Here is a 112,666-nt window from a genome sequence, read left to right as displayed (position 1 = left end):
GGGTCAGGCCTCGTCTGTCGCTTCCGGCAGGGCAGGTTCGTCCTCGTCGGGAGGGACGATGGCAACACTCGTGACCTTGTCGCCGGAGTCGACACGAATTACACGAACGCCTTTCGTTCCGCGTCCCTGGATGGAAATATCCGATGCAGAAGTCCTGAGAACAACTCCCCCAGCCGTCGTGATGATGACCTGATCATCATCGGAGACCGCAAGCGAGGAGACGACCTTGCCGCGCTCGAAGTTCGCCACGATAGATTTCACGCCCTGTGTGCCGCGGCCGTGTCCACGGAACTCTTCGAACTCAGTCCGTTTGCCGAATCCTTTGTCGGTGATCATCAGAAGATACTGGGTTTCGACAAGCGTCAGAGCACAGACGTAATCACCCTCGAACTTCAGTCTGATACCAATAACACCCTGTGTACCGCGGCCGGTGGCCCGAACCTCATCCTCGGAGAAGCGAAGTGCCTGACCAAATGCAGTTGTAAGAACGACATCTGTACTGCCGTCGGTTACGACAACGTCCACAAGTTCATCGCCGTCAAGAAGTGTTATGCCGATAATTCCTCCGGTCCTCGGCCGTGAGAAAAGATCCTGACTGAACTTGCCAACACGGCCTTTCTTCGTGGCATAAAGAAGATTCTTTTCAGCATCGAAGTCACGCATCGGGATGACCGCCGAAACCTCTTCGTCGGTAAGGTTCAGCAGATTTACGATCGCCTTACCCTTACTTGTTCTCGATCCTTCGGGAATCTCATAGACCCGGAGCCAGTAGACTCTGCCTTTGTTGGTGAAACACAGCAGATAATCATGCGTATTTGCCAGGAAGACTTTGTCCACGGAATCCTCGTCTTTTGTGGTCATGCCGATCACTCCTCTGCCACCGCGTTTCTGCTGGCGATAGAGATCGAGAGGCACGCGTTTTATGTAATTCTGGGTCGTGAGCATCACAAGGGTCTGTTCATCGGGGATCAGATCCATCACGTTGAAGTCAGTGTTTGCAGTGTAATCGATCTGGGTCCGGCGTTCATCGGCATATGCCGTGCGAATCTCCGACGTCTCGGTTTTGACAACCGAGAGGATGTTCTCCTCGGACGAAAGTATCCAGGTAAGTTTGTCAATAACCAACTGGAGCGAGGTGGTCTCATCCAGAATCTTCTGCTGTTCAAGGGCCGCGAGACGGCGCAACTGCATTTTGAGAATCGCCTCGGCCTGTGCTTCCGAGAAACCAAGTTTAGAGACTAACGCTTCCTGAGCTACCGAAACTTCGGGCGAAGCACGGATGGTGGCGATTACCACATCGATCATATCGAGAGCCTTCAAAAGTCCCGAGAGAATATGCATGCGTTCCTCGGCTTTCCGCAGATCGAAAAGGGACCGACGCCGAACGACATCGACACGGTGTGCGATGAAATGACGCAGAAGTTCTGCCAGGGACAGGATCTTCGGTTTCTTGTCAACGATCGCGAGATTGATAATGCCGAACGAACTTTCGAGCTGAGTATGTTTATACAGCAGATTGAGAACAACGTTTGCCTGGGTATTCTGCTTAAGTTCGATAATAACACGGATACCGTCTTTATCGGACTCGTCCCGGATGTCGCTGATGCCTTCGATCGTCTTCGATTTTACAAGATCGGCAATCTTTTCGATCATCGCCGCCTTGTTCACCTGATAGGGGATCTCGGTGATGACGATCTGCTCGAATCCTTTTTTGCGTTCCTCGATCTCGGCAATGCCGCGGAGAACAACTTTCCCCTGACCCGTCTGATAGGCATTGACGATCCCGTCGGTGCCCATGATCTTACCGCCGGTCGGGAAATCCGGGGCCGGAAGGATCTTCATCATCTCTTCAAGAGACATCTCCGGGTTATCGATGTAGGCATCGACCAGATCGCAGACCTCGCCGAGGTTGTGCGGCATCATGTTGGTCGCCATACCGACAGCAATACCCGTCGTACCGTTTACGAGGAGGTTTGGGATCCGGCTGGGGAGAACATCCGGTTCCTGGGATGATTCATCGAAGTTCGGCACGAAATCGACGGTTTCCTTGTCGATATCCTCCAAAAGGGATTCTGCCGCTTTGGTAAGGCGCGCCTCGGTATAACGCATTGCTGCTGCCGAGTCGCCGTCGATCGAACCGAAGTTACCCTGCCCGTCCACCAGCGTATAGCGATACGAAAACGGCTGGGCCATCTTCACGAGTGTGTCGTAGATCGCAGAGTCACCGTGCGGGTGATAATTACCCATGGTGGCGGCGACTGCCTTGGCCGATTTCTTGTATGCCTTATCACTCGTGTTCCCCTCGTCGTGGAACATGGCATACAGAATACGCCGGTGGACCGGTTTCAGACCATCACGGACATCGGGGATCGCACGCCCAATGATGACACTCATCGCGTAATCGATGAAGCAGTTCTTCATCTCATCCTCGATGTTGATCGAGACCGTTTTGTGCGTGGTGTTCTCTTCAGATGTCAAGGTTCTTCACCTCCCCTGCATGACGTTTAATGAAATCTTTTCTGGGCATGACATCATCTCCCATGAGTTTTTCAAATATCTCATTCGCATAACTTGCATCCTCGATTCTGACCTGCTTCAGGATCCGGAACTCGGGATTCATTGTTGTGTTCCAGAGCTGGCCTGCATTCATTTCACCAAGACCCTTGTACCGCTGGACCGAGATGCCCTTCTCGCCGTACTCAGCGATGGCAAGACGCATATCCTCTTCCGTGTACACGTATTTTTCCTGTTTTCCTTTCGCAATTCTAAAGAGAGGTGGCTGAGCGATGTAGATATATCCCATCTCCACAAGCGGCTTCATGAACCGGTAGAAGAAGGTCAGAAGCAGAATCCTGATATGAGCGCCGTCCACATCCGCATCCGTCATGATGACGATGTGATGATATCTCGCACGTTCGGCATCGAACTTATCCCCGTATCCGGCACCGATCGCGGTGATGAGGGTCTGAATTTCGGCATTTTTCAAGGCCTTGTGTTCCAGTGCTTTTTCTACGTTCAGGATTTTACCACGAAGCGGCAGGATCGCCTGGAACTTTCTGTCGCGCCCCTGTTTGGCCGAACCACCGGCAGAATCTCCCTCCACGATATAGATCTCGCTTTTTGCCGGGTCGCGCTCGGAACAGTCGGCAAGTTTTCCAGGAAGACCCGACATCTCGAGAGATGTTTTTCTTCGGGCAAGCTCCTTTGCACGACGGGCAGCCTCGCGGGCATTTGCGGCATCAAGGGATTTCTTGGCGATGGCGGCGATGACCTTCGGGTTTTCCTCGAAAAACTCTGTCAGTGCCTGGTACATCATCGAGTCGACGAGACCTTTGACGTTGCTGTTTCCAAGCCGCATCTTCGTCTGCCCCTCGAACTGGGGGTTGGCGATCTTGACGCTGATTACGGCGGTCAGCCCTTCACGAACATCCTCGCCGCGGACGGAAACATCCTCTTTGAGATGTTTGTTTGCATGGGCTATGTTGTTGATCGCACGCGTGAGAGCCGAACGGAATCCTTCCAGGTGAGTCCCTCCCTCACGGGTATTGACACTGTTTACGTATGTATAGAGGATTTCTCCGTAGGTATCGTTATACTGGAGAGCGACCTCCACCTCGATTTTATTTACATCGTCGGATTTGTCGACATAGATCGGCTCCGGGTGGAGCAGTTCTTTTCCTTCGTTTAAATGGGCAACGAACTGACGAAGTCCGCCTTCATAGCAGAACGTGTCCGAATCTCCGGTCCGGTGATCCTCAACATGGATCTCCAGCCCTTTATTGAGATATGCAAGTTCTCTGAACCGGTGGGCAAGGACGTCATAATCGAACTCGGTCGTCTCAAAGATGGAACCATCCGGATAGAAAGTGATCCGCGTTCCGGTGGTAGTTTCTTTCGGCTGACCTTCTTTGTCCAGTCTCTTCTGCCGCAGAAGATACTCTTCGTCGGTTTCCGGGCGGGAGGTGAGAGGCTGCAGAAGTACTCCTTTGCCAAAGACCATGGAATAGATATTCCCGTCACGGTACACTTCGGCAGTAAGACGCGTTGAAAGAGCGTTGACGACCGAAACACCGACTCCGTGCAGACCGCCGGAAACCTGATAGGTATTCTTATCGAACTTTCCGCCGGCATGAAGCACGGTCATAACGACTTCAAGGGCGCTCTTGTTCTGCTTGGGCATGATATCGACCGGAATACCTCTGCCGTCATCCTCCACGCTTACTGATCCGTTGGGGTTGATGATGATGACGATATGCTTACAGAATCCGGCTAAGGCTTCGTCGATGGAGTTATCGACTACCTCGTATACAAGGTGGTGAAGACCGCGGGTATCGGTACTGCCGATATACATGGCAGGTCTTTCTCGGACAGGGGTTAACCCCTCCAGAACAGTAATGTGGGAGGCGTCGTAATTATCAGTCATCTAAGTTTGGTTCTCCTTATCAATTTGAGTCATATTCACCGTCGTTTTTGAAAATGGTTAACATCCTCGAAAGCGATTTTCAAAAATATATTTGCATTATTATATTAGTGCGGATTGCTTATTAATGTGGGTGAACCACAAATGAGAACCTGGTTGGAATATGCCCAAATTGAGGGTGAATCAGTGTGCGGCCAAAGATAGAGCAGCATAAAACAGATATTTTTTGATATGGAGATAAGAGGGAAAACCCAATTTTATCTCATGCGATCATCTGAACAAAATTTTTGAGAATACGGATCCCGGCATCCCCGCTTTTTTCCGGATGGAACTGAACACCCATCACGTTCCCGACACCCACTGCCGAGGCATACGGCACGATGTAATCGGTTTTTGCGATCGTGAACTCGGGAGTCGTATCGGCATAATAGGAGTGAACGAAGTACACATACGTCCCGTCAGATATTCCTTCGAAAAGTGGGTGATTCGAGGGAGAGATGGTATTCCACCCCATCTGGGGGATCTTCATCCCGGGTTTTTTTGGAAAAAGCCGAACCGTTCCCGGCACAAAGCCAAGCCCTTTGTGAAGACCGTGTTCTTCGCTTTCCTCTAAAAGCATCTGCATGCCGAGACATATGCCAAGAAGTGGTTTTTTTGTCGCCTCTTCTTTCACAAGGTCGATCAAAGGAGAGAGCTTGCTCATTCCTTCAGCAAAGGCACCGACCCCCGGAAGGAGAAGTCCGTCTGCCGATTGAATGATCTCGGGATCATTCGTGATTTTCGGACAGGCACCTGCCGCCTCGAGACCGCGGACAACACTGCGGAGATTTCCCAATCCGTAATCCAGAACGGCGATTTCAGAAGTGCCCATCTATATCACTATCTTCTTCATTTGTTTCCCGGATTCTCCATAAACCTTTCGCCGCCCATTCGGGAGATTTACCGTTCGCATCTCCCCAAGCCTTCAGTTTCCGTTCCCAGTCGGCCCACAATTCCGGATACCGCGCCTCGATATCCTTCATGCAGGCTATGTCGGAGGACGGACACATAAAGCAGCCGATCCGGTCGAGACCCAGTTCATAGAGGGGATTATAAGGAGCTTTTTCCCGGAAAAGATAGAGCCAGTCGTGCATAGCTGTCCAATGCTGGATGGGGGCTGCGGAAATCTGGCAGGGGACGTTTCGGTTTCTCCAGACCCGCGGACTCTGCATGCGTTTGGCAGACTCGAACTTTCGCTGACCGATAAAAGAGATCGCCTCGCCCCATTTATTTTCAATGAGGGTCTTGACCGGCGTAAGTTTGCATGCTTTGCAGCACCACCTGAAATCGACCGCCGGCGGCCCCTGCAGTTCAAATCCTTCCCAGAACCCGGAATTTCCCGACTCGATAATCAGCGGGAGGTCAAACAGTTCGGAGACTTTCTGGACATTTTCAATTGTTTCCGGAAATTCAAGGCCCGTGTCCGCAAATATCAGCGGCAGACGAAGCCCTGCCTTGAGCGTGATGAGAAGTGTTACCAGACTGTCTTTCCCCCCGGAGTAGGATACGGTCGGCTGGATTCCCGGGTTTTTGGCGATGACATCATGGATGAACTCAATCGATTTTCTTTCATAGAGATCAAGGATATTGTTGTTTGCCATGATCGCATCTTCCCAGGTTGAAGGGGCAGCGTCCACTATGGGTTTTTGAGTCCGGCGGGTTCTGACCAGCTGACCCCGGGTAGCACCCACCGTTTCCCGATATGACATCTTGGCTCTGCCGACCGCCACGCAGTCCCCAGACTCGGAAAGAACGAACACACTGTCGCCGACTTCGATATCGGGCGATACAAAGGTAACGCCGGGCATAAGAACGCTGCTTCCGTCCCGAATATATCCTGCGGCATCGTCCGTGACTCGAATGAATCGTTTGGTCGGGACGACTAGGGCCGCCGCTGCTTCTCTAGGCAGAACTTCCCATCGGGACTCTGCCGGAATATATCGAATAGCGCAGACCACCGCACCGCCGATGATGATCTCTTCCATCCGGTCCTCATCGGGGACTTTGTTGAGAAGGGCGAGATATCCATCAGGGATCAACGGAACGCCGAACTGTTCTTCGAAGAGGCGGTTCACTAGATCTCTGTCCCGCTGAAAAGCCGGACGAACATCTCCCGGCGGAGTCACGGAGACGGGACGGGCCTTTTCCCCGCAGGAGCAGAGTTTTCCCATCACCGGGGCATGACATTTGTCACACCAGTAAAACGGCACGGGAGCAAGAAATGGAGAGTTTTTCATAGTATTCACTCAATTAAAAGGAGCATGACCGTTGTCATTGGAGAATCCAGAACGGATCCGCCGGGAACATTCGTGCATGAGAGGATATCAAGATCCCATCCGACGGAGGCACAGGAAGCATAGACATCGATTCCGGCAGCTTCCATGCTTGGACGCATTTTTCTTCTGTTCATACAGTCAGTGATATCTGCATCGTCGTCTTTTGCCGTGCAGTGCGTGCATAATCCACACTGATGACCGGTATAGGCAAACGCCTTGTAGAACCCTGCAGAGAATGCCATACTCTCGAGTTCATACATGACATTTTGAACATAGGCAGTCATATCGCGGGAGACGAGGCGCTCCGGCGTTGTTTCCCCGACATCCCCTAAAAATTTTATCAGAAGGGCTGTTTTGTATTCTTTAAGGACTTTTTTCGTCTCTGCAGGCGTCGGAGAGTAAGGCGGGCAGGAAAACCTGCGGCCAAATCCGCTGCAACCGAAAAGACATTTCTGTCGGACCCATTCGGCAGTGACGATGTCTTTTGCAGGGATCATGGTAGCTTCCCCGCCTTTTTCAACAACAAACCTGACAAGTTCAGCAATCAGGTCCTGTTTTTCCTGCTTCATTTAGTTCTTCTCCGAACGGCCTCATCGATGATCTTTGTTGATGAAGTAAAAGGCATCCCGGTGTACTCGGAGATTCGCACAACATCTGCACAGATATTCCGTTCAGCCAGATCGGCCCTCAGCTTTTCCTCGGACCATTTCTGGTTAAAACCGATCGTTATGACGGCGGGATCGATCTCACGGATAGGTTTGTACATATCCGTCTGATCCCCAAGTACGGCATGATCAACGCACTTGAGACTCTGGATCATTTTGAGCCGCTGATCTTCGGAAACGATAGGGCGGGGTTTATGAACGACATTCTTTTCCCGGGCAACAATGACCCACAACTCGTCACCTAATTTTTTCGACTCTTCAAGATAGTATATATGTCCGGGATGGAGGATATCAAATGTCCCGGTGGCGACTATTTTTTTCATGGTATAACTTCCAAGACTTTTTGTTTCCCGTCCCTGCCGTAACATCTCCAGGAGTTTTCATCGAAGGGGGGGCCTACGATGATATGGCACTGACCGCTCTGGGAAAATGTTGCCAGATCCGCATCCGAAGGTGATAAACAGCCGTTTGGATGACTGTGAGCCGTCCCTGCGATCTGCATTCCAAGGGGGATCATATCCATGAAAATATTGGCGCTATCCTGTGAGACTCTGGTACCGGGGATCGGATAGGTGACGTTGATGACACCCTTTTCCATGCCCAGCATGACGATATATTCATCCGGAAAGCTTGATCTTCCCATCTCCAAAAGGAGATCAAGTACTTCCTGATCTATGGCACGGACTAACATTCAGTTACTTATATTGGAGAGTATGAGAGATAATGTTTCACATATGGGTTTGGCGGTTATATGGAATGGATACATAATTCCCATTGAGGTCATTTATTCGGATCGGAGAAGATCCTGGGCGATCGAAGTTAAGACGAACGGCGAGGTGCTGATACGCGTTCCAAAAGCCACTTCCTTGGAAAAAGTTCAGGAGATCGCACAGAGCAAAGCCGAGTGGATCGCAAAACAGCAGGCTCTGTTTCAAAACAGGGACACAAAACCCAGAAGCTACAGTGATGGGGAAGTAATTCCATTTTTCGGGGAAGACCTGACCATACAACGGAGTGCCGGACCCGCCAAAGCGGAGATCGCGGGAGAAGTTCTTCACATATCAACACCGGATTCCTTTACGCCGGATGAAGCCGAAATGATTGCCCGCGATGTGGTAATGCTTTTGTACAGGCGTCGTGGACCCGCGGTTCTGGATGCATATGTGGAAAAGTATGCGGAGCTTGCCGGCGTGACGAAGCCAAACCTGCGAATGAAGCTGCAGAAGAAAAAATGGGGATGTTGTACTCCAAAAAATGGGATAATCATCAATGCACGAGTGCTGCTTGCCCCAAAAATCGTTGCCGAGTATCTGGTCGTCCACGAAATAGTACATCTCAGATATCCCCACCATCAGAAAACCTACTGGAAAGAGGTCGAACGACTTATGCCCAAATACCGGGACGTCGAAAAACTGATGAAAGCCGACGGATGGAAATGGGAGTTTTGATTTTTGGAACCTGAGTTATTATCCATATCCTGAATTCCAAAAAAGGAATGAAGAAGGATTATGCTTGCTTTACAAATGAAGTAATTCCAGTAGAGACAGCGACGAGGGATTTTCCGTCAGCAGAGAGCGTATATGTCCCTGCGTTAAATAATGCGGAGGTTCCGGTAAGCTTATAGGTCTTTTCTTCGACCTTCTCCCAGGTCATGGGAACTGTGGAATTGATGCCAAGAAGGCTGATGGTCAGACTCCCGGTTCCATTCTCATAAAACACGACGGGAATGTCGGTACCGTAAATATACCAGTTCCCAACAATAGGTTCACTGGCGATGCAGCCGGCAGCGCCAACAGAGATAAAAAGGGCAATCAGCAAGGCGGCAATCAGACTTTTCTTCATAAGAGAGAAATGAGAGAGTTAAGTATATCTCTCTTTCTTTTTCCAATTACGCGGTTTTTATCTTCGCAACGTCGGCGAGACCAAGATCGGCGATGGATATCTCCTGCATATCGCCTTTCTTGATTTTGCCTGTAACGGTCATGGGGAAAGAATCCACAAACTTGTAATAACGCGGGATCTTGTGGCGGGCAATCTTCCCGTCGGCAAATGCCTTGATCTCTTCTTCCGTGATCGTAGTTCCAGGTTCTGCTTTCACCCAGGCACAGAGTTCCTCGCCGTATTTCGCATCCGGAACTCCGATGACATAGATGTCGGAAATCTTCGGGTGAAGATGGAAGAACTCCTCGATCTCTCTTGGATAAAGGTTTTCTCCGCCGCGAATGACCATCTCCTTCAGACGGCCTGCCATCCGGACATAGCCTTCCTCATCCATCGTTCCAAGATCGCCGGAGTGGAGCCAGCCGTCTTTGTCGATGACCTGCTTGGTTGCATTCGGATTATTGTAGTAACATTTCATCTTCATGTAACCGCGGGCACATATTTCGCCTTTCTCGCCGAGAGGGACGATTCTTCCTGTCTTCGGATCTGTGATCTTGATTTCAGTGTGCGGGAAGGCACGACCAACGGTCGCCACACGGTTTTCAAGCGTGTCGGAGGTGGTGGACATGGTAATACCCGGTGCCGTTTCAGTCAGACCGTAAACGATAACGATATCTTTCATGTTCATCCTTGAAGCGACCTCCCGCATCTTCTCGATAGGACATGGAGATCCTGCCATGATACCGGTCCTAAGACTGGAAAGATCATACCGGTTGAAGTTCGGGTGCTCCAGTTCTGCGATGAACATGGTTGGAACGCCGTGAAGAGCCGTACATTTTTCCGCCTCGACCGCCTGAAGTACGGCCTCGGCATCGAAGAACGGACCGGGGATGACCATCGTGGATCCGTGCGTCACACAGGCCATATTCGAGAGGACCATCCCGAAACAGTGATAGAACGGAACCGGAATACAGAGTTTGTCGTTCTCGGTAAAACTCATCCCGTCACCGATAAACAGTCCGTTGTTTAAGACCGAATGATGGGACAAAACGACGCCTTTGGGAAATCCGGTCGTTCCGGACGTATACTGGATGTTGAGCGCATCGTCGAAAGAGACAGACTCTTCACGGTTTTCCAGTTCGAAGTCGGAGACATACTCACCCATCTCGAGAAGTTCGCTCCAGCGGTACATCCCGTTATAGATGATCTCGCCCATGAATACGACGTTACGTAAATACGGGAACTTCTCTGACCGGATCTTGCCGGGTTTTGCCTCGAATGCCTCGGGGCATGCCTCGTAGAACATACCGACGTAATCGGAGGTCTTGAACTTTCCCTGAAGGATCAGAGTGTCCACTTCCGACTGCTTGAGGGCGTATTCCAGTTCGAACGTACGGTAGGCAGGATTGATGTTCACCATCACCGCACCGATCTTGGCGGTCGCAAACTGGACAAGGATCCACTCGGCATAATTCATTGCCCAGATGGCAACACGCGTCCCGTGTTCCACGCCAAGCATCATAAGACCTTTGGCCACCGCATTCGTCTCAGCAAGGAACTCCGTCCAATTATAGCGAAGTACCTTAGACCCGGCAGTGTTTAGAGTTAGTCTGGCCTCGCGATACGAGTTCGGCTCGTCGGATACGAGCCCTTCGTGGCAGTAGTTTGCCGCGTCAGACATACACCGTTTGCTGTAGGGATTCGGCTGAAAGGAGACTAGAGCATCGTTGCGGGGATATTTAGCCGCAATGCTGTTCAAGACATCTCCTACGGTACTTCCCAAAAGGGGTTTCTGGGAAGTCCCACATGCGTAGCTTTCAGACATGTGCTTACTACGTTAGAGTGGAGAATATAAAAAACGTAGTGGACCTGAAAAATCAGGTACGTTTTACGGTGATCATGACATCGTCAAGCATGATGACATCGACCGATTCACCGGAGACAGAATAGATGTATGAAGTGGTCCAGGCACCTTCGGGAACCGAGATCTCCTCGCCGTCCACGAGAACTGTTTTCGGCGGGGTGATCTTGTCTGCATCGGAAAGAGCATTGACCGCGGCCATGAATGCTCCTGCTTTGTTCCTGAGGGTTTTTCCAACAACGCCTTTGTTGAACGCAACGTCCCCAACCATTTTTTCGAGGGACGGCTCTTCCGCTTTCCAGACAACCGTCGCGTTTATGGTCCGGCCGAGATCGCCGGAGTCATCGATGTCGTGGGAAGGCGTGTAGATCGTGACGTTTCCAAGCGGGGAGTTGAGAGCAAGACCGGAGTCGTGCTTGTATTTGCGGAGAAGACTGACGATTCGGACAACGAGATCGCCGTCCCGAAGAGCGTCCTCATCAACATACGAGAAGGTTGTCCAAGGCCGATCGATGATCCGCTTGCCGCCGGATAAATGGTGATAGCACTCCTGAGCGAAGAACGGAATGTAGGGGGAGAGCATCGTACAGAGTGCATCAAGGGTCGTCTTCAGTGTGTAAATCGCACCGGCACGCAGCGGATCTTCGCTGTAGAGTCTGCCTTTCACGAACTCAAGATACTCATCGGCCATGACATTCCAGGCAAATTCGCGAATGATCTTCAGACCCTTGTCGAAGAGGTAGGCATCCATAGACTCAGTGACCTCGGCAACCGTTTTGGAAAGGTTCGCAAGCATCCACCGGTCGATAAGCGTGGACGGAGCATCCGTCTCCGGTACCGGGGACTCTTTCTGAATCTGCATTAAGGAGAATCTGACTATGTTCCACATCTTCGTCTGGAATCTGGATGCAGCGACGACATCGTTCCAGTTGAAGAGGATATCCTGACCGGTCGAGGAGCCGGCGGCTGCCCACTGTCTGAGGGCATCCACTCCGTAGGGCCCCATAACATCCTCGGGACCGATGACATTGTCCCGGGACTTGGACATCTTGAATCCGTCTTCTCCGAGAACCATTCCGTTGACGAGAATATTGTCCCACGGTTTCTCGCCAAGCAGGGCAACGCTCCTGAGAATAGTATAGAACGCCCAGGTCCGGATGATATCGTGTCCCTGCGGGCGAAGCTGCGCCGGGAAATACGGTGGTCTGCCGCTCCCATCCCACCCGGTAACGTGGAGATCGGTGATGGATGAATCCATCCAGGTGTCGAGAACATCCTTTTCGCCGGTGAACTCGGTCCCGCCGCATTTTGGACAGGCATGTTTGGGCTTTTCGATGGTCGGATCGACCGGGAGATCGGCCTCATCAGGGAGGATAAGTTCCCCGCATTTGTCACAGAACCAGACCGGGATCGGGGTCGCAAACAGTCTCTGTCTGGAGATACACCAGTCCCACTCCATCTGATCTGCCCAGTTTTCCAGGCGCTGGAGCATGTGTTCAGGATACCATTTGATTTCTCTGGCTGCCTTGACGATATCGCCGCCGTTTACCTTCACGAACCACTGACGTTCAGAGAGAATCTCGATCGGGGTCTTGCATCTCCAGCAGCCGCCGACTCTCTGTTCGATCTTTTTCTGGTCCTTTAAAATGCCGAGCTCTTTCATATCGGCGAGGATAGCCGCACGACATTCCTTGGAAGGCATGCCTTCGTATTTTCCGCAGATCGCGGTCATCGTGCCTTTGGTCGTGAGAGCCTTGCGGAGCGGGAGGTGATGCTTCTTCCACCAGAACACATCGGTCTTGTCACCAAACGTACAGATCATCACGGCACCGGAACCGAATGCCATATCAACGGCATCGTCTGCGATGATGGTTACTTCGTGACCGAAGATCGGGACCTTGAGCGTATTTCCTACGATAGATTTGTACCGCTCATCGTCCGGGTGAACCGCGACCCCCACGCAGGCCGCGAGGAGTTCGGGGCGGGTCGTTGCGATTTCGATCCCGTCGAAATCGAAGAAGTTCAGAAGGGTCTCCCCATCATAATACGAAACTTCGGCAAAGGCGATCGCCGTTTCGCAGCGGGTACAGAAGTTGACCGGATGCTCATCCTGATAAATGTAGCCGGCTTTGAGCATGCGCAAAAACGACAGCTGGGTCTTTGCGTAGTAATATGGCTCCATCGTGATGTATTCGTTGCTCCAATCAACGGAGAAACCCATAGTCCTCAGGCTCTGCCGCATCCGGGTGATGTTTTCGACGGTGAGGTCCCGGCACATTTTACGGAACTCTTCACGGGAAACATCGTTTTTGGTGATATGATGGGTCTCTTCGACCTTTACCTCGGTCGGAAGTCCATGACAGTCCCACCCTTGGGGGAACATGACATTGAAACCCATCATCCGCTTGTAGCGGGCGATGATATCCATATACACCCAGTTAAGAGCGTGTCCGATGTGGAGTTTTCCGGTCGGATACGGAGGGGGAGTATCCATTACGTATTGTGGTTTTTTCGAGTCTTTCTCGAAGTAAAAGTCGCTGTCGTCCCACTGGTCAAGCCAGCGTTTTTCGACAGAGGCAAAGTCGTAGGTCTTTGGAAGTTCCTCGGTCAACATGTGGAGTACGTTTTGTTTTTCTTCCCATATAATTCTCCCACACCCGAGAGAAGCTAATTGTCGATAGACCTGAGTTTTAGGGAGACCGCCGGACGGTCGAGCCGGTTATGCTGGATGAACTCGGCAAGGCCGGCAAGTTTCTGATACTCGGCAACGAGTCTGTTGTAGGAGTCGAGCGTCTTTTTCAGCCTCTCAACGTTTTTGTTGTGGGTCTGCCGAAGTGATTCATACTCCTCCGTTTTATCTTCCTTCATCAGGACAGGAAGTTCATCGCGGGATTTCGTCAGTTCCTCTTTAAGGAGGAGAAGTTTTTCATGAAGACGGACGATCTCCAAAGTTAGCGTCCCCTCCTCAGATATTTTTTCGTTGAGAGAGGAAAGGGTCGCGAGAATTTTTGCGACATCACGGATGCTCTCATACTTCTTTGTCCCGTGGCCGATCACAAACACCTTGGGCCGGGAAGTTGTCGAAGCATATTCTCCCGCGGGATGACCTATATAGGATATCGCCGTGGTTTCAACAACCGTCTGGCCGCATCCGGCAAAATCATAGCCATCCGGGGCCGGGAGTCCAACGGTCAGATGATTTTCTTTTCCAAACTGGAGAACGGACACTGCATATCCTTCGTGGGAAAGAAGACCGGCAAGAAGCAGGGATTTGTCGCTGCATATTCCAGTTCCGTCAACGATCGTCTCGATCGGAAAACGGGGGGCTATTTCTATTGAAGATAGTTTGTCCGCATCGTATGGAAGAGACTGGACATACGCGGTCAAAAGTTCCAGATACTCGTCGGAGTTCAGATTTCTCTCACTTCGGATTCGGCGAAACTGCGATAAGAGCGTTTGATATATTTTGGTTTGCGAAGGGTCAAGCGCAAAGGCTTTGTAATAGCCGGCAAGCCACGCATCCTGAATCCCGGCAGGAACGCGGGCCGACTTTCCCGAAAGTTTCGCGCCTTCGTAGAGCGAGTTCGGGACTTCGATCGTAAACGAATAGTTCAGATGGCGATAGGGGAACGCGATTTTTACCGGGATCATTTCCGACTTTTCAGTAGGAACGATAGATGGGTAAGTTACATATTTTTCCAGACCCCGTTTTGCCATGCTGGTAAATAATTTAGAGTATCAAGAGAAAAAACCGAATACTGGCACCACGCCAAACAGTCGTTTCAATGAATAAGAAAAGTGATAGGACATCAGGACCACGCATCATCACAACCTTGCGGTTCAGCGGGGGTAACTTTCATCATCTGTCCGATTAACTATTATATCACTCATCAGTATCATTAATTCTTTGCAAAACATATGAGAACTGTAGAATACTGCTTATGGCCGACAAGAAGACAGTAACTATTGGAGTAACGATCAATCTGGGCAATTACGAAAGCCTGAGGGTTGAAGTATCCGATACAGCGGAAAATGAGGCAGCAGTCAGAGACCTTGCGGATTTTCTTGGAAGAACCCTGGACGAATTCGGGACAGGCGACCCCTCAGCGAGAGCGGCCGTCGAGAGATATAAAGAACGGGTTCTCGACAAATACGCGCAGGAAGAAGAAGAGGAGGAAGCCGGATATTATCCGATGAACGAGATGCCCCTTACGCACCCAGTCGAAGAGGAAGAGGAGGAGATTCCGATGCAGGTTCTGGAGGATACGCGCATCGAAGTCCCGCCCGCCGAAGATGTCGAGGTCCCTGATACCAACATAAATCAGGCTCCCGTAGTTTCACCGACCGAAGGCGAGTTCGTCTGTGAAAAATGCGGCGTTTCGATATCCAAAGTGCAAAGAGATGTCTCCAATCTCTTTATGGGGAAGACTCTCTGTAAAAAATGCATGAAATGAGGGGAAAATGAAAAAGAATCTGCTTATGTGGGACCAGACCCTTTTCAGAGACATAGAAGTCTTTGAAATCACCTATGTCCCCGAGCAGTTCGATTACCGTGATGAACAGATTGAACGGCTGGCCTTTGCCGTCAAACCCGCTCTGATGGGCGGAAGTATTCTCAATACCATTTGCCGGGGTGTTCCAGGGACCGGTAAAACCACCTCAGTGAAGAAATTTTTCGAAGAGATCGAAGAGGCAACGAAAAAGATCGTGCCGATCCATATCAACTGTCAGATCGACAGCACCGAGTATGCGGTTTTTTCCCGGATATATACAAAACTGACGAAAAACAGCCCTCCCTCCTCAGGGACGGCCTTCAAGGTCCTCATCGACATGCTCGCAAAATACATCGAAAAAGAGGGCGTGATCCCGCTCATCTGTCTGGACGATGCGAACTATCTCATATACAATAAAGAGTTCAACAATGTCCTTTATGCAGCCCTCCGTATCCACGAAGTATACGAAAACATAGGAATAGGAGTGATCGTTGTCATCAGCGATCCAGATATTCTTCTTGAATCCGTACTCGATGCAAGAGTCGCATCCGTTTTCAGGTACGAAACGATCAATTTCGCACCTTACAGTGCCTCGGAAGTCGCCGGAATCCTTTCACAGAGAGTTGCCCAGGGCCTGTACCCGAACGTCCTTTCTTCCGAACAACTGGACTACATCGTGGATCGGACAATGCGATGCGGGGATATCAGGGTTGGTCTTGATCTGATCAAACGTGCCGTTATGTATGCGGAAACGGATGCACGAAGAGAGGTCACGCAGGAAGATCTGCAGAAAGCCTTTTCCGCCTCCCAGGACCTGCATCTCTCGGGGACACTCAGATCGCTTTCATCTGATGAACTGCTTGTTTTCAGACAACTGGTGAAGATGACGAACGACAATACGCTCATCACAACGGGGGACATCAGAAGAGCGATGCCGGATGATGCACCGAAACTCACCAGATTCAACGAGATCATCGAAAAGTTCGATCACCTGCGGTTGATTACGCTTGGATATGCTAACAAAGGGAGCGGAAGAAAACGGTATGTGAACCTCAGATACGATAAAGAACGGGTCAACAAGCTTCTTCAGAAGAAGAACTGACAGGGAAATTCCGACTCATAACTCTTATCTATTTGACGGTTCCATATCTGACTAATATTCCTTAGGGTGATTTATTTTGGTAAGTGTAAACGAACTTGGACTTGATCTCTTCGAAGAACTCGTAGAGAACGCAGATCTGTTTAATGTTGCATACCACGAACTCGACAACGGTTCCCGTGTCGTCGACTGTGGTGTGAGTGTTCCGGGCGGCTATGGAGCCGGCGACTACTTTACCCGTATTTGTATGGGCGGCCTTGGCGATATCGCATTCCGTCAGGGTATGGTCGGCCAGTTCCCGATGACGTTCATCGATGTGAACACCGATTTCCCGGCAATCTCCTGCCTTGGCTCACAGAAAGCCGGATGGACTGTCAAACACGACAACTTCTTCGCCATGGGTTCAGGACCCGCACGTGCCCTGTCCCTTCAGCCGAAACACACCTTCGAAGTCATCGGCTACGAGGATGAGTCCGATGCAGCAGTAATCTGTCTTGAGGCTGACCGCCTCCCAAGCGGAGCTGTCATGGAGATGATCGCAGAGAAGTGTAAGGTCGATGTTGCAAACGTCTGCGCTCTTGTCGCTCCGACCTCGTCACTGGTTGGTTCGATCCAGGTTGCAGGACGCTGTGTCGAGACTGCAGTCTACAAACTGAACGAACTCGGCTTTGACACGACGAAGATCATTGCAGCAGCAGGTACCGCCCCGATCCCGCCAGTACGCGGAGCAAAACTCGCAATGGGCGTTACAAACGACGCAACTATCTACCACGGACAGATCAACCTGACGATGAATGCACCGGAGATCGTTGACTATCTTGAGAAGATCCCGAGCTGCTCGTCCAACGGATACGGCAAACCGTTCAATGATATCTTCAAGGAAGCAGGATACGACTTCTACAAGATCGACAAGAGTCTCTTCTCCCCGGCAGAAGTTATCATCAACGAAGTTTCCACCGGCAAAGTGTATCAGGTCGGAAAGGTCGACACCGCTGTAACCCTGAAGTCATTCGGTCTTGCATAAGACGAGGAATCAGAACAGGGAATCGCTCCCACTCTTTTTCCGCAGGATTAATAACTACGTAAATAGTATTTAGTAAGGTAATTTGGACTCGTGGTCTAGGTGGTTATGACGCCAGCCTTACATGCTGGAGGTCAGGGGTTCGAATCCCTTCGGGTCCACTCTTTTTGATTTATTTATTTTATTTTTTGCATTATTCAGAGTAAAGGCATGGTAAAGACAATTTTTTGCGCTTCAATGCAGAAACAACACCAATAGATATTATGTGAAATTCTCTCTGCAATAGATATCAATCCAAACATATTTTGTAAATTATAATAATTTAACTTAAACACAATAATTAATGAATTTATTTATACAATTACATACGAATAATGATACCAGAAAGGCAAAAAATGACTTTTGACGATCTGCATTTCACTGTACAGATTTCGAGACTCCCAAAAAGCCTTGGTAACTGAAAATGACGATAAATACTTTGTACCCGAAATATTCAAAAAAAAGAGATAACGATGCGAACATGGTCATGGAGCAGCGTCTTCTCAAATCGGTATCGCAGCTCATTCTTGACACATCGAGATGCGTCGGGTGCGGAATCTGTCTGGATTCCTGCCCAAAAGATGCAATCGTTTTACAAAATGCAGGTGTTCTCAAAGGAGAAGGGGCAATCAGTGTTGACCCGGTAAAATGTTCGTACTGCGGTATCTGCGCAATTCTCTGCCCGCTGAGGGCAGTGAAAGTCACTGTTAACGGGGAAAAGACATTGGCTATCCTTGATAATGAAGGATTTCCCCAGTATGATTTTACAACCAGTATCGATGAAAAAAAGTGCAAACGATGTACTGTCTGCAGCGAAGTATGTCCTGAGGGTGCAATAATTCGGGACATTCCGATCTACGAGGGACAGGACCCGGCAGGTGCCCAGCGTCACACGGCTTTAACAGCAGATATCACCATGGTCATCTGCCTGCATAAATGTACCGTCTGCGGTGTGTGTGCTTCACTCTGCCCGGCCCTTTCTGTCGAACGCGACCCCTTTACTGCAGAAAAAATGTGCTTTGGTCCAATCGGATGTCCGGCAGAAAAAAGCGGAATAAAATGCAACAGTCAGTCGGGCCAGATCAAATGGGAAAAATCCCTTTGCGATGCCTGCGGTGTCTGTATGGCTGCCTGTCCGGAAGAGGCAATTCTCGAAGTTACCCGTAAGCTGAAAAAAGACCCGATTCTCCCCGGGAAAGTTACTATCAACAAAGAAAACTGCGTTACATGCAGCTGGTGTGAGAAAACCTGCCCATATGATGCTGTAGAAGTAACGAAGTTTTTTGAGGGAGAACTCGTCATCGACGCAGAAAAATGTCCAGAGGGCTGCAGTACCTGTGTAGAGATTTGTCCCTGCCATGCGATATTTATGGCAGCTCCGGCAGGTACCAAAGGAGGGAAAAAGGCAAAGAAAGGAAAAAAACTGCAATTATCCATAAATCAGGATTTGTGTATTCTCTGCGGAGCATGTGTAAATGCGTGTCATGGAGAGAATGCACTCACTCTTCATCGGACACATATCAACGTCAAAGGCACCGAGACCGATATGTTCAAGGACATCGCTAAAAGACTCTGCGAAAAGAAAATTTCGTCAGGGATTGACAATACAGCTGATATCAGCGATGTCAAAGAATAATGATCTAAAATACTGATTGTAGTTCATAGAGAAACACCTCTTTTTTATTTAACGAAGAAACAGCGCGGGGCTGCCGTATCCAAATCCATATTTAAGTTTCATCCAAATACCGCGCCCAATATTAAGTCATTCTAACTCATTTTTGATTGGCAACTCAAATAGAGGAATGATTATATGTGTACGAGTCGAATAAATACTAAGGCTGGTTCAACCTGCACAGGAGTAAATAATCATGTTCACCGGAATCGTAGAGGAAATTGGAATTGTGACCAAAATCATGAAAGGTCAAAACTCCTCTGTCCTTTCCATTCAGGGAAACAGGATTTTTGAAGATCTGACGTTAGGAGACAGTGTTGCTGTAAACGGTGTGTGTCTTACCGTAAGCGGTCTGAACCGGCAAAGTTTCGATGCCGACACAACAAGCGAAACACTCGCACGAACCTCGCTTGGAGCTCTCAGAACCGGAAGTTCCGTGAATCTCGAACGTGCCATGTCCGCAAACGGACGCTTCGGAGGACACATCGTCACGGGGCATGTTGACGGGACAGGCATTATTTCCACGATCCGCCGGGATGAACGGACCGTCTGGATCACGTTTACTGCAGGTCCGGAGATACTCAAATACATCGTTGAGAAAGGATCCATCGCGGTAGACGGGATCAGTCTGACCGTGGCTGCCGTAACGCAGGATTCATTCAGCGTTGCAATCATCCCCCACACAGAAAAATCCACCACTCTCCTCATGAAATCGCAAGGAGAGAGAGTAAATCTGGAGTGTGATATGATTGGAAAATACGTCGAACGGTTCATTGCCAAAAGACAGAAGAATGAACCGCAGAAGTGCGTCATAACCGAGGAATACCTCAGCAAAGCAGGATTTTAGCTATGTTTACATTTAACACGATCGAAGAGGCCCTGAAATCCCTTCAAAACGGAGAGATGATCATCGTCACCGATGATGAGAACCGAGAGAACGAAGGTGACCTGATCTGTGCCGCCGAATATGCCACGACGGAAAATGTCAACTTCATGGCAAAATACGGCAGAGGGCTGATCTGCATGCCGATGGGACGCAGTCTCGTCGAAAAACTTTGTCTCCCGCCGATGGTGCTCAAAAACACCGACAACCACGAAACGGCATTCACGGTCTCCATCGATCATGTCGATACCACTACAGGCATCTCGGCGGTTGAACGCGGCATCACCGCACGGAAATGTATCGACCCAAACGCACGGCCGGAGGATTTTCGAAGACCCGGCCATATGTTCCCGCTGCAGGCAAAGGACAATGGTGTATTCGAGCGTGAGGGACATACGGAAGCAACCGTCGATCTGATGAAACTGGCAGGACTCAGAGAAGCAGGACTCTGCTGCGAGATCATGGCGGACAACGGTGAAATGATGCGGACCCCTGAGCTTATTTCGATGGCCAAGCAGTATAACTTAACCTTTGTGACCATCAAAGACCTCCAGGCCTACCGGAGAAAGCAGGAAGCTTCGGCTCTTGCCGTTGAACAGAAAAATATGAGTCCAATGGACTGTTAAGGAGATTATCATGAAAGTTTACGAAGGAAATCTGGTTTCAAAAAACATCAAAATAGGTATCGTTGCTGCAAGATTCAATGAATTTATCGTATCGAAATTACTCGGAGGAGCTCTCGATGCTCTCAAAAGACATGATGTCGCAGATGACGATGTCGAAATTGCCTGGGTCCCCGGAGCATTCGAGATCCCGCTGATCGCAGAAAAGATGGCAGAATCCAAAAAATACGATGCGGTCATCTGCCTTGGCGCCGTAATCCGCGGATCAACCAGCCACTACGATTATGTCTGCAATGAAGTCACAAAAGGCATAGCAACGGTTTCGCTGAAATCAGGCATCCCGGTCATGTTTGGCGTTCTGACAACGGACAATCTCGAGCAGGCGATCGAACGTGCCGGATCAAAGGTCGGAAACAAAGGTTTCGATGCCGCGGTCGGCGCGATCGAAATGGTCAATGTTATCCGTCAACTCGGCAACTGATACTCCATACACTCCTTTTTTTCTATAGAATATTATTAAGATGCGTTGCGTGTAAGATAAGAACCAAGTATGATTTTGGAGGAATCACCTCGATGTACGGTGTAATAGATCTTGGTTCCAACACGGTGCGTCTGGTGTTGTACAAAGTAATCGACAATACCATTGTGCCAAAGCTCAGCAAAAAACATACGGCGGGGCTGGTCGGGTATGTGAAAAAACGGCGTCTCACCCCGGAAGGTATCCAAAAAGCTGTAGACGTCCTGAATGATTTCAAGATGATTCTTGAGAACGTCCGGGTCGAACGTCTGTATATATTTGCTACCGCCTCGCTTCGAAACATAGAAAATACGCTGGAAGTCACGTCAGAGATCAAGAAGCAGACGGGATTCGATGTTGATGTGATAAGCGGCAGGGAGGAGGCGGTATTCGATTATTACGGAGCGACGCAGACGATCGAAATGCATGACGGTCTTTTGGTGGACATCGGCGGGGGCAGCACCGAACTGGTTTTTTACAAAGATGATGAGATAATCACCACTGAATCGCTGCCGATCGGCTCATTGAATGCCTACACATCATTTGTCTCCGACCTCCTGCCGACTGCCGAGGAACGAAAGGCTATCGAAAAGGAGGTAACTGCGCAGCTTGCTTCCATTCCTCTTCCCTGCAAACCTATTCCCACCGATATCATCTGCGGCGTGGGCGGCACGATACGGGCAAGCTGCCGTCTGAATCATCTATTGAAAGGAAAAGGATCAACTGGTGCCGAATATTCCTGCCGCGATCTCCAAAAGATGATCGATCTGGCTGAAACGAACAGAAAAACCGCGATCTCTCAGATACTCAAGGTTGCTCCCGAAAGAATCCATACACTTGTTCCTGGAATGATCATTCAGCAGACGATTGCAGGCTATTATTCCTGCAAAACCGTGATCGTCAGCAGATCGGGAGTGCGTGACGGATATCTCTATCATAAACTCGAAACGGCCGGTGTGATTCAATAGGAATAAAATACTATCCTCAGGCAAAGCGGTGGGCATTGGCAAAACAGTGTTCTGCACGCTCTTTTTCACCAAGGGCAAGAAGGACAGTTCCTTTTCGTTCCCAGAAACTGACATCGGTTGGAACGATTTCGATCCCAATCTCAAAGGCCTGACATGCCGGCTGGTACTCTTCGAGAACGGCATAGGCAAGGCCGAGATTCATCCAGTAATCTGCCTCGCGAGGATTCAGATTCGTTGCCCTCTGAAATGCCACGACAGCGGCTTCGGGATCTCCCTGACGAAAGAGGATCACGCCCTTTGCACACCAGATAGCAGCACAACGGGGGTCGAGTTCAAGAGCATGTCGGATACAGCGAAGAGCATCATCACCGGATTCATCATTTTCATACATCACTAGACCCAACTCCGACCAGTACACGGCATTAGTAGGAGAAAGTACCGCTGCTCTTTCAAAACACAGCTGCGCCTGACGGAAATTTCCCGCATCACGTTCGCGTTCACCGGCGGCAAACCAGCTTTCCGGATTATCAATCGGGTCAGAATCACTCATAACTAATCAAAATAGAGCTTTGAGCTATTTAATGCATGGTAAGTGAAATGGAGTAAAAAGAAAAATAAGGTTAGTCCCTGCGGACCAAAGCAATGATACCGATGACGCCAAGAAGACCGATTAAGGCAAAGCCCATCGGAGATGATGTCGCGGTCAACGGAGCATTGAAGGTAAGGGTCTCGCCTTTTGTCGGCATTGTTACCCCAATAGTTGCGGTCTGATATCCAGTCGCGGAAACACGTGCCTGATTGACCGGGGTACCGGTCGTGTAGACAGTAATGTCTGCTTTACCGTTGGAGATTGTTCCGGTGTAGCCGACACCTCCGGAAATGGAGATCAGCTCGACTTTTGCGCCTTCAACATTGCTGGTAACGCTGATAACGCCTTGGTCGCCGCCAATAATGGGGTTCGTGGAAACCATCTCAATGTTGACGGTCTCGGTCTGACCTTTTTCAGGGACGGTTACGGAAACAGTCTGAGTAACCCAGCCCGGAGCTGAGACAACAACAGAGCTGATCGGTGTTCCGGTTGTGTAGATAGCAAATTCGATCTTACCGTCTATATCGGTGTAACCAGTTTCAGCAACTGATCCTGAAATCGACATCACATCAACTTTTGCGCCAATGATATTGGTGTTGACCTGGAGGAAACCACGGTCGCCGCCAATCGGCTTTGCTTCAAGGTTTATCGTGACCTGAGTGGTTTCACCGGCTGCAGGAACCGTTACCGGAGCACTGGCGGTATAATAACCGTCTGCAGAAACGATAACCTGACTTGCAGGAGTGCCGGTCGTGTACACGTAGAACTCTGCCATACCATTGGTAATGGCCTTGGTTTCAATGAGATCATTGTTAATGGAGAGAAGAGAGGCAGATGCTCCATTCACATCACAATTAACCTGAATGACACCTTTGTCACCACCAACCGTCTCTGCTGATGCAGCACCTGCGAAGAGGAAGAGAACGATCAGGGCAATAAACAGATAGGAAATTTTTTTCATAAAATCACTCTCGTGTTAATCAGAATATGTTCTGATACTATACAATACATTCCACTAATATGTATTCCTTTTGGAAGAAAACTATGAACATCATGAGGAAAATGTATAACGATTCAGTGAATGAAGGGGATGAGTGTATCTATGAATAGTCACGAGGTATTAAATAACACGAAATGAATATTGCATATAACAGGAGGGTCAATATTTGGCACGAAAAAAAGAGTTTGATCCGTTAGGCGGATCGCTGGGTAGCGACAAACCCAAAAAAGCAAAGAAAGACAATACAATTCTTGGATCGAAAGAACATACCGGATCCTCCAGTATCTACGACGAGGTAAATTATTTGTCCGGATCTGGGAGTAACACGGATGCTTTGACCTCCATTGGACAATCCGAAAAACCAAAGAAAGGGCGGTTCCTCTCAAGTGTCTTTGGCCATAAGAAATCGGATAAAAAGATCAAACCAACAATAAAATCAGAATATGAAGATAATTTTTCCCTCACATATGATACAGACATAAAACCTGCAGAAATACATTCATACCCTGTAAGAGAGCTCCCAGAAGATGATATCTTTGAAGAAGAAACGCAGGTAATGAGCGAACCTGCAACCATTCTCGCAGAACCATCTGAAGAAGAGGGTCTTCCAAAAACTCATTCACTCATAGATGATCAGCCAAAAAAACCGGCAGTGAAATCCCACCCGAACGTCTGTTATCTGTGCGGAGCGGATTCTTCAACCCCGCATCAGCAGTTTCGATTCAGGGGTGAGTCTGATTCGGAGAACACCATTCCCCTCTGCAAAACATGCATGCGCGCTGTAAAGACACTGATGAAATACCGCGATCCTGCAGATGAACAGGAAATCAAAAGTGAATGGCGGATCCTGGCACCCGGGCTGGATGAAAGCCGTGCTGAAGAAATCATCAGTGAAGGACGTAGACATTACTAGTTAAATCAATTTAACTCATTTTTGAGTTATAACTCAAAACAGGCAACGATTAATACCTCAAAAATCCATACTGAGGTATTATGGAGACATTGCGTCTGAGTGCAAAACAGTATATTATTGCCATAACAGTCGGAATTGCCTGTTTTTTACCCCCGTTCATCGGAGAAGCGACAAACATCGCCCTCCCAAATATGCTCGTCGGACTGGGATACACAATGGGAGCCGACTACTGGAATCTTTACGGCTGGATCCTGACCGTTTATCTGTTGACATCCACGATCTTTCTTATACCTGCTGCAAGACTTGCCGATAAATTCAGCAAGAAGTGGTTCTTCAGTATCGGTGTCCTTCTTCTTGGGGTCGGTTCTCTAGGTGTTGGAATGTCGACTTCCGGCGAAATGGTCCTTGCCATGCGCACGATCGAGGGTATCGGAAACGCACTGATGTTTGGAAGCGCGATAGCTTTGCTCGCATCGGCGGTAAAAGTAGAACTCCGGGGGACCGCAATTGGTATCGCGATGACCGGCGTATTCCTTGGCCAGCTCGCCGGACCGCTGCTTGCCGGCGCTCTGACGGATGTCTTTGGATGGTCGATGGTGTATCTTATCCTCTGTCCGGTGGCACTTCTCTCCTTCTTCCTTGCCATTCCTTTCATCCCGCGGGATCAGCCAACCGACAAAGGACCGTACGACTGGATCGGTGCCCTGCTCTTTATGGGAGGAATGGGTTTTGCCCTCTACGGATTTTCCAAACAGCCGAACACGGAGGCACTCGCACTTCTCGTTTCCGGGATCTTTCTTTTGATCGCATTCTTTTTCTATGAAAAGAGGAATAAAAATCCCCTCATCCCGGTCAAACTGATTCTCCGCAACAGAGGATTCACCTTCAATAACTCCGCAAACCTGCTGTATTATGTGGCGATCTATGCAATGGGCTCCCTTGTTTCGCTCTACATGACGAATGTCTGGGGGATCACGGACGCACTGCCCCGTGCGCTGATCGTGACAACGCAAGGGTTGATTCTCGTGCTCTTTACGATCGTTGCCGGCAGATTCTACGACCACCTTCTGCCCAGATGGCTGCTCGCATTCGGCGTACTTTTCACGATCGGCGGCATAGCCGGAGCATGGATAATGGGTGTTCCCTCAACGGGAACCCTCTGGCTGATTGGAGCGATCCTCTGCGCAAGCGTCGCGGCATTCGGTCTCGGATCTTTAATCCTCGCCGGGATCGACCGGTATATCAAAAATGCTCCGCCAAAGTATGCAACGACAACGGGACTTATCCTCATCAGTATTGGAATGATCATCCTTCTTACCTGCGGGACCGAAACCGCGATCTGGAGCATGATCGCCGTCCAGGCATTCTTCGGAGTAGGTATCGCCATATTCGTCACGCCGAACAGCACGGCGATCATGAACTCCGTGACGCCTCAGGAATTTGGGATGGCGTCCGGAACCCTTTCTACGACCAGAATGCTTGGCATGGCGATCTCGATTGGGATCGTGTCCATTCTGAAAAACATCTTCCTTTCAGGGACATCTGACGACTATGCGGCCTCCTTCCTCCAGATGATGGACGGGACCATTATTGCTGCACTCGTCGTTTTAGTTCTCGCGATGATCTTTTCCTGGACCGCAGGGTCGAGAAGGAGAATATAATCCAAAATCCAACAACCACTCACTTTTTTTCCTGCCGCCTTCATAGTATTACCTCATATGGCAAAGAGATCCGGCAAAAGAAAACGTTCGTCCAAAACGGCACAAACGAAGATCATCAGTCTCGTCTGCGGTCTGCTCGTCATCGCCGCGATAGTGATCTTCGGCGGAGCGGAACTTGAAGGGACCGGCAGTTCGAATCCCTTAGCTTCGCAGATAACGGATGAACACGCCTTTTCCGTGCATGTCATCGATATCGGACAAGGGGACGCGATCCTTCTCTCTAAAGACGATACATACGCGCTTATCGACGCAGGGGAGACGATGTCCCCGTCGGACCGCGAATCACGTACGGCGATATTCGCATACCTTGATTCGCTCGACATTGACAGGCTGGAGTTCCTGCTCATAACCCATCAGGATTACGATCATATCGGTTCAGCAAAGGATGTCCTCTCCACCTACGATGTTGGAACCTTCTACGATAACGGTGTCGAACATACATCCGCGACGTATGAAAAGCTCATGACATACATCTCTGAAGAAAACGTCACCTACTCGATCGTTAGAGAAGGAGATCAAATCGAAAGCCCCTGGACAGATGTGACGATCGAGATCATCTCCCCGCCGCAGGATCTTATCATGACCGGATCATCGCCCGACATCAATGAAAACTCCATCGTTTTGAATATAACATACGGTGAGGTTTCGTTTATTCTCGCAGGAGATGCCGGCGAAAAGGCGGAAGAATACATCATCTCGACCGGAACATCGATCGACGCGGAGATCCTGAAAGCCGGCCATCACGGAAGTTCCGGCTCATCCACGGACGCCTTCCTTGAAGCAGTCAGTCCAAACGTTATCGTCATGAGCGTTGGTGCAGACAACGATTATGGCCACCCCCACCTCGAAACCCTAACGCGTTTCGCACAATACACTGAAAACATATACCGGACAGATCTTGACGGGGACGTCATCATAACGACCGACGGATCGGAATACTCGGTCATTACCGAAAATGAGCATATAGCAGAAAATATTCTCGTCTCAGGAAACGGGGTTAGTGTATGAAAATGCTCGTGACCGTGGATGAGATAGAAAACGGCAAAGCCGCTCTCCTGCTTCGCGGTCCAAACGGCGAAAAACCACTTGGAACATTTCCTTTGGAAAGTCTGCCGGCAGGCGTAAACGTCGGCGACATCCTCTCCCTTTCTTTTGAAAAAGAAGAGGGAGAAACTGCGGCAGCACGCCGGAGAATCCGTGTTTTGCACAAAACTCTGGAAAAATGATAGATTGCTTTTTATTTTTTTGAGACATAGTGAAATATATGTCCATTGAAGCCCACCGGTTTTTTTTCGACACCGGAAATACTCTCCCAATCCAGCGCAGACTTCTTGCTCTGCAGAAACTCCGGACATCCATCGAAACCCATGAACCGGAAATCACGGCGGCCTTATTTTCGGATCTTGGAAAATGTCCCTTCGAGGCATACGCATTCGAGATCGCTCCTGTCCTGCACGAAATCGATTATCTGATCAAGCACACGAATAAAATCCTGAAACCGGAGAAAGTACGCTCACCAATGATGATTTTCCCGGCAAAAACGGTTATCCGTCACGACCCATTCGGTCTTGCCCTCCTTTTGTCCCCGTGGAATTATCCGTTCCATCTCTTCATGCTCCCGCTTGCAGGAATCGTCGCCGGCGGAAACGTCGTGATCGGAAAAACATCCCGGAGATCACCCGAGACCGGAAAGATCATCCGAACGATCCTTGCCGAAGTATTCCCCGAAGAATGGGTTAGTGTAGAGGATGAAGTCGATTTAGATGCGCATTATGACTACATCTTCTTCACCGGCGGAAAAGATACGGGAAAAATGATCGCCGAAAAGGCGGCTGCCCACTTAACACCGGTGACCCTGGAGCTCGGCGGGAAAAATGCCTGTATCGTCGATGAGACCGCAGATATCCCTGTAGCCGCAAAACGGATCGCCTGGGGAAAGTTTGCAAATTCCGGACAGACCTGCATCGCCCCTGACTATCTGCTGGTACATAAATCCGTTCGGGATCAACTCGTAAATAAAGTCAAAGAAGAAATCGTCACCCTCTACGGAAGTAATCCGGCAACGAACAACGACTACGGCAAGATCGTCACCAAAGATGCATACGACCGTCTGGTCGCGTTCGAAACACCGGAGAACCTCATCTTCCGTGCCGGAGAGCACAATCCCGACGGAAGAAAAGTCGCGCCGACGATTCTGTCCGCAGATATGTCCGACCCCGTCATGCAGAACGAGATCTTCGGACCGATCCTCCCGGTCCTCGCGTGGGAGAGAAAGGATGAACTCGAACAGCTGATCAAAAAGGAGCCGCTGGCCCTCTACATCTTCTCCGAAAACGAAACCTTCCGCAATCATCTCATCGAACGAAACCCTTCAGGCGGGGTTTGCATCAATGATGTCATGATGCAGGTCGCAAACCAGAACGCTCCTTTCGGCGGGGTTGGAACCAGCGGGATGGGAAAATATCACGGAAAGGATTCGCTTGAAACCTACACGCGGAAACGCACGGTCGTGATCAAGAAAACAAGACCCGACCCGAAGATCCGGTATCCTCCGTACACCGAAAAAACCCTGAACATGGTCAAAAAGTGGAGAAAACTGCTGTTTTAGATAGTAAACAGATGCCGGTCTCCGGAAATCGAAAACAGACCGGCACGAACCCCGCAGTCCAGCCAGCCGTATCCGTAGGAAAAGAAGATCAGAGCGTTGATAAGATCGTCGGGAAGATATACACCCCCTCGTGCAAGATACGAGCCGGCGGTTTTTAAAATACTGCACGCCGCGGCATACATCACCGTTTCAGAATCGGGCGAGGGAGAGACGTCCTCCAAAGCGCTCGTCAGCATCCTCTGATACCGGTAGGTCTTCTCGGAAAGATGTTCAAAAAGAGAATCGGGGAGACGTTCCTCGATCTTTGGAGGAACCGACGGCGAACCGGCAAGATATCCAAGAAAGCGTCCGGCATCCAGCCAGCCGTATCCGTAGGCAAACGAGGCGACGGCATTGACCAGATCACCTTTTTTGTAAAAAACCCTACCGTCCGATGCATAACAGGAAACCATCTCGAGGATCTCGTCCGCGGTCTGTCCAAGAACGGTGCCTTCCGAAACGGTCTTTTCAGAACACGAATCCTCAGCAAAGGTCTTCCCATATGCATCGATCAGCATAGACCCGCAAACCTCTCCAGATACTCGCGCTCAATTTCGTGAAGTGTTGCCGGAACGATTAAAATGTGCAGGGGAGAACCGAAATCAAACGCCTTCATCTCTTCGGCATTTCCTGCATGCACCGTAGGCTCCGGTGAACCGGCCCGGGCGATACCTACATACAGAGGGATCCCGGCATCCACGCGGCGTGCCTGCTCTTCCAGAAGATCGACGGCCTCGGAGATCTTCATGTAGCGTTCCTTGTCCTTTTGAATATCCAGAAACACCAGCGTATGAAGATTTTCCTTGAGATTTGCCGAGATGACTTCTATTGGAGTCATCGGGAACCATTTCCCGTACGGAAACGGTACGGAAACCGATTTGCCGAACCGGTAGTTCTGCAGACCGGAAAGACCGCAGACCGCGGTCGTTATCGAGGCGCCGTGAATGATGGTCGTCGGGATATTCCGGTCGGCCGCCCGGATACGAAGATCCGAATGGGTCGTTGCGACCATGGAATCGCCGGCGGTCAGAAAAACCGCATTTCCAAACTCTGCCGCATCGAGGATCTTATCTGCATGGATCTCCACATCCTCCCGGTACAAAGGCGTGATTTTCTTGCCGTAGAACGCTTCGAGCCGTTCGATCGGGGCACCCATAAGAACCGAGGTGTACACTTCCAGAAAAACCGTGTCGGCGGATTTTATAGCATCCAGACCCCGGACCGATACATCATATTCGTCAAAGAGGCCAAGCCCGATAAAAGTCAGCATTGTTACTCACTTGTTGGCTCTCGGTCATGTTATTTTTATTGAGGGAAGGGGGAATCCCCGCTCACACCAGCATGAAAACAAAATGCAGAAGTGCCCCTAGCGAGGTGCCGAGCAGAAGCGTAAAAACCGTGATGAGAGCGGCGGCCTTTACCCCGATCTCCTTCATCAAAACGGCGATCGTCGAGATGCAGGGAACGAAAAGAACGCACACCAGCGCGAAAATATACAACTGGCTGCTTGTGAGAATGGAGGCAAGATCGGTTGTTCCCCCCATGATCGCGAGCGTTTCAAACGCCATCTCTTTACGAAGGATCCCAAACATGAGAGCGGTGAATGCAAAGCCCGGCAGCCCGAGAACGGCCGTTGAGATCGGATCGATGAACGACTCGAACATCGTAACAAGGCCGAAGTATTCAAAAATCCCCAGAAACACGCTGCTGACCAAGAGAAGCGGCATCGCGATGTACAAGAACTCGCTTACCCGCATCCAGGCTTTCCTGACCACATACTTCGGGATCGGACGGCGAAGCTGCGCCATTTCGAGGATCATCCCATACTGCTCGCCCGGGGTGATTCGGGAAAGAACGCAGCCGAGAACAAAGACCAGAATGAAAACGATACCGTAGATGGAGAATGCGGCGCCGAATCCGATGAATGAGGCGACTATCCCTGAGATAACGACCGTTCGCGCAGAGCAGGGAAGCATCGTCACGAGAACGGAGGCTATGATCCGCTCGCGTCTGGTCGGAAGAAAACGCGTGCTCATGATGGCCGGAACACTGCATCCAAACGAGAGAACAAGCGGGATCAGTCCCTGACCATGAAGCCCGAGATGGTGCATGCCCCGATCCGCAAGAAAAGCGGCCCGGGTCAGATATCCGGTGTCTTCCAGAATCGAGATGAAGATGTAGAAGAGAAACACATACGGAAATGCGATCCCAAGACCCGACATAAGGGCAAGGATCACCGCACCGCCCACCGTATCCCAAAACGGCGCGAGATTCAGCGCATGAAAAGGATCTAAGAGATACGTCGTCATCACGCTGATGATGGCCTCTTCCAGAAATCCTCCAAGGAGAAAAACGATCGCGAGGATACCAACCATCGTGATGATCAAAATGGGAATCCCCGGAAAACCGCGGGTCAGAAGTGAGTCGAGATCACGGCGTTTCTTTTGGGGGGCTAAGGTCGTCACCTCATCTGAAATCGCTTTTGCCGTGTTGTGCCGGTTTGCCCCGATAATCTGATCGGGAGACATCATGTGGCGTTTTTCGATCTCCGACGAGATCGCGGCGGCACTCTCCATAACTTCCGGCGACAGCGTGCTCAAGGAAACGTTTTCCAGTGCAAAGAGCGCTTCAGCCAAAGAGAGATTATGATACTTCTGCAGATTTCTTGCCGCCGCTTCGATGTGATGATCATACCGCGGAACGATTATTGGAACGGGGAGTTCGTCGCCGATGACGTAGTCGGCGATCTTCTCCAAATTTTTTCCCTCGGTCGCGATCGTCTCGATCACCGGAACGCCGAACTTCGCCGAAAGCGCGGCGGCATCGATGATTTTTCCGGCTGATCTCGCATCGTCCATCATATTCAAAACGATAACCAGAGGTTTTCGAATCTCGGCAGCCTGCAAAAGAAGATACAGATTCCGTTCCAGATGTTTGGCATCCAAAACCGCGACGATCAGATCGGCGTCACCCGTGATGAGATACTCTCTGACGAGTTTTTCCTCGTCGGATTTTCCCGACAGCGAATAGATGCCCGGCAGATCAGTGAGCGAAAACTCTGTTTCGTTGTAGCGGACGATTCCCGACATCAGCCCGACCGTGGTGCCCGGATAATTGCTCACCTCGACGCCAAGACCGGTCAGATGATTGAAGATGAGGGATTTTCCAACACTTGGATTCCCGAGCAGGGCGGCGCGGCGCATCATTGCGTGTTGCACCGCTCGACCATAATATTCTCGGCAACCTCGGGACTTAGGGCGATGTCGCATCCTTTGACGGTGATTACAACAGCGTGATTGTCGAGTTTTCGCCGAAGTGTGATCAGTTCCCCGGGAATCACGCCGAGATCGATGAGCCTGCTGTGTTTACCAAAACACCGGATCATGGAGACATGCAGAAGAGAGCCTTCCTCGCACTCGGATAAGGAAACGATCGGATTGCGTTTTGTAAGGCCGGCATGTCCTTCATGTTCCTGCATTACGGGATGCTCTGTTCGGGCTGCCCTTCTTCCCCATGTTCGTCCGTGTCCAGGTTTGTGTCCCGGACCCCGGTTTTCCAGGAATGTGTCGAGACGGTCGATCGTCTCGGTGGAGATGCTGTGTTCCATCTGGCATGCTTCCTTTGAAGCATGATCTGGTTCGGTGCCGAGAACGTCGGTGAGGAAACTGGTCAGCACCGCATGTTTGCGCGCCACCTGGGCCGCTTTCACTGCGCCCTTGTCCGTGAGAGAAAGTCCTTTTGCCGATTCGGTGACGTAGCCTTTGTCTTTGAGGCAGGTAAGCGCTTTGCTGAACTTATCAGTGTCGCCGTGTGCCATATCCTCCAGATTCGAGACCTTTACCGTCTCTTTGCCGGTATTGAGTATTGCTTCGAGAATATCTTCCGAGAGTTCAAAGGTCATTATTATCTTACTATTTTTCACCTCAAAATATGTATATTATGCCTTTGACATCATTTTGGAAAAGAGAGATTTTGGTTTTTCAACAGCGGAGCAGGTTTCAACAAATTTACACCGGGTGCAGTATGGACCCCGGACAACTTTCGGAATCCCGCCTGCAAGCACTTTCTCTGCTGCCCTTAGTGCAAGGAATAATGCACGCCGATCCTGCGGCTCGACTACGACACTGCGTATCGTCCCTGACCCGAGATACTCGACGCGCCCGTAGAACGGTTTTCCAAACATATCTTCAAGACATACCGCATAGCAGACCACCCTAAGACGATCAGAAAGATAGACGCCGCGGGTAGGCGCGTTTCCGCTTTTTACCAGAGAAAAACTGTCGTCGAAGAATCGGTCAACCTTCCCGCACATACCGTATTTTTCAGAAAAAACAGAAACATCATACCGCTCGGCCTGACGCCAGGTCAGTTTGCTGCAGGCAGCGACCATTTGTTCGAGGTAGGTAAGCGCGGGCTGATCCTCGGGCACCATATTTTTCAGCCCTTGCTCCCAGACATCCTCGGTCGAGAGAATATCGCCAAGATAATAGGAAAGTTGTTTTGCAACCGTATATTTAATCGGCTCTTCGTAGGGGGTATCGGTGGATTTTGCCAGGTAAAGCTGCATGGGACAGGTGCCTGCTTTCACCACATCTGTTACAGAGATTTTTTCGACCGGCATGACGACTCCATAAACATAAGTTCGTCTAACGCACTATTAATAATTATGGCAGGTAACGAACTCAACATTCAGATCCCTCAAAACCTTGATCCCGTGTACAGCAATATGATCCAGATCGCATTCAAGGATGATGAGTTCACGATGATGTTTTTACACCAGCTTCCAATGGCAAATCAGGCAAAAGCCAAGGCTATCGTAGCGATCAGCCCGACGCATGCGAAGAAACTTCTGGCAGCTTTGGATAAGAGCGTGAAAGACTACGAGGCGAAGTTCGGACAAATCACCGGCGGGGCGCATGCCGATGGATCCGACACCGCGACGCTGCAGGGATATTCATAAATCAATAACTTATTTATTGTCTAACAGGCAATGTGTTTAAGCACATAATGTGCCGTCGTGGCTTAGCGGTATAGCGGCTGATTCGTAATCAGCAGGCCGAGGGTTCAAGTCCCTCCGACGGCTTATCATTCTCTTCTTTTCACGGTGTTTTTCTTATTTTATTTGATTCGCTAGATGACGCGGCAATTCCAAAAATTGGAGTGATCCCGCTTAATAATAATACACGCCGTCGATGCGGGTCGTAGCTTTCCCGCCAAACAGCAGGACATCATCCTGGAACCGAAGTTTGATTCTGTTAAATTCCCGGTCGTCTCCCCCCTGTTCGAGGGAACACGACGACCCGTCCCATATGCCGTGTTTGAGCATGTAGTAGCCGAATGCGCTGTTCCCAGACCCGGTCGCGGGATCTTCCAGGTACCCGAACCTCGGAGCAAAAACCCGTGTATGGGCAATATTTTCCGGATCGGCCGGATTCAAGGAAAAGATCAGGATGATGTCGATATCGTTTTGCAGGCAGAACTTCTTGAGACACGGTTCATCCGGATAGATGGAGACGAGTTTTTGGAAAGATTTTACCGGCACGATCAATGTCCTTAGTCCGGCATCGATGACCTCGAGAGGGAACTCCCGACTGAGATCCTCATCGCACAAATCAAGCGGCGCAGCAGTATCCTCCGGTTTTAAACCGGTGGGGAGATAACCTGGGTTTGGAGCGGAGATAAATACGGCGTCCTCATCCGCGATTCTGTTATAGACGGTGAGCTGCCCTTTTTTGTTCGTATGTATGGGGATCTCGCTGCATGAAAAAAGGCCAGGCGTGTTCTTGATCAGCGTATACATGCAGGCGATCGTTCCGTGCCCACAGAAACTTACCTCGCCTTCGGAAGAGTAGTATGTGAGAAAAATACCGTCGTGACTTTTACAATAGATCACTTCCGAGACGAAACCTCTGTGCTGCTTTGCTATCTCCAGCATAGCGTCTTCTGAAAGGGTCTGGTTTTCGTCCAAAAAAGGCAGGCGGCAGGATTGCCGTTGGAAGCATCCGAGGTGAATGCATCTGCTTTTCGATATCGGTATGTCTCCATAACGCACCCCGAAAATATCAGGGGTATTTGTTGTCTTTTGGACGGATGTGTTTTTCCACACCGTTCGAGATGTACACGTACCGGTATCCCTGCCACTCACCGTTCGGTTTTTTCACATCGGTGAGCGTTTCCATGGCTTCGAGACCATCTTCATCATAGCATTCCAGCTCCAGGGTCTCTTCCACCTCGCCGGTCTTGGTGTTGTACCGCTCCCAGATGACAACGGATTCATCATACTCATCGAACTCGTCATACTCTTCCATTTCAGCTTCCTGATCGGAATTGGATTTCTTAAACGGATTGAACATAGAGATAGATATCTACATTAGGTAATATAATTTCCTGTTTTTTTCACGATTGAGAGGGATTGGGCCAAAGCCGCATCATGCCTGTTCACTGAGAACTTTTTTGACCTCTTCGCCTGAGATGACGCCGAGTTTCTGCAAAATTTCCGGTTTTATGCGGGCGATATAGGTCGCAACAAGTCCGCTGATGATCCCTTCGATGATCGAGATCGGGATCTGAACTACGGCAAAAACGGCCGCTGCCGCAAGAAAAGCGGTCAGAACACTGCCTTCGACCGGATATGCCAGGGCTATCTGGAGAGAGGTTATGAGATAGGTCACACAGTTGGCAACAACCGCCGCACAGAAAACCGCCGGTCCAAGAGGGACCCGGCCGGTTTTTCGAAGGCCCTTAAAAACCAGCCATGCGGCTAAAGGCCCCATAACCGCCATCGAAAAGGCGGTGGCCCCAAGTGTGGTGAATCCTCCGTGTCCAAGCAAAAGCGCCTGGAACACGAGAATGATCAGACCGAGAACCGACGTGACGGCCGGTCCAAAGAACGAAGCCGAGAGACCGGTCCCCGTCGGGTGGGAGCAGCTCCCGGTCGGCGACGGGATATCCACTAAAGAAACCACGAATATAAACGCTCCGCATACTGCCATCAAAGGAAGGACATGCCTGTCATTATTGATCATTTTCGTTATTTTCCACATACCGTAGATGAGAAACGGAGCTGCCAGAACGGCCCAGAAAACACACCAGCCAATGGGCAGGAACCCATCCATAAAGTGCATAACCAAACATTGCCGCGGAGAGTGTAAGAAGATTATCCTCCCACAAAAAAAGGACGGCATATCCTGCCGTAATCTTCGCAGCATGGAAGAAATCTACAAATTAAGGCGCAGATGGAAAAACTGTGTCGCAATCTCTTTGAATAAGATGCCCAAGATTAGAGACTGATCACTACACGATGCAAAATGCGGCGCATGCATCCCGCGGAGGGTTTCGTGAATCTCTCGAACATGCAGAATCCACATAAACGTGCAGAATCAGAGAATCCTCTGCTCAAAACAATCTACAATATCTCCAAAAAAGTATCATAAATTGAGAGCTTTGGCAAAAGCCTTAGTTCTCAACAATTACCCGGACCGGAGTCGGGAGTTTGTATCCGCTGTGGAGGAGTGCATCCTTTGCCTGATCGACATACTGCGGGGTTGTCCAGACGGTAAAAACACGCTGTCTTGGTGCAACACGGGCTGCAGTTCCGACTGCTTTACCGAATGCAAGTCTCATACCCTCGGAAACACGGTCTGCACCAGCTCCGGTTGCCTGCTTGTGTTCACGAAGAACGTGGTGCGGGTATGCTCTGATTTTTAAGTGGAAGTTGTTTCTTCCGACGGTCTTCATAAGACGTCTGTTCATATTGATACGTGCAGCTTCCATTGCCGTGTGACGGATCTGGCATGCTTCAAGTGCTTCAAGATGGATGGCGACCGGGAAATCCTCGGAGAGGTTACCCATATCAAACTGTACAACCTTAAGACCCGGTACACCACCCATGTATTCACGGCGGCAGTAGGCCTTTTTGGCAAGGTTGCGATACATTCGTGCTGGCTTTCTTACCATTTTTAATTACTCCTAGCTCTCTTAAATGTGCAAATCAGGTTGGTTGGAAACCATATTAAAGGTTCTTATTCTCCCCCTCTAGTTTCTCGATTTCTGCGAGAACATCTTTTCTGAGTTTAGCAAACTCAATACTGGTTCTATCACGCGGTCTTGGCAGTGGATTTGGATATATTTCGTAAATTCTTCCAGGACGAGGTGTGAGAATGACAATTTTATCTGAAAGATAAACTGCCTCATCAACGCTATGCGTAACGAAAAGAATAGTCTTTTTCGTTTCTTCCCAGATCTGGAGAAGCTCACGCTGCATTTTATTCCGGGTCTGCGCATCGAGCGCGCCAAAGGGTTCATCCATCAGCATAACCGCCGGATCAGTAGCAAGTGCCCGGGCAACGGCAGCCCGCTGACGCATACCCCCCGACAGCTCGTAAGGATAATTATCGCCAAATCCGGTCAGCCCAACCAGAGCAAGACGCTTGTTGACTTCGGCGATCCTCTCCTCCTTTGGAACGCCGATCATCTCCAAACCAAAACCCACATTTTCCGCGACGGTGCGCCACGGATAGAGCGAGTATTCCTGGAACACCATCGTCATCTTCGGTGACGGGCCGTCCACGATTTTTCCATCTATGGAGACGGTTCCGCTTGTTGGAACATCAAGACCGCCGATCATACGAAGGAGGGTGGTCTTCCCGCATCCCGAGGGGCCGAGCAGGCAGACGAACTGCCCGTCATGAACCTCAAGATTAACATGCTCCAAGGCAGTAACATCGCCTTTTCGGGAAGAGAACGTTTTCGTAGCGTCTTCCACTTTCACCCATACTTTATCCCAGTCTGTCATTTGTCAAGCACCTCCCAGGCAAACTTCGTTCGCATTACATACTGGAAGAACTGATCCATGGCAATGCCGATGATGCCTATGGCAATCATACCTGCGATAACCATCTGGACCTGACCCCAGTTATAGGTATACATGATGAGATATCCAAGACCCGAGACGGTCCCAGGCATCATTTCCGCTGCGACAACGCTCATCCATGCAATGCCGAAACCGACACGAAGACCGTTCCAGATTGCAGGACCCGCAGCCGGAATAATGACCTTGGTGATGATCTGGCGTTCATTTGCCTGATAAATCTTAGCGGTTTCGACCCAACTTCTCTTCACCCTCTTCACACCGTCAATAGTATTGACAAGAATCGGGAAGATACAGCCGATCACAATAATAAACAGGATCGGCGTAAGCCCAAGACCAAACCATGCAAGGGATAAAGGCACCCACGCCATCGGAGGAATGGGACGCAGGATCTGGATCAGACTGTCTGAAAATTGTTCAAGAACAGGATACCTGCCGAGAATGATCCCCAGAGGGACGGCGATTACACAGGCAATGATGAAACCAAGAGTTACCCGGTAAATACTGACCCAGCTGTTCTCCACAAGACTCCCGCAGCCGTAAAGATCGGCAAACGGGGTTGCAAAGACTGCGAGAACGGTTTCCACCCGCGGAAGGATGTATGCATTATTCATCAGAATTGCCGCAACTTCCCACACTACGAGAACCAGTGCCGGAAGTATCAGCTTAATGTACCATTTCATGATCTTTGATGCTCACCATCCTCTTTTATGTATGTGGATCTTGCAGAATATCAAATGTGTTACTTGTTTTAAGTGAATCTGATGTCCGTGTTAACGAGACAGGACACATCAGATGTAATGATAAAATAAAAAAAAGTGAGGAAGTTTACGCGGATTTTACCACGTAGACAATACCAGCCGATTCAAGAGCAGCTTTCAGCTGAACATCCTGAATGGATCCAAGCTGGGGATCGCCAAGAACCACATTCTTGCCTTCGGCACTGCGTGATTTGACCCATGAAACAAAACTATTCCAGTCGTTTGCGGGGGAAGAGACGGATGCGACAAGTCCGGATCCTTCAAGCATGATTGGAGAGAGAATCTTGAGACTCATGTCACCTGTACTCTTATCAACCGCGCTGATGAAAGGCGGCGTGCCGGCAAGTGCATACTGGATAGCATTCTGCTGGAGAAGGGTCATCAGCTGAGGTCCGCCGGTTCCTTCAACGAGCTTGACATCGGCGATCTTCTGACCATTGGTGTAAAGTTCAGCATCGGTGATCTTTCCGGTCTTTTCCGTGACGGGTTTCAGATAGCAGTTATAGGTATCCTTAAAGTACTCCCAATCTTTCAGGAGAACGAACAGAGGTGCGTGGTGATCGCTTGGCAGATACCCGATTGAGATGGTCGAGGTCGCCGCAGGCGTGATGAATGTTCCGCTTTCAACCTGTAAAACAGCCGACTCATACGGACCGAAGTCATAAAGGATTTCTGCAGATTCATCCGCGGATGTCGTGGCGAGTTTGGAAGTAACGAGTCCAAGTTCACGCTGGGACAGGATGAACGCCTGATTACTGTCCATCCAGGATTCGGTAACTTCGCTGGAGAACTTGATCGTCGGGATCGAGGTCTTCATCACGTCAATTGAACTGACCGTGACATTTCCATAGGTCATGTTCTGACTGGAGAAGAGCCAGTCAGCAGTTAATACGGCTGCGTTATCCGGATTATCATTGATATACTTGTTTCCAAGGATCATCAGAGCCGAAAGACTTGCGGCAATTTCTGGATTTTCCAGAGCTTTGGAGTTGGCCCCAAACACGCAGCAGGTGTGGTTTGTCCACGTTCCTTTAGGTGGAAGATCCTGACTGTAGGAGATTACTTTTCCGATGTCACCCTCTAATGCGACGGCAACAAAAGGCTGCCAGTTGATGTATCCGTCGATCTGACCGGTCGCGAGAAGCCCCGGCATGGTTCCGGCTCCAGTATAGAGAATCTCCACGGTAGCATTATCACTTCCCGTATCAGTACATCCTGCGGTAAAAACTACCATGACACACACAAGAAGTGCCATCAAAAACATAATCAGCTTTTTCTGCATGGATATATGTTGGCGTATCTCCATAATCAATTAACCGCAATGTAAAGTATAATTCAACCCGAAAAATATCCAATACGTGCTTTGAAACAACCCAATGTATATTTTACACCAAAAATTCACAAGTTTTGCATCCGACATACGGGCTGCCCACATCAGGAAAACCCTGCTTTTAATGTGGTGAAGAGACAATATAATAAGAACAAATGAGGATATTAATACTTGGTGCCGGAGCAGTAGGGCTGTCAGTCGCCGCAAAATTATCGAAATATGCCGAAGTTTTTGCAGTATGCCGGGAAAGATGCAGTACGTCTATCGAAAAGGATGGCTTTTTTCTAACAGGGATCTGGGGGACGGAAACATTCCGGTTTCCCTGCGGAGTAACTCCCCCGGAAGGGCCCTGGGATTATATCATTATATCCACCAAAGCTGCCGCCACACGCGAAATATGTGAAAAATATAATCATCTGTTCGGTGAGGCCGAGGTCGTGAGTCTCCAGAACGGAATCGGAAATGAAGAGGTCATTGCCGAATATACCGACCATGTGATCGGCGCAATGATTATTACCGGATTTGAATGGAAAGCAGACAATGCGGTGTTCGTATCAGTCGACGGCGGAGCCACAGTCTTTGGAAGATATACGGGAGGAGCTGATCGAAAAGCGGAACTCCTGTCTGATCTCTTCAACAAAGCAGGCATGCGGGCGAGCGCCACGGATAATATCAAAGGGACCATCTGGTCAAAAGCATTGTACAGCTGCTCGCTGAATCCTCTTGGGGCAGTTATGGAATGCCCTTACGGAGATCTCCTCAGAGAACCCGCATGGAATATCATTATTAACATAGTGCATGAAGCGTTCGAAGTGGCACGCGCAGAAAATATCTCACTTGTACAAAAAACAGCGAATGAATATCTTGAGTTCCTGAAGACAGCGAAGATCCCCCCAACGGCCGCACATTTTTCCTCAATGTATCAGGACATAGCTGCCGGCCGCAAAACCGAGGTTGACTTTATCAATGGAGCCATAGTTTCACTTGGCAGGAGACACGGCATCCCAACTCCCGTGAATGAAACGATCGTCAATTTAACTCACTTCAAAGAGGAGCTTTCATGACGGCAAAACGATCCGCGATGATCCTTGCAGGCGGTGAGGCACGAAGAGTAAACGGACGCGAAAAGTATTTGTTTTCTTACCAAGGCTGCTCATTTATTTCTCGGCTTGTTACGACCTTCGAAGGACTCGTCGATGAGATCGTGATCGTTGCAAAAAACAAAAAACAGACCGAGCATTTTGCCGGCCTTCCGGAAATCGTCAGATGTACATGGGATACACAGCCAGGTCTTGGACCAATCGGCGGAATATCGGCAGGTCTAAACGAAATCAAGGGAGAACTCGTGTTCATCTCGGCATGCGATATGCCTACCATCCACAAACCCATCGTTCAATATCTGTTCGAGAATATCGAAGGGTATGACGCTATCATCCCGGAATGGGAAAATACCGACCTAGAGCCGCTTCATGCAGTTTATCGGGTATCGGCACTTAGGGAATATATCGGAAAACACGAATCTCTTTCCCTCCGCGACATGGTGAATACGCTGAATACAAAACGAATAGCACCGGAGATGTTTCGAACGGTCGATCCTGACCTTGAAAGTTTCAGGAACGTAAATACCCTTGAAGAACTTCTTGCCATGGGCCCGGAAGCAGCCTATCAGGAAAAACATCCTGAAAAGTAAAACAGTTTCAATTTTCGGCGAATCAGCACGCCCTAGAATATATCTCTAAAAATGAGATGAGTTATAACTCATCCTCTTCAGACTCTTCTTCCTCTTCCTGTTTGAGCTCGACGTTGGCGATATCAAACTGGCGGAAAGCAAGTTTCTTTGCTTTGATGATGTTTCTGCCTTCTTTTCCGATTGCAAGACCGCGATCGGTATCTGCAACCTCGATGTAGGCAACTTCGGTGTTTTCCTCTTCATCTTCTTCGAAGGTGACGGTCTGAACGTGGACAGGGAGGAAGCAGTTTCTGATGAACTGAACCTTGTCCGGGTTGTATTCAACGACCTCGACCTTCTTACCGAAAGCGTCAGATGCCTTCTTGATACTGGCACCCTTCTTTCCGATTGCAAGTCCCATCTCTCCCGGGTTGATGACGAAGAGAATCCGGCTGAATTTATCATCGACAACACAGTCTCTTGCGCCTGCACCGGTGAGATTCTCAAACTGGGCAATCATGCGCATGGCGTCTTCGGAAATAGTTATCTCACTCATATTTATTCACTCTTAAGGGAGAGGATATCGGACTCGCCAGCGTTGACGATCGCAAGGACGCTGATCATGTGATCTCTACCGCATTCTTTTCCAAGCTGACGGGAGCTGCCGTCAAATTCATAAAGAGGGACGTTTTCGTTTGCAGCAAGGAAGTTACGGATCTGTGCCGGAGCATTCTTTGCGATGATGACGAGTTCTGCTTTGTTCTCAGCAACGATTTTCTCAACAGAGTTCTGGCCGAGGGTTACCTCGCCGGTTTTCATTGCTCTTCTTAAAGATAAGTTGAAATCCATGTTTTTTCACCTTTTTGAGGTTCACTGCACTCTGGACAAGACTCAGGGGAGGTGAGTCCCGGCAGGTATTCTTGTCCTTCCCGCAGACCTCCGGCTTCACAGAAGACCGGGTAGTTTCTTCAGGAACATCCTGAAAAACTCTGTACATATACGCGTCGAGCAATAATGAAAGTATCCTCACTGATACCAGAGAGAAGAGATCACAAAAAAAGAGAAGATTAGTCTCTTCCGTAGAAGCCGTGACCGGAATCTCTTCTGGAGGAACTCCGATCGCCGCTTCCACGGCTGAAACTTCTTCGGTCGCTGCTTCCGGAATTTCCATAGCTGCGGCGTTCACCGCTGCCGGAACTCCGATCACCGCTTCGGTAGTTGCTGCCCCCGCGGCTTCCGTATGACCCACGGTTGTTGTTATAACTGCGGCGTTCACCGCTGCCGGAGTTCCGGTCACCACTGCGGTATCCTGAGGATCCGCCGCGCCTATCTCCGCTTCTGTCCCGATCACGCTCGCGTTCCTCTTCTTCCGGAGTACGCGGTGCTGCGATGGAAATCTCAAGTTCCTGACCGCGAATGGTCTTGGAACCCATAACTTCGGCAACGAGGTTGGCATGCTCTAAGGGGACATCTACATAGGAGTAGTTGTTGTAGAGATCGATTCGTCCAATCGAAGAGCCGGGTATGTCGCACTCACCTGCAAAGGCTCCGACGATATCCTTTGGACGGATCTGCTGGTTTTTACCAAGGGAGATACGGAATCTTACCATCCCGGGCTCGGCACCGCTGTTTTCAACGGTCCCGGGCGTAAACGTCTCAGAACTTGAGGGGGACGGCTGGAGAGGTTTGATCTCTTCACTCTGAGCGGCATTTTTCCCACTGTCAAGGTGCATCTTGAGAAGAGCTGCCGCAACCTGGATACTGGTTATCTCCGAAGTGGATTCGGAATCGACATCGGTTTCCGTCTCGAGAAGCTGCTCGACAAGAGGCAGATAAAGCTCAAGATTTCCTGCGGCCATGATGTCCCTGACTTTGTCGAGGAAGATCTGCTGCTTCATCTCGGCAACGTCGTCAAGCGTCGGCAGAGGTGTCTTGGCGATCTGGATCTTTGCATACCGCTGGATATCCCTGAGTTTGTAGATCTCACGCGGAGCAACAAACGTCACGGATTTTCCGGTCCTTCCGGCACGGGCAGTTCTGCCGATCCGGTGAACATAATACTCGACATCCTGGGGAACATCGTAATTGAAAACGATATCCACATCATCGACATCGATACCGCGTGCTGCAACATCCGTTGCGATCAGAACATCGATTGAACCGGACCGGAAACGTGCCATGACGCGGTCACGCTGCTGCTGCTTCATATCTCCGTGGAGGGCCTCCACAAAGTATCCGCGCGCCTGCATACGACTCATTAAATCATCCACCGTTCTCTTCGTGTTACAGAACACGAGAGCAAGTTCGGGGTTGTTCATATCAAGAGTACGGCAGAGCGCTTCAAGCTTGTCGCGTTCTCTGACCTCAATATACGTCTGCTCGATCTGGGGGACAGTAAGTTCCTTGCGGGTGATCTTCACGAACTGAGGATCACGCTGGAACCTTCTGGTAATGTCCAGGATCGGCTGCGGCATAGTTGCCGAAAACAGAATTGTCTGCCGGTCTTTGGGCGTATCGCGGAAAATGTCCTCGATATCCTCACGGAAACCCATATCGAGCATCTGATCAGCTTCATCCAGGATGAACATGGTGACTGAATCGAGATGAAGTGTCCCGCGTTTGATATGATCAATGACACGACCCGGGGTCCCGATGACGACCTGCACCGTACCTTTGAGGGCACGAAGCTGGCGTTCGATCGGCTGTCCACCATAAATTGGGACGACATTCAGTCCTTTTTTATATTTCATCAGCCGGGAAAATTCCTCGGCGGTCTGTATTGCAAGTTCCCTTGTTGGGGACAGGACAAGTGCCTGTACATTTTTGTTATCTGGATCAAGCCTTTCAATAATTGGAATCCCAAACGCTGCCGTTTTTCCCGTTCCCGTCTGAGCCTGCCCCGTTACATCTTTCCCATCAAGAATCTGTGGTATTGCCATTGCCTGGATAGGTGTCGGCTCCTCAAATCCCATGTCGCCTATCGCCTGAAGTAGTTCTTCAGAGATAGCGAACTCCGCGAATGTTTTAGTTTCCTCCATTCTTCGTACATATGCGTCTTATGAGGTTATAGAATGGTGGGTGCCGGATGGACAGAACCGATGTAACTATCATAATGCATGAGAAGCAAATATTCTCCAAGAATGGTTCGGGTATTCATAGCAGTTGAACCTGCAAAGGAGATAAGAGAGAGGCTGGAGGTGGCCGGGATGTCGCTTCGCGGGTCAACGGCACGACTGACGCTACCGACAGCTGATCAAATGCATATAACCCTGAAGTTTCTTGGAGAGATCCCGGAGGTGAAAATCCCGAAAATTGCGGGAGCTCTGGAAAAAGTGAGGGGCGCCCCGTTCCAGCTACAGGCAGCACGGGTCAGTACATTTGGGCGGCGGGTCATCAAAGCCGAAGTAACCGATCAGAGCTGCTGTGCGGATATTGCAAAACAAATCGACGGGCTTTTGCTCCCGCTTGGATTTCCCAAAGAAGCACGCCCGTTCTCCCCCCACATCACCCTTGCCCGGATCAAAGAGTATGCACCGGATCTCCAGGAAAAAACGGATGCACTTTGCGACGCCGAATTTGGTACATGTATGATCGAAGAAATCCTCCTAAAACAGAGCACATTAACCCCACGGGGATCCATATATACAACACTTGCCCGGGTGAAGTTATGAGAGATCCAATTGAGGAGGAAGTATTACAAAATATCCGGCCCACGGAAGAAGAGCGGCACGAAGTTTTTGAGATGGGACAAAAACTCATCGAAGCGGTGAGAGAAATCGCCGGTGTTCCGGCCATGATGACGGGATCCGTGGCCCGAGGAACATGGGTAAGGGGCGACAAAGACATAGATATTTTCATGCTGTTTCCCCCGACACTGTCAAGGGAAGAACTTCAGGAAAAAGGACTTGCCGCAGCATACGGCGTCGTGGCTAAATTCAACGGATCGTCAGAAGAAAAATACGCAGAACATCCCTACCTGAATGCCGTCATCGAAGGTTTCGACGTGGACCTGGTCCCCTGCTATCACGTAGAATCCACCGCCGAGATGAAATGTGCCGTTGACCGGACCCCTTTCCATACGCGATATCTGCTTGATCGAATAGACGGACTTCAGGACGACGTGCTCCTTATGAAACAGTTTTCAAAAGGAGGCGGCGTATACGGATCGGATCATATGACCGGAGGATTCTCCGGATATCTCTGCGAACTACTCGTCCTCGCATATGGAGGATTCAACGCGCTGCTTCAGGCAGCTGCAAAATTCCGTTTCGGAGAGGTCATCGATATCGAGGGATTCTATCCCGACAAAAAAACGATTCGAAAGCTCTTCTCCGAACCGTTAATCGTCATAGACCCAACCGATAAAACCAGAAACGTAGCGGCAGCATTGACCCCCACACGGTTCTCTGAATTCATGGAACTTGCCAGAGACTACTGCGCGAGACCCGATTCCTGCTACTTCATTCCTGATTCCCCAACCTCGATTTCAAAGGAGGAGTTCGCAGAAACACTTGAGATGAGGGGGACAACAACGCTGGCATTATCATTCAAAACACCCGCATATGTTCCCGACACCGTCGTTCCTCAGTTAAGAAAAACGATGGAGTCCATCAAAAATCAGCTTACAGCCGAAGACTTCCACGTTCATCGGGCGGAAGTGGCGATGGGGGCAGACCACTGTCTTATCCTCTTCGAACTGCTGGTCGCCGACCTGCCGACGATAACGCTGAGAAACGGACCGCCTGTTTGGGTTCACGACAACGCAGACAAATTCGTGGACAAGTACCTTCGAGAAAATCCCTTTGCGGGACCGTGGATCGAGGAAGACCGTTATTATACCGAGGTGGAACGCAAATACAGGCATGCATCCGATCTTCTGGCTGATAAGCAGATGATCCTCTCCGGATCGATTGGAAAACATGTCAGGATCTCGATGGAGGAAGAATACACTATACTTAAAAACGAAGATATATGGTCACCTGAATTCACCTTCTTCCTGTCGGCATACTTTGCAAAAAGCTCTCATGCGGTCAGAAAACTCCGGGTACTTGAACACCAATGACATTATCTGAGATCCTAAGAGAACATTCACCGGCTTTAGTAGCTCTCTCCGGCGGGACCGACAGTATGACCCTTCTCGCGGCATTCGTCAAAGAGGGGGGACCAGTCTCTGCAGCCACCATAAGATCAGAGTTCACTCCTCCAGATGAAGTCACAAGAGCGGAGCATTTCGCCCGCAGACTTGGGGTAAACTGGACGGTTATCGATGTATCTGTTTTATCCAAAGAGAACCTGCGATTCAATCCGCAGGACAGGTGCTATATCTGCAAAAAACTCATCATGAAAAAAATGCTCGAAGCTGCCGACGGAAAAACCGTCTGTGACGGGACCCATGCAGATGATGCAGCAGAGGAACGGCCCGGAAGAAAAGCCCTCAAAGAACTTGGAATCGTCAGCCCGTTTGCATTGGCAGGAATCGGAAAAAAAGAGATATACGCACTCGCGAAGGAGCTTGGTGTGCCGGTAATTCCCTCATCATCGTGTCTTGCCACACGGATCCCGTTCGGCGAAAAAATCACAGAAGACGACCTGAAAAAGATCGCAGACTCTGAGTCTTTCCTGCGAAAGAAAGGAATTAGAGGGATGCTTCGGGTACGTCTTTCATCCGGGCATGCCGTCATCGAAACCGAAAAAAATGAGATGGCCAATGCAGAATTATATGCAGATGATCTGAAGGCCTTCGGGTTTTCCACAATATCGGTCTCAGAATACAAAACAGGAGGTTCACAGACATGGAACAAAATAGAGCAGTAATGGTCAGGATCGGGGAGCTTTGGCTCAAAAGCGAGCCGGTCAAAAAACAGTTCATGCTTGCGCTAACGCGAAATATCAAAGCAGCTCTGGATACGCAGGAAATCCCATACATGTTAGAGGAATACCGGGGAAGACTGCTGATCTTCGGCGATGCCGCAAGAATCGCCCCGGTCGTAGCGAGGATATTTGGAATCGTTGACGTCAGTATCTGCGAAACGACCACAAACCGTCCCGAAGACATGGCAAAAACCGCCCTGACGTTTTCTGAGAAAAAACTCAAATCCGGTATGCGTTTTGCGGTCAGAGCGCGACGCCAGCATGTGAGCGGATTCACCAGTCAGCAGCTTGCCGGCATGATCGCCGATGCCATTTGGGAGAAGATCCCGGATTTCGTTGTCGATCTCGATGACCCGGAGTATGAAATATTCGTCGAGGCACGGGAATACGGTGGAATCGTATATGATGAGAGAATTCCAGGACAAGGCGGACTTCCCCTTGGAACAGCAGGCCGGGCAGTAGCGCTTCTTTCCGCAGGCATCGATTCGCCCGTTGCCGCATGGCTGATGATGAGGAGAGGCGTAGTCATCTCCGGTGTATTTATGGATGGGGGAAGATGGGCGGGATCTGCCACGCGTGACTTGGCAATGGATAATGTCAGAATTCTCTCCACCTGGTGTCCCGGAAGGGGTCTGCCGCTTTGGATCGTGAATCTCGAGCCGTTCTTCGATGCGATGATGACTGCATGTGACCGACATTACACCTGCCTATTCTGTAAGAGATTCATGATGCGGGTGGCTGAAGAGGTGGCGAAAGAGAATAAAATGGAGGGGATCGTCTCCGGAGAAAATCTCGGGCAGGTGGCATCACAAACTTTGCAGAATATGGGCGTCATCACCGAATCGGTGAAGCTTCCAGTTTTGCGCCCTCTCCTGACCTATGATAAAGAGGAGATCGTAGCGATCTCACGAAGAATCGGCACCTATCACGAAAGCCCAGGCGACACGGGGTGCCTCGCGGTCCCCAAAAAACCGGCAACCCGCTCCGCACAGGATCTGATCGACACTGAAGAAAACAAGCTCGAGATGAATGAGCTCGTTCGGCAGGCCGTTGAATCAGCAGAGCTTTGGATCGCCAAAGACGGAGAGATCTTCCAAAAAATACTCACTGAGAGAACGATCGATTCTTCCGTTTAACAACACACAATCTATTTTTACCACAACGACAAATATCATAAGGTCCGGAGCCGAGATAGTCTAGTCCGGAAAGGCGGTGGCCTTGAAAGCCTCTGGTAGTAATACCTCGGGAGTTCAAATCTCCCTCTCGGCGCCATTTTGAACCGGTCTCTTTTCGCTTTCTTTATCACTCATATCAACCAATATACCATCATATGTGTATTGCAGTTCCCGCTGAAATTCTTGAGATACGCGATGGAAATATCGCACTTGTTGATTACGGCGAACTCCAGCAGGAGGTCCGCATCGATTTGGTTGACGTAAAAGTCGGCGAGTTCGTTCTTGTACATGTAGGTTTTGCCATTCAGCGGCTTTCGCGTGAGGAAGGGTTGGAAACGCGGGAACTGTTTAAAGAAGTCTACAAAGCGATGGAAGAAGCGGACCATGCATGAATCCGGCATTGCCTATGACGTTTATGTGACCTCAAAGCGGGCAGCAGAAGAGAATCACGCAAAACTGGTGAAGACCATTTATGTGGATGTCGGATCCATGGCGATGGTAAACCCGGAACAGGTGGAGTTCATGTTCCGGACTTTTATCACCGACGATCCGATTTTTGCAGAGACAAAACTCGTTTTTAACACCATTCTCCCGATAGCCGAGTGTGCCTGCGGATACAAGGGGCCTGAGATTTTTGTATGTCCCAACTGCGGGAAACTGCCCCATATGGTCCAGGGAAGAGAGATCGTCGTCAAGAATCTGGAGATCGAAACAGGTGAATCAGCATGAAAAAAGATACCGAAGTAAATATGATGCACGGAGCCGGCGGGGAGGTCATGGGAGAACTTCTCCAGACACTCACGGCGTTCAAAAACAATAATGCCGGCGGAATCGGCCTTGAGTCTCTGGATGACGGATCGACATTCACAATCGGGGGAAAGACTACCGTTTTAACCACCGACTCGCACGTGGTCAAGCCGATCTTTTTTCCGGGCGGGGACATCGGCAGGGTCGCGGTCTCTGGAACAATCAATGATCTTGCCGTGATGGGTGCACGGCCGATCGCCCTGACCTGTGCAATGGTCATTGAAGAAGGATTTCCGATCACTGATCTTGAAAAGATCGTTGCTTCGATGGATGAAGCCTTAGGAGAGGTCGGAGCAGCAGTCATCACCGGCGATACGAAAGTCGTTGAGAAAGGAAGTCTTGACGGAATCGTGATCAATACTGCCGGAGTTGGCGTGATCGAGGAGGAAGGATTTCTGATTCGCGACAAAAATCTCTCGGTCGGAGACAAGATCATCGTATCCGGTACGCTCGGAGATCACGGACTTGCCATCGTTTCGTTTAGAGAAGGGTTCGATCTTGGGGATCAGCTGAAGTCCGACGTTGCCCCGCTCTGGACGATGATCGAAGCAGCGATGAAGGCGGCCGGTACTAATAATATTCACGCAATGAAGGATCCGACACGTGGAGGATTTGCAGCCTGCATCAACGAGATGGCCCGCAAAGCCGGCGTAAAGGTCGTCGTCAGCGAAGAAAAAGTTCCCATCAGGGAAAGCGTTGCCTCCGCAGGATCCCTTCTTGGAATCGACCCGCTGCAGGTCGCAAATGAGGGTAAATGCGTGATGGGCGTTGCTCCCGAAGCAGCGGACCGCGTGCTTGCCGCCCTGAAAAACCACCCGTACGGGAAAAATGCCGCAATCATCGGCGAAGTGATTGAAGGTTCCGGGGTTGTCATGCAGACACGTATCGGCGGCGAACGATTCATCGAACCGCCGCTTGGCGATCCGGTTCCAAGAGTTTGCTGAAATATGTCTGAACTGGTTCTTTCAAATGCCCGGCTGCCTGACGGAAGGATCGCAGACATCTCCATAGATCAGGGAATCATCACCCACATCGGGAGTTCCGGACATGGAGAAAGAGTAATTAACTGCAGAAACCGGCTCTGCATACCGGCTGCTACCGACATGCATGTCCATATGCGGGATGGTAGTCAGGCAGCAAAAGAGACTTGGAAAACCGGGACTCAGGCGGCGGCGGCAGGAGGAGTGGCTACGGTCGTCGACCAGCCAAACACCATTCCTCCAATGGATACCGTTGAAAACTTTCTGGAGAGAGCCGCTCTCGCCTCGAAGGAATCCTTCTGTCACTTCGGCATCAACGGATCGGTTACCGAACATGCGGATATTGCAGGCCTCGCAAAAGCTGGAGTTCTTGCATTTGGCGAGATGTTTGCAGCTCCATCGAGTTACGGCAGCGCCCTCCCTGCAGAGGTGATCAGGGATTCTCTAAAAACCATCGCAAATCAAAACATGCTGGTCACCGTACATGCGGAAGAAGTTATTCTCGGGGAGATTCATTCCCTTGCCGAGCATTCCCGTTCACGTCCGATATCCGGAGAGATAGAAACCATCCGGCTTGTGCAGAATCTCGCACCGACGCATGCACAACTGCACATCTGTCATGTCAGCGGCGCCGAAGCATTCGAAACGATCAAAGGAAGTTTCGAAGTCGCCCCCCATCATCTTTTTTTGTCCTATGAAGATACTGATCCGGAAAATACTTTTTGGAAAATGAATCCCCCGCTCCGTTCAAAAAAGGAGCGGCTGCATCTCATTCAAAACTTCGCAAAAATCCCCGTGATTGCCTCGGACCATGCCCCCCATACAATTCAGGAAAAGTCACAGCCGTTCTCCGCTTCTGCACCGTCCGGAGTTCCCGGCGTGGAAACGATGCTCCCTCTCCTGATGAATGCCGTGACACAGCGAACGATCACCCTGAACGATGTAATTGAAAAAACGGTAACAAATCCATGCAGAATACTTGGCATATCTGCCCCATCGCTTAGTCCGGGCAGCCGGGCCGATCTTGCCGTATATGTCGACATCCCGACAAAGATAACCGGCGAAGCTCTGCACAGTAAATGCGGGTGGACCCCCTATGAAGGAATGTCCGGGCTTTTTCCCGCAACAACGGTGATAGGCGGTATCCCTGCATGGCATGACGGGGAATTTACCCACGGCGGCGGACAGATGTGGAAAAATACCCAAAAGGCACAACTTCGCCGAAAAGAGTAATAAGCTTCAGGACAAACAAAATATGCGTGCCGAAAATACCAGACATGTTTTAGGCCCCCGTACGATCAATACGCGATCGCGTGAAATGAGTTTCGGGACAACAGAACATGCCACAGGCGCCTCCTGCCAGGTCAAAGATCCGCGAGTACATGCAACAGCATACGATGAACGGGCTCGGTTAATGGCAGGGGACACTTATCTTTTCAGTCATGGCTCGACGTTTGTCAGAAAAAAGTGATGATGGTGTTTCTCCCGCTATCGCTATACTGCTCATTATTGCCTTAACAGTAATTCTTTGTGCTATTCTCATGGTCTACTGTATGAGCCTCGTCAACATACAATGGGAGCAACCACTCAATAGATCACCGCCGGAGATTCTGACGATTATTTCCGTAGACCATTATGATGATAAAGGCAAACTAACATACGAAAGCATTGTTACCCTGCGAAATATTGGGACACAGCCTCTCAAAAATTCAGATTACCGGGCAGAGGTATTTATCAACGGCAAGAAAGAGATGGTTGTCATCAAAACATTACAGGCCCATGATTTTATTTCGACAAATCATTTTGGGATTCAACTTCTCTACGGAATCGGACCAATTGGATATGAATGGGAACCCGGAAAAATCGGTGTTTTCGATCTGAACGATCGGCTTCTTCATCCTGGAGACATTCTCCAAATCGATATCATTGATAACAACACATCAAGTATTTCCTATTCTCAAGTTATCTCGCGTTCGATATTCCATGTTGAATAAAAGATTTTTCCAACATGTTGCTTAAGTAGTAGAAGAATAAATATATCCCGTACCTATGGATTTTCATCACATTCACTCACACATCCATGGAGGCTTTACATGTATTCAATTGACAGTATCAAATATCTCATTCATATCCATATCGAAGCAGAAGGGGTGGTTGAAAAAACCGACGTAGTCGGGGCCATATTCGGCCAAACCGAGGGGCTTCTCGGCGAAGAACTCGACCTCCGCGATTTGCAGCGGAGCGGTCGGATCGGCCGGATAGATGTCCAGATAGTTAGCAAACACGGAAAAACAGCAGGCGAGTGCTACATCGCATCCTCCCTTGATCGAGCAGAAACCGCGATATTAGCTGCTGCTCTGGAAACTATCGACCGTATCGGCCCGTGCATGGCGGCAATACGGATCCAGAACATTGAGGATCTACGGGCAATCAAACGCCGGCAGATAGTTGAACGGGCCAAGGAGCTTCTCCTCGAATCCTTTGACGAGGTAGGGATCTCTACCTATGACATCCTTACAGAGGTCAGAGAAGCAAGCAGGGTCGAAAAGATCACGACAATTGGACCCGAACGACTCCCCGCAGGACCTGCCGTTCTGGAATCGGACGCGATCATCATCGTCGAGGGAAGAGCAGACGTCCTGAATCTTTTAAAGTGCGGTATTAATAATACCGTGGCAGTCGAAGGAACCAAGGTTCCGGAAACGGTCATTGACTTGTCCGCCAAGAAAAACACCACCGTATTTGTTGACGGGGACAGAGGAGGAGATCTGATCCTGCGGGAACTCCTTCAGGTCGCCGATATCGATTTCGTGGCATTTTCTCCCCGCAGAAGAAGCGTAGAGGACATGAGCCGAAAGGAGATCGTCAAATCTCTCAGAAACAAGGTCCCGGCATCGGTTCTGAAAAGCCATATCGAGAAGGATGAACCTATCTCCGACCTCGTCTTCGAGATTGAGGCAGGGGAAGAGGAACATAGTTCTGTTTCACAAAAAGAGGAGGGAAATAATACCACTCCTGATGTCCCCGCAGATCTGCCGGAAGAACCTCCCAAAAGTAACATTGATGAGGCCATAATTCCTCCAATCACCACATCGGAACAAAACCTGGTTAAACCGGAAAATCCGCACACAATTCAGGAACACACCCAGTATATGAAAAATACGGGACGAAGCAGGGTTCTCGCGGAGGATGCTGGGGTGATCGGCGATTATTCACTTCAGGAACTCAAGGCAATCCTGCCGAAACTGAATGACGATGTGGCCGGTGTTATTGTGGACGCAGCCGTCGATCAGAAGTTCATCGATCAGGCTTTTGCAAAAGGTCTGACATATGTCGCTGCAAATGCATTTGAAGGAATCGTCCGAAGACCCGCAGGTCTCAGGTTGATCCCCTTCTAACTCAAAAACGTTTTTTATCCGCACAGAACCGGCCGATGATATCCATATACTCCTCGGGTCGGTTCATAACATCCAAAGTATCAGTCGTGCCGACCATGCCATAGAGACCTCTTCCCGGAACAAGACCCAGCTCCGGAAGAGGAAGCGGGAGAATCACGTGCATAGGGATCCGGTCACCGTAATGGGGATTCGGGACCCAGCCCTCTTTTTTCATATAATAGTATGCGGCCCCATGCATCTCGTTGATCTCGCCGTATTCACTGGAAAAATCTGTGGAGACCAGATTTGCCATAATCAGCTCTTCACGTCCCGGGTTGATGGTTACATGACCGTATCCGGGAGGAATGAGAACGAGATCACCTGCGTGGGCCGGAACGAGTATGACGTCGGTATGATCGCGTTTCTGTAACAGATAATAAGCAGATCCGGAGAGTACCTCGTATACCTCGGGATAGGGAACCCCGGCAGAGTTGGAGGGATGATAGTGTCCTTTGGTTTTGGTATATTCTCCGTTGATAACTCCGGCAGGAATCCGGGTGATATCATATCTGAGGTGATGGCGTTCGAGCCAGGTGTGGTCGCCATGCGTCTGATAGAGATCACGGTACATATAATATAGAGGGGTATCGGGATCGCGATTCGACGGACGGGAGGCGAATACATTCTCCATATCCTCCACGGTCCGGACGGAAGGTGCGGGGAGGGAGCCTGGCCAGAACTGTTTCATGGAATATTGTTATGCGGTTCATGCTATAAGGACATGATTATTTCCAGAACCAACCGGAGATACTTTTTATCGGGAAAAGACAATGGTATATCTATGCAGATCGCAATAACCCGGCTCGCGGAAAAAGGTACGAAAGATCAGGCATTGTGCGAAAAATACGGCCATTCAGCCAGGATCGTCTCGCCCCTTCAGGCTGAGCTTAATGCAAGTCTTGTCCAGACCTTTGTTCTTGCCGCAAATGATGGAGAGTTCGATGCGATATTCTTCACAAGCGCCTATCCTGCAAAACATATCGGGCTGCTTCTAAACAGGGAGATCACCAAAAGATGCCGGGTCATTGCAATTGGGCCGCAAACCGCAAAGATACTGCACGAGCAGGGGGTTGCTGCCGAGACGCTGCCAACCTTTTACTCACGAGACTTCGTGCCGTATCTCGGGAATTGGATCGAAGGAAAACGTATCGGGATTCCGCGGGCGGACGTCCCAAACCCCGAACTGATTCGGGCGATAGAAGATGCAGGGGGGTTGGCATTCGAGTATCGATGTTACGGACTTGTGCCGACGGGCGAGTTCCTTGATCTTGAGGGCGTGGATGTGGTTCTCTTTACAAGTGCAAACTCCTTCTCACAGGCACGTCTGCCGGATTTGACAAGAATAATTCCCGCGGCGATTGGTGAGATCACGGCAGAACGCATGAAAGAGGGAGGAGTCACGCCGATTGTGGTTGGAGATGGATCTTTGGAAGGGACACTGATTGCATTGAACGGATATTTGAAAAAACAATAACCTTTTTTTCTCTCTTTTTTTACAAACACTCGTGATGATATACAAAGTAAGGACAAGACGAAGAGTGGAAACATCAACAAATCAGATATAAAAAAACAAAGTGCATCGACCGGGACTCGAACCCGAGTTTAGGCGTTGGCAACGCCTAGTGATAACCACTACACTATCGATGCTAGTGTGCCCTATTCTATTACATAAATTCGTATAAATAGGTTTCTACCAGACAAGCCAGCCCCATGAACCTGCAATAAGGCAGCAGAGGAAGAAACCAATGATCGCACACCCATTGATCAGGGGGAGACCGGGCTGGGGTTTTCCTGTGTTTACCGGCACCATTAATATCAAAAGACCAATAATTCCACCGATTAAAGCCCCTAATGCCGGCAGATAGAGACCAAATACGGAGAGAACTCCTTCGCCTCCGGCAAATACCTGTGCCGATACCACAAGGATTGCGGGCATGATCACGTCCCCCATACCAATCATGTACGCGCCGCGTTCACCTTTTGAATCACGGATGGATAAGCCGTTTTTCCGGTATGAGTAACCTTTCGTCTTCGGAACGAGAAACATGATCGGCATCTTCTGGCGAAGAACGCCATCAGCAAGGGTCAGCATATGCTTTGACCGCTTTACTGCAATAAAATCATAAATCATCAGCAGAACAAGAAGAATCAGGACAGGGAAAAGCGAGAGAGAGACTCCGAAAATAACCGCACATCCGGCAGCCACCACGATTCCGGCAAGATTGATCACGTACCATTCCGGATAGAGCCAAAGGAGAGCAATGATACCAATACCAACAATCACTCCTCCGATATCGGCCCAGATACCAAGGCCGAGCTGCTGCAGGAGAGCCATTACCACATAATAGATCACCGCTGCCAGAGAAAAACCGATGATCAGACTGATCACCTGCTGTGCTTTCCATTTGATCAAAATCAAAAGCACCGCAGTGACCACCAGCATCGCAAAGATGAAGAAAAATGCATTCAAAACAGAGTCCGGGTCCTCAAATGCACCCAGACCTGCTGCCGTCACCGGACCGATTAAAAGGACAGCAAGAAGACTGGTCACCGCCATCATCAGAATAAGACCGGCATATGAAGCCGCTGAACGCATAGTATGTTCGCTCATGTATAGTTAAGTTAATATTAACCCTCACCTTAGTTAAACTATGAATGTTCGCGACATCATTCCGGAGATACTGCTTATCCTTCTGATGGCGGTATCCGCGATCGTGGTTGTCAGCAGATTATGGCAGGATGCCATCATTTCCATTGGGATTCTGCTGCTTATACTTGCATTCGGCGGGCTTATCCTGCAGGTATTGATTCGTCTCCGCAGGCTGGAAGAACAGGCAATCCAGCGTGAGCGCATGCTGAGAAGTAATCTTGAAGACCTAGGCAGACAGCTGATCGCCAAGCAGGACCACACCTCACAGACGGTCATCGAAGCGGTCGAAAGTATCAAAATGCGGATGTACCGTTAGATGGGTGTTGCCCTCCGGCCGCTTCTTGCGGAGTATAAGGAGTCTCCCGGATGGGACGGGCTTGGCGGGATTGCAGCAGTCGACGCATTCAATGCTCTCTATCAGTTCCTTTCCGGGATACGGCAGGCCGACGGCGCACCCCTAATGGATGGGCAGGGGCGTATCACCTCGCATCTGAGCGGACTTCTCTTTCGGAATGCGAACCTGATTGAAAAAAATATCACCCCCATATACGTTTTTGACGGAAAGCCGCCGGTCTTCAAAGCATCAACACTCTCAAAGCGGCGCGAAGTTCGGGAAAACGCAGCTGATGCATGGGAAAAAGCCCTGAAAGAGGGGGATGAAGAGAGCGCACGAAAATATGCAATGGCCTCTTCGAAAATCGATGCCTTCATCATTGATTCATCGAAGGAACTCCTCTCTGCCCTTGGGATAGCCTGGATACAGGCACCCGAAGAGGGGGAGGCCCAGTCTTCGTTTATGACAAAGAATGGGGACGTGACCTACGCCGTTTCTCAGGATTATGACTCACTCCTGTTCGGAGCACCGGACCTGGTTCGAAACATCACGGTCTCGGGCAAGAAAAGGATTCGGGGAAAGGTACTGTCAGTGTATCCTGAGCGACTGAGACTGGAGGAGGTACTCACTGGACTTTCCGTAACTCAGGAAGAACTCATCCAGATAGCTCTACTGATTGGGACCGATTACAACAGCGGGGTGCCGGGCGTCGGGCCAAAGACCGCTGTCAAGATCGTCAGAGAGGGAAAGTTCTATGATCGGATCGGAGAGTCGGAGAATGCCGCAGAGCCAGATCAGCTGATCGGGTACTTTATGGATCCTCCGGTCGAGCGGTCCTATAATATTGAAAGTAGGTCACCAGATCCGGATCGGGTCATTGATCTATTGTGCGGGGAGCATGGTTTTACTCAGGAAAGAGTTGAGGCCGGACTCGAACGGCTCGGCGCGAAAAAGGGTCAGGCAACTCTGGACGCCTGGTTCTAAATCACATTTTTGAATGATATAAATAGGTTTTTCAGTAGAGGTATTTCTAAAAAAATGAAAATAATCAGGCGCTTTTACCGACGATGATAAGCGTCTTTTCGGTCATTTTTGCAAAGATACCGTTTTCCAGCACGCCGGGAATCGCATTGATTGCAGACTCGAGCCCGGAAGGATCGTCAACTTTTCCAAACGCGCAGTCAAAAATATAATTTCCATTGTCCGAGATCACAGGGCCGTCCTTTTTAACACCGTTCCGCATAACAGGCTCACCGCCAAGTGAAGCAAGTTTCCTGCAGACACTTCCATAAGCAAAAGGCAGTATTTCGATTGGCACGGCAGCATCCAAAACCGATACCTCCTTTGCCGAATCGATCACCACGACAAACTGCTTTGCCGCATCGGCCACGATCTTTTCTCGGAGGTGTGCCGCTCCACGTCCCTTGATCATCTGCTTTGAAGGAGTCACCTGATCAGCCCCATCAATGGCAATGTCTAAAACCGGGTGGAGAGACAGAGTCGTCAGTGGAATGCCGTACTCCTCGGCACGCATTGCAGTCTGATTAGAGGTCGGAACACCAAAGATCCTGATGCCCTCTGACGCAATACGCTCTCCCAGACGTTCCATCGCAAAAAACACGGTAGACCCGGTACCAAGACCCACGATCATCCCATCCTTAACCAAATCAGCCGCACGATATCCGGCATTTCTTTTTGCTTCAGTCACAGCATCCATTATGCTCACAAATATGCATGACATCCTAATAATGACTTTGGATAAGCATCTACCCTATTGATTTATAACAAAGAAAATCCTTTTTTTATCATCTATGAAAGATCCTCTCCCAACTGGAAAAACCCTGATCTTCATCCTTATTGTTGCGTCCATCGCCTCGTTTATGTCATCCCTTGACGGAACGATCGTCAATATCGCTCTCCCAAGCATTGGGGAAGCTTTCGATCTCAGCACATCTTCGGTTTCGTGGGTCAGTACCATATATCTACTCGTCATCGCCGGTCTGCTCCTGATCATCGGTAAAATTATCGACACAATCGGCCTCAAAAAAATCTTTCTGGGAGGGTTTGCCATATTTGTAATCGGCTCTTTTTCCTGCGGATTTTTCCCCGAACTCCTGCACTCGTTCAACCTCCTCCTGATCTCACGTGTCGTTCAGGCAATAGGCGGCGGAATGATGATAGTAGTGGCACCTGCCATGCTTTCCCTGTTCATGCCGGGGGACAGACGGGCAAAAGGCCTCTCACTCATAATGCTTTTTGCCGCCGTTGGGATGGCACTTGGTCCGACTCTTGGAGGATATCTTACCGAGTACCTTTCCTGGCACTGGATCTTTTTCATCAACGTCCCGGTCGGCATTTTTGCCATTATTCTGGGCCTGATCGTCATCCCAGACAACAAACCCGATTCGTGCCCTCTCAAAAGATTTGACACACCCGGGGCAATCCTTATTTTTGTCGGCCTTGCGGCGCTGCTCTTCGCCTTCTCGGAAGGATTTTCCCTTGGCTGGACCTCGCCACAGATCATCGTCTCGGTCCTCCTTGCGGTGATCTTTATCGGCGGTTTCATCCGACGTGAACTGCACTACGACAACCCGCTGATCGACCTTGGAATGTTCAAAAGCAGATCGTTTGTTGTCGTGAACATTGTCTTCGCACTGCTCTATTTCACCTTTGCCGGAGCGAACTATGTTCTCCCGTTCTACCTTGAGTATATACACGGTTTTTCGACCGCAAACGCGGGACTCATCCTTACAAGCCTCTCGGTCGGGATGATGATCACCGGTATTTTATCCGGTCTGATCTATGCAAAACTGGTCGGAAGAATAAAATATATGGTCATGGCAGGTGTTGTTCTGGTTGGCGTGGGATATTTCCTTCTCTCTCACTTGAGCCCGGTCACAGGGCTTGGGATCATAATCACCGCACTTTCCATGATCGGTCTCGGCATTGGTGTGACGGTCACGCCTCTTACCACGCTTATCATGGGGGCAGCACCCCCATCCAAGCAGGGAATGGTCTCAAGTCTGACAGGTCTTGAGCGCTATGCCCCCATGACGATCGGTGTGGCAGTCTACAACCTGATGGTGATTGTTGGGATCGTCATAAGCGTCAGGGACTCGGGGATTATCTATAAAACACCAGCAGACATCAGCCCATATATCCTCTCCTTCGGCTTTGACCTGGCATTTGTGATTTCGGTGATTTTGGCCTTGATAATTCTGGCTCTCTGCTTCTTTATCAAAGAAGAAAAAGCGGCAGAAGAGTAATCCTTTTTTCTCATCAAACATAAATAGTTGCAAAAGCAACCAAATAATGTCAATGCAGCAAAACACATTACAGAGAGGTCTTGGCCACAACATCATGGCCTTTGACAAATATTTCCGAATCTATCTGAAAAACAATCTTAAAGACCATAACCTCAATGCCGCCGAGGGAATGGTCCTCCTCTCCCTTTTGGAAAATGGACGAAAAACCGAGGGAGAGATTTTCAATAGTATACATACCAGCGAGTCGGAAATAACCCAGGACCAACTGGTACAAGAACTGCATTATGATAAAAGTGTTATGACCCGAACAATGCAGTCGCTTGAAGGAAAGGGATATGTTGTCCGTGCCGTAAACCCAATGGACAGCAGGTCGTTTGTTTTCTCTATGACGGAAAATGGAGCTGCGTTCAGTGAGGTTCTGATGACTATCATGACGGAATGGAACACTGCAGTGTTGGATGAATTTTCGCCTGCGGAGATCGATTTGCTGAACGATATGCTTGCAAGACTTGCACAAAATGCGAAAGTGGCCGGTACCCGGGAGAGAGAATGAACAAACATACAACTATCGCAAAAAAAGCCGGAAAGGGTCTTGCCGCCTATCTGACCGACTGGAAAAATCTGCTGGCGCATGCTCTTCTTGGGTGTCTTCTGCTTCTTATTGCGATTATCGCACCGGTCCCGATATGGGCAAAACTTCTGCTGATCATCTGCCTTGTGACGCTGAACATCATCCGCATGAAATGGTCAAAGAGCCGAAAGATGCAGAATAAAGTGGAAAGATGAAAAAAATACCTCTGCCGCAATTACCTTTAAGTCTACGTGGGATGATTTAGTTAGTAACGAAACCGGAGGCAGGATCATGACATACGCAGTAATTTACTTTTCACGAACGGGAACCAGCAGGAGGATTGCTGAAAAAATCGCGAAAGAACTCTCCGTCGAACCGGTAGAGGTGACCGACAACATGGATTGGGACGGCACTCTCGGCTACATGCGTGCAGCACGCTATGCGATGAAAAACAAAGATGTCGCCATTCAGACCCGCGGAAAGATCGGCGAGGTGGACGAGTATATCGTCGTGAGCCCGATGTGGTGCGGAAAAATCACACCGGCGATCCGGATTCTTCTCCAAGAACTTCCAAAAGAGAAAGTCCGCCTGATTGTTTCTTCCGGAGGCATGATCTACAAAGAACGGGATGGATATCTCTCCGTTCTCGACATTATGAAGAAAGACAAAAACGAAGATCGGCAGATCGATGCATTCGTCGGCGGTCTGAAAAACTCCTAACCAAATCACTCTTTTTTTCACGGAAGCAGCATCCGGATGGCGATCACCAGCATCAGGATAAAAAATATGCGCCGAAGCCAGACCTCCGGCACGCGGCACGAGATTCTGACGGCAAACAAAACCATTGGTATTGCGGTAATGACGAGGATCGCCCACATCATGACATCAATGTAGCCGATTAGGTAAAATCCATATTCTGAGAGATTGATCCCGGCCGAAAAACCATTCACCAGATACGAGAGTATCCCGCCAAGCGTTATAAAGACTATTGCAGCGGAAGAGGTTGCGGCCGCTTTTTTCATCGAAAATTTTCCCAGAAGTACCATAAGCGGTACAAGAATAGTTCCGCCGCCAACGCCTAGAAGTCCCGACATGAATCCTGCGGTACCGCCGATCCCGCCGGCAAGAGGGGCGGGCATTCTCTCTCCAGTACCCGACGGCAGACAGGTTACCAACCGGATCGCACCAAGGATCAGCATTACACTAAATAGAATCGTGAGAATCTGGACCGGCAGATACGTGGCGACCGTACCTCCGATGAATCCGGTCACCGTACCACATAATCCCATGATAAAAGCGTCCCGCCAGACAACATTCCCTTTTTTTGTATGACCAACGGCGCCGGTCAACACGGTTGGAAACGCCGCAGCCAGGCTCGTACCGAATGCCACCAAAATCGCCATGTCATCGGGAACCCCAGAATGGCGAAGAACAAAATACATCACAGGAGCATACAAAAACCCGCCCCCCACTCCAAGAAGACCGGACATGAAGCCGGCAAGAAGGCCGGTTCCTATCAGAATACAGATGAAGACGGGTTCCATGATATCAGGGTATTATCTCGCATCCGTTATATCGTGTGTGGGCAAATGCATCCAAATCAAGTTTGCCTTCATCGATAATCGCCCGGATACGGGGAAGATTTTCCATAAGGGCATCATGCAGATTCCTGACGGTTCCGCAGACGAGGTGATATTCGCCGCGCCACGGACGGACAATATTCGAGTAAAGACAACGGCCACCGCAGAATCCGTATATATCGCAGGAAAGACATGGTTCACGGATTGGTATTTCCGGAAGGAAAAGGGGGTCGGCATCTCTGATATCGCCCGCATAATAATCCGCCATCCCAACCATGATCGGACAGGGGGCGATCCGGCCGTTGGTCATAATACTGTAATTCACGTACCCCGAGCCGCACCTGAGTTTTGACGAGCGGCCAAGCAGAAGATCTTCGGTCGTCGAAAGAAACGGATACCATTTGGGAACAACACCCGTCGTCTCGATCCGGGAAACCCATTCGGAAACGAGCCGGCGAATACCTGCATTATATCCCTCGCTCCACGCGGCAAATCTCCGACGGGAGAAGTCACCGGTAAAATCCGCATCCATCTGCCAGTGGATCGAACTGAAGTGTTCTGCAAGATGGGTGACGGCTGAAAAAATATCCGTGTCTTCGGCAACCGTCATTCTGGCGATAAGCTCGCCTGTATATCCGTTGGAACGAGTCAAATCGGCGGTGCCAAGCACGAGATCGTACATTCCCTCGCCGCGGTGCCTGTCGGTCAGATCCTTTTCCCCGTCGATAGAGATAAGGATCGTCTCGAACCGGTTCGTATATTCAGAAGAGAGTTTTCCAAGAAGGGTCCCATTCGTCTGGAGCATGAACCGTTTTACCGGGGCATGATCCATGATCTCCATAACCAAATCGGATCGGATGAGCGGCTCGCCGCCGATAAACGTGAGAACCGCGTTTGGATCTTTTGCAAGAAACACATAGAGATCCGCCAACGGAAACGACAGATTCTCGCAGATCGTATCATCAATCGTGCCCGGTGAATTCCCGGCAGGGTCTTCCTCCTCGAACATCTTTCCCCTGCAGTACGAACAGCAGAGATTACAGTCATCGGTCACGATCAGATGGAAAAACATACTTCAGTTGATGGTCAGACCATTCGTTTCCGCGATCTCAAGATATGTATCCGCTACATACTCGGCCTGCTTTTTGGTCATGCCGTAGGTGTTGAACTTCCACACCTTGGTGGCGCCGGGAATAATACCGGTAATTCCCTTCTTTCCAAGAGCACTCGACAGGAAAAAGCCGCGCTTCTTGTGGGTCTGCGCGACCTGATCAAACGAACCGGTGGTGTCCACGCGTGTCAGGGTGTGTTTTCTTGGATACTCGGAAAGGATCTTCGTTCCCTCAATGAATCGAAGTGCCTCGACAACGATTTTGCTGTTGGCAAGTTCCTCGTCGAAATGTTCAACGCGGGCCTTTACCGTCGGGAAGGAGGCAAGAAGTCCGACGATCGGAGCACCCATCAGAGAACATCCGAGAATCCCAACCTCTTTGATGCCGAATTTTCTCCCTGTGAGGTCGCCTTCCATCTGCGTCGTGCGGAAAACCTCGTTGGCCCGCTCCTCGGTCGCGGCAAGAATTCCCGACGGGGCAGGAGCAGCCATGCTTTTGTGGCCAGATCCGATGATGAAGTCGACGCCGAGATCTTTGCCGTTCACCGGCATGATACCCACTGTGTAAACACCGTTGTAGAGAACGGGAATATCATACTGATGAGCGACCTTTGCGATGCCTTTCACATCATGCATGTTCCCGAACTGGTAATCCACATGATCGATGTAGAGCAGTTTCGGCGCGATACCGAACTCCCGGACAACATCCTCTATCCGGTTTGCGGTATCTTCTGCCGTGATATGGTTGTCGGCAGTTTTTGGGATCTCGCGAACGATTCCTTTCTGAAGTTCGACGGAGAGATATGAAGTATAGTGGGCAAGCGCACCGATCAGAACAGGATCGCCTTTTTCCACGTAGGTACCTGCAACCTGCTGGAATCCGCGGCGTGCGCCGGGGACCGTGCGTGCCTGAGCCATGCCAAGCCATTCGGCAACATCCACATGGAAATCTTTCAGCGGCGGTTTCTCGATATAATCCAGGCGGAACGGTTTTCTGCAGTTGTCACAGACCGAGTAACCGTCTCCCCAGGAAATCATCGCTTTCATCGCTTCGGGTGTCAGACGGCCCCCCACTTGGATAGGATCAAGATTGATGGAAGTCTCGTCGACCATGCGTGCGTCGATATTATCACAGCATTTCATAAGAGTTCCTCTCTGAGTATGGATATCTGCTTCTCCACCGATGCGAGGGCCTTTGCGGTTTTTGCCTTCTGGTCCTCGTCAAGGGAATGATCCGGGGCAGTAGTCCGGAGAATGGCTCTGATGTCCGTTAGGGAGAATAAAGCCTGAAATACTGCATCTGCGGCTCGCTGTGACATGATGGTATGTACGTCTACTCCTGGACAAAAGAAAATATCGTTACAGGCTGACGAGACCGAGCAGGAATAAGACGCCGATGATGATCGGCACATGGACGATATAGATGATCAGTGTGTGACGTCCAATAAAGCAAAGCGGAGCAAGTACGCGGGGCATTTCGCCGAGCCGGGTGAGGATTCCACGACGGACACCGCCTTTATAGATGACCTGACCGAGCGCCACACCGAGAAGAACAACACCGAACCAGGGAATAAGGGGTTCGTAGTCCAGCGTAGCAAATCCATTATACGTAATACCGAACGGGATCAGAAATGCCGGTCCCCTCAGCATTGAGACGAAAGGAGAGAGAACAATACAGATCAGTCCAAACACGAGGGGGACATATGGTTTGACTTTCATTACGACAAACGGGATGGCAAGTATCGTGGCAACGCCGATCAGATGAAGGATACCAAAGACGACCGTTTCCTCAGGATAAACGATCCAGGTTACTATCGTAATGACGGCTGCAATGCAAAGAAGATAAAGCGATCGAATCACAAGTTTCTTCGCCGCCTTTACCGGACTTGTTTCGCGGCCGGTGGATAATACGAGGGATATGCCGGCAATCACGATAAAAAGAAAAGCGATCGGCGCACCCGACATGGTATACGGATCAAACCAGGGGACAAGTCCAGTGCCGAAAAAGTACAGACAGAAGAGGATATGATAGAGGATCATCAGAATAAGGGCAATCCCGCGTGCAGCGTCCAGTTCAAAGTAGCGTGACCCTCTCATTGGATTTATGTTGATGCGGATATCATATCTATCCATCGAAAAATGAAAGACGAACATATTATCGAGGCGATCGGAATGACGCGTATCGTCATCAGGAACGGAAAAGTTGTGGAGGTTGGAGAGCCGGCAGTCGATTTCTGTCCTCTTGCAAAACGGTTTGCCACACCGGTCGACCCGATCACAAAAGAGTCAGTGCAAAAGAACATCGAGTCGCGAATCAAAACCTTCGGGATGTGTACAAAAGAACGGCAGGTTCTTGACCAGGAAACCTTCGTCCTCTTCGGCGCATCCGAACTGATGAGCACGGGTCTGAGAACAAAGACCCTTGACGCAGCGGTCATCTGCTCGGACGGCGCAGGAACGGTGATTGTTCGAACACCCGATCTTGTTCAGGGACTCGGCGGAAGGATGTCCGGTCTTGTTTCAACGACTCCCCATCCAGAAGTAATCAGAAAAATAGAAGAGTCAGGCGGCATTGTTATCGACAAAGAGACCGCAAAACTCGACGTCCTTGCAGGACTTACCCGGGCAAAAGCCGAAGGATGGACGAAAACGGCAGTGACCGTTGCGGGATTCCAGCATGAACTTGCAGAAGAAATTCGTGCAGAATATCCGGAAGCACTGATAATCGCGGTTCACACATCAGGGGTTGCAAGCGCCGAAAATGCAGAGAGACTCGTCGCCGCCTCTGACCTTGTCTTTGCCTGTGCCTCGAAGTATGTTCGTGCCGCCGTGTCCAAAGCATTGGTACAGGGAGGCGTTGGCGTGCCGGTGTATGCTATGACTCGAGCAGGAAAACGTCTGATCATGGAAAGACTGATTGAAACAGATCAGCAGATCCTGGTGAAAAATACCAAGCTACCGGTCGAAGATATGGGAAAACAGCCGGAACCTTTAGTTTAATTTTTTTGGTTGGCTGAGACCGGAAATACTTCCGGACTTGAGCAAAACTGAACATCAACGTTACGCATTGTTTTTATTTAGAACCCGATTTTGCCAGATTTTTACATTCAGACTGATTATACCGGTAGTGGGGGCAAAAGGTTTAAAGCCTGAGCCCAAAGGTAAAAGTGTTCACCGGACGGGGCAGCCGTATGCCGATGATCTCTAGTTTTTTTCACTGCGGCGTCGGCTTCCCGCACACCGGTCTCTGCCGCATTTGTGCGGAGATGAACACAGACTTGAGGCGAAAATGCATTCATTGTATATTTCATCATTATTCTGGCCAGCAAATGAGCCGGAACATGCTTTGCATGAAAACAATCTGCGAATAAATCCGATCACCGGATGGATCATGGATCATCATTTTGAATTAAGTGATTCCGGCCCGACCAAAACCGGGGAGCGTGATATATGACACTCCAGACAGAGTCTCTGGAGAAAACCGCAGACACAGAGACGCAAACGAACGAGAGTGGTGCCTTTTCAAAGGGAAGATACGCCGGGATTGATGACGGTGAATACTGGAAAAACTGGAAATGGCAGGTCAGGCATGCGGTCAGAAGTATCGACATGGTCCAGCAGGTACTGGGAATAACGTTTGATCCAAAAGAACGAGAAGAACTCCAGAGAACTGTAGAGAAGTTCCCAATCAGTATCACCCCATACTACCTCTCGCTTATCGATACCGAGGATTACCGAAATGACCCGATTTTCAGGCAGGCATTCCCATCTCCTGCAGAACTCATCGTAGAAAATTATGAGCTCAGTGATCCGCTTGCAGAAGATAAAGACAGTCCATGCGAATGTATCACCCACAGGTATCCGGATCGAGTTCTGTTTCTTGTCAGTAATACCTGTGCAATGTACTGCAGACACTGTACACGGAAACGAAAAGTAGGTGATAAAGATTCCATCCCAGACCGTGAAAAAATCCTTGAAGGCATTGCCTACATACGTGAAAACACCCAGATTCGCGACGTACTCCTTTCAGGAGGAGATCCGTTTATGTTGAGTGATGAGAGCTTGGACTGGATACTTACCGAACTTACCGCCATCCCGCATGTAGAAGTGATACGAATCGGGACAAGAGTTCCTGTCGTCCTCCCGTTTAGGATCACCAATCAGCTGGTCGACATTCTCAAAAAGCACAAACCGATCTGGATCAATACACAGTTCAATCACCCAAAAGAGATGACTCCGTCAGCCCAGGCAGCAGTTGCAAAACTTGTCGATGCCGGAATTCCGCTTGGAAATCAGTCGGTCCTCCTTGCACGGATTAACGACTGCCCGGTCATCATGAAAGAACTGGTACATCAACTGGTGAAAAACCGAATTCGGCCTTATTATTTGTATCAGTGCGATCTGTCTGAAGGAATCAGTCATTTCCGAACACCCATCGCGAAAGGAATCGAGATCATGGAAAGTCTGATCGGACACACCAGCGGATTTGCCGTCCCAAGATATGTGGTGGATGCGCCGGGAGGAGGAGGGAAAATCCCTGTGTCTCCAAATTATCTCTTGACATGGTCGGTAAACAAAGTAGTTCTTAGAAACTATGAAGGAATCATCTGCACATATCAGGAGCCGGCGGTTTATGACAGAATTATCTGTGATCAGAATTGCGATGCCTGCAAACTCCAGCTAAACATACGAAATGCAGATGAATCGAAGGTGGTCGGCGTCGCAAAGCTTCTCGCCGATTATGATGATACAACTACACTGATCCCGGAAAATAACGAACGTCTTGAAAGGAGGGAGGATGAAACCAACTGATTCCGTGACCACATATGGAAAAAGTATACTTCAGCACGGCCCTTTCAACAACAGGATCTACTTCATGACACTTGCACCAGATGACCTGCCAGGGATCATCAGGTATGCAGATGATCTTGCCGAAAAGGAGGGATACACCAAAATCGTTGGAAAAGTTCCCTTATCTTCTGCAGAACATTTTTTCCATGCAGGCTACATAATTGAAGCATCCATCCCCGCATTCTATCAGGGCAGAGAAAAAGCAGTGTTCATGGCGAAATACACCAACCCTGCCAGAAGAGAGATCAATGGATCAGACAAACAGACAGAGATGCTTGCTGCAGTTCAGAATCATACTGCTCATCGAAAGGATGGATATCTTTCGGAAGGGTTCGCCCTTCGGCCCGCACAAACCGATGATGCCGACAATCTTGCAGCCTTGTTTCAACGGGTCTTTCCAACGTACCCTTTCCCAATCTTTGATCCCGAATATCTCAAAAAATCCATGCAGGACAACGTACGCTATTTTCTCATCATGCATGGAGAGAAGATTACTGCAGCGGCGGCATGCGAAGTTGATGAGGTGAGCCTGACTGCAGAGATGACGGATTTTGCAGCAGATCCCTTGTATCGCGGCAGGGGATTTGCAGGAATTCTGCTTTCCGAGATGGAAAAGGCTATGAAGCGGGAAGGAATCATCACAGGATATACCATCGCCAGATCGATTTCTCTCCCTATGAATGCAGTTTTTGCAGGGGCTGGTTACCGATTCGGCGGGATGCTGCCAAACAACACCAGCATAAGCGGAGCGATCGAGAGCATGAATATCTGGTACAAAAAACTTTAAAAAATAATCCAGACACCTCAACATTTTTCCAAGACATCTGAATATATGCAAGAATATTCAAAGCAATTTAACCTGATTATCTTCATCGCCGCCATAAGACGGAAAAGGTTTAAACGATTGGAACCAAGTAGAAATCGTTTAAAGAATTGTGCATCAGGTCACTAAGATCTTCTGTTTAACGGCAATGTGACCAGTCTTTTTGCACATATCAAGTCTGCCCCTTTTGGGCGGATTGAACCTTCAACCGAGGGAAAAAATGAAACCAAAGTACATTACATCTATTTCTGCGCTTGACAATCTTGTCGGGCTTGCTCCCAAAGAACGGGAGATGATGGAGAGAGTGACCGACGTATTCCCATTTCGGGCCAACGACTATTATCTATCACTTATCGACTGGAAAGACCGGAGGGACCCAATCAGAGCTATCATCGTCCCTGACCCCCGTGAGCTTGAATCCGGCGGATCAAATGACCCCTCCTGTGAAAAAGATTATACCAAAAAACCCGGTCTCCAGCACAAATATGATCAGACCGGACTTCTGCTTTTGACCGATGTCTGCGGCGGGATATGCCGTTTCTGTTTTCGAAAACGCCTTTTTATGTCCTGCGAACGCGAGACCGTGAGGGACGTATCCGAAAATATTGCGTATATCCGGGAGCACACGGAGATCACCAACGTTCTTCTGACCGGCGGAGACCCCCTGACACTTGATACCCGGCATCTCGAATCCGTGCTCCGTGAACTTCGCGAGATACCGCATGTAAGCATCATCCGGATCGGAAGTAAGATGCTGGCATACAATCCGTATCGTATCCTCAACGATGCTGAACTTCTTTCTGTCCTCTCGCGGTACAGCACCCCGGAAAAACGGATATATCTGATGGCACACTTCAATCATCCCAATGAGATCACAGACGTCTCGATACAGGCGGCAGAAGCTCTGCAGAAAGCCGATGTGATTGTTGTTAACCAGACGCCGATCCTTAATGGAATCAATGCCGAATCGGAGACACTTACAACACTTTTCCGCAAACTCTCCTTCGCCGGCATCGCGCCCTACTATGTTTTCCAGTGCAGACCGGCAACAGGCAATGGACTGTTCCAGGTACCGGTTGAAGAGTCCTATGACATTGTACAGGGAGCCTGGAAAAACTGCTCAGGCCTTGCAAAACGGGCAAGATTTATCATGTCGCACTCGACCGGAAAGGTCGAGGTAGTTGGGAAAGATGCAGAAAATATTTTCATGCGATATCATCAGGCGGCAGAAAACGATGACATTGGAAAGTTCATGACCTTTCCGACGAACCCAAAAGCAACGTGGTTCGATGACTATCTTACAGGTTCTGATTCTGTAAAGAACTAACCTTTTTTTTAATCATGAAAAATTCTGCACAGATCCGATCAGGTGATAGTGTTTCACAAATCAGTTCCGATAAATCTTTTTCTAAATGTAAAATAAACGTGGTGTAAAAAAGAAGATTATGCCTGGCGGCAACCTCTGCCGCCGCCAAATCTCCGACCTTTCCCACAGCCGCACGACATTCCACCGCGACCTACACCATAAAATGGCGCCTGCGAAATAGGCTGTTCACGATATATATCTGAATCGACTGCACCGTCTGGTGTTTGTACCATGGACGGTACCACTTCAGTGCGCCCGGGTCCAACCCGGCATTTCCCAAAGCCCCGTCCTGTCATTGACCCCGCACCTTGGGGTCCTGTACCATCTAATCCTGGCATTATATTTGTTCCCTGATGCTGTTCACAGCACCATATGTACACATATGCGTATAAATACATAAATGTTTGTATTGAGGCAACTCAGATTCAGGCATCAGATCGAGAATCATCCGTTTGATCGGACATGACAGAAGAACGGGGGCAGACCCCTCCGTCCGTCTTAGGACACAGATTCATATTCTGTTTTGGGCATGTACCGTTCCCCCGATCCGAACACTCCTTCATCACGATCACTTTGCCATGTATGATTGCATCGGCCATTTTACGCCGCCCTTCATGTACATCACGCCATATGGTTTTTCTGGAGACCCCGATACGAAGCGCTGCCTCCTCCTGATCAAGCTGCTGGATATCGATCAGGTCAAGCGCGGCAATCTCCTCAGGGAATAGATACACCACTTCAATGTTTTCATGGATATTGCACTGAGGAGCATAACACCGGGCGTGTATCGAATCATACATTCCCCGGTTTCTCCGCGGGCGGCCTCTTCGTCCCCGGCACTCATCATTTTCATTACTGGGCGGCAAGATTTCCCAACTCCTTTTCAAGGGTATCCGCTATCCCGCAGATCGAGAGAGATGCAGGACCTGAACCTTGATCCGTTACTGGAACACCGGCACGAACGGCTGATATCACTGCCGGGTCAAATGGAATCTTTCCAATAAGAGGGATGATCTCCTTCTGACAGTAGGCCTCGATCTCCTCCGTCTTGATTAAATCAAGATCATACCGGTTGATAACGACAAAGATCTTCAATCGGAACTGCCGGCAGACAGTGATGACCCGTTTCATATCATGAAGACCGGATACGCTCGGTTCGGTGACCACGATTACGGCGTTCATCCCGCTCACCGACGAAATCAAAGGACATCCGGTCCCGGGAGGCCCGTCAACGAGAAACTTCTCAGCATCTCCGTCCTCCCGTAAGGCGGTTTTTTTCACTGCATGGACGAGAAGGCCGGAATTTCCTGCACCAGGTACGAGCCGCGCATGGACCAGATGACCCCGGTCGACCTCCGAATACATGATGACTCCCGTCTGTCTGGGCTGCATTGACACGGCATCAGCAGGACAGACGATCGTACAGACCGCACACCCCTCACACCGCGAAGGATTGATCAGATAGGCCCCGTCATCCATCTCTACAGCATGAAAACGACAGTGCTCCAAGCACGCCCCGCACTCTGTACAGAGCTCAGGGTCGATCACCGCCGCCTTCATTCCCATGAACGGATCTGTTCTGATCAGCCGGGGAGACAGAACTAGAGAGAGATTGGCAGCATCCACATCACAATCCGCAAGCACGAGAGATCCTTTCAGAAGGCGGGAGAGGGCCGCAGTTATCATCGTCTTTCCTGTGCCCCCCTTTCCGCTGACAACAGCCATCCTAATCATGACTTTGCCTCCAGAAGTGATTCAGCCTTGGAAAAGACCGAAAGAAATTCCTTCTGCCACTCAGGATATGCCCGGCAGAGGAGATCGCCCCTGTTTTGAACGGCGGCGATCTCACGGCTGAACGGTATCGTCAGCAGGACCGGAAGATCCTGCTGTTCACAGAACCTGAGTGTCTCTTCATCCTTTCCGTCACTCCGATTGATGATGACTCCGGCCGGGATCCCGAGACGTTTGGTCACATCAACCGCAAGTTCGAGATCATGCAGGCCAAACGGCGTCGACTCGGTAACGAGGATACAGGCATCGCATCCTTCAAGCGCCTCGACGACCGGACAGGATGTTCCCGGAGCCGTGTCCAGAATAACAAGAGGATCCGGTTCGGCCTCAAGTTTTACCGCGTGGATAATGGGAACGGCAAGGGGGCTGCCCGAATCCAGCGTACCCGTCACCAGCTTCAGGCCGGGAAGCGGCGTGGAGACAGAGAGTGTCCCGATACGTTTGGATTCTTCATGGATCGCGTGCTCAGGACACAGAAGTGTGCATCCGCCGCAGGAATGGCAGAGATCAGGAAAAAACAGGAGTTTTTTCGGCAGTACGGAGACTGCGCCGTATCGACAGAACTCTCCGCATGCTCCACATAGGGTACAGATGGATGCATCGAACACCGGTATCGGCAGCGTTACGTCACGCGGTGTGGTTTTGGAGGGAAAGAACAGATGAAGATTGGGTTCCTCCACATCACAATCAACGAGACTGACCAAACGATCCGATGCAAGGGTGAAGGCAAGATTCGCTGCTGTCATACTCTTCCCGGTTCCCCCTTTTCCACTGGCTATTGCTAATTTCATACTCTTACTCATTATTATGTAATGAATTGATAATCAATCTCATCGGTCTGCGGGCGTTATTTCACCCGATCAAGCGTGTTCTTTTTGAACGCGTCCAGAGCATCGCTTACCGTTCCGCCAGCTTGATAGACAAACTGTTCTACACCAGCCATATCTAAAACGGCCTTTGCATTTCCCCCTAAAAGACCACTGATGAGAGCTCCGGCCTGATGTTCTATGATCAAGTTGGCGGCTTTTGGACCCACACCGCCGGATCCGTCGGCAAACGGATTTACAACTGCTTCAAACGATCCTGTTTCAGTGTCTGCGATAATGAAATACGGAGCCCGGCCAAACCTGTTTTCGACTTTGGACTCGAGTAGTGCACCCTGTGCTGTAATACATACTTTCATGATAGATATAACCTCAATATTATTTTACACATATGCGCACAAGTAATTTAAACTATCGTATCGTAATCATACTGCCCTCTGCAGAGAGAAAAACTCTGCATGCAAAGGAACGGATCACATGAGCAAAAACAGTATTATTGAAGGTCTGCTTGCAGATCTGCCGGAAAAACCAGTACCCGTCCGATCCGTCTGTATCGGAGCGCACTGGACAGCCGTCTGCAGTACACACTGCGGCCTTGCTGCAACGATTATCGGCGAGGAGGTCCACGACCACACAATCGTTGTCCGCGATGCGGGACATCTTCATGAGAAAAGTGCTCAGGAGCTGGCCGGATACGCTCTCTCGAAAAATCCCCTGGAAGCAGGAATCGGCGTTGCCGCCATCAACTCGCTTCTGGAAGTGAATGAACAAAATGCGGCGGAGATAAACGCGGCGGATCTGCTGATGGAAAAAGGCGCAGGAAAAACGGTAGCGCTTGTCGGGCATTTTCCGTTTATTCAAAAACTCCGGGAACGCGTCGAAAACCTTCAGGTCCTTGAGATACACCCCGGGGAAGATGAGTATCCTAAAGAGGCAGCTGCTGAGATCATTCCTCGTGCAGATGTCGTAGGGATCACCGGGAGTTCTCTGGTAAATCATACGATGGACGGCCTCCTGGACCTTTGTGATCCGAATGCTCTGGTCATTGTTCTGGGTCCGACGACGCCGCTTTCTCCGGTCATGTTTGAGCATGGGGCGGATATTATCGCAGGATCCCGTGTCATCGACGGGAAAAGTGTTCTCGCCGCTGTCGGACAGGGAGCGTCATTCAAACAGATCACCGGAGTGAAACTGCTGGCCTTTACAAACCCCGAAAAACGCATATAATCTAAAAAATAAAATGAAAGCAGATACTATGGATACAACCGCGAACAAAGATGAGGAGGAGATGGGTTCTACCGTATGCCAGGCGGATTCATTCAGATACACGCCGATAGGGATCGTTCGGTCACCCTTTACCGATACAGCAGGGATGCCGATCCAGCCGGCCGGAGCAAAAGGCGTGCGCGGGACCATCGCTCTGCGTCCTGATCTGAAAGCCGGCCTTGCCGATCTGAAAGGATTCTCCCACATAATCCTCATCTATGCATTTCACAGATCGAAAGGATACTCCCTCGAAGTCACGCCGTTTCTGGACACAGCCCGGCACGGTGTTTTTGCGACACGCGCGCCGAAACGCCCGAATGCGATCGGAATCTCGATCGTCAGACTGATCGCGGTCGAGGAAAACGTCCTGATAATAGAGAATGTCGATCTTCTTGACGGAACACCTCTGCTGGATATAAAACCCTATGTGCCGGCATTCGATGCGTTTTCCGATGCAAAAGCAGGATGGCTCGATCAGACCGCCGGTAACGCAGAGTCGGCCAGGGCTGATGAACGATTCAGATAAATGAACGCTGCAGGTGATAGACAAAACGATGAGACAAACTATCAGCACGACCCTCAAAAAATTCTATTATTATCTTTTAGCACTAAATGAGATACCAATGACGAAAAACGCCCCTTGGCACAGATACGGGGGATTGAAATGACAGAAAACCATATCTTCGGGCCGGTCATGTCCCGCAGACTCGGAAGGTCACTTGGGATCGATCTTCTGCCCTTCAAGACCTGTTCATATGACTGTGTCTACTGTGAATGCGGAGCGACCACCCATATCACGACAAAAAGGGCCGAGTTTTTTCCAACTGAAGAGGTGATCTCCCAGCTGGATGCAGTCCTCAGAGAAAGACCTACTTTGGATTACATAACATTTGCCGGATCCGGTGAACCGACCCTTTCCCTGTCGATCGGAAAAATCATCAGACATCTGAAAACAACCTATCCGCAGTATAAGGTCGCCGTCCTCACGAACGGGAGCCTGCTGGGTAATAAGGAGGTCATTGCGGATTTGTCCAGTGCGGATCTGGTTATCCCTACCCTGACCAGCACATCGCAGGAAACGTTTGAAAAAATCCATCGCCCAGATACCTGCCTCTTAATAAAAACGATCATCAGTGACATACTGGAGTTTCGAAAGGAATTCCATGGTGAGATCTGGCTGGAGATCTTCCTCATACCGGATCTGAACACCAGCTTAGAAGAACTGGCATCACTTCGAGACGTTATAGATAAAATCCAACCTGCACGCATCCAGCTGAACACGCTTGACCGGCCGGCAGCAGAGGACTGGGTCACGGCCCCGGATCCGGACGAGCTGGAAAATTTCAGGAAATACTTTGCCGAACTCAAGATCCCTGTAGATGTGGCCGGAGTCTGCTGTGAGCAGCCCGATGTCTGCAGAGCCGGAGAAAGCACGCATGAACATATCCTGAAAACCCTCCGCATCCGGCCTTCGACGGTTGAAGATCTGGCATCCATGACCGGCTTACATCATCATGAGGTGGCAAAGTACCTCTCCGGCCTTCTTGAAGAGGGAACGGTCCATATCCAGAGGGGAAAAAGAGGCGTGTTCTACTCTGCAGGCCCGGATATGACCCGGAAATAATACCGGCCGACGACAAAACGAAACCCCGCATCTCAGTTTTGGGAGTGAACGGCAAAACCGCTGATTCGAAAAAAAACATAAATTCAAATAAAAAGCAGTGAGATAGTATCAGTTAGATGATCTCTTTGCTTCGTTTTCTGTGTACACTAAAAGGAGGCAGGATACCCGGCATAAGTCTGGCAGTCCTCCTCCTCTGTTTTTGTCTAGTCTGCGTGCCGGTTTTGGCTGATTCTGATCTCGGCCCGATACCTGACGCTCGTTCAAATCCCGCAGTAAGTGCTGATGTCGAGGCATTTTTTGACGCATCGATCCCGGCAGAACTCGCAAAATACAATATACCCGGCGCGACGGTCGCAGCAGTATATGATGGAAAACTGATCTTTTCCAAAGGATACGGGTATGCTGATATCGCCAACAGAACACCGGTCGATGCTGGATCGACACTCTTCCATATTGGTTCGGTCACGAAACTTTTCACCTGGACATGTGTTATGCAGCTGGTGGACGAGGGAAAAATAGACCTGGATGCAGACATCAACACCTACCTTGCCGATTTTTCTCTTCCGGACACCTACCCCGGCCAGCCGGTCACTATGCGAAACCTGATGACGCACACTGCCGGATTTGAAGACGCAATCCGGAGGGCTACAGTTGAAGACGTAGATGATCTTTTCTCATTCAGGATCTACTGCCGGGATTATATACCTGCACGGGTCTATCCTCCGGGAACCGTGACCTCCTACTCAAATTACGGCACAACGCTTGCAGCCGTCATTGTTGAGGATGTAAGCGGCATGCCGTTTGAACAGTATCTCCAGGAACATATCTTAACCCCGCTTGATCTCAAAAATACCCATCTATCCTATCTCCTCCCGCCAGAATCCGCCGGCAGCCTCTCCTCCGGATATAATTATATCGGCGGGACAAATGCAGCGATCACCGACACGATTTTTGTCATCGGACCTGCCGGATCCATCAGCTCCACAGCAGAGGATATGGCAGTTTTCCTTGCCGCACATATGCAGAACGGAAAAGTGAACGGCGCAGAAATTCTTTCTGAACCGGCCGCCGCACTCATGCATGCAAGAGCATTTACAAATGACCCGCGGGTCAGCGGCATCTGCCTTGGATTTTATGAAAACTATCTCAATGGCGAGCGGATCATCCTCCACGGCGGAGATACCAATACCTTCCATTCGCTTTTCGTTATCATTCCTGACAAAAAAACCGGGTTTTTTGTCTCATACAATGCTCCCGGAGGGACAAGTGCACGAAATGATCTGCTTCTCGAGTATGTCGGCCGATTCTTCCCCCTAACGGAGACGGAGACGGTGACGCAGGAAATAGAACATTCCGGATCATTTGAGAAGTATACAGGAGTTTATCAGTCAAACCGCCATAATTACCGGACGTTTGAATTTTTCCTTCAACCTCCGCAGCAAATGACGGTTGAAGCGGGAGAAAATAATGCCTGCCTTGTGTTAAATATTGATGGCGACTCTACAGAATACATCGAGGTTTCACCCGGCGTCTTTCAAGAGAAAAGCGGCGGCCCGTCAGTGTATGGAAATATGGTCTTTCGGGAGAATGAGAACGGTGATGTGACGTTCCTCTGTTCCGAAAATACGCCGGTGCTCGCATATGAACGGGTCCCATGGTATTCTGTCAATACGTTTACGTCCGGGCTCCTCTCTGCTTTGAATGGTTCAACAACATGAACCTGTCAGGCAAACCAGAAGAGGCAAAGTTTATGTACGCTGCCTGGCTGAGCGGCATTATGTCGAATGGGGAACCCGCGTTCGCTTCCCAGTGTATTCAATGCGAAGAATGTCTTGAGAAATGTCCCCAGCACCTTGAGATACCAACGCTTCTCGAATGCGTTGTAAAAGAACTTGAGGAACCGGACCTGAAAGAGAGACTTGACATGATAAAATCGATGTTCAGGCAGACGTAACTCCCGACTTTCAGGAGCGGAGGAGAAAAAACAGACCCGATCCGAGAAAAACTGACAACAACGGCTCTTGATGGGCTAAAAAAAGAGAATCATTTATCCATGGTCCCATACTCATTGCGATGAGCAAACGAGTCTGTTTCCCGCCGGACCCGAAGGGCTTCCGATCGCGTGAAGGGGTATCCAAGCCTGATCGCAAACAGGACGGCCATGTGATCGGGAATTCCCATGATCTTTTTTACTTCCTTTTGCACCGGCGAGCCGAACATACTCAGTATCTGGAAACCGATGTCCAGAGACTGAGCCACGAGCCACATATTCTCCATAACGGCCCCGAGGCTGACAGCCCCGAGCAGGTCGCCTGGCGAGGCCGGTGCACGTTTCCGGGTATCGTACAAGAGGATAAGGATCGTCGGGGCACCGTTTATCAGCCGCCCCAGGTTCAAGGGCATCCGTTCCTTTATTGCCGATTCAAGCTGGGCCTTGTCCTGCCAGGCGGGAGGGAACTGTGTTCCCAGTATTCCGACTTTTTTCTGTGCCAGCTCCTTCTCTGTCATCGAAAGCTGCTCAAAGTTTTCCCGGATGAACTCCGGAGAGGGGATAGTGTTCAGATTGCCGAGCCGATTCAGTAATCTTTCGTCATCGACGACAACAATCTCAAAATTCTGCATATTGTGGGATGTCGGCGCCCAGCGTGCCCCTTCGAGAATCTTTTCCACATCTGCTGTCGGTACCTGTCGGTTGGAATCGAATGGTTCCCGTTCAGAATATCTTTGCCGTATAATCGTCATCAGATCATTCATCATATCAGTCTCCTTTGTTTTTCCCGGCCACGTCTTTCCATATCGGGCCATCCAAGACACTATCGGTTGCCCCGGCTTCCATTTCAAGGAACAGGGTGTACGGCACTGCGAAGGTGAACATGTGCCGGGGAATCAATTCACCGACGTTCTCCCGTGCCGCGATATCGTTATATCCGAGCACGGCCCGGGGCTGCTTCTCTTTTGCTTCCGCGTATACCGCCGCCCCGATCTGCTGGCATGCTGCCATCCGGGCAGGGAAAAATACCGGGTCCGGTCGGTCGCGAAGCGTTCCCATGAAAATCGATAGGCCGGAGAGCTGGACAGGATCGACAAGAAATACGACCGAAACCGGCTTCTCATCCTGATTGATCTTCCCCAGGGGCGTGAAAATCACGTACTTTTCAGCAATATCCGTGATCGGGAGATCTTCAGTCATGAACCGTTTCGCGCTCTCAACATCCGGGAAGATGCGTTCCCCGTGAGTGAACTTGTCCCGTTCACGCGCCGGGATGTGCTCTACGATCGCATTGTATGCTTCCGGATTCTTGCTGCTGGCAACTCCCTTGACAAAAAAGGCAGACATGAAATCCACACCGGCTCCGCCAAAAGCAGTGAGGTACCCGTTCCCGAATCCCAGCCCGGCCCGTGCTCCTGTACAGAGACAGGACTCCCGATCAAAGACCACGATCTTTCCTTTTGTCAGTGCCTGTGCGATAAAGTTCATTACGCAGCCGAGAGTATTCGGCTTTGGCTGGAGCGCCCCTTCGGGTTTTGTATCGCTCCAGAGAATGGCAACCGGCTCAAAGCGGAGACCGGCTTTTTGTGCAACGATGCTCTTCATGACGTAATCTCCTTTTTATTTCGTCCGGCCCATCCGTTCATACCATTCGTACTTATGGGCAAATCGATCTTTGTTGAATCTGATCATCTGGCAGAACATTTCTCTCATTCGGGTGTGAACCGCATCCTGATAGGGGTACGAAATCTCTCTATCAGATCGCGCCCATAACAGTTGATTAATCAACTAATAATGTAATCTCCATAATACTATAAATAGTTGATTAATCAACTAATTTTGAGGGCCCGAAATACCATGGTAAAGGACGATAGTGAAACAACCACACAATGGATACAGGAAATCGAAATGCCTGCTGCCCTGATTTCCTATATTTACCGCAGCACTCAACGATATTTTGCACGAGAACTTGCCGAATATCATCTCGGATGGGGGCATTTTGCAGTCCTTATGGCAGTTTATGAAATGGACGGGCCGAGTCAGGATAGCATCGCATTGTCCCGGGGATTCGACAAGACAATGGTGGCAAAAACCGTGATCCGCCTTGAAGAAGAAGGTTTGATTACACGTATTACGGATCCGAATGATCGGCGAAGTAAGAAATTACACCTTACCGATAAAGGAAAACGCATTCTTCCCAACCTCTTGCAAATTGGCCTTGAGCTGAATACGTCAATGTTTGCGGACTTCGATGAAACTGCGTCATCTCAATCTCTCAAGACGCTTAGAAAGATCGCGCTGAATGTGTCTAAATTGTAGGCCTTCATCATCCGCACCATACCCGCTCAAGGACGGAACACTATGGTTAAGCGAGATCATGGCGACAAATCCGACAAATGCTTGTGAAGGAATTAAAATATGAACGCTTCCGGACTTTTATCCCGCATCCGTCGTGATCTGCGCAACCTCCCGGAATACATTGCCCGGATTGAACGGGAGCGGCAGACCGGAGGGAAAGATCCGGCCGGTTTTTCATAAAAATATCATGATGACTGCCTGAAAATCAAATTATGCCGCAGCTTCACCCGGCAGACGACCCGGATCACCCGCAGCGGGAACAAACGACGGCGGCCGGATCCCTGCTATTCTGAACTCCGACCACGCCCGCCGGGTAACTTCCGATTTAAACTCGAACTCGAGCCGGAGATCATTGACATACCCCTTTGCCCGGACACGCATGTAGAACGGGAAATCCTCAAGAAGCACGGTATAAGTATATTTTTTCGAGATGATCACATATTTTGATGTGACCAACGCTTCTTTAAGGATCTTCATAGCCATCTCTGCATCGGATTCCGGATGGATATAGAGATCGATGACTATCATCATAGCAAGATCCCCCGCATTCCCGCTGGTCACCGGCTGACTGAATACCGTAACATTCGGGATCGAGACCTGTTCATCATCAGGGGTCTGCAAACGGGTAGAACGGATCCCGATGTTTTTCACCTCCCCATACGTACCTCCGATGGATACCTTGTCGCCGATCTGGTAGGGTTTTTCAAAGATGATGACGATCCCCCCGATGATATCGGCAAAAACATCCTTCAAACCAAAACCGACAGCAGCGCCGAAGAGACCCGAAAAGGCGATCAATTGGGTCAGCGAAGGCTCGATAACGGCAATTATGATGTAATAAAGGGCGGTCACCGAAACGATAAGCTTCAGAAGCGGGATCACCATGGTCACCGTGGTCCGGTGCCAGCCCATCCGTTCCGAGATATGGGTCAGAACAAAACCGAGCAGCCGGTTCAGGACGTAGGCGAAGACGATGATGAATACAATATAGAGAACAAGATTCAGGTCGAAGGTCTTAAACGGGAGTTCGGTGACGACACCCGTTGTAACATTTGTAAGCAGCGTATCAGCCATGATCACCACAGTCTCCTGGTCTTTTTCAGGTACTCGGCAACCGGCTCAAGTGCAAACGCCGGAATACTGTAATACCCGTCATCATTCCTCACAAGCCCCTCACAGACAAGACGATAGAGGACACGCCGGATATCCATCTCCGACCCGACAATCGCGGTCAGATCCTCCTCCTGCAGGGATTTCATAGACAGGATGATCGTGAGGATGAATGAGTCGCTGGTATCGAGATTGATGGAATAGGGAGTCTCGGTGATGGAGTTCAGAGAGATGACATTATCGTTCAGGCTGGACTCCCAAAGAAGGACGGCTACACCCGGAGTTCCCCGGGATATTCTGTTGATCTTTTCAAAGATGAGATCCTCGAGGGATATCTGGATGCGTTTTTTTCGGGGAAGACGGCGCAGCATGAGAGTAAAGTTCAGTTTTATCCAGGGAATTGATACTTCGGTACCCTTCAGCGGCAAACGGATCTGTTTATGGACCAGAGAAAAAAACATTGAGCGCTCGGCTACCCCGTCGCTGATAAACCGGATCTCACCAGGCTTATACCTGGACATGATCACCTTCTTGAGATCGGGGGCGTCCATCTTCGCAAGAACGATAACGGTCGAAAAATATGCCTCAATGTTCATCACGGCCGAGAGATACTGCCAGCTGTAGATATTCCATGTCGTAATAAAGAGTTTTTTTGAAGAGATCAGGGCACGCAAAAACGCATCAAGGACATCGAAACCCCCGATCCTCCGCGTTGCAAGCAGCCGGCAGTTGTCTATCAGGATAATATCCTCAGGACAGGCTGAAAAATCCGGGAGTGAGGCGGGCGAGATCACGAACTTCAGCGGAAGATAGTTGACCCTTTCACCGTATAGGCGCCGAATCTCATTGGCGATAGTGGTCCGGCCGCCCAGCGGTTCGGAAACAATCGCGATGTGCGCCGGTGCACCATCCCCAAACCGTTCAATGGCCTCGTCGATTTCCTGAAGCTCCTTCTCAAGGCCGATAACGGGTCTGTCGGAAACTGTCGCCGGATTTTCTGCCATGGATTTTTGTACCTGATAATAAGATATCCGGGGAACTATTAAAGGATATGCAGAAAATTGACAGACTCCTGCGGCTTCTTTTATGAATATTTCATGGAAAAATACTCAAAGAAAGTCATCAAAGAGAGATACTGGACCGGAAAAAGAGCCCAGTAAGCAGCTGAACGAAAGCTTACATAAGAAATACAAAAGAAAACTGAATGGGCAGAAGACCAAATGAATATGCGAGGGATGGGATTCGAACCCAAGAACTACTACTAGACTAGCCCCTCAAGCTAGCGCCGTTGACCTGGCTTGGCTACCCTCGCACTGTGCGACCTATACATGTGGGTCAGTCAAGTAAATAAATCTGCTGGATTTACACAGAGCTCTTGGACATCACTGTTCAAAAAACAAGGCAAGCGTATTTATGTGTTCCGTGATAGACACAAAGATACAATGTGGCGGAGAATACTCGAACAATTTCAGGACTCGCCCTCGCAGCAGAGAGTCGTCCGTTTTCTTCTTGAAAACGGTTTCGGCGTATCCGCCGAAGGGAAAGCAGTAGTAAACGGCATAGAAATTTCCGCATCCGCGCTCGCACGGGTGATTAAAGTCGACCGACGGGTCGTAGACTCCACCCTGCGCAGAATCTGCGAGATCGATGAACTGCAGTCTCTTTTTTCCCGTCTCCGGGTCACCCCGGACCTCACAGACGTCGCCAAAAATCTCGGCCTCTCGGTAATCACTATCCTTCCAAATAACGCCGGCGACAAAAACATCGTCGCCTCGGCAGTCGATGTCCTCGCATCCTACGATCTTCCTCTCAGACAGATCTTCGTCACGGATCCATATGTGGTCGAAACACCGCGCCTTGTCATCATCATCGACGGAGTGATTCCGGCAGAAGCCATCCAGAAACTCCGCAATCTCCCGACGGTCAGATCACTCATCCTGTAACTATGTGAGTTTATCTGGTTCGTGAACTTCGACATCTACATCTTTCAGTTCACTTTTTTCTCTCTTCCCCGCTTTTCAGAAACGATGACACACTCATTGTAACCTATATTTTACATTTTGTTATTTTAAAATAATAATTAATAATTAATTATGGCAATAAAAATAATAATATTATTATTTTAGTAACACTAATTACTCGTAAATTAAATTTAATGATTAAAAATGATTATAGGGATAGCACCCCAAATCCCGCAATCTTCAGACACAGCATAGCACGAAAACCAACAAAAACCTATCAATTATGACCAGTAACATGAAAAAAATAGAGATACTGCTCGCATTACTATGCATAACCGCATTCTGTTTTAGTGCAGGCTGTATTGATTCCGGAAACGGACAATCGGATAACGGAACGATCACCATCACCGATGCACTGGGACGGACAGTCACGATTCCAGACAATCCGGAAAAAATCGCTGTCAGCGGATCAGGAGCACTCAGATATTTTGTTTATCTCGATGTTGATCTGGACCGCGTAGCAATAGTCGATTATGGAGACTGCAATGCAACTACGACCGTTGGAGACTCAAGACCCTACAGAATTGCCCACCCCGAAATGTTGGAGATTCCGTCACTAGGCCCTGCGTGCAGCAAAGTAGATGCTGAAAGCCTGATGGCATCGGGAGCTGAAGTACTCTTCCTCTCAACATTCACGGCAACGTTGGAAAATGCCAATGAAATCCAGGAGAAAACCGGCATTCCAGTGGTTATGTTCTACACCGGAGACTATGTAACCGACGCAGATAAAATTCAGGACACCTTCCGCATGATCGGAACAATCTTCCATAAACAGGAAAGAACAGAAGCCCTGATAAACTACTTCGATGCCATCGAAAAAGATCTTCAGTCACGTATACCCAACATACCGGATGATGAAAAACCGACTGTTTACATCGCCGGCGTTTCCTATAGAGGAGGACACGGAATAGATGGAACAAATCCGTACTACTACCCCTTTGCAGTACTTGAAGCCAACAATGTTGCCGGAAATGTCAATGGATCTGAAAGCATCGGATATGTCCAGGTAGCAAAAGAACAGATCCTAGACTGGAATCCGGACATTATCTTTGTCGACCTTTCAACACTCAACGCTGCCAACGGCGGAGCAATCAATGAACTGAAAAATGACCCATCATATAAAGAACTGACTGCCGTAAAGACAGGTCAGGTGTATTCGGTCAATCCGCACACATTCTATGTGGTGAATTATGAAACCACCCTCGCAAATGCATATTATATCGGAACGATCCTTTATCCCGAAACATTTTCAGACATTGATCCTGCAGCAAAAGCTGATGAAATATACACATTTGTCGATGGAGCACCAGTCTATGAAAAACTAAAGGCAAATCGCGAAGGACTCTCCTATCAAAAATTGGAGATCTGAACCATCCTTTTTTGAGGTCAAACTATGAACGATGCAAACGCAGAATGGAATGAAAATTATCACCTTCAGGAAATTAAACCACGATTCAAATCAAGCGCCCAGCATTTCCAAGAAAAAGAAAATGCCGAGAATATGGTCAAAAGGCTGATAGAGCACCCAAGCCCGCACATTCAGGACCAACTTCAATCTCTGGCATTCCCGCCGGGAAGTACCGTACTGGATATTGGTGCAGGACCCGGAACACTGGCCGTACCTCTCACAAAAGAGGGCCATATCGTAACCGTTGTAGAACCCTCCAAAGCCATGAAAGATGCAATGGAACAATACAAACAGTATTGCGGCGTCAAAGCAGACATTCCCCGGATTGAAAAACTCTGGGAAAACGTAGATCCCGCGGAAATTGGCACATACGATTACGTCATCTCCTCATTTGCTCTCGGGGTCCCCGACCTGAAAAAAGCACTGATGAAAATGAATGCCGTCGCAAACAAGGAGGTCCACATCTTCTGGTTCCTGAATCCACAATCATGGAGCCAAATCAAGAAAGATCTCTACACGTTATTGTATCAAGAAGACTATCCTGACTGGATGTCCTATGCAAACGTTGTATGGCAGGCCCTGTATCAGGAGAATATTTATGCCAATCTCACCGTCCATGCGAGAACAGACAAAGACAGATACAAAAACATTGATGAAGTTGTTTCCATGTATGTCAGGCAGTTTTCAGTAACAGATGAGATACAGAGAAATATCATAGAAAACTACCTCAACGAACATTTGACTATGCAAAATGACGGATGGTATACTCTGCCTAACAATGGAAAATACGCCCACATTTGGTGGAAAAAAGAATAGGATTGTCTCTCGCAGAAAATAAAGACCACATGATGAATGGTAAATGTGAAAAATTCACTTATTCTCTCTGATACACCCCAATCATTTTTTTATCTTTTTCCGGCCAGAGAGAAGTCTCAACATTATACAAGGTATTTTCTGGAAAAATTCAAAACAGAGTATGAGTAAATACGCGATTGAGATGTTTGAGTAATAATTCCCATGACAGAGCCGCGATCACGATATGTCTCCGTATGACAACAGCCCATGTCCAGTCTCAAAAGAACAGATTAATTACGTCATATAACTAACACTTAGAGATATGGTATCCAGCATTGTCCTTCCGATAAAAAAAGTCAACTCACTCGTTGACTCAAAAATTTCCGTGGAAATAAAAGATGAGGGATGTAAATTCGAGGGACGGCTCGTCGCAATGGACGAGTATCTCAATCTTCACCTCGAAGAAACCGTTGAGATCACCGCAAACGGTCGAAGAAACATCGGCACCGTCGTCATCCGCGGAAACAACATCCTCACCATCTCTCCGCTGAACTAAATATGTCCAGAGAAGCTGAACTAAACGAAGCGGACGAAAAAACATTTGCCTATCTCAAGGAGCATCCGAAAGGAGTTCTGCAGAGCGACCTCTGGAAAGCAATCGAGGTGGACAGCCGCACCTGTTCGCGCATCCTCAAAAAACTGGAGGATGCAGGCCTCATCGCCCGGGAGGAGACGAAAAAAGACGGAACACGCACCTATCTTATCACCGTCGTCCATACATCCCAGGCAGTCGATCCAAGCCTTTTGATGGCCGGCGAGTACATCGTTCCATGCGTAGCATGCGATGAAGAGTGTACCGTCGAACACTGTAAGATGCTCGAAGACTGGATCTATGAGCTGGTCTTCGACGAACTCGAATAACCTTCTTTTTTTCTCTGTCAATCAATAACGAAACCTATTTCTCCATAGCCTACAGATTCAGTGTATTATGTCGGCAGGTTTTTTTGACCGGTTCTCTGCAAAGAAACCCTGGATCGTCGAGAGTGTACCGCCGCCCTCGACCGGTCACGGGGCAGGAATGCAGGTACCCGAATACAAATCGCACCCCTATTTTATCGTCGCATCCGTAGAGATGGGAAACACCACTACCAAATGTATTCTGACGGGTACAAGCCTTGATGACGGGAAATCCTACATCATCAACAAAACCGTGTCCATGAGCAGAGACGTCAGAAAACCCAAAAACGGAGAAGAGATTTTCGGAGCTACACTTGACGGGACGGAGCTCACCAGAGAGTCCGTCACCGAACTTGTCAGAGACACACTGATAAAATGCCATAAAGATGCAGATCTGAGCATCAAAGACGAACTTGATTTCGTTGTGAGAAGCACGGGAGTCGTGGCCGCAATGGACTCACCCGATCAGGTCGGCGAGTTCGTCAAGGCGCTCGCTAACGGATGCCTGCTCGCCGGCGTCCCGCCGAAAAAGATGACGCCCCCGATGGGAATCAACAGCCTCCCAAAAAAACTCCGGGACTTTTCCTACGCCGACCGGCTCGTTTTTACCGGGGCGATCGCCGGCGTAATGCCTCCAATCGGATCCACCGGTGTTGAGATGGTTGCAAACGAGATGGAGGGAGAGCTCGCAATGGCCGGAATCAAGGAAGGCGCCAAATGGACCGGCGTAGACTTCAGGAATCCCTGTATCTCCATGGACTTTGGGACAACGCTTGATGGACGAATCACCAGCGACGTTGATCCAAAAGCTGAAAATCCTTTTGCAAAAACGATTGGAAACTTCTGCGGCCTCGCCGGCGCAATACCCGATGCAATCATTCGCGGAACCGGCCTCGTCGATAAAAAGAAAGGTACCGCGCTTGACCTGTTCGGAGAAAAATGCAAACCTTCCTCGACCCGTGCGACGAAAAAAGCCCAGCCCTATGTTGACCGCTGCATGGAAATTATCGACATCACCGAAGTCCCGCGGGACCGGACGCATTTCGGCAAAGTGCCGGTCTGTGCCGACGTTGCCGAGGATTCCGGCATCGTTCTGATAGGTGTCGATATCGGTGTAAACGGAGACCGGACGGCAGATCTTGAAGCGATCGGAGCAGAAATCGCCAAAAACGAAAACAAAGAAGTAATCAAAGAGGTTATCGACAGGGTATGTGCAAACGTCGCGCTCAAAATCATAGATATCTGCGTCAAGAGAAACTTCCTGCCGAAAAACAGCTCGATAGGATTCACCGGACGTGCGATCATCTCAGGCAATAAACCCCAATATATCCTCGAGGGCGTAATGGAGCGCGGGATCTATGACGATCCGGTCGATCATCTCGTCTTCGTAGACGACGGACTCGCCCGCGGAGCGGCACTGATGGGCCGTTGTATGAACAGTCTTGGAAATCCAAAGTGCCCGATCGGCGGGGTTCGGGGCGGACATTGTATTATGGCAAAACGCCAAAAGATAGGTAAGTAATATGGAAGACGAAGAATTTGATTTAGTCATTCCTCCGGGAACGCCGAGAACGATCATCCGCGACGCCGCACTCAAGTTCGACGTAGAACTCGTGAGTGTCACCCGTCCGCTGAATTATGCCAACATGGTGAACGACGAACGCGAACTGCTGGCACTTCGGGGAAAGAAAGAGGAGATCGAAAAAGCGAATGAGTTCCTTTATCAGAAGATAAAGGAGTTCATTGACAGCTAACTTTTTTTATTTTCAAAAGAGCCGATCCTCTATACGAAAAGAGAGACTGAAAAATATTGGATATATTAATTGATATTTTCGAGACTGTACCCGCGTGACGTCAGAAGAGCTTTTACTCTGTCACGGTGATTTCCCTGAAGTTCAATAGAATTTTCCTTCACGGTGCCACCGCATGCAAGCCGGCCTTTGAGAAACTTGGACAGATCCTCTAAATCGATCTCATACGGATCGAGACCATCGACAACGGTCACTTCTTTACCGTACCGTCTCTTGCTGACTTTAACGCTAATACGCTGCTGTTCTTTTGCGACTTCTTCACAAATACAGAGTTCCTTTGGTAAACCACATTTCGGGCAGATGCCACTGTTCATTGCAGTAGTTAGTTGGTGCCGGCGAGTTAAAATATATATGGTTGACTTGAGGTGTAAAACATGCCGGGATTTATCCTTTGAAATTATAGAAATAATTATTGAGTTTCTCTTTTTTCGTCACAATATCCCGCTCGGCTTTCGATAAAAGGAGATCGCGCTCCCTGCTTTGGATTGCAGGACAGTATTTGCAGAAGGCATCATCAATATCATTCCAGACTGCGCGGACCGGGCAGTAATACTCACCGTCGTACTGTTCCACGGAAAATCCGCCGGGAAACGGCATACCCACCGGATGAACCGGTTCGTCTTTGATGTAAACGGAATAAGCGGCGATCAGATATTTGAGGGAGCGCAGACGGTCTCCCGGCGTTCCTTTCGAAGCAGCTCTCCGTGCGTCGGCCGTAAATGCTTTCCACGAGGGAGGAAGCAGAACTGCAGCATGGATCGGCGTAAGCTCGTCGGTCATCATCCGGTGGTATCCGTCGACGATCTGGATGCGGGCATACTGCATGAGAGAATCCCCGTACTCTTTGGGAACATTCTCCAGCTTTTTTGCATACCGGTTAAGCATCAGCTCCAGATCTTCGGGAGAATACAGCTGACCTTTCTCTTTGAGGAGAGCGAGAAGAGCACCTTTGCGGGACACGCGGGCAAACTCATCCCATGAAAAAAGAGTTCCCGAAAGGGACGTCCCCTCCCGGTTCCAAAATCCCATCAGGCCACCTTATTCTGACAGCGGTTTTGCGCCTTTCTTCCAGACAGCTTCCCGATAGGTCGGACCGCTGTTATACGTACAGAACGGGATGAGTTTTCCATCCGGCGTCGCATAGTGGATACAGCAGCGGGATACCCGTTCGGTGTCGTAGTTGAAGGCATCCATAAAATGCATCGAGCCGATGAAGAGAGCATTTTCGTGGAATTTTCCAAGCGAGTCGTAGTCATGTTTGACGAGAGCATCGTAGATGAGTTTCTTTAAATCGATCCGGATGCCTTCGACTTCTTCTTTAGAGACGGCCTTGTTGATCTTGCCAAGACCGGTGGCCATTGCCAGATATTTACCGGTTTTTCCGGTCGTCTTGAATTTTTCTGCGAGGACGTTTGCCTCGGCGAAGAACTTGTCAACATCAACGAACCGGGTGATCGGGACGAGATCACCCTCGTCATTCACGAATCCATAGGTCGCGGCTCCGCAGTGAGGGTGAGCGCAGAACATGATCTGGGGTTTTCCGGTGTATGCCTCGATCAGATCACAGATCGTCATGACGGACGGGATCGGATAGAAATCGGATGATTTGAGCTTGCCGCCCATCTGTTCCTCCACGCAGCGGGTGATATCGGGAATGGTCACGCGTTCGCGCAGAACATCATCCTCTTTTGCCGCGCCGGTAAAGGCTACGGGCTGGAAGTTGATACCCCGGATGATGTCGACATTCTTGCTTGCAAACTTAATGATGCCGCCGATCTCGTGATCATTCTTCCCATGGATGATCGTCGGGACAAGCACGACACCAAGACCGACTTTCCGGCAGTTTTCGATTGCCGGAAGCGAAGTTTTTTCCAGAAGAGGATTCGTCTCTTTGGAAATGCCGTCAAAATGGAGATAGACGGTAGAGAGTCCGGCTTCGCGCAGATTCTTTGCAAGTTCGGGATTCTGGGCAAGTTTGACGCCGTTCGATGCCATCTGAACCTGGCTGAAACCAAGCTCTCTGGCTTTTTTGATGAGATCGACGAGATCGTCACGCATCGTGGGCTCGCCGCCGGAAAATTGAACCGCCGGACAGGGGACAGGCTTTTCGTTCCTGAGAAGCGCAAGCATCGAAGTGATTTCATCAAAAGTCGGTTCATAGATATATCCGCAGGCCCGGGCATTGGCAAAACAGAACTCGCACTTCAGATTGCAGCGGTTCGTAACATCGATGTTGGCAAGAAGCGTTCCAGACTTATGGTTTGCACAAAGACCGCAGCGGGTCGTACATTCTCCCGGAAGGTCAACATTCGGATTTTCCACACCCCTTCCCACACGGTCATAGGTGTCGAACCGCCGATACATCTCGGCATCCGACCAGTACAGATTCTTTGCATAACCGTGTTCCGGACAGGTCCGGTATATCCATATTGCACCGTCCTCCTCAATGATTTCCGCGTCAAGCAATTTACCACAGACGGGGCACAGGCTTTTCGTTCTTTTTATTGGCGTCATGGTTAACTCCCTTGAAATATAATTATTATAGTAATTCGCGTTTAACTATAAAAGAATGAGAGTGAGAGTTTGATAACAGATATTTTAACGACTGTGGGGATGGCCTGTCTATGGGCAGTATGGATTATGATACCGGCATACATTCCAAATCCTGCCGCAGCTTTGCTCGGCGGAGGGACACCAGTCGATTTCGGTAAATGCGCCAAAGACGGACGGAGGATCCTTGGAGATGGAAAAACCTGGCGCGGATTGATCGGCGGTATTGTCGTTGGTATCATATTCGGATTAATGCAGATCTTTCTGTATAATTACTTCAATCTGGAATTCCTGCCGAAACAGACGATAATCACCGTATGTGCCCTCGCCACAGGAGCACTTCTCGGAGATATGGTCAAAAGCTACTTCAAGCGCAGATTGGGAAAAGACCGGGGAGCCAAATGGCCGATCGCGGATATGTATGATATGGTTGTTGGATCCCTTGTTCTGATGACACTCGCATTACTCGTGACAGGGAATCTCAATTGGTTCACCGAAAATTTCGACTCGGTCGGATTCCTGATCGCGACCATTATTGCCATCCTCATACTATCACCTCTATTACATAGAGGAACAAATATTATCGGATACTTACTCGGGTTAAAGGACGTACCATGGTAAACAGAATATTAGACCTTCTGATTCAATATAAGGCAGTGGAATTCGGGGATTTCACCCTCGCGTCCGGTGCTCAAAGCAAATACTACATCGATGTAAAAACGGCGATCATGCAGCCGGAACTCCTCTCCGAGATTGCAGCTGAAGTCGCGAAAAAATACGATTTCGAGTGTATCGCGGGCGTCGCCGTTGGAGGGGTCCCGCTCGCCGTGGCCGTATCTCTGGCAGCAAATAAACCGTGCGCCGTCATCCGGGCAGCAGCAAAAGACCATGGAAAAAGTCAGATGATCATCGGAAACGTAAAAGGACAACGGGTCCTGTTAATCGAAGACGTCACGACGTCGGGCGGTTCATCAAAGTACGGCGTCGAAGAACTGCGGAAAGCCGGAGCGCTGATCGATTCCGTCGTCACCGTCGTTGACCGGGAAGGCGGGGCAGAAGAACTTCTCGCCGCAGAAGGGATCACGCTGCACCCGCTCGTGAAAGCGAGCGAACTTCTCGCATAATTTTCTCATTTTCGCGCCTCTAAAAGATCATTTCTTTCCGGTTTATTTGAGAAACCAGAAACAATCTTTATTCAGAGATGGTCGAATTACAAAGTCGGCAGTTCATTACAAGAAAGGTTCGTATTTTTTCAGTCAGTGAAGTGATATGAAGCCGCAAATACCAAGTTATTGGAAACATTATTTGTCTGTTAACGCGCCATAGATAAGGATATGAAAATATTAGTGGCCGGAGGTGGCGGAAGGGAACACGCCATCTGCTTAGCACTCACCAAAAATGCGAACGTTGAACTCTACTCAGTCATGGGGAAAAAGAATCCGGGCATCGCAAAAATAGCCCGCGAATCCTTCATCCACGCAGAAACGGACGTACCCGCAGTTCTTGCATTCGCAAAAGAACACAATATCCAATATGCCGTTGTCGGACCCGAAGCCCCGCTCGAAGCAGGTCTCGTCGATGCCCTTACAAAAGCAGGAATCGGGTGTGTGGGCCCGGTCAAAGCTGCTGCACGCATCGAAACCGACAAGGGATTTTGCCGCGGCCTCATGAATAAATACGGAATCGACGGCTGCCCGGCATACAAACTCTGCAATACCCCCAAAGAAGCCGCCGAATTCATTCGCGAATATCCAGGCGATCTTGCAGTCAAACCGACCGGCCTTACCGGCGGAAAAGGGGTCAAAGTCATGGGCGAACAGGTCGACCGCGAAGGGGCCGTCGAATACGCCATGACCTTGAAAGATCAGGTCATCATCCTCGAAGAACGCCTTCTCGGCGAAGAGTTCACGTTGATGGCATTCGTCGACGGCAAACATCTCGTTCCCATGCCGCTCGTTCAGGATCACAAACGCGCCTTTGAAGGAGATGTCGGCCCCAACACCGGCGGGATGGGATCCTACTCGCTCGAAAACCACAAGTTCCCCTTTGTTACCGAAGACGACTATGCTAAGGCGATCTCCATCATGCAGGCGACCATCGACGCGCTCGCACAAGAGGGAAGTCCTTACAAAGGTATTCTCTACGGCCAATTTATGAACACAAAGACCGGGCCGAAAGTGATCGAGTTCAATGCACGGTTCGGTGACCCCGAAGCGATGAACGTGTTGTCGATCCTGACCTCGGATTTCCTGACCATCGCAGAACACATCATCAACGGCACGCTTTCGGCAAACGACGTCTCCTTTGAGGAGAAAGCCACGGTCTGCAAATATATCGTGCCGATGGACTACCCCGACAAACCTCATGCAGGCGATGTCATCACCGTCGGGCCGGCAGAGAATACCATTCTCTATTATGCAAACATCGCTTTGGAAAACGGTGTCCTGATGACCCTGACCTCCCGCACGATGGCATACGTTGGGATCGGGGCCTCGCTTGCTGAAGCGGAAAAATATGCGGAAGCAGCCTGCAGGAATGTATCCGGCAACGTCAGATACCGGAGTGATATCGGAACAGAGGCGCTGTTTGCAAAACGCATCGCCCACATGAAGGAATTAAGATCATGAAAAAAGATTTTCTTTCGATCACCGACCTCTCGGCAGAGGAGTATGAAGACATTCTCACCCTGGCTGCCCGACTCAAACGCCAGCGGTATGCCGGCGTCCCCCACCCGCTTCTCGCCGGAAAAACCCTCGCAATGATCTTCGAAAAGGCATCCACCAGAACGCGGATGTCGTTTGACGTCGGCATGTACGATCTCGGCGGATATGCACTCTACCTGAATGCTAAAGACACACAGCTCGGACGCGGGGAAACCGTCGCCGATACGGCACGGGTGATGTCCAGATACGTACACGGAGCGATCATGCGGACCTACAAACACGAGACGATCACCGAGTTCGCCAAATACGCATCCATCCCGGTGATCAACGCCCTTTCCGATAAAGAGCATCCCTGCCAAATCATGGCAGACTCATTAACCCTCAAAGAAAAATTCGGAGAGCTGGACGGGCTGAAGATCGCCTGGATCGGCGACGGGAATAATGTCTGTAATTCGCTGATAATGGCCTCCGTGCAAACCGGCATGGAAATCGCTGTCGGAACCCCGAAAGGATACGAACCCGATCCGGCTGCCGTGAAGTTCGCCAAAGAAAACGGCGGGAAAGTCACCATCTACGATGATCCGGTCAGAGCCGTCAGCGATGCCCACGCAATTTACACCGACACCTGGATCTCGATGGGCGAAGAAGACATCAAAGAAACCAAGCTCAAAGACTTCGTCGGCTACCAGCTCGACACCGCCCTGTTAAACAAAGCGGCGGACGACGCTCTCGTTCTCCACTGTCTTCCGGCCCACCGGGGCGAGGAGATCACGGACGAAGTCATCGATTCCATGCAGAGCGGGGTCTGGGATCAGGCGGAGAACCGGCTGCATGCCCAGAAAGCCATCCTCGTTCGGCTGATGACCCAAGGATACTAAAATGCAGCCCGACTTTCCCCGAATCGGCAAACGGTTGTTTGCGGAACACTTGGTTGGAGGAAACTTCGGCAACATGAGTGTAAGAACCGATGATGGATATTTCATCACGAAAACCGGATCCTACCTCGACGCGGACCCCGAACAGATCGTCCTTATGCCCCTAAACGGCAGGGTCACTCCCGGAGCATCCAGCGAATGGCGGGTGCATACTGCAGTCTACAATGCCTCGGAACACAAAGCGATCGTCCACGCCCACCCGCCGTATGCCGTGGCCCTCTCGCTCCTCGCCGACGCCGAAATCGAGACGATCGACAGCGAAGGACACCTGCTCGCCCCGACAATCCAGGTCGTCGAAGGCCCGTGCGGATCACAGCAGCTTGCAGATGTAGTGGCAAAAGGCCTTTCATCTGCCAACATCGTCATTGCCAAAGGTCACGGGACCTTTGCAGCCGGCCGCGATCTGGATCAGGCTTATCTTTACACCTCGCTCGCCGAACACTGCTGCAAAGTCCTGCATCTGACGAAAACCTACAGATAATTTTTCTTATTTTTCCCACCTCAATCTTTAGCCAGAGTCGAGAGCTGAAAATAATTATATGAGGAGATGCATAGTATCAAACATCGATCAATGAAGTTCATCGCAAATCTTAGCACATGGAAGAAAAGATGTCTGTTTTTTGCAGGTGGATTTTTCATTGCATTTCCCGGCGCAGTATTTATGGCGGCACTGGGGATGTACCCGGCACTTTTCAGCACACCGGATATTTTGCAGATTCCGGCAGTCGTCGTCGGGTTAGGATTATTTCTCGCAGGAATGGCCTCCATGTTCCATGCATTTATGCTCAAAGAATAACGTGAACAGAGACCGATTTTAACGAAGAACATTACGGGAATAGGACTTACGCGGTGTGGTTGTGACCCCAATTCGGGAAGGGTACGGCTGGGTTTGAAAACCTGAGGTTATTTAACCGCCAATCTCCGCGAATTAACGCGAATCGCATTTTTCTTGCGTTCGGGTGCTCTGCTTCGGCTGATCGCCTACGCAGAATCGCACCCTCTCTGGAAAAATGCTGAGGAAAAACCCGCGTGCGGGTTTTTCTTATCTTGCATGTCTTTTTTCTGGAAAAATAGATGAACAGTCCCTTTTCTTGACCTGGGGTGCGGGGCCGCGACTCCGGCGCGGAGCGGCCCGCGGTGGGATATCCTATTTGCTGAGGCCCCTATACGTTGCGTGCAAGCCTTCGGCTTGCGTGCCGCCTCAAATGGGCTTTGCCCATTTGGGCTTTCCAGGTAGTTCATCTGGAGTGAAGGATTCAGACAGGAAATATGTGATGATTTTGAAGATACAATTCGGGAAGTATATGGCTGGGTATGGAAGCATGAGAAAGCCCACCGCGTAAGTCCTACGGGAAATTAAAAAAAAATATTGCGGGTTCAGAGTGCCGCATCGATATATTCCGAGATCCTTGGAACGGAAATAGCCCCAACCGGCACAACGTGCCCATTCACCAGAATTATCGGCAGCGGCGGGTGATCGATTTTCACAATCTCGACAACCCTCTCCGGGATCCCCTCATCCAGCGACGTAAGGATCAGGGAGACACGGTCGCCGTACTTCTCTTTCAGCGCTTTTTCCAGTGCCGGAAACGCAAATGCCAGCGTCTCCTTCTCGAAACACTCAACAAGCCCGCAGGACCGGTCTTTATCGCAGGGAAACGGACCGCAGGGCCGGTAGGTATAGCCAATCACTTCAACTGAAATCGGAGTCATACCTAAAGTATTGGTACTGGTTTGTAAAAAAGAATGGTGAAACGGTAAGACGTTTCAGTTTAGATAAGGGCCTTCAAAAGGCTCTCGAGAGTTGCAGCGTCGGTCACTCCCTCCAGACGCTGGATGACCTTCCCGTCCTTTTCGATGATGAGAGTCGGGACTACACTGATGGAATACTTGTTGGCAAGGTCCCCATGCTCATCCACATCGACCATCTGGACATCAACCAAGCCTTCCATTTTTTTGGCAAGATCATGGACGATTGGGCTCTGAATTCTGCAGGGTCCGCACCAGGTGGCGAAGAAGTCGTACAATACCGGTTTTGTCATAATTAAAACTGGGAGAAGAACACTAATATAGCTTCCCATCAGGGAATAAAAAAAGAATCCTATGGAGGAGTTATTTGATGAGAGCCTTGATCAGGTCCCGGTCAAACAGCATGCCCGAAAGCCGCTGATCGTTATCGATGATCGGCATCTGATCGACCCGGCCGCGTTTCATCCGCAGAGCACAGTCGCTGACTTCCGCATTATTGGGGACGGCAATGACTTTTCTGACCATGCAGACCTTTACAGGACGGTTTGGAAGCTCGACTTTGGAGACGCCGTAGGAAATCGTGTGATTATCGCGGATGCTTTCCCAGGTCCACTCATCATCATCCGTTCCGGTCGAAAAGTCGCTCGTCTGAACATCATCCTCAATGCTTGAACATCTGATAAGGTCACGCTCGGAAATAATACCGGTGAGCTGGTTCTCCGAGTTGAGAATGGGCATTGCATCGGTGTGGGCAAGCTCCATGATCCGGCCGACGACCGGGAGAGGGGTTTCTTCCCACATCGCATACGTCCTTTTGCTGACGAAACCATGTCTAATCTCGCGAACGTCCCGAAGTTTGGCAACTGCGCCGACAAGATCGGAGACGCTTAATATGCCTATGAGATTGTCTCCTTCGACAACGGGCAGACGGCGGACATTCATCTTCGTCATGATTTCTGCAGCTTCCGAGAGGGTAACCTCCGGGCGGATCGTCAGCGGCTCGGATGACATCAGAAGTGCAACCTGAGTCTCCTCCGGTTTACGCAGAATATCCTTTCTGGTAACGATACCGAGGAGTTTCTTCTCCGGACCTTTCACCACCGGAACACCACTGATTCCGGTCCGCTTGAGAATACGTAAAACATCATCGCGGCCTGAGGGGATCTCGACCGTGACAACGTCTTTTGTCATGTAATCTTTTGCTAACATTTCCGTCATGATATTCACCTCTGGATGCGGGCCGGCCACAATGATCGGCCCCTGTGATTTCCTTTTGCAGAAAATCCGTGTGTATTTTTTGGAGTGCTGGAGATAAATAACGCTTACATTCCTGCTGCGGATTTCAAGGGAAAAATGCCGGCGAATCAGATATTCGCGCGGAAAAAAGTTGAGGGGATTTATTTTTTGATGATCAGGGTGTTGGTTTTCGCATATGTAATGATATGTGAAGAAACACTGCCGATAAGAAGGCGGTCGAGTTTGCTCTTTCCGCGGGATCCGACAACGATCAGATCGCACTCCAGTTCGGAAGCCATGTTGATGATCGTATCGCCGGCATGTCCTGCTTCAAGATGGGGCGTAACTATCACGCCTTTCTTGGATGCATCCTCGACAAGTTCTTCCATGATATCCCGGCCTTCTTTCTCGAAGCGCTGGTAGATCAGTTCCCAGGAAGCATCCACCGGACCGGGCGAGATCATGCCCGACTCGATAACGTAGATCGCATGCAACTCGGCTTTGGACATTTTTGCCAGTTCAATCGCTTTATTGAATGCACTCTTGCTGATGTCGGATCCGTCAATCGCAACAAGTATCTTGGTAAACATTTTTTAAAACCTCCTACTTTATGAGTAAATTACTCCTCCAAGGTTATAAAGAGTTGGTATTCCACCCGGAAATGACCCGAGTGATACCCCGCGACCCAACCCGATTTAAGAGAGATGTGCGGGGATCCTGCGTCCAGCGGCCGGGATACCCTCCGTCAAGAAGGAGGAGGTCGGCAGGCCCTCCCGCCTCGATTCTGTTCCTTCGGCCAAGAAGGGAGAAGCCGTCCGTCATCATCCGAAGGATATTGCCGGAATCGATTTTGTATATGGTTTGGAGAAAGGCTGCCTCGGCAAACATATCCGGAGCCACAAACATCGCATTGTCGGTCCCAAGAAAAACCCGGCATCCGGCATCCAGCATTTCACGAACCGGCGGCCGGCGGGAATCGGCAGTTGCTCCAAGCAGCCAGTTCGATCTCGGACATATGACGATCGGAATGTCGCAATCGGCCGCTTCCCGGATGTGGGCTCCCGTGAAATGCGTGGCATGGATGATCAGATCGGGTTCGAGGGAAAAAGCAACATCTATATCCTTAACGCCCGCCTCGCCTGCATGCACGGCGAAGAGTTTGCCGGCAGCTTTTGCGAGGCGGACCGTTTCTTCCTCTTCTTTCGTTCCTTTCGCACTGGAAAGACCAAATCCGCGGGCGGAAAACTCGCCGCCGTCTCTTCCGAAAATAACCATGCCTACCGACGGATCGGCCGCCTGATTGAGAAGGTCGACGCCGGACGTTCCCCCTTCCCGGAAATCCGCAAAACCAAGCGTCCCGGTCGCCTTCATAAAAGCAATCGTATCCTGCATCGCAGAGACCAGACGGCGAGCCGGCGTCTCCCGCAAAAGTCTGTGCTTCAACCCGTTGGGCGGGGCGACCAGTTCCGCCAGCGGCCGGTCGATTTTTGTATCCATCCCGACCGTGTCGCCGATGTGAGTATGCGCGTTGAAAAAAGCAGGGACGATCCATTGCGTGGAAGTGGTTTTCCGCTCGGTAATCTCTGAGATACGCCCGTTTTCGATGACGATTTCGACATTCTGCGGGGTAAACTCCTCGCCGATGAATGCCATTCCTTCCAGTATCTCCTCCTGCATCAACCCGTGATCTCCTGTTCTTTTATATGGGTAGAGGATGAATATAATAGGATATGGCAGCAAAGAGCTCGGGCAGAGGACTAAGTTCATCAGCAGGTCTGGTTACCTACTACGATGCGGATGACCGCAAAGCGTTCCACATTAAACCAACGGTTGTTTTAGTGGTCGCGGGCGTCATCGGCGTCGTAATTTACCTGCTGAACCTTTTCATCTAAGTCCAAATAATATACGTGAGATTTTATCTCAACATTTTTTTCTGATCCACGGATCGCTTAAATATTTTAAAAGAGAGGTATCTGTATGCAGTTTCGGATGATCCACAACAATATCAACGTGCTCGACCTCGACCGGTCGATGAAGTTCTATGCAGAAGCTTTGGGACTTTTTGAAGTAAAACGGATCGTGCCCGAGTCAGGGGACGTTACGATCGTCTTTTTAGGCGACGGACAGTCGGATCACAAACTGGAACTCACGCAGGTTACCGGCCGAACAAAACCGTATGAGCCGGGCGACAACGGAAGACATCTGGCGTTCTCGACCGATGATTTTCAGGGCTCGCTCGAAAAACACCAGAAGATGGGCTGCGTGAAGTCGGTCAACGAGGCAAGTGGTATCTATTACCTCGAGGATCCGGACGGATACACGATCGAAATCCTGCCAATCGGCAGAGGATGATATCATATATATGTATATCCAATTTGCGAAAAAATCACAAAAAAATTCGGCTCTTATGTATTCATAACATATATCTGATTACATTCTTCCGGCCTGAAACAGAACACTCAGCATTCTGAGAAACAACCCTCCCGCCGGTATGGATACGAGCTAATTTATGAATATTGATTCGACGATTCCAATCAGAGAGGGGACCCTCTCCCCTCCGGCGGAAGAACTCGACCTCTCGACCTTCTTTCCGCCAACGAACAGCCATTCGAATATCACGCTTACCTTCGATCCTGACGAACCCGAAGGTAAACACTGCCCGGTCTCGCCGGTCCCGGTTCCCCGGGAACTGCCGGCAAACACGGCAGCAGCCGTAAAAAGCGCCGGAAGGGCTCTCCGGTATTATAATACTGCGAACCGTTCCTTTGTCGGCATCTATGCCGGCAGACTGTGCGAAATCACGGACGGAGTGATCGCACCTCTCGACCGGGGAAGGCTTCGCATTCTGCTCACAGCGCTTTCCTCCTGGCACAAACCGGGCGATGAATCCAAGACCGAGATCCCGCTTCCCTTCGACCTGCTCGAAAGCGTGCTGAAGGCTTCGGCAAAGGAGCTGGATCGTCTGCCGGAGATCACAGGCGTGCATTGCGGCGCAATGCTGAAGCAAAACGGCGAAATCGTTTCCGCGAAAGGCTTTGAGAAAGAGACCGGCTGGTATTTCTGCCGGGATCTGGAGATCGAAGAGGCTCCAGACATTCCCAGTGAAGACGATCTTTCGCGTGCACGGGAAGATATCTATTCGGTGTATCGCGAGTTTTTGTTCAAAGACCGGGCGGATTATGAAAATAATCTGGCGGCACTGTTTTCCGCGATGCTCCGACCAAGTCTTCCCGGTCCGTTTCCGATCCATGCCGTGCGGAAAAACAGTCCGCGGACCGGGGGGAGTTTTCTGCAGCAGATCAACGGGATTGCGGCGTTCGGGGCCGAGATGCCGGTCTACCCTGCCCCGTCCCGCACGGAAGAGATGGAGAAGCTGCATAAGACGATCGTTAAGGAGAGTCCGCTGTATGCGGTCATCGATAATGTCCCGCCGGGTGCGGATTTTGTGTCGGAGTTTCTTCTTTCGGCGACGTCGGGAAACGGTAGAGCGTCGTTTCGCGACTTTGGAACGCTGAATCAGGTGGAACGGGCCGTGACTACGCAGTTCTGCGTGAACGGGAACCATCTGAAGATCTCGGCGGATGTCTGCGGACGCGTGATCGCGACAAATATTATGGCGCAGAAACCCTGGCAGGATCTGAGGTTTTCCCGGAAAAAGGATGAGCTGATCGCTTATGCCCAGGAGATGCACCCAAAAATCGTGCGGGCATTCGCGGTGTTTCTGAAAAACTGGATCGCGAAGGGCCGGCCGGCTCCTCCGCCGTGTCCGGGGAATCTGGCGGAGTATCCGCAGTGGTATTCTGTTATCGCCGGGTCGCTGTATGCAGCAGGGTTTTCGAGGGTCCTTTCGAATCTGGATGAGATCCAGACTGAGGAGAATGAGGCGGAGACGGAAGGATGCGAGCTTTTGTCCCGGCTGTTTGCCGCGTTCGGGAGCGAAGTGTTTACGGCCGCCGGGCTGAAGACTGCGATGATCCGCGAAGGAGAGCAGCGTAAGGAGCATCAGGTTTCTGCGCAGACGATTCTGGATTATGCACCGGATCGTCTGGTGAATGCAGCGGTCGCCGGAACGCTGACGGATGTTATGGCGGGGAGATGGATTTCGCAGATTGCGGATCAGAAGTTTGCGGGATATGACCGGTTTCTGATGAAGAGCCGGACACCTCTGGGTGTTCGATATAAACTCGTTCCTGTGGAAAAACAGACATGCCTTACGGATCCTCAGAAGGATATGTAGGTAATGTAGGAGGAATGCAGGATGAAAATCCTCAACCCTACATAGATTTACGGTAGGATTTTTCTTTGTTTTGGATTTGGAGGAGTATTTGTATTTTTATGTAGGGATGTAGGATGATTTTGCGTTGTGTGAATAGGGAGATACGAGTTGAGAGATATTCTGCCGGAGAGGATGGATTTCATTTTATCCTACATTACCTACATAGAGTCATAATGACCCCTTATTCCCAAATTCAAGGATAATTCATGGGATATTACCCACCATGTATCCTACATTCATCCTACATGAGGGGATATTGTGTATTAACATGAAAATAGTTGGTCGCCGACTACGTTTCCAACCCGCTGTCGCAATTCAAAGATTTGCTCGGCTGAGGGCAAGCCTGACGGCTCACCCCGCCTTCCCAAACCTTAATACCCTCCCCTCTCTATAGTTTGTCAGAACAACAATATCATGTCCATACCAACCCGCCTTCTTCTCCTCGGACTTCTCCTCGCCTCGCTCTTCATCATCCCCGCCGCCGCAGACCTGCCGTCCTCCTACGATATGCGGGATGTAAACCTCACCCCCGTGATTACCGATCAGGGAATCTATGGGGTCTGCTGGGCTTTCGCCAGCATCAGTTCGCTTGAGTCCAGTATGATCAGACAGGATCCAGAAACATACACCGGCATCGATCTCTCCCCGTTTTCGGTGGTCTACTACACCTACAACCGTGATGAACTGGTCGACCTCGCATCTCCATATCCGGGACTCGAAGGGATAGCGGGCGACACCACGCACATCGATGAAATCGATCCGCCGGACAACATCTCCGGGCTTCTTCTCGGGGGAGATCTAACCCAGGCGATGTATACTCTTGCCGCCGGATTCGGCGCCGTCAATGAATCCACCACCCCCTTCGATTCCTACGGGAACAATACCGCCCCATCAGCAGACACGGCGATATCGGAGAACGAGATCGTTCTGGACTCCGTAATTATAATCCCACCGACGGAAATCGAAGACGTAAAGACGATGATGCTCGAAAAGGGAGCACCTGCGGTCGGATTTTTCTTTAATCCTGCCGAGCCCTATCTGGAAGAGCTGGAAAACGGGGACTGGATGTATTCTCTTGGAGATACAAACAGGGAAGACCTGGAATCAGCCGGAGGGCATGCAGTTATTCTGATCGGCTGGGATGATGCATTTTCTAAAGAGCAGTTCTATGTGACGCCAAAACAGGACGGCGCATGGCTGGCCCAGAATTCGTGGGGGAGCAATCTCTCGAACATCACCTACTTCTGGATGCCGTATGAGGAACTGACCTATCCGATCACGTTCTTCGTCGGAACCGAGCCATGGGTCGGGCACACTTATCAGTATGACGGGGGAACGCTAGTTCTGAATGAATCCTTGACCCAAACTTCGGCATCCATCAGCAATATTTTCACATGCGGCGGGAATGAAGAGATCCAGGCCGTATCTCTCGATACGAACCAGTCGGTGAACTACACGCTGCGTGTTTACACCGATCCTCTGCCGGATGAGCCGGATTCCGGGACACTGCTTGCAGAGCAGGAGGGGGTAATCGCATTCCCCGGATACTATACGATCCGGCTGGATGAGCCGGTCCCAATCGAGAAGGGGCAGACCTTTTCGGTTGTCTACGATCTTGAGGGGAGGGAGCCTCTGAATATCTCGATCGACACCTCCGCAGTGTCAGAGGAGGTCGAGACGGTGACCTTTGCAAAAGCGGGCCAGAGTTATCTGAATGACGGGACGGGGTGGACGGATCTGAGCGCGGACGGGAAGACAAATCTGCGGATCAAGGCGTTTACAAACGACATGGTGTTTTGGATCGGTATGGATCCAATCTCCGCTTCGATGAAGGAGCGAAGTGTTTCGGTTTCCGGAACGACGAACTTCGCGGCCGGAAAAGAGATCATGGTTACACTTTTCTACCCGGATGGGGAGGTTAAAAGGGAGACGGCAGTGGTGAAGAAAGGTTCTCTGGCAAATTTCTGGGAGGTTACGTTCTCTCCAGTGAAGATGACGGAGGAGGAGTTTTTTGTGTCGGCGGAGCGAAACGGGGTGCTGATGGAGAGCGGATTTGTGCCGGAAGGGTTTACAGGGATGCTGGTTTTCGGGGAGAAACAGACGATCCTGCCGGCGATGGGAGTGATTTAGGTTGACAGGGTATACTGGCATTCTTAAATGAAGAAAGGAGTCGGGATGGGTGTGGATGTATGAGTTAAACCAACCGCGAATCGGCGCGAATCCGCCCTTCGGGCGAAGCGAATCGGATTTGCTATTCCTCACTCTCGCAAGTCTCTCGCAAGACAAAGCCTTGCTCGGCTGAGGCTGCCCCTACGGGTCAGCCCGCCCTCGACTTGCTCGTCCCTTCATCGGGAGCGTTCGGGCAAATCCTGTCGCCGCCCCGGCGGCTCCTGTGAGGGAAATATGCATCGAGCAGTCCTAAAAATGGTAAAATGTTTCTTTTTACTCCCGACTCAAAATGAGACGGAGAAAGAAAATAATCATGAGGAGGCGCTGGGGCGCCGACAGGATTTGCCCGAACGCTCCCGATGAGGGATGAGCAATACAGCGAAGCTGGATTGCGAAAGTGAGGATAAGCAAATCCGATTCTGGGAGCAAGCCAAAGGCTTGCGGGATTCGCGCCGATTCGCGGTTAGTTTTTTCTCTTGTGTCCACATGAATGCCGTACACGAAAACGAAGCACATCTCATAATTACATCAGTTTTTTTTCATGTTCCCACAAACGGATTAATTTTCCGGTACAAATAGTCTGTTTTAATACTGAAAACGTATAAAAATGGAGGATATTATTTTGTTAATCTACGTTACACCATATTTCATTGATTATTTTTTTCAGGAGTGGTAAAGACCCAATAATATAAAGAACATCCCCAAGAATCATAAAACCAATACCCCCAAGAATCAATATATTAAAATGAGCTAATACACCGATCAAACAAATAACCCCTCCAATAATAATGATTGTTAAACCTAACTGCCATAAATTAGGTAATTTGTTAAAACTAACACACATTTCGGAGGATCGATTAATATTTTGTCCAATAAGAAAAAGGAAGCATACACAGATGACATAAATAAGGACATAGTCCACATGACCTGTGAAACTATAGTAAATCACCAAAGGGATAAATGCAATTGTTAGAGCTATATAAAAGCAGTGGAGTTTAGCGGCACGCCCTGAAAATGGTATCTTGAGCAAAATAGATGGAATGTAACAATATAAGATACCCAAGAAAAATGCAATCACACTCGCACAGATAAGAAATATCGTTGTGCCCCAAGCCTCCATTGAATCAGAAAAGCAGGCAGAAAACATTGAAGGAACGCCAATAAACACCATAATCGTGGACAGGACAATTACGAGAAAATTCCAGTTGGTTTCTTTGACGGCAGGGGAGGATGTTTCTTCACGTCTCACTTTCTTTCTATCTCGGGAAATAACCATGAAAGTGACTGATCTTTCTACTTACATAAATCTATCCGGGATACAATAATTCAATCCCGAAGAAAAAAAAGATTTTTGCCTGATTTCTCCTGAAAAAATCAGATCCCTTTCTTATGCAGATAGTATGAATAGAGGATCGGTGCCGCGATCATCGAGATGATCACCCCGAAAAAGACAGCAGCCCAGATGTAAGCAAACCCGTAATACATGAAGAATGCGGCCACAATCAGTACAAACCCGCCGATCATCCAGAGATACCCCGCAAACCGGTGGGTCCGCCGCCAGTTCTCCTCGCTTTCAAGCGTCCAGGGAATCCTGACACCTACAACCGGATTCTGCTTCGTCTTCGGCGAATAATTCCCGATGACGACGAACACAACACCCACCAGCACCGGGGCAATGATCTGGATTGGGATATCCGCACCGAGAGCCTTAAAGAGCATAATCGGAACGATCACAATCGAGATTATCGCAACAAGCCAGCGGCAGAACTTCACCAGCATGCTTTGATTTTCCCCGCCGTATTTTCTGGTAGAAACGTTACAGATGATGTTTATCAGACAGAGAAAGATCGGCAGACCAAACACAACGAGAGCTTTCGGCGCCCAGTTATCCGGATTGCCGGCAAAGTCGAAATGGACCGCAATCATATCCGGCAATCGGTCATACAGCACGACACCCAGCATGATTGGCAGAAGACAGATCACCGAGGTGATTATCAGGGTTTTATCAATTTTCATTTTGTACCTCTTTGAACTGGGAAATCCAACACATAAGCTCCTCGAACACCGAAAGATTCAGCTCGTAATACACGAAGTTCTTGTACTTCGTCTCCGTCACAAGATCCGCTTTTTTGAGCTGGGACAGATGATACGAAATCGTCGCTCCGGTCATGTCGAAGTGTCCGGCGATATCTCCGGCAGACATCTTCCCCTCTTTCAGAATCGTGAGGATCTCGCGCCTGACCGGATCGGATAATGCCTTGAATGTCTCGGGAAATCCCATATTACTCATACTCTGTTGTCTGCGAAACTATTTAGATGTATTTCTAAATTGATGGATTTCGAAATAGCTTGGGGTAAGAGAATGTATGCAGTGTTGAGGTGGATTCAATTCGGAAAAGGTATGGCGGGGTGTGGAAACATGAGATTAAAATACCGCGAATAAACACGAATCGCATTTTCCTTACGTTCGGGTGCTCTGCTCCGGCTGATCGCCTACGCAGAATCGCACCCTCTCTTGAAAAATGCTGGGGAAAAACCCGCCAGCGGGTTTTTCTGTTGTTTCATTCTTTTTCGATTACATCAAATGAGAAGTTTACGGAGAGAAAAACCGGCACGCCGGTTTTTCCAATAGCATTTGTCCAAGAGCCAAAGGCTCTTGAGACGTCTCACGAGCTTTCAGCTCGTGGACTTTTCCAGACGGCGTGCGATTCTGCGTAGGCGAAGCCCAACCAGGCATAGCCTGTTTGAGGCGGCACGCAAATCTTCGATTTGCACGCATCAGCCGGAGCAGAGCACGACGGCGCAAGAAAAAATGCGATTCGCGTTAATTCGCGGAGATTCGCGGTTCTTTTTCTTATTCATTCACACCCAGCCTTAACCTTCCTGAATTGGATTTACACTAACCCCGCGTAAGATTAACATCCCCTCCTACCAATAGATAAGCTAGGTAAACCACATGGGTGAACTTGCAACATTACCCAACATCGGCAAAGACACCGAAGAAAAACTCAACAAAGTCGGGATCACCACAGCTGAACAGCTGCGTGAACTCGGCAGCAAAAAAGCCTGGCTGATGATCAGATCGATCGACGAGACCGCATGTCTTCACCGGTTATACGGACTCGAAGGAGCGGTGTTAGGCGTAAAAAAATCGGCTCTCCCTCCCGAGACGAAAAAAGAACTGAAAGAGTTTTTCTCTTCCTTCTCCTAAAAACGCTAGTTCTCTTCTTTTTTGAATTTAGAATACTTGCCGCCGATGATAATTATGATAATACCGACAAAGATCCCGGCGAGCATCAGGATAAAGTTGTAACCCGATAAGAGAATTGCTGATGCGATAATAACGACTACACCGAGAAGGACGACGGCAGTTGATAAAACCGCCCCGTCTTTGGTAAGATACTCGAAAAATGACGTCATACACATAAAATACACAACCCTCAGGTTTAAAGGTAATGGACACTCAAAAACCATTACGGGAACAGTTAATCTTCATGCATGCCAACATATAGGCATAGGAACGTCCGGGTAAAGGAAAGGGATACTGATATGGTTTACAGGATATTTGTTGAGAAAAAACCCGCACTGGCAAACGAAGCACGCTCACTCCAGAATGAACTGCAGAGTCTGCTCGGCATTAAGGAACTGACATCGGTCAGAATAATCAACCGGTACGATGTCGAAAATATAGAAAAACCGCTGTTCGATTACGCAAAGTCGACGGTCTTCTCCGAACCCCAGCTGGATATAACATACGACGGGCTGGAGCCGGCCAAGGACGAAACCATGTTTGCCGTCGAGTATCTGCCGGGTCAGTTCGACCAGAGGGCAGACAGCGCTGCACAGTGTATCCAGCTGATTTCCCAAGGAGAAAGGCCGCTCGTAAACACCGCCAGGGTGTATATTCTCAAAGGAAAAATCACCAAAGAACAGCTGCTTGCGATCAAAAAATATGTGATCAACCCGGTCGAGAGCAGAGAAGCTTCGCTTGAAAAACCGGCGACCCTTTCCGTATCCTACCATATCCCGACAACCGTGGAAACACTTACCGGATTCACCAAACTGGATGAAAAAGGTCTTGCCGGCCTCATCCGCGAACTGGGGCTCGCGATGGATGAAGACGATATCAGATTCAGCCAGCAGTATTTTATTCAGGAAAACCGTGACCCGACGATCACCGAGATCAGGATGATTGACACCTACTGGTCGGATCACTGCCGCCACACGACGTTTTTAACGACGATCGACGAGGTCAGAACAGAAAGCCCGCTTCTGCAGAAAGCATTCGACGAGTATCTCGCGGTCAGAAAAGCCGTCGGCCGGGACAAACCGGTCAATCTGATGGATATCGCAACGATCGCCGTGAGATATCTGAAACAGGCGGGAAAACTCGACAAGCTGGACGAGTCTCCCGAGATCAATGCCTGCACGGTAAAGATCACGGTGAACGTGGACGGGCAGGACGAAGACTGGCTTTTACTGTTCAAAAACGAGACCCACAATCACCCGACCGAGATCGAACCGTTCGGCGGAGCGGCGACCTGTCTTGGAGGGGCGATCCGCGATCCCCTTTCGGGCCGGGCCTATGTGTATTCGGCGATGCGGCTGACGGGAGCCGGAGATCCCCTGACTCCCGTGAGCGAGACGCTGCTTGGAAAACTTCCGCAGCGAAAGATCGTCTCGACGGCGGCGGCGGGCTACAGTTCGTACGGAAACCAGATAGGGCTTGCCACCGGAATCGTCGATGAACTCTATCATCCGGGCTACGTGGCAAAACGGATGGAAGTCGGCGCCGTTATCGGGGCGGTCCCAAAGGATAATGTCCGGCGCGAGGTGCCAAAAGACGGGGATGTCGTAATTCTTTTAGGCGGACGGACCGGAAGAGACGGATGCGGCGGGGCAGCCGGATCCTCGAAGTCCCATACGGTGGCTTCGCTTACAAGTTGCGGAGCGGAAGTCCAGAAGGGAAATGCTCCGGAAGAACGAAAGATCCAGCGGCTGTTTAGAAACAAGGAAGCTTCCCGTCTTATCAAACGCTGCAACGATTTCGGAGCCGGCGGGGTTTCGGTCGCGATCGGAGAGCTTGCCGAAGGGCTGGAGATCGATCTGAACGCGGTCCCAAAGAAGTATGAAGGTCTTGACGGAACGGAACTTGCGATCAGCGAATCGCAGGAAAGAATGGCAGTCGTCGTGGACAAAAACGATGCGGAAACGTTCCGCTCCCTCGCTCACGCGGAAAATCTCGAAGCAACAGTCGTTGCAAAAGTCACGGAAAATCCGCGCTTGATCATGAACTGGAACGGGAAAAAGATCGTCGATATTTCCCGTGCATTTCTGGATACAAACGGCACGGAAAAACACATCGAGATCGAACTCGCGGACCCCCAGCCGTTTGCAAAAGAGGTCGGCGAAGGGTTTGCCGAAAATTATGAAAAGCTTGCCGGCGACCTAAACAGCTGTTCGAGAAAGGGACTTTCCGAACGGTTCGATTCGACGGTCGGCGCCGGAACGGTCCTTATGCCGTTTGGCGGGAAATATCAGCTGACCCCGATCCAGGCGATGGTGAACAAGATCGCGGTGGAAAAAAGCGATACCGATGACTGCTCGCTGATGGCATGGGGATTCAATCCGATGATCTCTGAAAAGAGCCCGTATCACGGAGCATACCTCGCGGTTGTCGAAAGCGTCTCGAAGCTGATCGCAACCGGAGCTGAGTTTTCGGACGTGTATCTTTCGTTCCAGGAGTACTTCGAGAAGCCGGGCAAGGATCCGAAACGCTGGGGAAAGCCGATGAGCGCTCTCCTAGGGGCATTTGCGGCCCAGATGGGGCTTGGAGTCGGAGCGATCGGAGGGAAGGATTCGATGAGCGGTTCCTTTGAGAAACTAGATGTCCCCCCGACACTGATTTCGTTCGCCGTGACCACGGAGAAGATCAGAAACATCGTCACAAACGAGTTCAAGAGCCCGGGCCACAAGGTCGTTCTGCTGAAAGCGGAGTCTGATGAAAACGGTCTTCCAAAGGCGGAGTCGCTGACCGCAAATTATCGTCTGGTAACGATGCTTATGAGAGAAGGAAAAGTTCTCTCCTGTTATACCCCTTCCCTTGGGGGCATCGCCGAGGCCGTATTAAAAATGGCATTCGGGAACATGATCGGATTCACCTACGACAGCAGCATTGATCCAAAGGATATCTTCGGATACAACTACGGAGCGTTTGTTCTTGAACTGAGCGGTGACGCGGAGGTCGGGGTTCCGTTAGGCGTAACGACGCCGGACGCTTTCATCCGGTATGCAGGTGTAAAACTCCCGCTGGAAACGCTGCTGAACATCTACGAAGCAAAACTCGAATCGGTGTATCCGTGCAATATCCCGCAGGGGTCCGGCAGGATCAAAAAGATCAAGTGCGAGACACGCAGTGTCCTCAAACCGCGTGAGAGGACTGCCCATCCGCGTGTCCTGATCCCGGTTTTCCCGGGAACGAACTGCGAGTACGAAAGCGCCAAGGCCGTCGCAAAATCAGGCGCGATCCCTGAAATCCTCGTGATCAACAACCAGACGGCAAAGGACACGGCCGAGTCGGTCGACCGGGCGGCGGACGCGATCTCAAAGTCCCAGGCAATCTTCATTCCGGGCGGTTTTTCCGGCGGGGACGAACCCGACGGATCTGGCAAGTTCATCACGGCATTCTTCCGCAATGCGAAGATCAAGGACGCCGTACATGATCTGTTAAAGAACCGGGACGGGCTGATTCTTGGAATCTGCAACGGATTCCAGGCCCTGATCAAGTTAGGGCTCGTTCCCTATGGAGAGATCGTCGACGTCGATGCGGATTCGCCGACGCTGACGTTCAATACGATCGGCAGACACCAGTCAAAGATCGTCCGGGTCCGGGTCTCGTCCGTGAAATCCCCCTGGTTCTCCAAGGTACATGTCGGAGACGTGTTCGCCGTGCCTATTTCGCATGGTGAAGGACGATTCCTCGCAAACGACGATGTGCTGAAGCAGCTGATCGAAAACGGCCAGGTGGCGACGCAGTATGTCGATCTGACCAACCATCCGACCTCGGATATCCGTTACAATCCGAATGATTCGATGCTGGCGATCGAAGGGATCACTTCGCCCGACGGACGCGTGCTCGGTAAAATGGGGCATGCCGAACGTATCGGAGACGGACTCTACAAGAATTATGACGACGTGTTCGATATGAAACTCTTCGAGTCGCTGGTCGAGTACTTCAGACCATAATCACTTTTTTTACATGAAATACCCGTGATCCCGAAATAAATACAGTAGTATTAAGTGAATATCTCGTGTATAAGAATACTAATGAGTAAAAGCGGGCTGATCGTCGAAGGAGGGGGGATGAAGTGTGCATACAGTGCAGGCATCCTCGACCGGTTTTTGGATGACGGAATTACTTTCGACGAATGCATTGGTGTGTCGGCCGGGTCCGGCAATCTTGCATCCTATCTCGCAAACCAGCGGGAGAGAAACCTGCATTTCTATACGATATACCAGAATCACCCCGAGTATCTTGGAATGAAGAACTATCTGAAGCACGGTTCATACTTCAATCTGCAGTACATCTACGGCACGATCACCAACTCGACCGGCATCGATCCGGTGGATTATCAGGCACTGACGGCAAATCCCGCGGAGTATTATCTGACGGCGACCAACGCAAAAACCGGCGAAGCCGAATACTTATCCAAAGAGGACATGAAAAAGGATGATTTTCGCGCCATCATGGCGAGCTGCGCGATCCCGGTAGTGTGCAAACCAATCGAACTGAACGGTAAATTATATTTCGACGGCGGGGTTTCCGATTCGATTCCGGTGCAGAAGGCACTCGACGACGGCTGCGATAAACTGGTGGTGATTCTGGAAAACCCGCGAAGTTTCCACCGTCAGCCCCAGAAATATAAACCGTTCTATCATCTTATTTTGCGAAACTATCCGGAGATCGTCAAGAAAATCGACAGACGGCATCTCGAGTATCACAAGGTGATAGCCTATGTCAAAAAACTGGAGGAGGAGGGACGTGCATTCGTCTTTGCTCCGTCCCATGCTGGCAAGGTGAAAACAACGACCAAAGACTCAGAGGATATCCACGAGCAGTATGATCTCGGCATCGCCGATTATGACGCGAGACAGGATGAGCTGAAGGCGTTTCTAAGGGTATGATGATTGAGACAGACAGACTGATCCTTCGTCAGATCGTTGATTCGGATGCTGAAGATATTTTTGCCTATTCACGGGGGCCGAACACCGGTCGGGATGCCGGGTGGAAGCCGCACGAGACCCTGGAAGAGACACGGGCGATCATGCAGGCGATTTATCTTGGGCAGGAGAGTG

At 49.9% G+C, this 112,666-nt stretch carries 121 protein-coding genes and 5 tRNA genes (1 of these 126 only partly in view); 68 read left to right on the top strand and 58 right to left on the bottom strand.

The features are described from left to right. Positions 1–3: 3 nt before the first annotated feature. From gyrA to MLAB_RS02145, 7 genes are all read right to left on the bottom strand, one after another. Positions 4–2,478, bottom strand: coding sequence for a DNA gyrase subunit A (gene gyrA / locus MLAB_RS02175; RefSeq protein WP_011832790.1), 2,475 nt, complete (start codon positions 2,476–2,478; stop codon positions 4–6). Further along, positions 2,468–4,423, bottom strand: a complete 1,956-nt coding sequence (gene gyrB, locus MLAB_RS02170) for a DNA topoisomerase (ATP-hydrolyzing) subunit B (RefSeq protein WP_011832789.1) — start codon at positions 4,421–4,423, stop codon at positions 2,468–2,470. Before gyrB ends, gyrA begins: the two co-directional genes overlap by 11 nt. Positions 4,424–4,682: 259 nt before the next feature. Continuing rightward, positions 4,683–5,291 (bottom strand): imidazole glycerol phosphate synthase subunit HisH, encoded by a 609-nt coding sequence (gene hisH / locus MLAB_RS02165; protein ID WP_011832788.1) that lies wholly within the window; start codon positions 5,289–5,291, stop codon positions 4,683–4,685. Further along, positions 5,278–6,696 carry a phosphoadenosine phosphosulfate reductase domain-containing protein gene (locus MLAB_RS02160; protein WP_011832787.1) on the bottom strand — a complete coding sequence of 473 codons (1,419 nt, stop codon included), beginning with the start codon at positions 6,694–6,696 and terminating at the stop codon, positions 5,278–5,280. Before MLAB_RS02160 ends, hisH begins: the two co-directional genes overlap by 14 nt. Positions 6,697–6,701: 5 nt before the next feature. After that, a complete protein-coding gene (locus MLAB_RS02155; RefSeq protein ID WP_011832786.1) occupies positions 6,702–7,304 on the bottom strand; it encodes a DUF2284 domain-containing protein in 603 nt (200 codons plus the stop codon). Next, complete coding sequence (locus tag MLAB_RS02150) at positions 7,301–7,723, bottom strand: adenylyltransferase/cytidyltransferase family protein (protein WP_011832785.1); 423 nt, start codon at positions 7,721–7,723, stop codon at positions 7,301–7,303. The genes MLAB_RS02155 and MLAB_RS02150 overlap by 4 nt, the downstream gene beginning before the upstream one ends. Next, complete coding sequence (locus MLAB_RS02145; RefSeq protein WP_048061973.1) at positions 7,720–8,091, bottom strand: Mov34/MPN/PAD-1 family protein; 372 nt, start codon at positions 8,089–8,091, stop codon at positions 7,720–7,722. Before MLAB_RS02145 ends, MLAB_RS02150 begins: the two co-directional genes overlap by 4 nt. Positions 8,092–8,134: 43 nt before the next feature. Here MLAB_RS02145 and MLAB_RS02140 point away from each other — a divergent pair, with 43 nt between their 5' ends. Then, complete coding sequence (locus tag MLAB_RS02140; RefSeq protein ID WP_048061972.1) at positions 8,135–8,848, top strand: M48 family metallopeptidase; 714 nt, start codon at positions 8,135–8,137, stop codon at positions 8,846–8,848. Between the two features lie 58 nt (positions 8,849–8,906). Here MLAB_RS02140 and MLAB_RS02135 read toward each other — a convergent pair whose 3' ends face one another. From MLAB_RS02135 to MLAB_RS02120, 4 genes are read right to left on the bottom strand one after another with little or no spacing between them, the layout of a single operon-like run. Continuing rightward, positions 8,907–9,242: a hypothetical protein gene (locus MLAB_RS02135; RefSeq protein WP_011832782.1), complete on the bottom strand. Its 336-nt coding sequence runs from the start codon at positions 9,240–9,242 to the stop codon at positions 8,907–8,909. Between the two features lie 46 nt (positions 9,243–9,288). Further along, positions 9,289–11,106, bottom strand: a complete 1,818-nt coding sequence (locus MLAB_RS02130; protein ID WP_011832781.1) for an AMP-binding protein — start codon at positions 11,104–11,106, stop codon at positions 9,289–9,291. Positions 11,107–11,158: 52 nt separating this feature from the next. Further along, on the bottom strand, positions 11,159–13,756 hold the full coding sequence (locus tag MLAB_RS02125; protein WP_011832780.1) for a valine--tRNA ligase: 2,598 nt from the start codon (positions 13,754–13,756) through the stop codon (positions 11,159–11,161). A gap of 53 nt (positions 13,757–13,809) precedes the next feature. Next, positions 13,810–14,859: a hypothetical protein gene (locus MLAB_RS02120; RefSeq protein ID WP_011832779.1), complete on the bottom strand. Its 1,050-nt coding sequence runs from the start codon at positions 14,857–14,859 to the stop codon at positions 13,810–13,812. Between the two features lie 224 nt (positions 14,860–15,083). Here MLAB_RS02120 and MLAB_RS02115 point away from each other — a divergent pair, with 224 nt between their 5' ends. The 9 genes from MLAB_RS02115 (at position 15,084) to MLAB_RS02075 (ending at position 22,457) form a co-directional block, all read left to right on the top strand. After that, a complete protein-coding gene (locus MLAB_RS02115) occupies positions 15,084–15,596 on the top strand; it encodes a hypothetical protein (protein ID WP_011832778.1) in 513 nt (170 codons plus the stop codon). Between the two features lie 7 nt (positions 15,597–15,603). Continuing rightward, the gene (locus tag MLAB_RS02110; protein WP_011832777.1) at positions 15,604–16,737 is read left to right on the top strand and encodes an ORC1-type DNA replication protein; all 1,134 of its coding nucleotides are present in this window, start codon (positions 15,604–15,606) and stop codon (positions 16,735–16,737) included. A 76-nt stretch (positions 16,738–16,813) separates the two neighbouring features. Next, entirely contained in the window at positions 16,814–17,758 is a 945-nt protein-coding gene (mch, locus tag MLAB_RS02105) for a methenyltetrahydromethanopterin cyclohydrolase (RefSeq protein WP_011832776.1), read from the top strand. Positions 17,759–17,842: 84 nt separating this feature from the next. Then, positions 17,843–17,916, top strand: a tRNA-Val gene (locus MLAB_RS02100). A 359-nt stretch (positions 17,917–18,275) separates the two neighbouring features. Beyond that, positions 18,276–19,430, top strand: coding sequence for a 4Fe-4S binding protein (locus MLAB_RS02095; RefSeq protein WP_245525975.1), 1,155 nt, complete (start codon positions 18,276–18,278; stop codon positions 19,428–19,430). A gap of 232 nt (positions 19,431–19,662) precedes the next feature. Continuing rightward, the gene (locus tag MLAB_RS02090) at positions 19,663–20,313 is read left to right on the top strand and encodes a riboflavin synthase (protein WP_011832774.1); all 651 of its coding nucleotides are present in this window, start codon (positions 19,663–19,665) and stop codon (positions 20,311–20,313) included. A gap of 2 nt (positions 20,314–20,315) precedes the next feature. After that, entirely contained in the window at positions 20,316–20,975 is a 660-nt protein-coding gene (gene ribB / locus MLAB_RS02085) for a 3,4-dihydroxy-2-butanone-4-phosphate synthase (RefSeq protein ID WP_011832773.1), read from the top strand. A gap of 10 nt (positions 20,976–20,985) precedes the next feature. Further along, positions 20,986–21,453 carry a 6,7-dimethyl-8-ribityllumazine synthase gene (ribH, locus tag MLAB_RS02080; RefSeq protein ID WP_011832772.1) on the top strand — a complete coding sequence of 156 codons (468 nt, stop codon included), beginning with the start codon at positions 20,986–20,988 and terminating at the stop codon, positions 21,451–21,453. 92 nt (positions 21,454–21,545) lie between these two features. Beyond that, positions 21,546–22,457, top strand: coding sequence for a Ppx/GppA phosphatase family protein (locus MLAB_RS02075; RefSeq protein ID WP_011832771.1), 912 nt, complete (start codon positions 21,546–21,548; stop codon positions 22,455–22,457). Between the two features lie 16 nt (positions 22,458–22,473). Here the strand turns inward: MLAB_RS02075 and MLAB_RS02070 are convergent, their stop codons facing one another. Together MLAB_RS02070 and MLAB_RS09355 are read right to left on the bottom strand one after the other, a co-directional pair. Next, positions 22,474–23,007, bottom strand: coding sequence for a tetratricopeptide repeat protein (locus MLAB_RS02070; RefSeq protein ID WP_011832770.1), 534 nt, complete (start codon positions 23,005–23,007; stop codon positions 22,474–22,476). A gap of 70 nt (positions 23,008–23,077) precedes the next feature. Next, positions 23,078–24,007 (bottom strand): hypothetical protein, encoded by a 930-nt coding sequence (locus MLAB_RS09355; protein WP_011832769.1) that lies wholly within the window; start codon positions 24,005–24,007, stop codon positions 23,078–23,080. Between the two features lie 205 nt (positions 24,008–24,212). Between MLAB_RS09355 and MLAB_RS02060 the strand changes: the two genes are divergently transcribed. The 5 genes from MLAB_RS02060 to MLAB_RS02040 all read left to right on the top strand — a co-directional run bounded on the left by MLAB_RS02060 (position 24,213) and on the right by MLAB_RS02040 (position 29,288). Further along, positions 24,213–24,959, top strand: coding sequence for a hypothetical protein (locus MLAB_RS02060; RefSeq protein WP_011832768.1), 747 nt, complete (start codon positions 24,213–24,215; stop codon positions 24,957–24,959). 80 nt (positions 24,960–25,039) lie between these two features. Next, on the top strand, positions 25,040–26,620 hold the full coding sequence (locus MLAB_RS02055) for an MFS transporter (protein ID WP_011832767.1): 1,581 nt from the start codon (positions 25,040–25,042) through the stop codon (positions 26,618–26,620). Positions 26,621–26,677: 57 nt separating this feature from the next. Beyond that, a complete protein-coding gene (locus MLAB_RS02050; protein ID WP_011832766.1) occupies positions 26,678–27,688 on the top strand; it encodes a ComEC/Rec2 family competence protein in 1,011 nt (336 codons plus the stop codon). After that, positions 27,685–27,906: a DUF3006 domain-containing protein gene (locus MLAB_RS02045; protein ID WP_048061971.1), complete on the top strand. Its 222-nt coding sequence runs from the start codon at positions 27,685–27,687 to the stop codon at positions 27,904–27,906. The genes MLAB_RS02050 and MLAB_RS02045 overlap by 4 nt, the downstream gene beginning before the upstream one ends. A 38-nt stretch (positions 27,907–27,944) precedes the next feature. Next, positions 27,945–29,288, top strand: coding sequence for an aldehyde dehydrogenase family protein (locus tag MLAB_RS02040; protein ID WP_011832765.1), 1,344 nt, complete (start codon positions 27,945–27,947; stop codon positions 29,286–29,288). On the opposite strand, the gene MLAB_RS09675 is transcribed toward MLAB_RS02040, so the two are convergent. The 5 genes from MLAB_RS09675 to MLAB_RS02015 form a co-directional block, all read right to left on the bottom strand. After that, the gene (locus MLAB_RS09675; protein WP_011832764.1) at positions 29,285–29,845 is read right to left on the bottom strand and encodes a DUF357 domain-containing protein; all 561 of its coding nucleotides are present in this window, start codon (positions 29,843–29,845) and stop codon (positions 29,285–29,287) included. The two genes, MLAB_RS02040 and MLAB_RS09675, sit on opposite strands and share 4 nt — an antisense overlap. Next, a complete protein-coding gene (dph5, locus tag MLAB_RS02030) occupies positions 29,839–30,597 on the bottom strand; it encodes a diphthine synthase (protein ID WP_011832763.1) in 759 nt (252 codons plus the stop codon). Before dph5 ends, MLAB_RS09675 begins: the two co-directional genes overlap by 7 nt. A gap of 61 nt (positions 30,598–30,658) precedes the next feature. Beyond that, positions 30,659–32,533, bottom strand: a complete 1,875-nt coding sequence (gene feoB / locus MLAB_RS02025; RefSeq protein ID WP_011832762.1) for a ferrous iron transport protein B — start codon at positions 32,531–32,533, stop codon at positions 30,659–30,661. Then, positions 32,530–33,228 (bottom strand): metal-dependent transcriptional regulator, encoded by a 699-nt coding sequence (locus tag MLAB_RS02020; RefSeq protein WP_011832761.1) that lies wholly within the window; start codon positions 33,226–33,228, stop codon positions 32,530–32,532. Before MLAB_RS02020 ends, feoB begins: the two co-directional genes overlap by 4 nt. Positions 33,229–33,264: 36 nt before the next feature. Next, positions 33,265–33,948 (bottom strand): CRISPR-associated protein Cas4, encoded by a 684-nt coding sequence (locus tag MLAB_RS02015; protein ID WP_011832760.1) that lies wholly within the window; start codon positions 33,946–33,948, stop codon positions 33,265–33,267. Positions 33,949–33,993: 45 nt separating this feature from the next. Between MLAB_RS02015 and MLAB_RS02010 the strand changes: the two genes are divergently transcribed. Both MLAB_RS02010 and MLAB_RS02005 read left to right on the top strand, forming a co-directional pair. Next, positions 33,994–34,287 (top strand): DUF3467 domain-containing protein, encoded by a 294-nt coding sequence (locus tag MLAB_RS02010; RefSeq protein WP_011832759.1) that lies wholly within the window; start codon positions 33,994–33,996, stop codon positions 34,285–34,287. A gap of 51 nt (positions 34,288–34,338) precedes the next feature. Continuing rightward, a tRNA-Thr gene (locus MLAB_RS02005) sits at positions 34,339–34,410 on the top strand. An 87-nt stretch (positions 34,411–34,497) separates the two neighbouring features. Here MLAB_RS02005 and MLAB_RS09525 read toward each other — a convergent pair. The 7 genes from MLAB_RS09525 to MLAB_RS01970 form a co-directional block, all read right to left on the bottom strand. Beyond that, positions 34,498–35,379 carry a PhzF family phenazine biosynthesis protein gene (locus MLAB_RS09525; RefSeq protein ID WP_281034014.1) on the bottom strand — a complete coding sequence of 294 codons (882 nt, stop codon included), beginning with the start codon at positions 35,377–35,379 and terminating at the stop codon, positions 34,498–34,500. 10 nt (positions 35,380–35,389) lie between these two features. Beyond that, entirely contained in the window at positions 35,390–35,680 is a 291-nt protein-coding gene (locus tag MLAB_RS01995; RefSeq protein WP_048061970.1) for a hypothetical protein, read from the bottom strand. A gap of 75 nt (positions 35,681–35,755) precedes the next feature. Then, complete coding sequence (locus tag MLAB_RS01990) at positions 35,756–36,451, bottom strand: energy-coupling factor ABC transporter permease (protein ID WP_048061969.1); 696 nt, start codon at positions 36,449–36,451, stop codon at positions 35,756–35,758. A gap of 331 nt (positions 36,452–36,782) precedes the next feature. Further along, positions 36,783–37,283 carry a 50S ribosomal protein L16 gene (locus MLAB_RS01985; protein ID WP_011832756.1) on the bottom strand — a complete coding sequence of 167 codons (501 nt, stop codon included), beginning with the start codon at positions 37,281–37,283 and terminating at the stop codon, positions 36,783–36,785. Between the two features lie 55 nt (positions 37,284–37,338). After that, entirely contained in the window at positions 37,339–38,121 is a 783-nt protein-coding gene (locus tag MLAB_RS01980) for an ABC transporter ATP-binding protein (RefSeq protein ID WP_011832755.1), read from the bottom strand. Then, on the bottom strand, positions 38,118–38,879 hold the full coding sequence (locus MLAB_RS01975) for an ABC transporter permease (RefSeq protein ID WP_011832754.1): 762 nt from the start codon (positions 38,877–38,879) through the stop codon (positions 38,118–38,120). Before MLAB_RS01975 ends, MLAB_RS01980 begins: the two co-directional genes overlap by 4 nt. A 145-nt stretch (positions 38,880–39,024) precedes the next feature. Beyond that, positions 39,025–40,191: an ABC transporter substrate-binding protein gene (locus MLAB_RS01970; RefSeq protein WP_245525974.1), complete on the bottom strand. Its 1,167-nt coding sequence runs from the start codon at positions 40,189–40,191 to the stop codon at positions 39,025–39,027. A 251-nt stretch (positions 40,192–40,442) separates the two neighbouring features. On the opposite strand from MLAB_RS01970, the gene MLAB_RS01965 reads away from it, so the two are divergent. Both MLAB_RS01965 and mobA read left to right on the top strand, forming a co-directional pair. Beyond that, positions 40,443–41,351: a ketopantoate reductase family protein gene (locus tag MLAB_RS01965; RefSeq protein ID WP_011832752.1), complete on the top strand. Its 909-nt coding sequence runs from the start codon at positions 40,443–40,445 to the stop codon at positions 41,349–41,351. After that, complete coding sequence (gene mobA, locus MLAB_RS01960; protein ID WP_011832751.1) at positions 41,348–41,977, top strand: molybdenum cofactor guanylyltransferase; 630 nt, start codon at positions 41,348–41,350, stop codon at positions 41,975–41,977. Before MLAB_RS01965 ends, mobA begins: the two co-directional genes overlap by 4 nt. Before the next feature lie 61 nt (positions 41,978–42,038). Here the strand turns inward: mobA and MLAB_RS01955 are convergent, their stop codons facing one another. From MLAB_RS01955 to MLAB_RS01945, 3 genes are all read right to left on the bottom strand, one after another. Then, positions 42,039–42,512 (bottom strand): NusA-like transcription termination signal-binding factor, encoded by a 474-nt coding sequence (locus MLAB_RS01955; protein WP_011832750.1) that lies wholly within the window; start codon positions 42,510–42,512, stop codon positions 42,039–42,041. A gap of 2 nt (positions 42,513–42,514) precedes the next feature. Next, complete coding sequence (locus tag MLAB_RS01950; protein ID WP_011832749.1) at positions 42,515–42,805, bottom strand: 50S ribosomal protein L30e; 291 nt, start codon at positions 42,803–42,805, stop codon at positions 42,515–42,517. A 218-nt stretch (positions 42,806–43,023) separates the two neighbouring features. Next, entirely contained in the window at positions 43,024–44,994 is a 1,971-nt protein-coding gene (locus tag MLAB_RS01945; protein ID WP_011832748.1) for a DEAD/DEAH box helicase, read from the bottom strand. Positions 44,995–45,096: 102 nt separating this feature from the next. On the opposite strand from MLAB_RS01945, the gene thpR reads away from it, so the two are divergent. The 11 genes from thpR to dnaG all read left to right on the top strand — a co-directional run bounded on the left by thpR (position 45,097) and on the right by dnaG (position 54,187). Further along, positions 45,097–45,627, top strand: a complete 531-nt coding sequence (gene thpR, locus MLAB_RS01940; RefSeq protein WP_048061968.1) for an RNA 2',3'-cyclic phosphodiesterase — start codon at positions 45,097–45,099, stop codon at positions 45,625–45,627. After that, on the top strand, positions 45,624–47,018 hold the full coding sequence (gene cca / locus MLAB_RS01935) for a CCA tRNA nucleotidyltransferase (RefSeq protein ID WP_011832746.1): 1,395 nt from the start codon (positions 45,624–45,626) through the stop codon (positions 47,016–47,018). Before thpR ends, cca begins: the two co-directional genes overlap by 4 nt. Then, positions 47,015–47,770: an ATP-dependent sacrificial sulfur transferase LarE gene (gene larE, locus MLAB_RS01930; RefSeq protein ID WP_011832745.1), complete on the top strand. Its 756-nt coding sequence runs from the start codon at positions 47,015–47,017 to the stop codon at positions 47,768–47,770. The genes cca and larE overlap by 4 nt, the downstream gene beginning before the upstream one ends. After that, positions 47,749–48,963 carry a tRNA uracil 4-sulfurtransferase ThiI gene (thiI, locus tag MLAB_RS01925; RefSeq protein WP_011832744.1) on the top strand — a complete coding sequence of 405 codons (1,215 nt, stop codon included), beginning with the start codon at positions 47,749–47,751 and terminating at the stop codon, positions 48,961–48,963. The genes larE and thiI overlap by 22 nt, the downstream gene beginning before the upstream one ends. A 49-nt stretch (positions 48,964–49,012) precedes the next feature. Then, positions 49,013–49,099: transfer RNA gene (locus MLAB_RS01920), tRNA-Ser, on the top strand. A gap of 58 nt (positions 49,100–49,157) precedes the next feature. Beyond that, positions 49,158–49,394 carry a HypC/HybG/HupF family hydrogenase formation chaperone gene (locus MLAB_RS01915; RefSeq protein ID WP_011832743.1) on the top strand — a complete coding sequence of 79 codons (237 nt, stop codon included), beginning with the start codon at positions 49,158–49,160 and terminating at the stop codon, positions 49,392–49,394. Further along, positions 49,387–49,731 (top strand): hydrogenase maturation nickel metallochaperone HypA/HybF, encoded by a 345-nt coding sequence (locus MLAB_RS01910; RefSeq protein WP_011832742.1) that lies wholly within the window; start codon positions 49,387–49,389, stop codon positions 49,729–49,731. The genes MLAB_RS01915 and MLAB_RS01910 overlap by 8 nt, the downstream gene beginning before the upstream one ends. Then, positions 49,728–50,753 carry a hydrogenase expression/formation protein HypE gene (gene hypE / locus MLAB_RS01905; RefSeq protein WP_011832741.1) on the top strand — a complete coding sequence of 342 codons (1,026 nt, stop codon included), beginning with the start codon at positions 49,728–49,730 and terminating at the stop codon, positions 50,751–50,753. The genes MLAB_RS01910 and hypE overlap by 4 nt, the downstream gene beginning before the upstream one ends. 3 nt (positions 50,754–50,756) lie before the next feature. Further along, a complete protein-coding gene (pyrC, locus tag MLAB_RS01900; protein WP_011832740.1) occupies positions 50,757–52,022 on the top strand; it encodes a dihydroorotase in 1,266 nt (421 codons plus the stop codon). A gap of 209 nt (positions 52,023–52,231) precedes the next feature. Next, positions 52,232–52,783: a type IV pilin gene (locus MLAB_RS01895; protein ID WP_011832739.1), complete on the top strand. Its 552-nt coding sequence runs from the start codon at positions 52,232–52,234 to the stop codon at positions 52,781–52,783. A 99-nt stretch (positions 52,784–52,882) separates the two neighbouring features. Further along, positions 52,883–54,187 (top strand): DNA primase DnaG, encoded by a 1,305-nt coding sequence (gene dnaG, locus MLAB_RS01890; protein WP_011832738.1) that lies wholly within the window; start codon positions 52,883–52,885, stop codon positions 54,185–54,187. A gap of 1 nt (position 54,188) precedes the next feature. On the opposite strand, the gene MLAB_RS01885 is transcribed toward dnaG, so the two are convergent. Next, positions 54,189–54,914: a glucose-6-phosphate isomerase family protein gene (locus MLAB_RS01885; RefSeq protein ID WP_011832737.1), complete on the bottom strand. Its 726-nt coding sequence runs from the start codon at positions 54,912–54,914 to the stop codon at positions 54,189–54,191. 93 nt (positions 54,915–55,007) lie between these two features. On the opposite strand from MLAB_RS01885, the gene MLAB_RS01880 reads away from it, so the two are divergent. Beyond that, the gene (locus tag MLAB_RS01880) at positions 55,008–55,700 is read left to right on the top strand and encodes a uroporphyrinogen-III synthase (RefSeq protein WP_048062179.1); all 693 of its coding nucleotides are present in this window, start codon (positions 55,008–55,010) and stop codon (positions 55,698–55,700) included. A gap of 101 nt (positions 55,701–55,801) precedes the next feature. Here MLAB_RS01880 and MLAB_RS01875 read toward each other — a convergent pair. Next, positions 55,802–55,873 (bottom strand) — tRNA-Gly (locus MLAB_RS01875). Between the two features lie 43 nt (positions 55,874–55,916). Continuing rightward, the gene (locus MLAB_RS01870; protein ID WP_011832735.1) at positions 55,917–56,837 is read right to left on the bottom strand and encodes a presenilin family intramembrane aspartyl protease PSH; all 921 of its coding nucleotides are present in this window, start codon (positions 56,835–56,837) and stop codon (positions 55,917–55,919) included. Between the two features lie 40 nt (positions 56,838–56,877). Here MLAB_RS01870 and MLAB_RS01865 point away from each other — a divergent pair, with 40 nt between their 5' ends. Continuing rightward, the gene (locus tag MLAB_RS01865; RefSeq protein ID WP_011832734.1) at positions 56,878–57,192 is read left to right on the top strand and encodes a hypothetical protein; all 315 of its coding nucleotides are present in this window, start codon (positions 56,878–56,880) and stop codon (positions 57,190–57,192) included. Continuing rightward, positions 57,193–58,194, top strand: a complete 1,002-nt coding sequence (gene fen, locus MLAB_RS01860) for a flap endonuclease-1 (RefSeq protein ID WP_011832733.1) — start codon at positions 57,193–57,195, stop codon at positions 58,192–58,194. Between the two features lie 64 nt (positions 58,195–58,258). Here fen and rpiA read toward each other — a convergent pair whose 3' ends face one another. Then, a complete protein-coding gene (gene rpiA, locus MLAB_RS01855) occupies positions 58,259–58,927 on the bottom strand; it encodes a ribose-5-phosphate isomerase RpiA (RefSeq protein WP_011832732.1) in 669 nt (222 codons plus the stop codon). Positions 58,928–59,021: 94 nt separating this feature from the next. On the opposite strand from rpiA, the gene MLAB_RS01850 reads away from it, so the two are divergent. The 4 genes from MLAB_RS01850 to MLAB_RS01835 all read left to right on the top strand — a co-directional run bounded on the left by MLAB_RS01850 (position 59,022) and on the right by MLAB_RS01835 (position 61,767). Beyond that, positions 59,022–60,476: a DHA2 family efflux MFS transporter permease subunit gene (locus MLAB_RS01850; protein WP_011832731.1), complete on the top strand. Its 1,455-nt coding sequence runs from the start codon at positions 59,022–59,024 to the stop codon at positions 60,474–60,476. A gap of 52 nt (positions 60,477–60,528) precedes the next feature. Then, positions 60,529–61,029, top strand: a complete 501-nt coding sequence (locus MLAB_RS09520) for a MarR family winged helix-turn-helix transcriptional regulator (protein ID WP_187146130.1) — start codon at positions 60,529–60,531, stop codon at positions 61,027–61,029. Beyond that, complete coding sequence (locus tag MLAB_RS01840) at positions 61,026–61,262, top strand: hypothetical protein (RefSeq protein ID WP_011832729.1); 237 nt, start codon at positions 61,026–61,028, stop codon at positions 61,260–61,262. Before MLAB_RS09520 ends, MLAB_RS01840 begins: the two co-directional genes overlap by 4 nt. Before the next feature lie 76 nt (positions 61,263–61,338). Beyond that, complete coding sequence (locus MLAB_RS01835; RefSeq protein WP_011832728.1) at positions 61,339–61,767, top strand: flavodoxin family protein; 429 nt, start codon at positions 61,339–61,341, stop codon at positions 61,765–61,767. A 17-nt stretch (positions 61,768–61,784) separates the two neighbouring features. Here MLAB_RS01835 and MLAB_RS01830 read toward each other — a convergent pair whose 3' ends face one another. The 5 genes from MLAB_RS01830 to MLAB_RS01810 are packed head-to-tail and all read right to left on the bottom strand — an operon-like array spanning position 61,785 to position 65,835. Further along, on the bottom strand, positions 61,785–62,591 hold the full coding sequence (locus MLAB_RS01830) for a sulfite exporter TauE/SafE family protein (protein ID WP_011832727.1): 807 nt from the start codon (positions 62,589–62,591) through the stop codon (positions 61,785–61,787). Positions 62,592–62,595: 4 nt separating this feature from the next. Continuing rightward, positions 62,596–63,699, bottom strand: a complete 1,104-nt coding sequence (locus MLAB_RS01825; RefSeq protein WP_011832726.1) for a TIGR04084 family radical SAM/SPASM domain-containing protein — start codon at positions 63,697–63,699, stop codon at positions 62,596–62,598. 3 nt (positions 63,700–63,702) lie between these two features. Then, a complete protein-coding gene (gene pscS, locus MLAB_RS01820; protein ID WP_011832725.1) occupies positions 63,703–64,881 on the bottom strand; it encodes an O-phospho-L-seryl-tRNA:Cys-tRNA synthase in 1,179 nt (392 codons plus the stop codon). After that, entirely contained in the window at positions 64,878–65,057 is a 180-nt protein-coding gene (locus tag MLAB_RS01815) for a hypothetical protein (RefSeq protein WP_048061965.1), read from the bottom strand. Before MLAB_RS01815 ends, pscS begins: the two co-directional genes overlap by 4 nt. 40 nt (positions 65,058–65,097) lie before the next feature. Beyond that, the gene (locus tag MLAB_RS01810) at positions 65,098–65,835 is read right to left on the bottom strand and encodes a heparan-alpha-glucosaminide N-acetyltransferase (protein ID WP_011832724.1); all 738 of its coding nucleotides are present in this window, start codon (positions 65,833–65,835) and stop codon (positions 65,098–65,100) included. Positions 65,836–65,877: 42 nt separating this feature from the next. Between MLAB_RS01810 and MLAB_RS01805 the strand changes: the two genes are divergently transcribed. From MLAB_RS01805 to MLAB_RS01790, 4 genes are all read left to right on the top strand, one after another. Further along, a complete protein-coding gene (locus MLAB_RS01805; RefSeq protein ID WP_011832723.1) occupies positions 65,878–66,738 on the top strand; it encodes a methanogenesis marker 8 protein in 861 nt (286 codons plus the stop codon). Between the two features lie 450 nt (positions 66,739–67,188). Then, positions 67,189–68,550: a lysine 2,3-aminomutase gene (gene kamA / locus MLAB_RS01800; protein ID WP_011832722.1), complete on the top strand. Its 1,362-nt coding sequence runs from the start codon at positions 67,189–67,191 to the stop codon at positions 68,548–68,550. Continuing rightward, on the top strand, positions 68,537–69,376 hold the full coding sequence (ablB, locus tag MLAB_RS01795) for a putative beta-lysine N-acetyltransferase (protein WP_011832721.1): 840 nt from the start codon (positions 68,537–68,539) through the stop codon (positions 69,374–69,376). The genes kamA and ablB overlap by 14 nt, the downstream gene beginning before the upstream one ends. 256 nt (positions 69,377–69,632) lie before the next feature. Then, a complete protein-coding gene (locus MLAB_RS01790) occupies positions 69,633–70,739 on the top strand; it encodes a KamA family radical SAM protein (protein ID WP_011832720.1) in 1,107 nt (368 codons plus the stop codon). 464 nt (positions 70,740–71,203) lie between these two features. Here MLAB_RS01790 and MLAB_RS01785 read toward each other — a convergent pair whose 3' ends face one another. From MLAB_RS01785 to MLAB_RS01770, 4 genes are read right to left on the bottom strand one after another with little or no spacing between them, the layout of a single operon-like run. Next, positions 71,204–71,644 (bottom strand): DUF134 domain-containing protein, encoded by a 441-nt coding sequence (locus MLAB_RS01785; RefSeq protein ID WP_281034013.1) that lies wholly within the window; start codon positions 71,642–71,644, stop codon positions 71,204–71,206. Continuing rightward, complete coding sequence (locus MLAB_RS01780) at positions 71,631–72,512, bottom strand: ATP-binding protein (protein WP_011832718.1); 882 nt, start codon at positions 72,510–72,512, stop codon at positions 71,631–71,633. The genes MLAB_RS01785 and MLAB_RS01780 overlap by 14 nt, the downstream gene beginning before the upstream one ends. Next, positions 72,509–73,360 carry a nucleotide-binding protein gene (locus tag MLAB_RS01775; RefSeq protein WP_048061964.1) on the bottom strand — a complete coding sequence of 284 codons (852 nt, stop codon included), beginning with the start codon at positions 73,358–73,360 and terminating at the stop codon, positions 72,509–72,511. The genes MLAB_RS01780 and MLAB_RS01775 overlap by 4 nt, the downstream gene beginning before the upstream one ends. 56 nt (positions 73,361–73,416) lie before the next feature. Then, complete coding sequence (locus tag MLAB_RS01770; protein ID WP_011832716.1) at positions 73,417–73,752, bottom strand: NifB/NifX family molybdenum-iron cluster-binding protein; 336 nt, start codon at positions 73,750–73,752, stop codon at positions 73,417–73,419. A gap of 118 nt (positions 73,753–73,870) precedes the next feature. On the opposite strand from MLAB_RS01770, the gene MLAB_RS01765 reads away from it, so the two are divergent. The 5 genes from MLAB_RS01765 to MLAB_RS01745 all read left to right on the top strand — a co-directional run bounded on the left by MLAB_RS01765 (position 73,871) and on the right by MLAB_RS01745 (position 78,237). Further along, complete coding sequence (locus tag MLAB_RS01765) at positions 73,871–74,620, top strand: DUF364 domain-containing protein (RefSeq protein ID WP_011832715.1); 750 nt, start codon at positions 73,871–73,873, stop codon at positions 74,618–74,620. 13 nt (positions 74,621–74,633) lie between these two features. After that, positions 74,634–75,185 (top strand): tRNA (N6-threonylcarbamoyladenosine(37)-N6)-methyltransferase TrmO, encoded by a 552-nt coding sequence (gene tsaA / locus MLAB_RS01760; RefSeq protein ID WP_011832714.1) that lies wholly within the window; start codon positions 74,634–74,636, stop codon positions 75,183–75,185. Between the two features lie 138 nt (positions 75,186–75,323). Beyond that, entirely contained in the window at positions 75,324–76,283 is a 960-nt protein-coding gene (locus tag MLAB_RS01755) for a radical SAM protein (protein WP_011832713.1), read from the top strand. A gap of 221 nt (positions 76,284–76,504) precedes the next feature. Beyond that, entirely contained in the window at positions 76,505–78,001 is a 1,497-nt protein-coding gene (locus tag MLAB_RS01750; protein WP_187146129.1) for a serine hydrolase domain-containing protein, read from the top strand. Then, positions 77,998–78,237, top strand: coding sequence for a 4Fe-4S dicluster domain-containing protein (locus MLAB_RS01745; RefSeq protein ID WP_011832711.1), 240 nt, complete (start codon positions 77,998–78,000; stop codon positions 78,235–78,237). The genes MLAB_RS01750 and MLAB_RS01745 overlap by 4 nt, the downstream gene beginning before the upstream one ends. Before the next feature lie 89 nt (positions 78,238–78,326). On the opposite strand, the gene MLAB_RS01740 is transcribed toward MLAB_RS01745, so the two are convergent. Continuing rightward, entirely contained in the window at positions 78,327–79,040 is a 714-nt protein-coding gene (locus tag MLAB_RS01740) for a nitroreductase family protein (protein ID WP_011832710.1), read from the bottom strand. Position 79,041: 1 nt separating this feature from the next. After that, a complete protein-coding gene (locus tag MLAB_RS01735) occupies positions 79,042–79,878 on the bottom strand; it encodes a DUF169 domain-containing protein (protein WP_011832709.1) in 837 nt (278 codons plus the stop codon). Positions 79,879–80,130: 252 nt separating this feature from the next. Between MLAB_RS01735 and MLAB_RS01730 the strand changes: the two genes are divergently transcribed. Continuing rightward, positions 80,131–80,592 (top strand): MarR family winged helix-turn-helix transcriptional regulator, encoded by a 462-nt coding sequence (locus MLAB_RS01730; protein WP_143702757.1) that lies wholly within the window; start codon positions 80,131–80,133, stop codon positions 80,590–80,592. Positions 80,593–80,841: 249 nt separating this feature from the next. Here MLAB_RS01730 and MLAB_RS01725 read toward each other — a convergent pair whose 3' ends face one another. The 3 genes from MLAB_RS01725 to MLAB_RS01715 form a co-directional block, all read right to left on the bottom strand. After that, positions 80,842–81,705 (bottom strand): mechanosensitive ion channel family protein, encoded by an 864-nt coding sequence (locus MLAB_RS01725; RefSeq protein WP_011832707.1) that lies wholly within the window; start codon positions 81,703–81,705, stop codon positions 80,842–80,844. A gap of 2 nt (positions 81,706–81,707) precedes the next feature. Further along, a complete protein-coding gene (locus tag MLAB_RS01720) occupies positions 81,708–82,745 on the bottom strand; it encodes a hypothetical protein (protein ID WP_011832706.1) in 1,038 nt (345 codons plus the stop codon). A gap of 223 nt (positions 82,746–82,968) precedes the next feature. After that, positions 82,969–83,053 (bottom strand) — tRNA-Leu (locus MLAB_RS01715). 130 nt (positions 83,054–83,183) lie between these two features. Between MLAB_RS01715 and MLAB_RS01710 the strand changes: the two genes are divergently transcribed. The 7 genes from MLAB_RS01710 to MLAB_RS01680 all read left to right on the top strand — a co-directional run bounded on the left by MLAB_RS01710 (position 83,184) and on the right by MLAB_RS01680 (position 88,676). Then, positions 83,184–83,684 carry a hypothetical protein gene (locus tag MLAB_RS01710; protein WP_011832705.1) on the top strand — a complete coding sequence of 167 codons (501 nt, stop codon included), beginning with the start codon at positions 83,184–83,186 and terminating at the stop codon, positions 83,682–83,684. Between the two features lie 313 nt (positions 83,685–83,997). Further along, a complete protein-coding gene (locus MLAB_RS01705; RefSeq protein ID WP_048061962.1) occupies positions 83,998–85,131 on the top strand; it encodes an ABC transporter substrate-binding protein in 1,134 nt (377 codons plus the stop codon). Positions 85,132–85,155: 24 nt separating this feature from the next. Next, positions 85,156–85,986 carry a class I SAM-dependent methyltransferase gene (locus tag MLAB_RS01700; protein ID WP_011832703.1) on the top strand — a complete coding sequence of 277 codons (831 nt, stop codon included), beginning with the start codon at positions 85,156–85,158 and terminating at the stop codon, positions 85,984–85,986. 301 nt (positions 85,987–86,287) lie between these two features. Next, positions 86,288–86,521, top strand: a complete 234-nt coding sequence (locus MLAB_RS01695; protein ID WP_011832702.1) for an LSM domain-containing protein — start codon at positions 86,288–86,290, stop codon at positions 86,519–86,521. A 2-nt stretch (positions 86,522–86,523) separates the two neighbouring features. Then, positions 86,524–86,886, top strand: a complete 363-nt coding sequence (locus tag MLAB_RS01690; protein ID WP_011832701.1) for a helix-turn-helix transcriptional regulator — start codon at positions 86,524–86,526, stop codon at positions 86,884–86,886. A 67-nt stretch (positions 86,887–86,953) separates the two neighbouring features. Beyond that, positions 86,954–88,444: a methanogenesis marker 14 protein gene (locus MLAB_RS01685; protein ID WP_011832700.1), complete on the top strand. Its 1,491-nt coding sequence runs from the start codon at positions 86,954–86,956 to the stop codon at positions 88,442–88,444. 1 nt (position 88,445) lies between these two features. Next, positions 88,446–88,676, top strand: coding sequence for a hypothetical protein (locus MLAB_RS01680; RefSeq protein ID WP_011832699.1), 231 nt, complete (start codon positions 88,446–88,448; stop codon positions 88,674–88,676). A 65-nt stretch (positions 88,677–88,741) separates the two neighbouring features. On the opposite strand, the gene yciH is transcribed toward MLAB_RS01680, so the two are convergent. The 3 genes from yciH to tes all read right to left on the bottom strand — a co-directional run bounded on the left by yciH (position 88,742) and on the right by tes (position 91,247). Next, positions 88,742–89,047, bottom strand: a complete 306-nt coding sequence (gene yciH / locus MLAB_RS01675) for a stress response translation initiation inhibitor YciH (protein WP_011832698.1) — start codon at positions 89,045–89,047, stop codon at positions 88,742–88,744. A 70-nt stretch (positions 89,048–89,117) separates the two neighbouring features. Continuing rightward, a complete protein-coding gene (locus tag MLAB_RS09340) occupies positions 89,118–89,762 on the bottom strand; it encodes a DUF2115 domain-containing protein (RefSeq protein ID WP_011832697.1) in 645 nt (214 codons plus the stop codon). Between the two features lie 9 nt (positions 89,763–89,771). Next, positions 89,772–91,247, bottom strand: a complete 1,476-nt coding sequence (gene tes, locus MLAB_RS01665) for a tetraether lipid synthase Tes (RefSeq protein WP_011832696.1) — start codon at positions 91,245–91,247, stop codon at positions 89,772–89,774. A 126-nt stretch (positions 91,248–91,373) separates the two neighbouring features. On the opposite strand from tes, the gene MLAB_RS01660 reads away from it, so the two are divergent. From MLAB_RS01660 to MLAB_RS01635, 6 genes are all read left to right on the top strand, one after another. Then, positions 91,374–91,904, top strand: coding sequence for a CDP-2,3-bis-(O-geranylgeranyl)-sn-glycerol synthase (locus tag MLAB_RS01660; RefSeq protein ID WP_048061961.1), 531 nt, complete (start codon positions 91,374–91,376; stop codon positions 91,902–91,904). Next, on the top strand, positions 91,898–92,407 hold the full coding sequence (gene pyrE, locus MLAB_RS01655; RefSeq protein WP_011832694.1) for an orotate phosphoribosyltransferase: 510 nt from the start codon (positions 91,898–91,900) through the stop codon (positions 92,405–92,407). Before MLAB_RS01660 ends, pyrE begins: the two co-directional genes overlap by 7 nt. 210 nt (positions 92,408–92,617) lie before the next feature. Then, positions 92,618–93,910 carry a phosphoribosylamine--glycine ligase gene (purD, locus tag MLAB_RS01650; protein ID WP_011832693.1) on the top strand — a complete coding sequence of 431 codons (1,293 nt, stop codon included), beginning with the start codon at positions 92,618–92,620 and terminating at the stop codon, positions 93,908–93,910. Beyond that, positions 93,907–94,824, top strand: a complete 918-nt coding sequence (gene argF / locus MLAB_RS01645) for an ornithine carbamoyltransferase (protein ID WP_011832692.1) — start codon at positions 93,907–93,909, stop codon at positions 94,822–94,824. Before purD ends, argF begins: the two co-directional genes overlap by 4 nt. A 1-nt stretch (position 94,825) precedes the next feature. After that, the gene (locus MLAB_RS01640; protein WP_011832691.1) at positions 94,826–95,362 is read left to right on the top strand and encodes an aldolase; all 537 of its coding nucleotides are present in this window, start codon (positions 94,826–94,828) and stop codon (positions 95,360–95,362) included. A 90-nt stretch (positions 95,363–95,452) separates the two neighbouring features. Continuing rightward, positions 95,453–95,677 carry a hypothetical protein gene (locus tag MLAB_RS01635; protein WP_048061960.1) on the top strand — a complete coding sequence of 75 codons (225 nt, stop codon included), beginning with the start codon at positions 95,453–95,455 and terminating at the stop codon, positions 95,675–95,677. 581 nt (positions 95,678–96,258) lie between these two features. Here the strand turns inward: MLAB_RS01635 and MLAB_RS01625 are convergent. The 5 genes from MLAB_RS01625 to MLAB_RS01605 form a co-directional block, all read right to left on the bottom strand. Further along, positions 96,259–96,594: a hypothetical protein gene (locus tag MLAB_RS01625; protein WP_011832689.1), complete on the bottom strand. Its 336-nt coding sequence runs from the start codon at positions 96,592–96,594 to the stop codon at positions 96,259–96,261. A 59-nt stretch (positions 96,595–96,653) separates the two neighbouring features. Next, on the bottom strand, positions 96,654–96,923 hold the full coding sequence (locus MLAB_RS01620) for a thioredoxin family protein (protein ID WP_048061958.1): 270 nt from the start codon (positions 96,921–96,923) through the stop codon (positions 96,654–96,656). Positions 96,924–96,993: 70 nt separating this feature from the next. After that, entirely contained in the window at positions 96,994–97,839 is an 846-nt protein-coding gene (locus tag MLAB_RS01615; RefSeq protein ID WP_048062171.1) for a CBS domain-containing protein, read from the bottom strand. Positions 97,840–98,027: 188 nt separating this feature from the next. After that, positions 98,028–98,456 (bottom strand): universal stress protein, encoded by a 429-nt coding sequence (locus MLAB_RS01610; protein ID WP_011832686.1) that lies wholly within the window; start codon positions 98,454–98,456, stop codon positions 98,028–98,030. A gap of 43 nt (positions 98,457–98,499) precedes the next feature. Continuing rightward, entirely contained in the window at positions 98,500–99,543 is a 1,044-nt protein-coding gene (locus MLAB_RS01605) for an amidohydrolase family protein (RefSeq protein WP_011832685.1), read from the bottom strand. Between the two features lie 53 nt (positions 99,544–99,596). Between MLAB_RS01605 and MLAB_RS01600 the strand changes: the two genes are divergently transcribed. The 4 genes from MLAB_RS01600 to MLAB_RS01585 all read left to right on the top strand — a co-directional run bounded on the left by MLAB_RS01600 (position 99,597) and on the right by MLAB_RS01585 (position 104,272). Continuing rightward, positions 99,597–99,758, top strand: coding sequence for a preprotein translocase subunit Sec61beta (locus MLAB_RS01600; RefSeq protein ID WP_048061957.1), 162 nt, complete (start codon positions 99,597–99,599; stop codon positions 99,756–99,758). A gap of 85 nt (positions 99,759–99,843) precedes the next feature. Next, a complete protein-coding gene (locus tag MLAB_RS01595; RefSeq protein WP_011832684.1) occupies positions 99,844–100,218 on the top strand; it encodes a VOC family protein in 375 nt (124 codons plus the stop codon). A 157-nt stretch (positions 100,219–100,375) separates the two neighbouring features. After that, positions 100,376–102,103: a hypothetical protein gene (locus MLAB_RS01590; RefSeq protein WP_011832683.1), complete on the top strand. Its 1,728-nt coding sequence runs from the start codon at positions 100,376–100,378 to the stop codon at positions 102,101–102,103. 453 nt (positions 102,104–102,556) lie between these two features. After that, positions 102,557–104,272 carry a C1 family peptidase gene (locus tag MLAB_RS01585; protein ID WP_011832682.1) on the top strand — a complete coding sequence of 572 codons (1,716 nt, stop codon included), beginning with the start codon at positions 102,557–102,559 and terminating at the stop codon, positions 104,270–104,272. A 664-nt stretch (positions 104,273–104,936) separates the two neighbouring features. On the opposite strand, the gene MLAB_RS01575 is transcribed toward MLAB_RS01585, so the two are convergent. The 3 genes from MLAB_RS01575 to MLAB_RS01565 form a co-directional block, all read right to left on the bottom strand. Then, positions 104,937–105,587: a hypothetical protein gene (locus MLAB_RS01575; RefSeq protein ID WP_048061955.1), complete on the bottom strand. Its 651-nt coding sequence runs from the start codon at positions 105,585–105,587 to the stop codon at positions 104,937–104,939. 98 nt (positions 105,588–105,685) lie between these two features. Beyond that, positions 105,686–106,327: an SdpI family protein gene (locus MLAB_RS01570; protein WP_011832681.1), complete on the bottom strand. Its 642-nt coding sequence runs from the start codon at positions 106,325–106,327 to the stop codon at positions 105,686–105,688. Beyond that, complete coding sequence (locus MLAB_RS01565; protein ID WP_011832680.1) at positions 106,317–106,601, bottom strand: autorepressor SdpR family transcription factor; 285 nt, start codon at positions 106,599–106,601, stop codon at positions 106,317–106,319. The genes MLAB_RS01570 and MLAB_RS01565 overlap by 11 nt, the downstream gene beginning before the upstream one ends. Before the next feature lie 666 nt (positions 106,602–107,267). On the opposite strand from MLAB_RS01565, the gene MLAB_RS01560 reads away from it, so the two are divergent. Next, entirely contained in the window at positions 107,268–107,522 is a 255-nt protein-coding gene (locus tag MLAB_RS01560; RefSeq protein WP_011832679.1) for a TfoX/Sxy family protein, read from the top strand. A gap of 5 nt (positions 107,523–107,527) precedes the next feature. Here the strand turns inward: MLAB_RS01560 and MLAB_RS01555 are convergent, their stop codons facing one another. Further along, the gene (locus tag MLAB_RS01555) at positions 107,528–107,731 is read right to left on the bottom strand and encodes a hypothetical protein (RefSeq protein ID WP_143702756.1); all 204 of its coding nucleotides are present in this window, start codon (positions 107,729–107,731) and stop codon (positions 107,528–107,530) included. A 129-nt stretch (positions 107,732–107,860) separates the two neighbouring features. Here MLAB_RS01555 and MLAB_RS01550 point away from each other — a divergent pair, with 129 nt between their 5' ends. The 3 genes from MLAB_RS01550 to MLAB_RS01540 form a co-directional block, all read left to right on the top strand. Next, positions 107,861–111,556 carry a phosphoribosylformylglycinamidine synthase gene (locus MLAB_RS01550; protein ID WP_011832677.1) on the top strand — a complete coding sequence of 1,232 codons (3,696 nt, stop codon included), beginning with the start codon at positions 107,861–107,863 and terminating at the stop codon, positions 111,554–111,556. Positions 111,557–111,637: 81 nt separating this feature from the next. Then, positions 111,638–112,495, top strand: a complete 858-nt coding sequence (locus MLAB_RS01545; protein ID WP_011832676.1) for a patatin-like phospholipase family protein — start codon at positions 111,638–111,640, stop codon at positions 112,493–112,495. After that, positions 112,492–112,666 carry the beginning of a GNAT family N-acetyltransferase gene (locus MLAB_RS01540; protein ID WP_143702755.1) on the top strand. The gene runs 365 nt beyond the window's last position, so 175 of the gene's 540 nt are visible here — the first part of the coding sequence; the start codon lies at positions 112,492–112,494; its stop codon lies beyond the right edge, outside the window. The genes MLAB_RS01545 and MLAB_RS01540 overlap by 4 nt, the downstream gene beginning before the upstream one ends.

The sequence above is a fragment of the Methanocorpusculum labreanum Z genome, assembly GCF_000015765.1.
GTDB classification, from domain to species: Archaea; Halobacteriota; Methanomicrobia; order Methanomicrobiales; family Methanocorpusculaceae; genus Methanocorpusculum; species Methanocorpusculum labreanum.
The sequence above is the reverse complement of the archived record's forward strand: the minus strand, read 5'-3'. Positions and strand labels throughout refer to the sequence as shown.

What these genes read in the sequence shown, in the direction of transcription:
- MLAB_RS01590 (WP_011832683.1), top strand. Translation starts at nt 100,376, where the DNA reads ATGAATATTGATTCGACGATTCCAATCAGAGAGGGGACCCTCTCCCCT.
- dnaG (WP_011832738.1), top strand. Translation starts at nt 52,883, where the DNA reads ATGTATTCAATTGACAGTATCAAATATCTCATTCATATCCATATCGAA.
- MLAB_RS02040 (WP_011832765.1), top strand. Translation starts at nt 27,945, where the DNA reads ATGTCCATTGAAGCCCACCGGTTTTTTTTCGACACCGGAAATACTCTC.
- MLAB_RS01865 (WP_011832734.1), top strand. Translation starts at nt 56,878, where the DNA reads ATGAATGTTCGCGACATCATTCCGGAGATACTGCTTATCCTTCTGATG.
- MLAB_RS01660 (WP_048061961.1), top strand. Translation starts at nt 91,374, where the DNA reads ATGATACCGGCATACATTCCAAATCCTGCCGCAGCTTTGCTCGGCGGA.
- MLAB_RS02140 (WP_048061972.1), top strand. Translation starts at nt 8,135, where the DNA reads ATGGGTTTGGCGGTTATATGGAATGGATACATAATTCCCATTGAGGTC.
- MLAB_RS02150 (WP_011832785.1), bottom strand. Translation starts at nt 7,723, where the DNA reads ATGAAAAAAATAGTCGCCACCGGGACATTTGATATCCTCCATCCCGGA.
- kamA (WP_011832722.1), top strand. Translation starts at nt 67,189, where the DNA reads ATGACACTCCAGACAGAGTCTCTGGAGAAAACCGCAGACACAGAGACG.
- MLAB_RS02090 (WP_011832774.1), top strand. Translation starts at nt 19,663, where the DNA reads ATGTTCACCGGAATCGTAGAGGAAATTGGAATTGTGACCAAAATCATG.
- MLAB_RS01565 (WP_011832680.1), bottom strand. Translation starts at nt 106,601, where the DNA reads ATGAGTAATATGGGATTTCCCGAGACATTCAAGGCATTATCCGATCCG.
- MLAB_RS09675 (WP_011832764.1), bottom strand. Translation starts at nt 29,845, where the DNA reads ATGCTGATCGATGCATATGGGAAGACCTTTGCTGAGGATTCGTGTTCT.
- MLAB_RS01840 (WP_011832729.1), top strand. Translation starts at nt 61,026, where the DNA reads ATGAACAAACATACAACTATCGCAAAAAAAGCCGGAAAGGGTCTTGCC.
- MLAB_RS01770 (WP_011832716.1), bottom strand. Translation starts at nt 73,752, where the DNA reads ATGAAAGTATGTATTACAGCACAGGGTGCACTACTCGAGTCCAAAGTC.
- MLAB_RS01585 (WP_011832682.1), top strand. Translation starts at nt 102,557, where the DNA reads ATGTCCATACCAACCCGCCTTCTTCTCCTCGGACTTCTCCTCGCCTCG.
- MLAB_RS09520 (WP_187146130.1), top strand. Translation starts at nt 60,529, where the DNA reads ATGCAGCAAAACACATTACAGAGAGGTCTTGGCCACAACATCATGGCC.
- MLAB_RS01710 (WP_011832705.1), top strand. Translation starts at nt 83,184, where the DNA reads ATGTGGCGGAGAATACTCGAACAATTTCAGGACTCGCCCTCGCAGCAG.
- hypE (WP_011832741.1), top strand. Translation starts at nt 49,728, where the DNA reads ATGAAAAAAGATACCGAAGTAAATATGATGCACGGAGCCGGCGGGGAG.
- MLAB_RS01825 (WP_011832726.1), bottom strand. Translation starts at nt 63,699, where the DNA reads ATGTTTTTCCATCTGATCGTGACCGATGACTGTAATCTCTGCTGTTCG.
- MLAB_RS09355 (WP_011832769.1), bottom strand. Translation starts at nt 24,007, where the DNA reads ATGAAAAAAATTTCCTATCTGTTTATTGCCCTGATCGTTCTCTTCCTC.
- MLAB_RS02070 (WP_011832770.1), bottom strand. Translation starts at nt 23,007, where the DNA reads ATGAGTGATTCTGACCCGATTGATAATCCGGAAAGCTGGTTTGCCGCC.
- MLAB_RS01620 (WP_048061958.1), bottom strand. Translation starts at nt 96,923, where the DNA reads ATGACAAAACCGGTATTGTACGACTTCTTCGCCACCTGGTGCGGACCC.
- MLAB_RS01895 (WP_011832739.1), top strand. Translation starts at nt 52,232, where the DNA reads ATGGCTCGACGTTTGTCAGAAAAAAGTGATGATGGTGTTTCTCCCGCT.
- MLAB_RS01815 (WP_048061965.1), bottom strand. Translation starts at nt 65,057, where the DNA reads ATGTCACAGCGAGCCGCAGATGCAGTATTTCAGGCTTTATTCTCCCTA.
- MLAB_RS01545 (WP_011832676.1), top strand. Translation starts at nt 111,638, where the DNA reads ATGAGTAAAAGCGGGCTGATCGTCGAAGGAGGGGGGATGAAGTGTGCA.
- MLAB_RS02130 (WP_011832781.1), bottom strand. Translation starts at nt 11,106, where the DNA reads ATGTCTGAAAGCTACGCATGTGGGACTTCCCAGAAACCCCTTTTGGGA.
- MLAB_RS02050 (WP_011832766.1), top strand. Translation starts at nt 26,678, where the DNA reads ATGGCAAAGAGATCCGGCAAAAGAAAACGTTCGTCCAAAACGGCACAA.
- MLAB_RS01775 (WP_048061964.1), bottom strand. Translation starts at nt 73,360, where the DNA reads ATGAAATTAGCAATAGCCAGTGGAAAAGGGGGAACCGGGAAGAGTATG.
- MLAB_RS01945 (WP_011832748.1), bottom strand. Translation starts at nt 44,994, where the DNA reads ATGGAGGAAACTAAAACATTCGCGGAGTTCGCTATCTCTGAAGAACTA.
- ribH (WP_011832772.1), top strand. Translation starts at nt 20,986, where the DNA reads ATGAAAGTTTACGAAGGAAATCTGGTTTCAAAAAACATCAAAATAGGT.
- MLAB_RS01970 (WP_245525974.1), bottom strand. Translation starts at nt 40,191, where the DNA reads ATGGTAGTTTTTACCGCAGGATGTACTGATACGGGAAGTGATAATGCT.
- MLAB_RS01570 (WP_011832681.1), bottom strand. Translation starts at nt 106,327, where the DNA reads ATGAAAATTGATAAAACCCTGATAATCACCTCGGTGATCTGTCTTCTG.
- MLAB_RS02160 (WP_011832787.1), bottom strand. Translation starts at nt 6,696, where the DNA reads ATGAAAAACTCTCCATTTCTTGCTCCCGTGCCGTTTTACTGGTGTGAC.
- pyrE (WP_011832694.1), top strand. Translation starts at nt 91,898, where the DNA reads ATGGTAAACAGAATATTAGACCTTCTGATTCAATATAAGGCAGTGGAA.
- pyrC (WP_011832740.1), top strand. Translation starts at nt 50,757, where the DNA reads ATGTCTGAACTGGTTCTTTCAAATGCCCGGCTGCCTGACGGAAGGATC.
- MLAB_RS01700 (WP_011832703.1), top strand. Translation starts at nt 85,156, where the DNA reads ATGAACGATGCAAACGCAGAATGGAATGAAAATTATCACCTTCAGGAA.
- MLAB_RS01980 (WP_011832755.1), bottom strand. Translation starts at nt 38,121, where the DNA reads ATGACAGACTGGGATAAAGTATGGGTGAAAGTGGAAGACGCTACGAAA.
- MLAB_RS02120 (WP_011832779.1), bottom strand. Translation starts at nt 14,859, where the DNA reads ATGGCAAAACGGGGTCTGGAAAAATATGTAACTTACCCATCTATCGTT.
- MLAB_RS01755 (WP_011832713.1), top strand. Translation starts at nt 75,324, where the DNA reads ATGACAGAAAACCATATCTTCGGGCCGGTCATGTCCCGCAGACTCGGA.
- MLAB_RS02015 (WP_011832760.1), bottom strand. Translation starts at nt 33,948, where the DNA reads ATGCCGGTCGAAAAAATCTCTGTAACAGATGTGGTGAAAGCAGGCACC.
- MLAB_RS01705 (WP_048061962.1), top strand. Translation starts at nt 83,998, where the DNA reads ATGAAAAAAATAGAGATACTGCTCGCATTACTATGCATAACCGCATTC.
- cca (WP_011832746.1), top strand. Translation starts at nt 45,624, where the DNA reads ATGAGAGATCCAATTGAGGAGGAAGTATTACAAAATATCCGGCCCACG.
- purD (WP_011832693.1), top strand. Translation starts at nt 92,618, where the DNA reads ATGAAAATATTAGTGGCCGGAGGTGGCGGAAGGGAACACGCCATCTGC.
- MLAB_RS01885 (WP_011832737.1), bottom strand. Translation starts at nt 54,914, where the DNA reads ATGAAACAGTTCTGGCCAGGCTCCCTCCCCGCACCTTCCGTCCGGACC.
- MLAB_RS02135 (WP_011832782.1), bottom strand. Translation starts at nt 9,242, where the DNA reads ATGAAGAAAAGTCTGATTGCCGCCTTGCTGATTGCCCTTTTTATCTCT.
- MLAB_RS09340 (WP_011832697.1), bottom strand. Translation starts at nt 89,762, where the DNA reads ATGGGATTTTGGAACCGGGAGGGGACGTCCCTTTCGGGAACTCTTTTT.
- MLAB_RS01910 (WP_011832742.1), top strand. Translation starts at nt 49,387, where the DNA reads ATGCATGAATCCGGCATTGCCTATGACGTTTATGTGACCTCAAAGCGG.
- MLAB_RS01995 (WP_048061970.1), bottom strand. Translation starts at nt 35,680, where the DNA reads ATGTTCAATCCGTTTAAGAAATCCAATTCCGATCAGGAAGCTGAAATG.
- MLAB_RS01695 (WP_011832702.1), top strand. Translation starts at nt 86,288, where the DNA reads ATGGTATCCAGCATTGTCCTTCCGATAAAAAAAGTCAACTCACTCGTT.
- MLAB_RS02095 (WP_245525975.1), top strand. Translation starts at nt 18,276, where the DNA reads ATGGTCATGGAGCAGCGTCTTCTCAAATCGGTATCGCAGCTCATTCTT.
- MLAB_RS01740 (WP_011832710.1), bottom strand. Translation starts at nt 79,040, where the DNA reads ATGATGAATGATCTGATGACGATTATACGGCAAAGATATTCTGAACGG.
- MLAB_RS01780 (WP_011832718.1), bottom strand. Translation starts at nt 72,512, where the DNA reads ATGATTAGGATGGCTGTTGTCAGCGGAAAGGGGGGCACAGGAAAGACG.
- MLAB_RS01915 (WP_011832743.1), top strand. Translation starts at nt 49,158, where the DNA reads ATGTGTATTGCAGTTCCCGCTGAAATTCTTGAGATACGCGATGGAAAT.
- MLAB_RS01685 (WP_011832700.1), top strand. Translation starts at nt 86,954, where the DNA reads ATGTCGGCAGGTTTTTTTGACCGGTTCTCTGCAAAGAAACCCTGGATC.
- thpR (WP_048061968.1), top strand. Translation starts at nt 45,097, where the DNA reads ATGGTTCGGGTATTCATAGCAGTTGAACCTGCAAAGGAGATAAGAGAG.
- mobA (WP_011832751.1), top strand. Translation starts at nt 41,348, where the DNA reads ATGACGGCAAAACGATCCGCGATGATCCTTGCAGGCGGTGAGGCACGA.
- tes (WP_011832696.1), bottom strand. Translation starts at nt 91,247, where the DNA reads ATGACGCCAATAAAAAGAACGAAAAGCCTGTGCCCCGTCTGTGGTAAA.
- MLAB_RS01835 (WP_011832728.1), top strand. Translation starts at nt 61,339, where the DNA reads ATGACATACGCAGTAATTTACTTTTCACGAACGGGAACCAGCAGGAGG.
- MLAB_RS01605 (WP_011832685.1), bottom strand. Translation starts at nt 99,543, where the DNA reads ATGCAGGAGGAGATACTGGAAGGAATGGCATTCATCGGCGAGGAGTTT.
- MLAB_RS02115 (WP_011832778.1), top strand. Translation starts at nt 15,084, where the DNA reads ATGGCCGACAAGAAGACAGTAACTATTGGAGTAACGATCAATCTGGGC.
- MLAB_RS01955 (WP_011832750.1), bottom strand. Translation starts at nt 42,512, where the DNA reads ATGAGTGAGATAACTATTTCCGAAGACGCCATGCGCATGATTGCCCAG.
- argF (WP_011832692.1), top strand. Translation starts at nt 93,907, where the DNA reads ATGAAAAAAGATTTTCTTTCGATCACCGACCTCTCGGCAGAGGAGTAT.
- MLAB_RS01725 (WP_011832707.1), bottom strand. Translation starts at nt 81,705, where the DNA reads ATGGCTGATACGCTGCTTACAAATGTTACAACGGGTGTCGTCACCGAA.
- larE (WP_011832745.1), top strand. Translation starts at nt 47,015, where the DNA reads ATGACATTATCTGAGATCCTAAGAGAACATTCACCGGCTTTAGTAGCT.
- tsaA (WP_011832714.1), top strand. Translation starts at nt 74,634, where the DNA reads ATGAAAGCAGATACTATGGATACAACCGCGAACAAAGATGAGGAGGAG.
- MLAB_RS01735 (WP_011832709.1), bottom strand. Translation starts at nt 79,878, where the DNA reads ATGAAGAGCATCGTTGCACAAAAAGCCGGTCTCCGCTTTGAGCCGGTT.
- MLAB_RS01745 (WP_011832711.1), top strand. Translation starts at nt 77,998, where the DNA reads ATGAACCTGTCAGGCAAACCAGAAGAGGCAAAGTTTATGTACGCTGCC.
- MLAB_RS01950 (WP_011832749.1), bottom strand. Translation starts at nt 42,805, where the DNA reads ATGGATTTCAACTTATCTTTAAGAAGAGCAATGAAAACCGGCGAGGTA.
- MLAB_RS02010 (WP_011832759.1), top strand. Translation starts at nt 33,994, where the DNA reads ATGGCAGGTAACGAACTCAACATTCAGATCCCTCAAAACCTTGATCCC.
- MLAB_RS01560 (WP_011832679.1), top strand. Translation starts at nt 107,268, where the DNA reads ATGGGTGAACTTGCAACATTACCCAACATCGGCAAAGACACCGAAGAA.
- MLAB_RS01640 (WP_011832691.1), top strand. Translation starts at nt 94,826, where the DNA reads ATGCAGCCCGACTTTCCCCGAATCGGCAAACGGTTGTTTGCGGAACAC.
- MLAB_RS02020 (WP_011832761.1), bottom strand. Translation starts at nt 33,228, where the DNA reads ATGACCTTTGAACTCTCGGAAGATATTCTCGAAGCAATACTCAATACC.
- yciH (WP_011832698.1), bottom strand. Translation starts at nt 89,047, where the DNA reads ATGAACAGTGGCATCTGCCCGAAATGTGGTTTACCAAAGGAACTCTGT.
- MLAB_RS01805 (WP_011832723.1), top strand. Translation starts at nt 65,878, where the DNA reads ATGAAAGACGAACATATTATCGAGGCGATCGGAATGACGCGTATCGTC.
- rpiA (WP_011832732.1), bottom strand. Translation starts at nt 58,927, where the DNA reads ATGGATGCTGTGACTGAAGCAAAAAGAAATGCCGGATATCGTGCGGCT.
- MLAB_RS01965 (WP_011832752.1), top strand. Translation starts at nt 40,443, where the DNA reads ATGAGGATATTAATACTTGGTGCCGGAGCAGTAGGGCTGTCAGTCGCC.
- MLAB_RS02110 (WP_011832777.1), top strand. Translation starts at nt 15,604, where the DNA reads ATGAAAAAGAATCTGCTTATGTGGGACCAGACCCTTTTCAGAGACATA.
- MLAB_RS01720 (WP_011832706.1), bottom strand. Translation starts at nt 82,745, where the DNA reads ATGGCAGAAAATCCGGCGACAGTTTCCGACAGACCCGTTATCGGCCTT.
- MLAB_RS01555 (WP_143702756.1), bottom strand. Translation starts at nt 107,731, where the DNA reads ATGACGTCATTTTTCGAGTATCTTACCAAAGACGGGGCGGTTTTATCA.
- MLAB_RS01985 (WP_011832756.1), bottom strand. Translation starts at nt 37,283, where the DNA reads ATGGTAAGAAAGCCAGCACGAATGTATCGCAACCTTGCCAAAAAGGCC.
- MLAB_RS01610 (WP_011832686.1), bottom strand. Translation starts at nt 98,456, where the DNA reads ATGTTTACCAAGATACTTGTTGCGATTGACGGATCCGACATCAGCAAG.
- pscS (WP_011832725.1), bottom strand. Translation starts at nt 64,881, where the DNA reads ATGAAATGCTGTGATAATATCGACGCACGCATGGTCGACGAGACTTCC.
- MLAB_RS02045 (WP_048061971.1), top strand. Translation starts at nt 27,685, where the DNA reads ATGAAAATGCTCGTGACCGTGGATGAGATAGAAAACGGCAAAGCCGCT.
- MLAB_RS01830 (WP_011832727.1), bottom strand. Translation starts at nt 62,591, where the DNA reads ATGGAACCCGTCTTCATCTGTATTCTGATAGGAACCGGCCTTCTTGCC.
- MLAB_RS01810 (WP_011832724.1), bottom strand. Translation starts at nt 65,835, where the DNA reads ATGAGAGGGTCACGCTACTTTGAACTGGACGCTGCACGCGGGATTGCC.
- MLAB_RS01625 (WP_011832689.1), bottom strand. Translation starts at nt 96,594, where the DNA reads ATGACTCCGATTTCAGTTGAAGTGATTGGCTATACCTACCGGCCCTGC.
- MLAB_RS01975 (WP_011832754.1), bottom strand. Translation starts at nt 38,879, where the DNA reads ATGAAATGGTACATTAAGCTGATACTTCCGGCACTGGTTCTCGTAGTG.
- MLAB_RS01765 (WP_011832715.1), top strand. Translation starts at nt 73,871, where the DNA reads ATGAGCAAAAACAGTATTATTGAAGGTCTGCTTGCAGATCTGCCGGAA.
- thiI (WP_011832744.1), top strand. Translation starts at nt 47,749, where the DNA reads ATGGAACAAAATAGAGCAGTAATGGTCAGGATCGGGGAGCTTTGGCTC.
- MLAB_RS01550 (WP_011832677.1), top strand. Translation starts at nt 107,861, where the DNA reads ATGGTTTACAGGATATTTGTTGAGAAAAAACCCGCACTGGCAAACGAA.
- MLAB_RS01990 (WP_048061969.1), bottom strand. Translation starts at nt 36,451, where the DNA reads ATGCACTTTATGGATGGGTTCCTGCCCATTGGCTGGTGTGTTTTCTGG.
- MLAB_RS02145 (WP_048061973.1), bottom strand. Translation starts at nt 8,091, where the DNA reads ATGTTAGTCCGTGCCATAGATCAGGAAGTACTTGATCTCCTTTTGGAG.
- MLAB_RS01600 (WP_048061957.1), top strand. Translation starts at nt 99,597, where the DNA reads ATGGCAGCAAAGAGCTCGGGCAGAGGACTAAGTTCATCAGCAGGTCTG.
- MLAB_RS01790 (WP_011832720.1), top strand. Translation starts at nt 69,633, where the DNA reads ATGAAACCAAAGTACATTACATCTATTTCTGCGCTTGACAATCTTGTC.
- MLAB_RS02075 (WP_011832771.1), top strand. Translation starts at nt 21,546, where the DNA reads ATGTACGGTGTAATAGATCTTGGTTCCAACACGGTGCGTCTGGTGTTG.
- MLAB_RS01635 (WP_048061960.1), top strand. Translation starts at nt 95,453, where the DNA reads ATGAAGTTCATCGCAAATCTTAGCACATGGAAGAAAAGATGTCTGTTT.
- MLAB_RS01880 (WP_048062179.1), top strand. Translation starts at nt 55,008, where the DNA reads ATGCAGATCGCAATAACCCGGCTCGCGGAAAAAGGTACGAAAGATCAG.
- MLAB_RS02125 (WP_011832780.1), bottom strand. Translation starts at nt 13,756, where the DNA reads ATGTTGACCGAGGAACTTCCAAAGACCTACGACTTTGCCTCTGTCGAA.
- MLAB_RS01680 (WP_011832699.1), top strand. Translation starts at nt 88,446, where the DNA reads ATGGAAGACGAAGAATTTGATTTAGTCATTCCTCCGGGAACGCCGAGA.
- feoB (WP_011832762.1), bottom strand. Translation starts at nt 32,533, where the DNA reads ATGATGCGCCGCGCCGCCCTGCTCGGGAATCCAAGTGTTGGAAAATCC.
- gyrB (WP_011832789.1), bottom strand. Translation starts at nt 4,423, where the DNA reads ATGACTGATAATTACGACGCCTCCCACATTACTGTTCTGGAGGGGTTA.
- MLAB_RS02055 (WP_011832767.1), top strand. Translation starts at nt 25,040, where the DNA reads ATGGAGACATTGCGTCTGAGTGCAAAACAGTATATTATTGCCATAACA.
- MLAB_RS01575 (WP_048061955.1), bottom strand. Translation starts at nt 105,587, where the DNA reads ATGGTTATTTCCCGAGATAGAAAGAAAGTGAGACGTGAAGAAACATCC.
- fen (WP_011832733.1), top strand. Translation starts at nt 57,193, where the DNA reads ATGGGTGTTGCCCTCCGGCCGCTTCTTGCGGAGTATAAGGAGTCTCCC.
- ablB (WP_011832721.1), top strand. Translation starts at nt 68,537, where the DNA reads ATGAAACCAACTGATTCCGTGACCACATATGGAAAAAGTATACTTCAG.
- MLAB_RS01690 (WP_011832701.1), top strand. Translation starts at nt 86,524, where the DNA reads ATGTCCAGAGAAGCTGAACTAAACGAAGCGGACGAAAAAACATTTGCC.
- MLAB_RS02155 (WP_011832786.1), bottom strand. Translation starts at nt 7,304, where the DNA reads ATGAAGCAGGAAAAACAGGACCTGATTGCTGAACTTGTCAGGTTTGTT.
- dph5 (WP_011832763.1), bottom strand. Translation starts at nt 30,597, where the DNA reads ATGCTGACTTTTATCGGGCTTGGCCTCTTTGACGAATATGATGTATCG.
- hisH (WP_011832788.1), bottom strand. Translation starts at nt 5,291, where the DNA reads ATGGGCACTTCTGAAATCGCCGTTCTGGATTACGGATTGGGAAATCTC.
- MLAB_RS01870 (WP_011832735.1), bottom strand. Translation starts at nt 56,837, where the DNA reads ATGAGCGAACATACTATGCGTTCAGCGGCTTCATATGCCGGTCTTATT.
- MLAB_RS01730 (WP_143702757.1), top strand. Translation starts at nt 80,131, where the DNA reads ATGGTAAAGGACGATAGTGAAACAACCACACAATGGATACAGGAAATC.
- ribB (WP_011832773.1), top strand. Translation starts at nt 20,316, where the DNA reads ATGTTTACATTTAACACGATCGAAGAGGCCCTGAAATCCCTTCAAAAC.
- MLAB_RS01850 (WP_011832731.1), top strand. Translation starts at nt 59,022, where the DNA reads ATGAAAGATCCTCTCCCAACTGGAAAAACCCTGATCTTCATCCTTATT.
- MLAB_RS01615 (WP_048062171.1), bottom strand. Translation starts at nt 97,839, where the DNA reads ATGTTAGCAAAAGATTACATGACAAAAGACGTTGTCACGGTCGAGATC.
- MLAB_RS01595 (WP_011832684.1), top strand. Translation starts at nt 99,844, where the DNA reads ATGCAGTTTCGGATGATCCACAACAATATCAACGTGCTCGACCTCGAC.